Genomic DNA, 107,771 nt, shown 5'->3' on the forward strand with positions numbered 1-107,771 from the left:
GGCGATCGCGCTGGCGGTCGGCGACGTTTTCGCCCAGGGCTCGGCGCTGGAAAGCCTGCAGGCGCAGAACCGGCGGGCGCCGCTCGAAGGCGCGGAGGCCGGCGAATTCCGCCAGCTGATGAACGCGCAGGCCTATGTCGCGGCCTTTGCCTTTGCCTCCTACCTGTCGCAGCTGATCGACGGGTCCGACGAGCCGGCCAATGACGTGGAGGAGCCGGACTTCCTGTTCGACACGGCGCAGGACGCGCTGAAGGCCATGGTGGCAGGCCTCGACAAGGCGATTGCCGGTGCCGCCGACGACGCGGTGATGACGGCGCGGGCGAAGGGCTTCGCGCGGGTCGCCCTGGAAGGCCTGATCGCGCGCAAGGGACGGTTCACCGGGCTCGGTCCGTTCGAGGACGTGCACCTGCGCATCGAGTCCGACGACTTCACGCTCAACGGCTTCGACGTCATGCCGGGCACCAAGCGCAAGGCGCTGGTGATGACGTTCAAAAAGCCGAACGAGATCATCGGCAACCACATCGCCAAGTACCAGGCGATGCGGCTGGCCAAGATGCTGATGGCCTATGACTTCGACCGGCAGATGAACCCGTTCGTGGATCTCGGCGGCTTCCTTTTCACCTTCATCGGTGACGGCGCGCCGGGCACCGGCAAGACGATCCTGATCCAGATGACTGCCGGGCTGATCAACGACTACTGCCAGGTCGCGGGTTATCCGTTCACCTACGAGAATTTCGGCGTCGACCAGATTTCCTCCTACCAGGGCAAGTCGGGCCAGAACTGCAAGGCCTTCATCGACACCGTGCTCAACCCGCGGTCCATCGGTTTCGGCACGGTGGACGACATCGACCAGGTGGCGGCGCGGCGGTCGGACGACCGGGCGTCGGCCGGCCAGCACGAGATCACCGGCGTGCTGATGAGCGCCTTTGCCGGGGCCGGGACGGTGGTGCGCGGCAATTGCTCGTTCGGCATGTTCTCCAACTACCCGGAAAACGTGGATGACGCGCTGCGCCAGCGTGCCGGGGCCCGCTGGCTGGTCGACGGACCGCAGACGCTGGAAGACTACGTCGACATTTTCGTGCTGCTGGCCGGCAAGAACCACGCGATCCCGCTGGGCGAACACGATCTCTTCGCCCACCAGCAGATCAAGCAGGCTGTCGCCGTGGCCTACGAGGAGCATTCCAGGCCGCAGGAAGAGGGGCTGAAAGCCGTCTACGACCGATTCCTGGACGAGCGCGGCGAACCGAAGAGCATGGCCGATATCGGCGACTACCTGCACCGGATCAAGCTGGCGGAGCCGCGCTTCACCGGCCGTGCGATCAAGAACATCACCGATGCCATCAAGATGCGGGCGATGGACATCGACCTGCCGGACGAATGGTTCGAGGCGCCGGAAACCTTCATGCACAAGTCCTACGACGACAAGAAGGCGATGATCGAGGAATTGCGCGGTCCGTTCGACATGGCCATGGTGATGCAGGAGATCAACCGCTACGCCGACAGCGAGTTCCGCTATTCGGACCGGGCCGATGACGCGGCGGTTTCACGCCTGGTGCGCGACCAGAAGCTGCGCGAACGTGCGCTGCGCGAAATCGAGGACATGAAGCGCCGCGGGGTATGGGCCGCCGGATGAGATCCGGCGGGCGGCGGATCCGTCCACGTTCGCCGGGATGCCTGACTTCGCGACGGTAGCCGCGACCAGCGGCGGCCTGTCTGCCGCTGTCATGGCGACCTGGCATCGCGATACTTTCCCTGCAGCTTGTAAAATTGCTTTCGTTATCCGTCACGTGCCGGTGAATTACCTAATTTATGAAATTATAAAATAGAAAAATACAAACCTATATCGAATCAAATACTTACATGACGGCTGATAAAACATGATCGTTATTTGATTTTATCGGTGAAGAGTCTGCTGTTGCCGATTCTCGTTTCAAATATTTATTTACGCCTCGGTAATTGGCGCAAGCGGATTGTCCCCGTGATCGAAGACAGTGATCAGCTTACAAGGGGGCAAAACATCCATGTCACACCATCGGTTCTTGAAGCCATTCCTTTCATCGAGGAAAGGCAATTTCGCAATGATGTTCGCGGTCGTCGCGCCGGTTCTCCTGATCGGGGTCGCCGGGGCGATCGACTATGCGCGGGCTCTCAACCTGCAATCCAACATGCAGCAGGCGGCCGACGCGGCTGCATTGGCCGCGGCCACGGCGGCGCGCAACGGCCTTTCTGTCGCCGACGCGCAGAAGATCGCCGACGAGGTCTATCTCGCCAATCTCGACACGACGAGCTTCGACCCGGTGACCAACCCGGTACCGGACCTCAACGTCACCATCGAGAAGGACGAGAACGGCGCCACGGCGACCGTCGGCGGGCAGGGCGCGCTGAAGGACACGCTGTTCAGCATGGCCGACTGGTCGCCTGTCGTGGAGTCGACAGCCATTGCGCAGATCACCGGCGAAACGTCCTACGGCTATGGTGCTGAAACCAATGGCAAGGTGCGCGAATTCCTCGATCCGATGTATTCCGTCTTCGACGAGAAGGGGAAGAATACGAAAACCGTCAACGTTCACTGCCAGGACAAGGCCTGGCAAACCATGGTTGCCGATGCCGGTATCCAGTTCAATGCCTACTGCGTCGACGTTCCTTACCCGCCCAGCTTCAGGACAAACCTGATGTGGAATGCCTTTTCGAAGCTGGATGCACAGGTCGATGGCCACCGGATCGAGATGGTGACCTCCAGCATCAGTCCCAGCAAATGCGGCGTCCATGTCAGCATCAAGATCGGCGGGAAAAACGCGGGTACGGCGACTGGCGGCTGCTATCTCAAGTCAGGCCCGTCGATGTCGATCAAGACGAAAAACGGCTGGACGATCCAGAACTCCTCGACCAATGGCTGGGGCTACAGCCAGTGGGCGCTCCGGGTCGCGAACGACCACTGGGACATCCGGCTGACCTATACGCATGGCGGCGCCGAGATCTTCGCGACAGCGAAGAACGCCGGCATGTGCGGCCCGGTGAAAGGCATCATGGGCGATCTCATGACCGGTAATTTCACGCCCGACCTGCACGTGGTCCCGAGCGGCGACTTCCTGTCGCCGGAATATTCCTGGGAGCCGGCTTGCAAGAGCGGCACTGCGGTTGCCCGGCTGACGAAGTAACCCGACGGGGCGCTTCCACCGTTCACGGATGCGCCCCCTCTATCCTTTCCGGTCGTTACATCCGCGCAACCGCCTCGTTCCTTCGGCTGGTGCGGCACCTTTGCCGTGCCTTCGAACCGGGAAAGGGCCCGAGGCCCGCGGGAATGGAATGGCCACCATCCGACAGGGGCAATCATGCTTACCGACCTCAAGAAACAGATCACGCCTTTTCTCACGCAGAAGAAGGGCAATTTCGCCATCATGTTCGCGGTTGTCGCGCCGGTCCTCCTGATCGGGGTTGCCGGGGCGATCGACTACACGCGGGCGCTCAACCTGCAGTCCAACATGCAGCAGGCGGCCGACGCGGCTGCGCTGGCCGCGGCCACGGCGGCGCGCAACGGCCTTTCGGAGGCCGATGCGCAGAAGGTCGCCGACCGTGTCTACCTGGCCAATCTCGACACGACGAGTTTCGACCCGGTGACCAACCCGGTGCCCGATCTCAACGTCGCGATCGCAAAGGACGAGAACGGTGCCACGGCGACCGTTGGCGGGCAGGCCGCGTTGAAGGACACGCTGTTCAGCATGGCAGACTGGTCGCCTGCGGTGCAATCGACCGCGATCGCGGAGAATACCGGCGAATCATCCTTCGGCTACGGCGCGGAGACCAGCGGCAAGGTCAGGGAATACGAGGACCCCTGGTATTACGTCTACGATGAAACCGGCAAGCACCAGCAGACGCTGAACATCAAGTGCAAGGATCGCACCTGGCAGACCCTGGTTGCCGATTCCGGTATCCAGCTGAACGCCTATTGCGTCGAAACACGGTTCCGCAACCAGCCCTGGGATGCCTTCTGGAAGCTCGACGCCACGGTTGACGGTCACCGGATCGAGATGAGCATCGGCGGGATCGTCGAGCAGAATTTCGGCGCCGCCATCAGCATCGATGGCAGGCGGATCGGCGGCGCGAGCGGCAAGTTCTACCTGACGAGCGGTCCTTCCGTGTCGATGAAAACAAAGAGCGGCTGGACCATTTCAAGTGTCAACGGCGCGTCCTGGTCGCTCAATGCCTACAACGAGCACTGGACTATCCAGCTGACGTTCACCCACGGCGGTGCCCATGTCATCGCGTCGGCCTACAATGCCGGCATGTGCGGACCGGTGAAGGGCATCATGGGCGATCTGATGACCGGCAACTCCACCCCGGACCTGTACGTGGTCGCGACCGGTGACACGCTGTCGCCGGAATATTCCTGGGAGCCGGAGTGCAAGAGCGGCACGGCCGCTGCCCGCCTAACGAAGTGATGCTGCCGCTTCACCCGGCGATACCCTGATCCCCGCGCGTCGCGCCCTGCCGGGCGCGGCGCCTTGGCTTTTCGCGGGCCTGGGTCCGATGCACCAAATCCGTGTACCGGACGCGGTGATACTTGTGATCGGAGCCGCGAAGGGCTACCACTTCAAAGCCTTCCGTTGCATGGTTGGCAAGCGTCGTGCGGAAACGGGTGTCGGTGACGGTGGCTCTGGATGCGAAAAGGCAGGCTCGCCGCCAGGCGGACTACGGGACAACCATGAAACGCCTGGTGGATTCGGACCTTATCTACGGCCGGTTGCTGCCGATCAGCGAGCCGCACCTGATCGCGCGCTACAACAAGGCGCTCAAGGCCTTCGGCTTTCCCGAGACCGGGCTCACCTCCTTCGAAATCGACCGCACCGGGTTTTCCCCGCAGGTCGCGGAGGAACTGGGGGATTTCGACTATCTCGATCCGAATGGCATCAACCGGCGCTTCATCATCCTGACGCCGGCGCAACGCGACCTGCCGGTCGTGCACACGCGGTTTTCCAACACCTCGCAACTGATGTTCGAGTTCATGCAGTCCAATGCGCGGGCGATCAACGCGCTGACGATCAAGGACGTGATCTTCGGCGAGATCGAGGATTCGGTTTCCTACGTCGATGACGTGGAAGACCTGCTGTCGATCAACCAGGTCCAGTTCCGCGTGTTGTCAGCGGAAGACGTGGTGGGCAAGGCGGCAGAGTTGCGCGGACTGGTGGACCGGCTGAAAAGCGAGCCCGATGCCTGGCGCGACAACGCCATGCTGGAAAAGATGGTGGCACTGGCCAAGGTGACCGGCGACATCCGCGAGAACGCGCTGGTGCCGGACAAGGTGGTATTCCGCCACAACGCCTACTGGACGAGCCATTTCGGCGGGCTCTACGTGTTCATCGACGAGCGGATGACGACCGTGATCGCCCATCCCGACGCGCCGGGCTTCCGCCGGTCGCGGCCGTGGCAGGTGTCCTACCTGTCGCTCGACGACCACGAACGGGTGTTCCGCTTCCTTGCCGAGACTGGCCGGCTGGACCTGCCGCGCGCCTCGTGGCTGGAGGAATCCGGTTACCTGGAGCACCGTGCCGAGATGAAGGTGCGCCAGCTCATGCACCAGCTGGAGCCAGAGAAGGACCTGACGCAGATCGACACGGTCTGGGTGCAGACATGGATGCATCGATACGCCGACCTCATCAACCACGAGGGCACCTATCCGTTCCTGATGTCGGCCAAGCGGGCGGTGGCGCAGACCGGGCGCCTCGACATCGGCCAGGTGGACGCCGACAAGCGCTTCCTGGTGGTGCGCGCCAAGCCGGACCACCCGGATGCCTGGCTGACCAACCGGCTGATCTCGGACTTCGTGCCGTTCGACTTCGTGTCGCGCTACGTGTTCAACAAGCAGGGTTTCTACGACGACTATTCCAGCTATTCCGACACCTGGCGGGAGAACGTTGTTGAGACGCTGAAAAGCACCTATCTGAAAGACAAGGCGGGCTTCCGGCTGCGCCTCTACGGGCTCAAGGATTGAGGGGAGCGGTCATGATCGACCCGATCATCAACTTTTTCACGATGGTCTTCCAGTGGATCGGCCGTGGCATCGGCCTCGTCATCGGCTGGCTCCTCTGGCCGTTCCTCTGGCTCGGGCGCTGGTGGCTCCGCAAGGGCTGGATCATCAAGACCATCGTCGGTGCGCTCGTCATCGGCATCGTCGTGTTCTATGCCTATTTCATCGTCCAGACGCAGGTGTGGAGCAATTTCAACACGGATTACGTGCAGGCCTACGATTTCGGCCAGCGCAAGACGCTGCCGGGCGAGCCCGTCGAAGGGCAGGCGAACACCTGCGGGAAGTCGTCGATCGTCGAGGTGGCGGCCGACCTGACCGATTTCAACGTCAACCAGAACGCCTGGATCCCTTCGATGCTGGCCTCGAAGATGGGCCTTTTCGGCATGGACTGGAAATACACGCCCTTCTTCGACAACAAGGCGGCATTCCAGCTTGGCATCAACGAAATCCTTCGCCGCACCTCGTTCGAGCTGGTCGACCGGCTGGGCCGCGTGCGCGGCACGTCGCAGATCGACCAGAACCTGCAGGATGCGAGGCAGAACCTGAACTATCCGGAGAACCGCTGGTATCTGACGACGACTGCGCCTTACTTCATCTCGCCGACGCCGACGACCTATCGCGCGGCGGTCAAAAACCTGCGCGGATTCAACGACCGGCTCATGGCCTGCGGCGCCACCTTCGATCCGCGCGCCGACAACCTGCTGCGCTTCATCGACACGATGACGAACGCGATCGGATCGACCTCGGACATCCTGCGTGACCAGATCGAGGTGTCGAACGCGGGCTGGTTCGACACCCGCGCGGACGACCGGTTCTGGTTCGCCTACGGCCAGCTCTACGCGCTCAACGGCATCCTGGCCGGCGCGCGCAGCGATTTCAGCAAGATCATCGACGAGCGCGGCGTGACCAAGACCTGGCAGGAAGCTGAGAGCCAGTTGCGGTCGGCGCTGAACATGCAGCCCTGGATCATTTCCAACGGTGCGGAAGCGGCCTTCATCATGCCGTCGCACCTGGCGACCATGGGCTTCTACCTGCTGCGCGTCCGCGCCAACATGACCGAGATGCGCGACATTCTCGACCGCTGATGCGTTTGCGACACGGCCGGCGTGTCGCGAACGGTCCACGGAGTGGCTGAAACGGGCAAGCGAGACATGCTTTGGCGTGGCTTGCTTGCGACCAGTTTCAAATCCTCTGTTCCGTGGGAGAAGCGGCATGGCCGAATTCAAGACCGACATCGAAATTGCGCGCGCGGCAAGCAAGCGACCGATCCAGGAGATCGGCGCCAAGCTGGACATTCCGAGCGACCACCTGCTGCCCTACGGCCATGACAAGGCGAAGATCTCGGCCGACTTCATCGCCTCGCTGGGCGACCGGCCGTCGGGAAAGCTGATTCTTGTCACGGCCATCAACCCGACGCCGGCGGGTGAGGGCAAGACGACGACGACCGTCGGCCTCGGCGACGGCCTGAACCGGATCGGCAAGAAGGCCGCCATCTGCATTCGCGAGGCCTCGCTCGGCCCCTGCTTCGGCGTCAAAGGCGGCGCGGCCGGCGGCGGTTATGCCCAGGTGGTGCCGATGGAGGACATGAACCTTCACTTCACCGGCGATTTCCACGCCATCACGGCCGCGCACAACCTGCTCTCGGCGATGATCGACAACCATATCTACTGGGGCAACAAGCTGGAAATCGACACCCGGCGCGTGGCCTGGCGGCGCGTCATGGACATGAACGACCGGGCGCTGCGCCAGATCGTCGGCCCGCTCGGCGGGGTCAGCAACGGCTACCCGCGCGAGACCGGCTTCGACATCACCGTGGCGTCGGAAGTCATGGCGATCCTCTGCCTGGCCTCCGACCTGAAAGACCTGGAGCGGCGCCTCGGCGACATCATCGTCGCCTACCGGCGGGACCGCACGGCCATCCGTGCCCGCGACCTCAATGCCGACGGCGCCATGGCCGTGCTCCTGAAGGACGCCATGCAACCGAACCTCGTGCAGACGCTGGAAAACAACCCAGCCTTCGTGCATGGCGGCCCCTTCGCCAACATCGCGCACGGGTGCAACTCGCTCGTCGCGACGAAGACGGCGCTCAAGCTGGCCGACTACGTGGTTACGGAAGCCGGCTTCGGCGCCGACCTCGGGGCGGAAAAGTTCTTCGACATCAAGTGCCGCAAGGGCGGTCTGAAGCCGGCGGCGGCCGTGATCGTCGCCACGATCCGGGCGATCAAGATGAACGGGGGCGTCAAGAAGGACGACCTGGGTGCCGAAAACCTGGCCGCCGTGCAGAAGGGATGTGCGAACCTCGGCCGCCACGTGGAAAACGTGAAGCAGTTCGGTGTTCCCGCCGTCGTGGCGATCAACCATTTTGCCGGTGATACGGAAGCAGAGATCAAGGTTGTCAAGGATTACGTCGCATCGCTCGGCGCGGAGGCCATATTGTGCCGGCACTGGGCCGAGGGCTCGGCGGGGATCGAGGAACTGGCGCACAAGGTGGTGAACCTGGCCGAATCCGGGCTGTCCCAGTTTGCTCCGCTCTATTCCGACGAAATGGGCCTGTTCGACAAGATCGACACCATCGTTCGGCGCATCTACCGCGGCTCGGAAGCGATTGCCGACAAGTCGGTGCGCGAGCAACTGCGCCGCTGGGAAGCCGACGGCTACGGCAACCTGCCGGTGTGCATGGCCAAGACGCAGTATTCGTTCTCGACCGACCCGAACCTGCGCGGCGCGCCGACCGATCACGTCGTGCCGGTGCGCGAGGTTCGCCTGTCGGCAGGGGCCGGGTTCGTGGTGGCCATCTGCGGCGAGATCATGACCATGCCCGGCCTGCCGAAGGTGCCGTCTGCCGAGCATATCCGCTTCAACGAAGAAGGCTTTATCGAAGGCCTGTTCTGACCGGTCTCGCCGGCCGGACCCGCCTGTCTGCCAGACCCGCCGCGACCATAGCGGCGGGTCTTTTCATGCCTGGCGGCGGGCCGGGCCGGGGACGGCGGCTTGCCGAAACGGTGCTGCCGGGCCATGTTCCCTTGTCAGGCATCGCTTAAACGCGGAAAGGCAAGGGCGCATGATCATGACCCGCTGGCAGTGGATCCTGCATCAGGCGAGCCGGCGGCTTTTCCTGCGGGCGGGTATCATTTCCGCGCTGTCGGTTGCCAGCGCCGTGCTGGCCTTCCTGCTCAAGGACACGATTCCCGATCACCTGGTGCTTACCCTGGGCGCCGGTGCCGTCGACAGCATCCTGACCATCCTGGCGTCCAGCATGCTGGCGGTGATCACATTCTCGCTTTCGACCGTGGTCCAGGCCTTCGCGACGGCGGCCACGACGGCGACGCCGCGGGCCACCGCACTGCTGCAGGACGACACCGCCGTCCAGAACATGCTGTCCACCTTCGTCGGCGCCTTCATCTACAGCCTTGCCGGTCTCATCCTCCTGAAAACCGGGATCTATGGCGAGTCGGGACGCGTGATCCTGTTCGCGGTCACCATCCTCGTCGTCGTCCTGCTGGTCATGACGCTTCTGCGCTGGATCGATTTCCTGCTCTCCTTCGGGCGGCTGGACGAGGTCATCCGGCGGGTCGAGAAGGCCGCCAATTCCGCCATGACGCTCCGCCGCGAGCGGCCCTATCTCGGCGGCATCGGCCTGACCGATCCGGTCAAGGGGGTTCCCGCCGACGCCTGGCCGGTGGAAACCGACCACATAGCCTATGTCCTTCACATCGACATGGATGCCCTGCAGAACCTCGCGGGCGACGACCGGCGGATCTACCTGATGGTCCTTCCGGGGACCTATGTTCACCCCGGCCGGCCTCTGGCCAGGATCTCCGGTGCACCGGACGACGATCTCGCCAAGGAGGTGCGCAACGCGATCACCATGGGTCACGACCGGTCCTTCACGCAGGATCCGCGCCTCGGTCTCATCGCCATGGCAGAGATCGCCTCACGGGCGCTGTCGCCGGGCATCAACGACCCGGGCACGGCGATCCAGATCATCGGCCGGGCGGTCAACATCCTTTCCATCTGGGGGCGGAACAGCCGCGGCAGGGATGTTCTCTTCAACCGGGTTCACGTGCCGCCGATCAGCCTCGACGAGCTTTTCGACGATTTCTTCCTGCCCGTCGGACGGGACGGTTCCGACATGGCCGAAGTGCAGATGCGGTTGCTGCGGGCACTGGAGGCGCTTTATTCCATCGGCCGCAAGTTCAGCGATCAGCGCTACATCGAAGCTGTCCGCCGGCACGTGCGCATCGCGATGGAACGCTCGGAACACACGCTCGCCGATGATGTTCAACTGGCAGCCTTGCGGGACGTGGCCAAGGACCTTCTCGCCCGTATGGACGGTTAGGCGTCAGATCAAACCGCAACCATTGCGTTAAATCATGGCGAAAGCCTTTACATATGCAACCATAGGTGTATCTTCTTCGCAAGACGCATCCACAGGGCGTCATGATTCACAGGTTCCGGGTTCCCCTGCTTACCCCGGTCTCCCTGTGACCCGCTTTTGGCGGGTTGGAAGCCCGGACCATCCGCCCGGTCCGGGCTTCCTTCGTTGTTCCTTGGGCTATCAGGCCTGTTTGCCTGTGGGACTGTGTACCTGCTTGCCGAACGCCTGCCGCCATGCGGGCAGGGGGCACCGGCTCCGGATGCGCTTGCTCGGTTGCCCGGTTCTGGAGGCGGCCGCGATCGGCCTGCCTAACCTGCCGCCGGTCGCGCGTTGCAGCGGTCAAGCGCGTCGAGCAGGGGCGTGACGCTGTCGCCATAGCGCTGCCAGCGGCCCACGGATGACGTGTATGCCGGCATGCGGACCTGGTCCCGCGAGAGGGTCGACACGCGCCGTTCGGTTTTCCAGAATTCCAGGCAGGCATCGTTCCAGTCGAGGCCGCAATGGGCCACCAGGGCGCGGGCGCCCGGCTCCGGATCGCTGACGAGCGTTTCATAGTCCACGTGAAGGATGCGGTCGCCGAGAACCTCCGCGAAATGGTCCATCAGGCCGGTATATCCGCACCAGTAGGCGCCGAGTGTCGCGAGATCGCGGGTGTAGCCATGCTGCATCGAGAGGCCGGACAGGAAGCACGAAACGGCGGTGTCGGCGGCATTGCGCCGGCAATGGATGATCGTCGCCCGCGGGAAGAGAATGGCGATCAGGCCAAGGTTGAGGAAATTCTGCGGCATCTTGTCGGTCACGCGGGATGCTTTCGCATCCAGTGCGTTCAATCGCGCCAGGTAGCGGTCTGCCATGGCATGCGCGGTTTCGGGCTCGAGATCGCGCAGGACGTCCATCTGGGCGTCGAAGCTGCCGGCGCGCGGCACCACGTCATTGATCAGCAGTCCCATGTCCGGCAGTTCGCCGGCTCCGAAGGCCGCCGGATGGCTGGCGATGATCTGCTCGACCAGGCTGGTGCCGGACCGCGGCATTCCGACGATGAACACCGGCCGTTCGCTCGAAGAGCCCAGGGCCGCGCGGTCTTCGATGAAGGATGCGGTCAAGAGGGCTTTGCGCGCCGCGATCTCGGCGTTGAAGGTCTCCAGGTCGAACGGCGGGATGGCGGCGCGGGCCGTCACCATGGTCGCCAGCGCCTCTTCGTGGCGTCCCATCTGGTCCAGCGCGCGCGACAGCGCCGCACCGGCACGAAACCGGGTGCGGGCATCGGCATCCGCCCGGGCCGCGAGCGCGGACAGCCTTTCCAGTTCGCCCTCCTGACCGGCGAACCTGTGGATCTGGCCAAAGGCGATCAGCAGGTCCGGGTTGCCGGGGTCGGTCTTCAGGGCACGGGCGATGAGGTCGAGCGCTTCCGCCCGTCGGCCGTTGTCGACCAGGAGGTCGGCCTGGCGGGCGATGAAGGGCATGAAGTCCGGCTGCAGGCGAACAGCCTTGGCCATATGCTGCATCGCTTTCACGCCCTCGCCGGCAACGACCAGCGTTTCGGCCAGCCTGGCGTGAATGCGGGCATCGGACGGGCTCTTCCGGATCGCCTTTTCGAAGTATTTCCTCGCGTCGTCGTAGAGCCTTGCGTCGTGGTGAAGCAGGCCCATGAGAAACAGGGCCTCGGCGTTGGAGGGCGTTTCGTCGAGGACCTGCCGGGCGATGCGCTCGGCCTCGAATGCCTGTCCGGCCAGGTTGAGTTGGTGAGCGCGGCGCAGCAGGTCCTGCTGATGCAGGGCCTTCTTTGCCTTGGCGCTTGGCATGGGTGCGAGGGGCGGGCGCATTTGGGGGCTCCGGGTCTGGGTCTCGATGCTACCTAGAGCATTTCCGCGCTTCATTGAATCGCCGGAATGCCCTGTTCCGTTCTTTTTCCGCAATTCCGGTTGCGAGGCCGGTCTCCACTTTCGCCGTCAGCGCTTTTGCCGCAAGTGCCGCGGCGACGAAGAATGCGCCAAAGCAGGCGTTGCATCCGCCGTGAAAACTGACTAATGACATTTTCCATGAACACACGCATCGCTCCTTGCAAAGGTTGGTGGCGCGGCTGCTGATGCGGCCCGCACGCGTTTGCGTGTGTCAGAGGATCAATGGCCGCGACGGAACACTCCGGGCGGCCTTTTTCATATGCGCGAGGTCACCCGGATCTCTGTCCGGCGGGACAACGGAGTGAAACGAGCATGACCCCCACGAAACTGCCCGGTGGCGCTGAAGCTTTCGTCACGGAAGGCGGCATCACGATCACGCGGACACGCCATGCCACGCCCTACGAGGGCGCGATCGATGCCTATATCGATGCGCTGGACAGCAGGCGAGGCGCGCTGTTTTCCTCCAACTACGAGTATCCGGGGCGCTATACGCGCTGGGACACGGCGATCATCGATCCGCCGCTGGTGGTGACCGCGCGCGGACGGGCCATGGAGATCGAGGCGCTCAACAGCCGTGGCGCGGTGATGCTGCCCTCCATTCTGGCCGTCGTCGGCAAGCTCGACGTGGTGACGATGGGGCCGGTGTCGGAGCGCCATGCCGCGCTTCAGGTCGCCGAACCCGAACGCGTGTTCACCGAGGAAGAGCGCTCGCGCGTGCCGTCCGTCTTCACGGTTCTTCGCACCATCGTGGCCCTGTTCAAGACCCATGACGATCCCAACCTCGGGCTCTACGGCGCCTTCGGCTACGATCTCTGCTTCCAGTTCGACCCGGTCAACTTCAAGCTGGAACGGCCGGAAAGCCAGCGCGACCTGGTGCTCTACCTTCCCGACGAGATCCTCGTCGTCGACCACTATTCGGCGGAGGCCTGGAAAGACCGCTACGAGTATGCAGGCGACACGTTCGACACCACGGGCGTCGAGCGCGACTCGGTCGCCGAACCGTTCCAGCCGTCCGACGTCCAGCCGCCGCGGGCCGACCACGAGCCGGGGGAATATGCCAAGCTCGTCGAGAAGGCGAAGGACAGCTTCAAGCGGGGTGATCTGTTCGAGGTGGTGCCGGGCCAGATGTTCTATGAACGCTGCGAGAACCAGCCCTCGGCCATCGCCCGGCGCCTGAAGGCGATCAACCCGTCGCCCTATTCCTTCTTCATCAACCTCGGCAAGCGCGAATACCTGATCGGCGCATCGCCGGAGATGTTCGTGCGGGTCAACGGCCGGCGGATCGAAACCTGCCCGATCTCGGGCACGATCAAGCGCGGCGAGGATGCCATCGCCGACTCCGAGCAGATCCTCAAGCTGCTCAATTCGAAGAAGGACGAGGCGGAGCTGACCATGTGCTCCGACGTGGACCGGAACGACAAGAGCCGGGTCTGCGAGCCTGGCTCTGTACGCGTCATCGGCCGGCGGCAGATCGAGATGTATTCCCGCCTGATCCACACCGTCGATCACATCGAGGGGCGCCTGCGCGAGGACATGGACGCCTTCGACGGCTTCCTGTCGCACGCCTGGGCCGTCACCGTGACCGGGGCGCCGAAGCTCTGGGCGATGCGCTTCATCGAGAACCACGAGAAGAGCCCGCGTGCCTGGTATGGCGGTGCCGTCGGCATGGTCCATTTCAACGGCGACCTGAACACCGGCCTGACGCTGCGGACGATCCGGATCCTCGACGGCATCGCGCAGGTGCGCGCCGGGGCCACGCTGCTCTACGATTCCATTCCCGACGAGGAAGAGGCCGAGACGGAACTGAAGGCCTCCGCCATGCTGGCCGCGATCCGCGAGGCGGGTGCTAGCAATGCCTCGGAAGTGCAGCGGCAGACGGCCCGCGTGGGCGAGGGGGTCAGGATCCTGCTGGTCGATCACGAGGACAGTTTCGTCCACACCCTGGCCAACTATTTCCGCCAGACCGGCGCGAGCGTGACGACCGTGCGCACGCCGGTCGCCGAGGATGTGTTCGACCGGGTCAACCCGGACCTCGTCGTGCTGTCGCCGGGGCCTGGCTCCCCGTCCGATTTCGATTGCAAGGCGACGATCACCAAGGCGCGGGACCGCAAGCTGCCGATCTTCGGCGTGTGCCTCGGCCTCCAGGCCCTGGCCGAAGCCTATGGCGGCGAACTGAGGCAATTGCACATTCCCATGCACGGCAAGCCGTCGCGCATTCGCGTGGCGACCCAGGGCGTCATCTTCTCCGGCCTGCCGCGGGAAGTGACGGTCGGACGCTACCATTCGATTTTCGCCGACCCGGTCCGGCTGCCGCGCGATTTCGCCGTGACGGCGGAAACCGATGACGGTATCGTCATGGCGATCGAACACGAAAGGGAGCCGGTGGCGGCGGTCCAATTCCATCCTGAATCGATCATGTCGCTCGGCGGCGAGGCCGGCATGCGGATGATCGAGAACGTGGTGGCCCACCTGCCGCGCCGTGCCAAGGAGAGGGCAGCATGAGACGTCTGGTCATCAGTCTGGCGAGCGCCGCGATGGTGGCGTGCGGCCTCTCGGGCGCACGCGCGGAAGAGCCGGACATTGCCCATGGCAAGGCGCTGGTGGAAACCAACTGTGCCAAGTGCCATGCCTACCAGCATGACGATGTCAGCCCCAACCCGGCCGCGCCGCCTTTCCGCGACCTGTCCAAGCGCTACCCGGTGGACGCGCTGCAGGAAGCCTTCGCCGAGGGCATCGTCACCGGGCACGAGGAGATGCCGGAGTTCGAGGCAACGCCCAGGCAGATCGCAGACATCATCGCCTATCTGGCTTCGATCCAGCCGAAGTGACCCAAGGCGCTGCCTTGCAGGAGTCATGGCATGGCCTGCCTCCTGTCTTGCTGTCAAAGGCGCGCCTAAATTATTGAATTCATGACGTTCCTGTCAGTCCAGCCGCCCCATGAGCCGGTCGATCGGCGCGAAGTCGTCCGTCAGCACGGGTGCGCCGGTTCGCTGGATCATCGCATCGATGATGGGCGCGGATAATCGTCCAAATTCATAGGCTTCCGGCGGTGTGCTGGTAATCCGGTTCACATCCGTCGGCTCCGAACCGGCCAGCACGATGAAGGTTACCCGCGCGTCGGGTTCAGGCCGGACCGTTTCGGCCCAGACCTCGACGACGGGAAAGACTTCCCGGAGCGTTCGGGTGATGGCGGACAGAGCCCGCAGGCGCCCGATGTGGTCGACGATGTTCATCACGTAGATGCCGTCGGGCGTGAGGCGGTCTCGAACCAGGGTGAAGAACTCCCGGGTCACCAGGTGGGCCGGCACCGCGATGTCGGTGAAGGCGTCGCCGATGATGACGTCATGGCGCGCGGTGTCCGCGGCCAGCGCGAGGCGGGCGTCCATGTCCAGCACGCGGGCCGTCGCCGGGTCGAACCAGAAGTTCTCGGCGGCCGTGCGCGTGACCATGGGATCGATCTCCGCCACGGTCAGCCGGGAAGAAACGCCGGCCGCGGCCCAGGCGCGCGGAATGGTGAAGGAACCGCCTCCGATGAAGAAGGCGGAAAAAGGCCGCCCCTCGAAACGGGCGCGCGGCAAGGCTTCCAGCAATGCGGCATGAGGGGTGATCATACGGGCGGGATTGTTACGCGCGGTGGCGCCATGGGCGAGATGATCGAGCACCATCAGGCGGGCGGGTTCGCCGGCATCGGCGGAAATGTCCTCGACCCGGATGCAGAAGTAGTGGCTTTCGCGCAGGCACGGGTCCGGGAGCGCGAGGGCGCTGGCGGCGGGCAACAACGAGGCGAGGAGGAGGGCGGCCAGCAGGACCCGGTCCCGCGCCCTGGCTCGGGCGGCAAAGGCCAGGAGAAGGCCGGCCAGCGCGGCATAGGTGACCGCGATGACGGCCAGCGTGGCGGTCGAGCCGAGCCAGGAAATGAACAGGAAGCCGGCGGCCAGCGTGCCGGCGATTGCCCCAAGGGCACCGGCCGCGAACATGGCTCCCAGCGCCTGGCCCGAGCGGCCGGGTTGCGCCGTGACCGCGACATGGGCGAGGACCGGGGCTGGAATGCCGGCGAAGAAGGACGGCAGGAAGAAGGCCGTGGTCGTAAGCGCGACGATGGCGGCGACCGGGTGACCAAGGGCGGCGATCATCGGGGCGGCGAACCAGCGAAGCAGGAACACGGCAAGGCCCGTTGTGACGGCCGCTCCGGCGAGCGACCAGGCCGTGAGGGCAAGGGCGCGGGGACCGGGCCGTGCGGCGAACCGGCCGCCGACCCAGTGACCGGCGGAGAAGCCGGCCAGGACCACCGCGATGATGGATGTCCACGTGTAGAGCGACATGCCGAGCCAGGGCGCCAGCATGCGCCCGGCAACGATCTCGACGACCAGGCTTGCTGCCGACACGGCGGCCTGAACGGTGACAAGCAGCCAGACCGGCGGCAGTGGCGGCTTGCCTGGCGAGGCATTTGCCTCGTCGCTAATCAAGGTCATCCCGGTTTGTTTCCGTCAGGGGTTGATCGGTGAATGGTAGTGGTTCATTGCAATGCCCTGCAAGTTGATTCCGCTTCGTGCCACAGCTTCGCAAATGGAGTTTGACCATGGCCGCCCAGTCTCCCAACGTCAGCCGTCTCGCGGGCGCATCGATCGTGGTTGCCATCGGCGTGATGGGGCTGAAATTCCTCGCCTGGTGGCTCACGGGATCGGTCGCGCTCTATTCCGACGCGCTGGAAAGCATCGTCAACGTGATCGCCGCCACGGCCGCGTTCATGGCGGTGCGCTATGCGGCGCGGCCGGCGGACAGCGGCCACCCGTTCGGCCATCACAAGGCGGAGTATTTCTCGGCCGTGCTGGAAGGCATCCTGATCGCGGTCGCGGCGCTGCTGATCGTCCACGAGGCGACGAATGCCCTGTTGGCCGGCGTCTACAAGATCGACGCGCCGGGGCCGGGCCTTGCCATCAACATGCTTGCCGCCGTCATCAACGGCGTTTTCGCCACGATCCTGATCCGTGCCGGCCGCAAGAACCGCTCGCCGGCGCTCGTCGCCGACGGCAAGCACATCATGGCCGACGTCGTGACCTCGGCCGGGGTGCTCGTCGGACTTGTCCTGGCGCTCGCGACGGGGCTGTACCTGCTGGACCCGGTCCTGGCCATCCTGGTCGCGCTCAACATCCTGCGCGAAGGCTGGCATGTCATCTCCGAGTCCGTCGACGGGCTGATGGACCGGGCGGTGGACGGCGAGGAAGCAAAGCGGATCGAAGCGGTCATCCGCTCCAGGGCGGCCGGGGCCATCGAGGTGCATGACATCCGGACCCGGGCCGCCGGGCCGGCGACCTTCATCGAGTTTCACCTGATCGTCGATGCCGCCATGACGGTGGAGACCAGCCACTCGATCTGCGACCGGATCGAGGCCGGGCTGCACGAGGCTGTGCCAGGCGCGCGGGTGACCATTCACGTCGAGCCCGACCACAAGGCCAAGGACGAAGGCCTGGTCCTGACCTGACACGGCGCCTTTCAGGGTTGCATTTCCCGCACCCTGGCGCGACGATGACCGTCAAACAAGCCGGGGCGCAGAAGAGGGATATGCGATGTTGCTGCGCAGTCTGCGTCTTGTCTTCACAGTTGCCGTTTCCATCCTGTTGCTTGCCGGGCAGGCACAGGCCAAGAACTGGACCTACAATCTCTACCTGAAAGGGATCGTCGTCCATCACCTGGGCAAGAAGATTCCGCTCCAGAAGCGCGAGGACATGTTCATCGTCACCTGGATCGGCAAGGGCAGCAAACGCACCGAGGCGATCCTGAAAACGCCCGGCGACAACGACTACTGGACGGTGAAGCGCGGCCAGGTCTACCCGCTGAACAACCTGGTGTGGACCGGCGGCGAATACGACATCGTGTTCCATGCCCAGGTCTGGAAGATGAACCATTTCAAGCGCAACCTGCTGACCGCGATGGTGACGGCCGGCGGCATCGTTCTGGCCGCCGGGATCACGGTGGGGAGCGGCGGGTTCGGCGCTGCCGTCGCCGGTGGTGTCGTGGGCGCCAGTTCCGCCTGGGTCGGCACCAAGATCCAGGAGGATTTCTCGCGGTTCGCGATGTTCCTCGGGCAGGATGGAAAGACGATCCAGATGTCCCGGGTCGGCACGCTCGCCGATGGCGCGTCGCAATCCTACAAGAAAAAGATCAATTACGATTTCACGACGCGGCACCGTGCCAACAGGGGCGACTACACGCTCTACTGGGAAGTGACCCGGTACTGACCGGAACCCGGCGCCCTTGCGGGTGCGCCATTCAGGAGGCTTCCTTGGCCATGGCCGTCAGCTGGTCGAGGATACTCCGGTAGGTCTCGATGCCCTGGGCGCCGGTCACCAGGTGGCGGCCGAGGAAGATCATCGAGGGCACGCCGGAAATCCCACGGCCGCGCCAGAACTCGAGCGCGGCCTGCAATTCCGCGCCATAGGCCTCGGAGTCGAGCATGGCTCGCGCCTCCTTGCCATCGAGTCCGACTGATCCGGCGATCTCGGTGAGCACCTCGCGATCGGAAACGTTCCGGTTGTCGGTGAAGTTGGCCTTCAGCAATGCCAGCTTGGTTTCGTGCTGACGCCCGGACAGCTCGGCCCAGCCGATCAGGCGGTGGGCGTCGAAGGTGTTCCAGGTCCGGGTGTCTTCGTTGAAGTTGAAGGTGAAGCCGGCCTCGGCGCCGAGAGCGGTCAGGCGGTCGCGGGCGGCGTCCGACTGCTCCGGCGTGGTGCCGTATTTGAGGGCGAGGTGATCGCGAAGGTTCTCGCCTTCCGGCCCGACGTGCGGATTGAGCTGGAACGGATGCCAGTGGACCTCCAGGTCGGTGCCGGTTTCCCGCGCGGCGGTGGCGAGCTGGTAATAGCCGACCGCGCACCAGGGACAGACGACATCCGAGACGATATCCACGCGCATGGTCCTGTTCCTTTCCGCCTGTTGACCGGTCATGGCACAAGGATAGGGCAGGGAGGCGCCGGCGAACAGGTGCGATGCCGGGACAGGCTGCTTGACCTTGCGGCCGGCTTGACCTTATAAACCCTGCCATGAGCATTCGTTCGGCCCAGCACATCGGTCAGCCCCGCGCCTTCGGCGCCACGGGCCTGCTCGGCCTTCTGCTTCTTAGCGGCGTCCGCCAGGTCCGCTGAGGAGCGCCTGGTGGCCGATTTGCCGCCAAGGCGCCGCTCCTCGCCGTTTACAACCTGACAAAAATCGCCCAAAACGCGCGCAACACCGGTCGTCGAAGACACCGTGGTGCCGGAGAAAGAAGCAGACCATGAACGAGATGACTCCCCCTTCGCACAAAGCCGGCATGTCCGATGCCTCCGTGAAGTACCAGCCCTATCCGCAGGTGAACCTGACCGACCGGACCTGGCCGTCCAGGCGGATCGAGAAGGCGCCGATCTGGTGCTCGGTCGACCTGCGCGACGGCAACCAGGCACTCATCGACCCGATGGGCCATGACCGCAAGGCGCGGATGTTCCAGTTGCTGCTCGACATGGGCTTCAAGGAAATCGAAATCGGTTTCCCCTCGGCCTCGCAGACGGATTTCGATTTCGCGCGCTGGTGCGTGGAAGAAGGCAACGTGCCGGAAGACGTCTCGCTGCAGGTGCTGGTGCAGTGCCGCCCCGAGCTGATCTCCCGCACGTTCGAGGCGCTGGAGGGGGCCAACCGGCCGATCATCCACTTCTACAACTCCACGTCGGAGCTGCAGCGCCGCGTCGTGTTCGCCAAGGATGTCGCCGGCATCAAGCAGATCGCGGTTGATGCGGCCAAGATGATCACCGACATGGCGGCCAAGGCCGGCGGCGATTTCCGCTTCCAGTACTCGCCGGAGAGCTTCACCGGGACCGAGCTGGACGTGGCGCTGGAGATCTGCAACGCCGTCATCGAGATCGTGCAGCCGACACCGGACAACAAGCTGATCATCAACCTGCCGGCGACGGTCGAGATGGCCACGCCCAACATCTACGCCGACCAGATCGAATGGATGAGCCGCAATCTCGACAACCGGGAAAACATCATCCTGTCGCTGCATCCGCATAACGACCGCGGCACCGGCATCGCGGCAACCGAACTGGGGCTGATGGCCGGCGCCGACCGCGTGGAAGGAACGCTGTTCGGCAATGGCGAGCGCACCGGCAACGTGGACATCGTCACGCTGGCGCTCAACATGTACACGCAGGGCGTGGATCCGGAGCTGGATTGCCGGGACATCAACCGGATGAAGGATGTCTACGAGTATTCCAACCAGCTGCGCATTCCCGAGCGGCATCCCTACGTCGGCGAACTGGTCTACACGGCGTTTTCCGGGTCGCACCAGGACGCCATCAACAAGGGCATGAAGGCCATCAAGCAGGCCAACAAGCCGCAGTGGGAAGTGCCCTACCTGCCGATCGACCCGCAGGATGTCGGACGCAGCTACGAGGCGATCATCCGCATCAACTCGCAATCGGGCAAGGGCGGGATCGCCTATATCCTGCAGGCCGACTACGGGTTGAACCTGCCGCGCAACCTGCAGGTGGAGTTCCGCGAGGACATCCAGTCGATCACCGACCGGGAAGGCAAGGAACTGCCGTCCAAGCGCATCTACGACCGGTTCATCGAGCACTACGTCGACCAGCCCGGCGCGCGGCTGAAGTTCGTCGATCATCACACCTACCCGGACGCGGCCGTGAAGGGCAGCCGCATCCTGGAGGCGACGATCCTCGACAACGGCACCGAGATCACCGTGACGGGCAAGGGCACCGGTCCGATCGACGGTTTCGTCGATGCGCTGTCGAAGCACATCGGCGTCGCGATGTCGGTGGTCGATTACTCGGAACACTCGATGCATTCGGGGTCGAACGCCTCGGCCATCTGCTACATGGAAATCGAGCATCCCGGCGGCAAGCTGTTCGGTGTCGGCATCAACACCAATATCGTGACGGCCTCGCTGAACGCCATCGTTTCGGCGGCCAACCGCATCCTCGCCGAAGGTTGAGCGTCCTCTTCGGCTGCATCCGCCGGTTCCGGCCGGCGGATGTGCATGCTTTCAAACTCATGGTTGCGAATGACCGGTTGTGCGCTATTGTCCCGGAGGGGCAGGGGCAGCGCATTGGCGAAAGGGACATGCGGTGAGTGAAGACAGCAGGCGCGACGAGATCGCGCATGCGCTTGAAACGGTTCTCAAGAGCGAGACGTTTTCGCGGTCGGAACGGGCCCGCGACCTGCTTCGGTACCTGGTGGAACGCGAACAGGCGGGCGAAGCGGACCGCCTCAAGGGCTTCGCCATCGGCGTCGATGTCTTCAACAAGGATTCGGGCTTCGACCCGGCCACGGATGCCGTTGTTCGCGTGCAGGCGGGGCGACTGCGACAGTTGCTCGACCAGTTCTACCAGGACGAGGCCGCGCCCGGCCTGCTGCGAATCGACGTGCCGCGCGGAACCTATGTCCCGGTCTACGGCGAAGGCGTTCCCAAGGAAGACGGGCAGCCCGCCTCCGGCCTGTCCTTCGAGGGCGGCGAGGAGGATGAGCAGGCACTGGCGACCGACGGCATTCACGGGGCGCTGGCGCAGGCGGTGCGGCCGCGGCCGGCCGCCGGTTTCGACGTTGCCGACGCCCTGCAACGCATCGAAACCCAGCAGACCACGGCGATCGCGAAACCTCTGAGCCGCCATTTCAGCTTTCTCTGGGTCGCCATGGGCGTGGTGATCGGCTTGCTGGTCCTGGTCACCTGGACCCTTCGGAGCTTCCCCGAGCGCTCGATCGCGACGGAAAGCGTGGCCTCGGCCGAACCGGTGCGCCGTGGCCACCGCGGCGTGACGACGAACGAGTTCCTGCCGACCGTATCGGTCGAGGCATCATCGGACGACAAGGACGTGCAGCGGGTCGCCAGCCAGTTCGAGGCGGCGATCCCGGCCTTTTCGGCAGTCAATTTCCGCAGTGACATCGGTCTTGGCAAGGGAGCCGAAAACCAGGATGCGGGTTCGACCTCCTACCTGTTCCGCGTTTCGGCCGGCCTTCGACCCGAGCAGGTGACGGTCACGCTGGAAAACCTCGGCCGGCACCAGGTCATCTGGACATCGCATTTCCCGGTGTCGGGCGATTATTCGATCATCGACGCGGAACTGGCCGACATGCTCACGGCCACGCTGGCGGACGAGGGCGTCATCTATGCCGATATCGCCGCGCACGGGCTGGACGAGAACCTGACACACTGCATCCTGCTCAACAGTGCCTATTACAAGCAGCAGACCGATGAAAATCACGCCGCCGCCTACGAATGTTTCGACAGGTTGCGCCAGGCGGGCGGAAAATCGCCGCTGATCTATTCCGAGCTCGCCATCCTGACCATGGAGGCGGTGACCGACAAGCGGCCCATTCCCGAGAACGCCAGCGCGGAAGCGGCGGAGGCCTTCGCCCGCCGCGCCGTCGACCTGGGGCCGCAGAACGCCTATGCGCATCGCGCCATGGGCTTCGTGCTGTCCAAGAGCGGCGATCCGGACGGCGCGGTCGCGTGGGCCAAGAAGGCCCATGACCTCAATCTCAATGATCTCTCGCTTGCGGCCAGCTACGGCTATGTCCTCACCCTGACGGCCGGACGCTACAGCGACGCGATCAAGGTCCTCGAACCGGCCGTTCGGGCGGCAACGGCGCATCCGAGCTGGTGGGACTACGCGTTGTTCATGGACTACCTGATGACCGGGGAGGACCGGAAGGCCTACCTTCTCGCCGACCGGCTGAAGGCCTCGTCCTACGCGCATTACAAGGCCTTGCGGCTGATCGCGGCGCACGGAACAGGCAACAAGACGCTGACCGAGTCGCTGCTGTCGGACCTGCGCGGATCATCGTCAAGCTTCGCCGGCGGACCGATGGCCTATTATGCCCGGGCCGGGTATCCGGAAGACCTGGTCAAGAAGCTGATCTCGGAACTGGCGAAGGCCGGTTTTACCGAGGCAAGCTGACGACGGCGGCGTTTTTTCCCGTAGGAGGACGGAGAACCATGGGTGGAGAGCTTTTCAGCGCGCGGCACGGCGAGGGCGGAACGCCGCTGGTCCTGCTTCATGGGTTCGGCGGCTCGCACCATGTCTGGGAGCCGGTTGCACCGGCCTTGTCGCGCGACAGGCTGGTGCTCGTGCCCGACCTGCCGGGGCATGGCCGCTCGCTGGACTATCCCGGTGCGGGCCCGATCAAGGCGGCGGTGCAGGCCGTCCTCGATTTCGCCGAGCGGGAAGGCCTGTCCCGGTTTCACCTGGCCGGTCATTCCATGGGTGGCGCGATCAGCGCCTTGGCCGCGCTGGCGGCACCGCAGCGGATCGCTTCGCTGACCCTGCTCTCTCCCGGCGGCTTCGGGCCGGAGATCAACATCCGGCTGCTGACGCGCTACGCGAAGGCCGTCACGCGCGAGGACCTGCGCCCGTGCCTTGAGGAAATGGTCGGCTACCGCCACCCGGTCAACGAACACGCGCTCGACATGCTGGCGGAACTCCGGGCCCGGCCGGGACAGCGGGAGATGCTGGAAGGCATTGCCGCCCGGATGACGCGCGACGGGGTGCAGGGCGCCATCCCGCGTGACCAGCTGGCCACGCTGCCAATGCCGGTGAAGGTCATCTGGGGTGCCGAAGACCGCGTTCTGCCGGCGAGCCAGGCGAACGACCTTCCCCCGATCTTCGCGTTTCACCGGTTCGCGGCGACCGGGCACATGCTCATCGACGAGCAGAGCGAGGCCGTGATCCGGCTGATCGGCGAGAACGCACGCGGCTGATGCCGGGTCCGGCCGGCCCGCCTGCTTTTTGCCGTGCATTCGTGTCAAGCTCCTGTTAACCATAAACCTTGGTAAAGGCGTGGATCGTGACATGAGTGAACAGCAACCCGGTGATGGCGGCGAAGCCGCTACGGCAGCGAACATGCGCAAGCTCTCCGATGTGCTTCGTGTCGTTAAAAGCGACATGGCCGACCGCGACGACGTGGTGGTGGAGCTTCGCGAGGCGCAGAAGATGCGGCTCGACCTCCTCGTGCAGGAACTCAAGCCGCTGATCGACGAAATCCCGGCCAGCCACGACCAGTTCGACCTGGCCCTGTCGTCGGGCGAGCAGCCGCGGTTCTGGGTGGATGCCACATCGCATGTCACCATGGGGCGCGACAAGCGCACCTACCGGTTCCTGAAGGACACCCGTCTCGGGCGGGTCGTTCTCGGCGAGACTGCCGATGTGAAGCCGATGGCCGACCAGGTGGCGCGCTACATCGGCGAGCGGATCGTGGAACGCGAACGCGCGATGGAAGGCGAGGTCGCCCCGGTAGCGCGGCCAAGCGAAGCCATGAGCACGAAGGACGAAAAGGCGGTCAGGCCGGTCCGGGAATCCAGTTTCTGGGAAGGCTTCATGCTGTTTCTCATCGGCACGTTCGCCGGTATCGGCCTGACGATCGCGCTGCTCTGGGACCGGTTGCACGCGCTGGGGCTGGATTTCTGGAACAGGGCCGGCTGATTGCCGGTTCACCCCTCGAGGATCCGGACTTCCACTTCGCTCACGCCAAGGGTCTGGCCGGTGAGGGCGTGACGCGCCATGCGGGTGCGCCAGTTGCCCGGCCCTCCCTCGATGTCGAACAGCGTGTAACCGCCGGCGGGCTTGTGGCCACCGACCCCCTGGCCGCCGGCCGGAACGCCGGCCACGGGAATGGCGCGGCCCTCTCCACGGATATAGCCCAGTGTCGGCAGGTGGGTATGGCCATGAAGCACCAGTTCGGCGCCCGCCTTCAGGACGGTCTTCTGGAACCGGCCGATGCCATAGAGACGCTTGTAGGGCGAGGCGGCGCCGCGCAGCGGTGGATGATGTATCATGACGACGCGATAGAGCCCCTGTTCGCCGGTCTCCTCCAGCATCCGGGCCAGCCGCCTGGCCTGCTTGCCGCTGAACTCTCCGCTGGCAAGGAAGGGCGCGGTGGCGACCGCCGAGGACACGCCGATCAGTGCGACCGGGCCGCGAACGCGCAGGTAGGGGAAGGATTTCCGGCTGGCGGGCGTGTTGATCCCGTCGCCTGTCATCCACGGCGACCAGGCGCGGCAGGCCTTGTCGAGCGCGCCGGGAACATAGGCATCGTGGTTGCCCGGAACGACCGAGGCATCGGACGGCGCGGCAAAGGCTTCCAGCCAGAGGCGGGCCGATTCGATTTCCGCATCGAGCGCGAGGTTGACGAGATCGCCGGTCAGCGCAATGTGATCGGGATGCTGGTCGAGCAGGTCGGAGCAGATGCAGGTCAGCACGTCGTCACCGAGATGGCGGCTGCGGTTCCTGTGCCAGTTCACGTAGCCGGTGATGCGCTTGGACACCAGTTCGCGATAGCGTACCGGCGGCAATGGTCCCAGGTGGATGTCCGAGAGATGAGCGAGACGGAACATGGCTTTTCATAGGGGAAAGACGCCTGTCTTTCCAGCGCGTTCGGGGAACGGGGCATGACGGATACGCAACGGAAAACGAAGTGGCGCATCCGCCTGTTCCATCTTTATTTCCTTTTCGCGCGGCCGATGACGCTGGGTGTCCGGGCCATCGTGCACGATGCGGCGGCGGGAACGGTCTTCCTGGTGCGCCATACCTATGTGCCGGGCTGGCAGTTGCCGGGCGGCGGCGTCGAGAACGGCGAGAGCGCGGACGAGGCGCTGGCGCGGGAACTGGACGAGGAGGGCCATATCCGCCTGACAGGGCCGGCCCGCCTGCTGTCCTTCCACTTCAACCGGCGCGCCAGCCGGCGTGACCATGTCGCGCTCTACCTGGTGGAGGCCTTCGAGCAGACACGGCCGCGGCAGCGGGATCGCGAGATCGCCGAGGCCGGTTTCTTCCCGCTGGACGCGCTGCCGCCGGAAACCACGCAGGCAACGCGCGAACGCCTGGACGAGGCGTTCGGGGGGCGGGTCAGCTCGCCATACTGGTAAGCGCCGGCTTGCCGAAACGGTCGCGGTCGTGCCGCGCGTCGAGATCGAGCAGCGGCCCCTTGGGAACGATGCCGGTCGGATTGATCATCCTGTGAGAGCCGTAATAGTGGTGCTTGATGTGGTGCATGTCGACCGTTTCGGCGACACCGGGCACCTGGTAGAGGTCGCGCAGGTATCCTGACAGGTTGGGATAGTCGGCGATCCGCCGCAGGTTGCACTTGAAGTGGCCGACATAGACGGGATCGAAGCGCACCAGCGTCGTGAACAGGCGCCAGTCCGCCTCGGTCATGCGGTTGCCCACGAGGTAGCGATGGCGCGAGAGGCGCTCTTCCAACTGGTCGAGCGTGGCGAAAAGCGCGTCGAAAGCCTCCCCGTAGGCCTTCTCCGTCGTGGCGAAGCCGGCCTTGTAGACGCCGTTGTTGACGTTGTCGTAGACGATAGCGTTGACCGCGTCGATGTCGGCGCGCAGGTCCTGCGGGTAGAAATCCAGCGACGCGTCGCTCCATTCATCGAAGGCGCTGTTGAACATGCGGATGATCTCGGCGGATTCGTTGGAAACGATGCATTCGCGCTGCCTGTCCCACAACACCGGCACGGTCACCCGACCGGAATAGTCGGCGCGGTTCCTGGTGTAGACCTGGTGCAGGAAATCGAAGCCGTGGAGGCTGTCGCCGGTGGCACCATCCTCGGCACGGAACTCCCAGCCATTCTCGGCCATGTACCAGTGGACGACATCGACGGAGATCACATCGTCGAGCTTTTTCAGCTTGCGGAAGACCAGGGTCCGGTGCGCCCAGGGGCAGGCGAGCGAGACGTAGAGGTGATAGCGACCGGGCTCCGCCCGAAATCCGCCCTCGCCGGACGGGCCGGCCGATCCGTCGGCCGTGACCCAGTTGCGCAACTGCGACGCCTGGCGCTCGAAGCGTCCGCCGGTCGACTTCGTGTCGTACCACTTGTCGTGCCACTGGCCATCAATCAGCATACCCATCGCAGTCTTCCTTTCACTTTGGCACCCCAGATGGGCCAGCGGGCCTGCGAAGAAAAGGCCCGAAAGGCTGAACAGTGCGTTGGCCGCGCGCAAAACCGGCGCTGGACATGGCGAACACAATCGGCTACCGGGAAAAACCGTTTTGCGCCGAGGGGACCACTGTGGCCCATTTCATCATCCGACGACGAGCCCGCGCCTGACCGACAGGACGCCCTATCCGGCACGCTCCCGGCGTGCCAAGCTCGACAGACCGGATGATCTCCCATGAACGCGACCGACCTTGCCTACCTGCCGGAACAGCCGGCCCATGACCACGCCATCGAAGCCATCAACGAGGAAGCCTTCGGGCCGGGCCGCTTCGCCCGCGCGGCGCAGGCGATCCGCGACGGCGGACCGCATGACCGCAGCCTGTCGTTCGTCGCGCTTCATGGCGGCAACGTCATCGGTTCGGTCCGCATGACACCGGTGCGGGCAGGCGAGGGGAGCGGGCACCTGCTTGGACCGCTGGCCGTCATGCCGGCGTGGAAGAGCAAGGGCGTGGGACGCCGGCTTCTGGCCATGGCGGTGGAGGCGGCCCGCGCGGCCGGGTCGGGCGTCGTGGTGCTGGTCGGCGACGAGCCCTATTACGGCCCGCTCGGTTTCCGGCACCTGCCTTTCGGCCAGCTGGCGATGCCGCGGCCGGTCGATCCGGCGCGGCTGCTCGCCTGCGAACTGGTGGAAGGCTCGGCGTCGCGGCTCACCGGCATGCTGGTTCACGCCAACCAGGCGCGATGACAATACGGGCTTGCCTGAGGCGCCGAACCGGTCATTGTGTCAGGAAAAACCAATCGGGAGGACAGGATGGATCTGGGATTGTCTGGCCGCAAGGTCGTGGTCACGGGCGGGTCGAAGGGGATCGGGCGGGCAACGGCGCGATCCTTCGCGGCCGAGGGCGCCCGCGTCATCATCGTTTCGCGCGACGAGGCGCGCCTGGCCGAGGCCGCGCGGGCCGTCGCGGCGGAAACCGGTGGCGAGGTCGATTTCATGGCGGCCGACCTTTCCAGGGACGCGGACCGGGAGGCGGTCTTCGACCGTCACGGCGATGCCGACGTGCTGGTCAACAATGCGGGGGCGATCAAGGCCGGCGGGCTGAACGACCTCAGCATGGCGCAATGGCGGGACGGCTGGGAACTGAAGGTGTTCGGCTACATCCACCTGTGCAAGCTGTTTGCACCGGCCATGTTCGAGCGGGGTGCCGGCACGATCGTCAACATCATCGGCATGGGCGGGCGCGCCTTCCGCGCCAATTACATCTGCGGTGCTGCCGGCAATGCGGCGCTGATCGGCTTCACCTCGGCGCTTGGCGCCGAAGCGGCGCGGCATGGCTGCCGCGCCTTCGGGATCAACCCGTCGGTCACCCTCACCGACCGGATGAGCGACATGCTGAAAACGCGGGCCGCCAACGAGCTGGGCGATGCCGGCCGCTGGGAAGAGCTGCTCGACCCGACACGCTTTCCCTACGGCCGTCCGGCGCATGCCGACGAGATCGCGGCGCTGGCGACCATGCTCGCCTCCGAGCGGGTCCACTACCTGTCCGGTACGGTGGTGGACATGGACGGCGGCGGACGCTGGACCAGTTGACGCGGCCGGCCTTGGGCCTCATCCGGCCTTGCCGGCTTCCTCCAGCTTGTCCTGCGTCCGCAGCTCGAAATCGGACGCGTCATGGCGCTCATGAAGCTGGTCTTCCGGCTTGCCGAAGGCCCGGTTCACCTTGCGCCCGCGCTGGACGGCGGGCCGCTGCCAGATATCCTGCTGCCACCGGATGACGTTCCTGTAGGTTTCCGCCTCGATGAACGTGGCGGAGTCGTCGTAGATCAGGCCGGCCACGAGGTTGCCGTACCATGGCCAGATCGCCATGTCGGCGATCGTGTAGTCGTCGCCGGCCATGTAGCGGTTGCCAGCCAGGTGGCGGTCCAGCACGTCGAGCTGGCGCTTGATCTCCATGGTGAAACGGTCGATGGCGTATTCGATCTTGAACGGGGCGTAGGCATAGAAATGGCCGAAGCCGCCGCCGAGATAGGGTGCGGCGCCCATCTGCCAGAACAGCCAGTTGAGGGTCTCGGTGCGCTCGGCATGGCCGGTCGGCAGGAAGGCGCCGAATTTCTCCGCCAGATAGAGCAGGATTGACCCGGATTCGAAGACACGCACCGGCTTGTCGCCGGAATGATCGACGAGGGCCGGGATCTTTGAATTCGGGTTGGCTGCCACGAAACCGGACGAAAACTGGTCGCCTTCGTTGATGCGGATCAGCCAGGCATCGTACTCGGCCCCCGAATGGCCCAGCGCCAGCAGTTCCTCCAGCATGATGGTCACCTTCACGCCATTGGGCGTCGCCAGCGAGTACAATTGCAGGGGATGCTTGCCGACCGGCAACTCCTTGTCATGGGTGGGACCGGCAATCGGACGATTGATGTTGGCGAAGCGGCCGCCGTTCTCGCGGTTCCAGGTCCATACTTTGGGTGGCGTGTAGCCTTCCGGCTGGTTCATCGTCTCTTCCCCGTCTGCGGTGAGTTTCTCCTGCCTAGATAACCCGGATCGGGCCGAAGAAAAGGGTCTCGAGAATCAGGGCTATCTGAATAAGTAAAATACGATGAAAAACCGGCGAGTCATTTGAACGTGGCTTCAAACGTTTGGTGGTTAGATGGCACCGTGGCGAGCCGCGATACCTTTGCGGCAGCATTAGGCGTTCGCCACGTGCCGGCAATCAGGCCGGAATGTCCTTTTCCCAGCCGATCCAGCGGCCGCATTGCGCCGGTCTGCTCCCGCCATGTCCTTCCGCGCGGAAGGGCGCGCGCCCCATGACATTGACAAGGAACTCCCATGAAAACGTTCGCCGCAGCGTTCGCCCTGCAATTCGCCCTGACCGGTTTTGCCCTTGCCGAAGGTGCCAAGCCCGTGATCCTGACCGTGACGAGCGCGATCGACGGTTCGCAGACCACCTTCGACCGTGACCAGTTGCAGGCCCTGGCTGCCCGCAGCGCGAGCATGGAGACGCCCTGGACCGAGGGGAAGGTGACCTTCGAGGGACCGCTGCTGAAGGCGGTGCTGGACGCGGCCGGCGTTCATGGCAAGACCCTGGTGGTCAAGGCGCTGAACGACTACTCCGCCGAGGTTCCGTCAACGGATGCATCGGAGTTTTCCACGATGCTCGCCATGTCGATCGACGGAAAGGCCATGTCGGTTCGTGACAAGGGGCCGTTGTTCCTGATCTACCCGTTCGACACGCATCCCGAACTCTACAACGAGAAATATTTCTCCCGTTCGGTCTGGCAGATCCGTGAGATCGAGGTGAAGGATTGAACGCCTCGCTCGCCAAGAGCCGCTGGCTTGTCAAGCATTCGGGCAAGACAAGCCGCTACCTGCTGGCCGTCACCATCATCCTGATGGTGGCGCTGGCCGGGCTCTTCCTGCATATTTCCACGCGTCAGGACGAGATGCAGTCGAGCATCCGCGAGGATGCGCTGTGGGCGGTCTACCAGGTCGATCGCGAAGCGACCCGCCTGATGGAAACCTTCGCCGAGCATCTCGATGGCAGCGGCAGGGTGATGGCGGGCGCCGATGACGCGCTGACGCTGCGCTACGACATTCTCTATTCCCGCCTGTCCGTGCTGCAGCGCGCCAGCTACGGCGACTATTTCCATGCCAATACGACGATCCAGACGCTGAGCGATCGCGCCGGCGTGCTGATCCGCGACCTTGAGGGCGGCATCACGGCGGTCGCTGCCGGCGAAACGCTCGACGACGCTGCGCAAGCGACGCTGAAGGCGCAACTCACCGAGTTGCAGAAGGCGACCGGCACCCTGCTGGTGCGAACCAATACCGCCGTTTCCGCCGCGCGCGCCGACGCGCGCAACGAGATGATGCAGTTGCAGCGTTTTGCCGGCATCCTTGCGATCGTGCTGCTGCTGGTGGTGGGATTGCTCATCATCAACCTGATCCGCCAGCTCCGGCTGGTGCGCAGCGCCGGCGAGCAAATCGACGCGATCGCGACCGAGCTGCAGGAAGCCTATCGCGCCGCGGAAGCCGGCAACCAGGCGAAATCCGAATTCATGGCCACGATGGGCCACGAGATCCGCACCCCGCTTAACGCCATTCTCGGCATGGCGGAACTGCTCTACGACGCGGACCTGGCCGAGGAACACGCCCAGTCGGTGCGGGTGATCCGCTCGTCCGGCGAAACGCTGCTGGAGAGCATCAACGAGATCCTCGATTTCGCCAAGATGGAGCACGGCAAGCAGGAATTCGAACACATCGCCTTCCGCCTGTCCGATATCGTCAGCGACGTGCCGGGCGTGATGGAAGGACGGGCGCACGAGCAGAACGATACCGTTGCAGTGGTCTACGAAGACGGCATCGCCGATAACGGCTATATCAGCGATCCGTTCAAGCTGCGGCGGGTGCTGCTGAACCTGGTCAGCAATGCCATCAAGTTCACCCGCAATGGGCGGGTCACGATCCGGGTCGCCCGGGCCGGAGCCGCGGGCCAGCCGGGCCTGCGCTTCGAGGTGACCGACACGGGCGTCGGGATTGCCGAGGAGGCGCGCAAGAAGCTGTTCCAGCCTTTCCAGCAGGTGGATGGGTCCATCGGCCGGCGCTATGGCGGGACCGGGCTGGGCCTCGCCATCTGCAAGGGCATCGTCGAAGGTCTCGGCGGCACCATCGGCCTGGAAAGCGAACCGGGCCGCGGTTCGACATTCTGGTTCGAAGTGCCGGTCGAGACCGCCGAAGCTCCCGCCGCCACTCGGTCGGGCGCCACCTGCGACGACGTGAAGCTGCCCGAGCTGTCGATCCTCCTGGTCGAGGACAACAAGGTGAACCAGACCGTTGCGCGGCGCTTCCTTGAGAAGCTTGGCCAGCGCATCGACATTGCGGACGACGGCGAGATGGGCGTGCAGATGGCCAACGAACGCGCCTATGATGTCATTCTCATGGACATGCAGATGCCGGGAATGGATGGCGTGGCCGCGACCACGGAAATCCGCCGGGCATCCCGCTGTAATTCCGGCACCTGGATCGTCGCCATGACCGCCAACGCATCCGACAAGGACCGCGAGCGCTGCTTCGAGGCCGGGATGAATGCCTTCGCGACGAAGCCGGTGTCGCTCTCGCGGCTCCGTTCGGTCCTGGCCGATGTTCCGGCCGTTCAACAGGAGATTTCAATGCCTGTCAGCACGCCTTTCGCCGCCCCGTCCGCGACAACGGGTGAACCCGATCTCATGCAGGTCGACGACCGGATCGTTGCCGAACTCGTCGATGCCATCGGCGAAGACGGGTACGCCGAGCTTGCCAGTGATTTCATCTCCGACTGCGGCACGTTGCTCGCGGATCTCGCCATGGCCCTGAAAACCGGCGACGAGACGCTGGCGGACCGCGCCCTTCACACGCTCAAGGGCTCTGCCTCCACGATCGGGCTTGCCGGCCTCGCCGCCTTTGCCCAGTCACGCCGTTCAACCCCGCTCGATTCCAACACCATCACGCAGATCGAGACCCGCATCCGCGGGCTCGAATGCGCAGCCTGACCATAAAAACGAGGAGCCTCCCATGAAGACCAGAATTCTCATTGTCGACGACAGCCGGACCACGCTTGGCCTGATGGAGAAGCTCATCCGGAAGATCGAGGGCTGCGAGCCGGTGATCTACAACGACGCCGTTTCCTTCGTGGACAACATTGATGTCGAGGACTTCGACATCGCGGTGATCGATTTCCAGATGCCAGGCATGAACGGGATCGAACTGGCGGAACGCCTGCTGTCACACCACCGGCATGCGCACAAGCCGGTGGTCATGATCACGGCGGACCGGGACACCCAGGTCCGCATGGCGGCGATCAACACGGGCGTGATCGAGTTCCTGAACAAGCCGATCGAGCCGATCGAGTTCCGGGCGCGCATCAAGAACCTGGTGCGCCTGCGCAATGCCCAGCGCAAGCTGGAGGACCGTGCCGGCTGGCTGCGCGAAGAGGTCAGCCACGCGACCGTGATGATCCGCCAGCGCGAGGAGGAGATCATCCACCGGCTATCGATGGCTGCCGGCTACAAGGACGACGAGACCTCCGCCCACATGATCCGGATGGCGAAGATCTCCGAGCGGCTTGCCCGCGAACTCGGCCACGACGAAGACTTCTGCCGCGACATCCGCCTGGCCGCCGTCATGCACGACATCGGCAAGGTGGGCATCCGCGAGACCGTCATCAACAAGCCGGGCGCCCTGTCCGACGACGAACGGACGCACATGCAGACGCACACGACCATCGGGTCCGAAATCCTCGCCGGGTCGTCCTCGCAACTGCTCAACCTGGCCGAGGACATTGCCCACGGCCATCACGAGCGCTGGGACGGACGCGGCTATCCGCGCAGGCTCGCCGGCAAGGACATTCCGACTAGCGCCCGCATTGCCGCCGTCGCGGACGTGTTCGATGCGCTGACGAGCAAGCGCATGTACAAGGAGGCCTGGTCGGTGGACAAGACGGTCACCTACATCAACAGCGAAGCCGGCAAGCGGTTCGATCCGGATTGCGTCGCGGCCATGAACCGCTGCCTTCCCGACCTTGAACTCATCATCGAGGAGATGCCGGACATCTCGCTGGCCATGCAGCGCAAGGTCGCCTGATCGCACTACTTGCCTTCGCGCCACCACATGGAGCTGAGGGCGAGCAGGAGCAGGCCGAGCCCGAGGAAACCGGCAAAGAGCGGCGTGCGGTTGACCGATCGCAGCACGCTCTCGCCGGACGAGCGCAGGCCGATCCAGTCGCGTCCCGATGCGGTGGCGCCGCTGCGCACCGGCACGATGCCCGGCAGGCGATCGCCGGACAGGCGGCGCACCGTTCCGCCACTCGCCTTCGCGATGGGGTCCAGTTTCGCGGTCGTGGAGACGGTTTCGGCGAATTCGGGCGCGTTGACGGGGCCGACATGGGCCAGCGCCATCAGGTCGCCATTGGCAACCTGGTAGAGGCCGATCTCGTTGCCTTCCAGCTCTCCGGTAAAAAGGCCCGGTGAACCGGCCCTCAGCGGCACCTCGGTGGTCTTGCCCGATGGCAGGATGACCGTGGCGTTGCCCGCCTCTTCGGCCATGGTCTGGCGCCGGATCTCGAGCATCATGCCGCGGCCGTCGGCCGTCAGCCGTTCCTCTTCCAGTTCCGGCTCCCGCATCAGCCAATGGGCGATGCGCCGGTAAAGCGCGACATGCGGCCCGCCGCCCTCGAAACCGCGCGCCCACAGCCAGCCCTGGTCGGACAGCAGCTGCGCCACCCGGCCTTCGCCGTAGCGGTTGAGGATGAGAAGCGGGCGGTCTCCGGCGCCGCGCATGACAACTTCACCCTCCGGCCGGTCGACGGCGACCTGGCGGAACCAGCGGCTCCAGTGCGGCGGTTCGCTTGCCGATCCATCGAGGCCACGGGTCACAGGATGGCGTTCGCCGGTGTCGGTCAGGCGAGGGAAGAAGGCCTGGTCGATCACCTGGCCGGTGGGCATGGCGGGCAGCGCCGGCATCAGGGGGGTGCGGGCAATCGACTGCTCGCCGGCATATTCCGGTCCGGCCGCGATCAGCAGCGCACCGCCGTTCTGAACGTATTGCGCGATGTAGTCGTAGTAGAGAACCGGCAGCACGTCGCGGTGCTGGTAGCGGTCGAGGATGATGAGATCGAAATCGTCGATCTTCTCGACAAACAGTTCGCGGGTGGGAAAGGCGATCAGCGACAGCTCGTTGATCGGCGTGCCGTCCTGCTTTTCCGGCGGCCGCAGGATGGTGAAATGCACCAGGTCCACCGAGGCGTCGGACTTGAGCAGGTTGCGCCAGGTGCGCTCGCCGGCATGCGGTTCGCCGGAGACGAGGAGCACGCGCAGGTTCTCGCGGATGCCGTCGACGATGGCGACCGTCCTGTTGTTGGCCGGCGTCACCTCGCCGGATTCGCGCGGGATCGACAGTTCAACGATGTTGCGGCCGCCGTTGGGGACGGTGATCTCCAGCGGCATGGTGACACCCGGTGTCGCCCGTTCGGTGGTGACGAGATTGCCGTTGACGCGGACCTCGACCGACACGCTGCCGCCGCCATCGCCGGTGTCGGTCACTTCGTAGGTCATCTCCAGCGGCTTGCCGGCGATGCCGAAACGCGGTGCCTCGACGAAGCGGATGCGGCGGTCGAACTCGTCGGGCCGGCCGGTGATCAGGCCGTGGACCGGGGCGTTGAAGCCGAGCGCCTGCAGGTCTTTCGGCACATCGTGCACCTGGCCGTCGGTGATCAGGATGCCGCCGGCGACCCGCGAGGGAGGCACGTCGGACAGGAGGCTGGAGAGGGCGCCGAAGAGGCGGGTCTCGACGCGGTCGTCGGCGCGATCGCCCCGGCCGGCCTCCGCCACGCGGACCTCGAACTCGGGGAAGCGGGCGAGACGCGCCTTGAGCGCCTCGACGGCTGCGGAAGCCTCGGCGTTGCGGTCGCCGATGTCCTGGCTCTGGCTGCGGTCGACGATCACGCCGACGACGCTCTTGACCGGGTCGCGGATCTCGTCGAGCAGCACGGGGTTGGCCAGTGCAAGGGCGACGGCGGCCATGGCGGTGGCGCGGATCCAGGCGCCGCGCTGGCGCAGGACGATTCCGGTCAGCGCAAGCAGCGCGAGGACGGCGGCGACCGCGACCAGCCAGGGCCAGGCGAGGAGCGGTTCGAAGGAGACGGAAACCTGGTTCATCCGCGCCGCCTCACTGCCCAAGCCGTTCCAGCAGGGCGGGAATATGGACCTGGTCGGCCTTGTAGTTGCCCGTCAGCATGTACATCATGATGTTGACCCCGGCCCGGTAGGCATAGACGCGCTGCAGCGGATTGTTGGGAACCGTCGGCAGCAGGAAGTCACCGTTGGCGTCGATCGCCCAGGCCCCGGCAAAGTCGTTGCCGGTGATGAGAATGGGCGATACGCCGTCACCGGTGCGCACGGGGCGGTTGTCCTGGCTGTCGGCTTCGAGCGAAGCCTCGACCCAGAGCGGCGAGGCGGAGAAGCGGCCGGGGAAGCCGGACAGGATGTAGAACGACTTGGTGAGCACGTGATCGGGCGGCACCGGTTCAAGCGCCGGCACGTTCATGGACGACAGGATTTCGCGCAGCCGTTGGGTGGCCGGCGACGCGGCGGTGCTGCCGAAGCCGGCCGAATAGGCGTCGCGGGTGTCAAAGAGCACCGTGCCGCCCTGCTGCATGTAGGCGTCGATGCGGGCCAGCGCATCGGCTGGCGGAACGGGAACGGCGGCGTCCACGGGCCAGTAGATGATCGGGTAGAAGGCCAGTTCGTCGGTGGCGATATCGACGCCGACCGGGTCTCCCGGCTCGAGCGCCGTCTTGCGGATGAGGAATTGCGTCAGGCCATGGAGGCCGGCGCGGGAAATGGCGTCGATGGAGCCGTTGCCGGTACGGACATAGGCGAGGCGGGTGCGCTCGATGGCGGCAATCGCCTCGGCGTCGCCCGGGCGCTGGTCGTTCGTTTCCTGCGCCTGGGCGCGCGGCACGAAGGCCGGCATGGCCATGGCGCCGGCCAGGGCCAGCACAAGCGCGGCCGTTGCGGCACGGCGCGGCCGCCGCGCCATCAGGCCGGAGAGCCAGAAGACGATCAGCGTGTCGAGGGCCAGCAGTCCCGCGGCGGCGGCAAGCAGCGGACCCTTCAGAGAGGCCGATTCATCGGCACCGTAGCCGATGGCGGTCACCGGCGCGGCGAAGGGCGGGCGGGCCAGCGGTTCGAGCGTGGCATCGGCTGGCAGGAGATTGCGGGCGACGACGCCGTCCTCGCTGCCATAGAGACCGGGCGGGTGTTCCAGCGAGACGGGTTGGACCCCGGCCGAAAGGTCGAGCGGGCGCGCGTCGGGCGGGGGCGGGGCCAGGCTTCCATCGGCGGCGATCATGCGCCAGGGCGGCAGGGTGGCGGCAACCTGTCCACCGGAAGCCACGGCAATGGCGCCCTGGTTGCGCGAGAACTGGACGATCCGGCGCAGCATTTCCACGAACGTGCCGGAAATGGGCAGGGTGGACCAGCTTGCCTCCGGCGTGACGTGGAAAAGGACGATCGTGCCATCGCCACGCGGTCCGCCGGTGACCAGCGGCGTGCCGTCGGCAAGTGCTGCCCAGGTGCGCTCGACGATGCCCGGTTCCGGCTCGGCCAGCACCTGGCGGGACACCGTGACATCGCGTGGCGGCGTCAGCCCGGCAAAACCGCCGTTGGCGGGGAACTCGGCGACGGGCTGCGGTTCGGTCCAGGACAGCGTGCCGCCGAGCGCGCGTTCGCCCGAGCGAAGGCGGACCGGCAGCAGGTCGTCGGCCTCGGGCGTGCCTGCGAGGCGCGGTCCGGCGAAGCGCACGAGGGTTCCGCCACCTTCCACCCAGCGGGTGAGCGCCTGGCGGGCCTCGTTCGGGATCACGCCGATATCGGCCATGACGATGACCGCCGGCTTCTGGTCGAGGATTTCCGGAATGGCCTCGTTGAGGTCGTTGGTCTGCGGCTCGACAAGGTCGGCAAAGGGCTTGAGCGCGCGGCGGATGTAATAGAGCGGCGACAGCAGCGGCTGGGCATTGTCGGCTTCGGAGGCGGAGATGAGCGCGATACGGCGGCGGCGCGAGTTGTCGTCCAGGACGCGGGTCGCGGCCGCCTGGCGGGCACCGTCGACGACGATCGCGGCAAAGTCGTTGCGCAGTTCGAACGGGGCCTGGAAGGCGGCGCTGGCTTTCGTGTCACCGGGACGGAAGGCGGCCTGCGCCTCGCCGATGCGGCGGCCCTTGTCGTCCAGGGCATGGAGGGTGACGAGCGCGGGGCCGGCCTCGTCCGCCGGGCGAATGACCGTCGTCGTCAGCGCCGTGGCGCCGTTCTCGGTGTTCACGAGGCCGGTGAGCCCCCCGGACCGGGCATCGGCCCAGATGATCTTTTCCGGCGTCAGGCCCTGCAACTGGGCGAAGGCCCTTGCATCGCCCTCAGAAGCCAGTCCGTCGGTCAACAGGGCCAGCGTCACGCCTGTCTGGTCGTCGAGTGTCTCGGCGATCCGGGACAGCGCCGTGACGCGGTCGACAGACACCGGGCGCGGTTCGGCCGCGGCAAGACGGTCGCGCGCCGTCGCCGCGTCGAACGGGCCGATCTCGGCGTTCGGTTTCTCCGCGGTCAGGGCCAGGACGACCGGTACGCCGGCTTCCCCGGCATCGCCGATGAGGGTCGCCGCGGTTTCACGGCGGCGCTCCCAATCGGGTGCCGAGGCCCAGCCGTTGTCGATGACGAGGACCAGCGGCGCATCGCCGAGGACGACGGCCTCGCGCGGCTTGAAGATCGGGCCGGCAAGGGCCACGATGACGAGCGCGGCCATCAGCAGACGCAGAAGCGTCAGCCACCAGGGGCTTTGCTGCGGCGTTTCCTCGCTCTTGAGGACACGGGCCAGGATCCGCAGCGGCGGAAAGACCTCCTCGCGCGGATGGGGCGGGGTGAGGCGCAGCAGCCACCAGATGACCGGCAAGGCGAGCAGGCCGAACAGGACGGCCGGATTGGCGAAGGTGAGGGGCAGGCCGGCAATCATCGGCCGGCTCCGGCCAGCGCATGCGGCTCGCTCATCGCGAGGTGAACGGAGACCAGCGCCTGCGAGGCCAGCTGGTCGGTGTGGTTGACGGTATAGCTCCAGCCCAGACGGCGCGCCCAGGCGGCCATTTCCTCGCGCCGGGCCCGGTAGAGCGTGGCATAGTCGTCGCGCAAGGTTTCGGCGCGGCCGGCCCGCAGCCGCTGGCCGGTTTCCGGATCGCGGAACTCGGTCCGCCCGGCATAGGGAAAGTCCTCTTCCACCGGATCGCAGACCTCGATGAGGTGGGCGCGCACGCCCCGGGCCGCCAGCGGTTCAAGCCAGGCATGCATGTCCTCGACCGGGTCGAGGAAATCGGAAACGATGACGATGTCGGAAAAGCGCCGGATCATGGAAAAGTCTGGCCTGGCCGGCAGGTCGGACGCATGGATCAGCCGGTTGGCCAGCCGTTCCGCGGCATTGCGCGCCGCGATGGGGTCGGTCAGGCCGGGCCAGCCGATCCGTTCGCCCGAGCGGGCCAGCAATTCGGCCAGGGCGAGGGCGAGCACGAGCGCGCGGCTTTCCTTGGAGACCGATGCCAGGGACGACTTGAACAGCATGGACGGCGACGGGTCGGCCCAGAGCCAGACCGTGTGCGCGGCCTCCCACTCGTTGTCGCGGACGTAGGTATGGTCGTCGCGCGCGGAGCGGCGCCAGTCGATGCGCGACATGGCCTCGCCCTCGACATAGGGCCGGTACTGCCAGAAATTCTCGCCGATGCCGCGTTTGCGCCGGCCATGCCAGCCGGAAATGACGGTGGAGACGATCCGCCGGGCTTCCACCAGGAGATCGGGCACCAGGGAAGCCCGCAGGTGCGCACGGGCCAGCGCGTCCCGCGCGGCGACCGGTTCCGTGGTGGCGCCGAGCGCCGCCATCAGCCGAGCTCTTCGGTGAGGCGGGCGATGACGGTGCGGACGTTCATGCCCTCTGCGCGGGCGGAGAAGGAAAGCGCCATGCGATGCTGGAGGACCGGCTCGGCCAGCGCGATGACATCGTCGACGGAGGGGGCCAGGCGGCCGTCGTAAAGGGCACGGGCGCGGGCGCAGAGCGTCAGCGCCTGGCTGGCACGCGGGCCGGGGCCCCAGGCCACGTGGCGGTCGGTCTCGGCATTGCCGTTGCCCGGGCGGGCGGAGCGAACCAGCTTGAGAATGGCCTCGACCACGCTTTCGGGCACCGGCATGCGGCGCACCAGCTGCTGGATCTCGACGAGCCTCGTTGCCGCCATGACGTTGCGCGCGGTGGCGTCGGACGTGCCGGTGGTCTCCAGCAGGATGCGGCGCTCGGCTTCCAGTTCCGGGTAAAGAATGTCGATCTGCATCAGGAAGCGGTCGAGCTGGGCTTCCGGCAGGGGGTAGGTGCCTTCCTGTTCCAGCGGGTTCTGGGTCGCCAGGACGTGGAAGGGCGCCGGCAGGTCGTGGCGGTGGCCGGCGACCGTGACATGGTATTCCTGCATCGACTGCAGCAGCGCCGACTGGGTGCGCGGGGAGGCGCGGTTGATCTCGTCGGCCATGAGAAGCTGGGCGAAGACCGGGCCGGGGATGAAGCGGAAGGAGCGTCGGCGGTTCTCGTCCTCCTCCATCACTTCCGAGCCGAGGATGTCGGACGGCATGAGATCGGGCGTGAACTGGATGCGGCGGGCGTCGAGGCCGAGGACGGAGCCGAGCGTGTCGACCAGCTTGGTCTTGGCCAGGCCCGGCACGCCGACCAGCAGCGCGTGGCCGCCGGCCAGAAGCGCGACGATGGCGCGCTCGATCACGCTTTCCTGGCCGAAGATGACCTCGCCGACGGCTTCGCGCACCGTGGCGATGTCAGCCAACGCGGCTTCGGCCGCAGCAATCATCTCCGCCTCGCTCATCGGCTTGTCGGGGGTCATCAGGCTCATGGGCGGGTATCCTCTTCCTGTGGCCTCTTGCCGGCCGGACAAGGGCCGAATCCTGAACGCATGTCTGGCAGCATGATTGCGTCTCGCGTCAAATTAAACCAGCCGACAGGGCTGACAAGCGCAATAACGGTGACTATTTCGTGACCATGATGAACAAAAGCGATGATACGGCCAAGCCGCAAAAGCGTCTCGAAGAGGCGCGCGAGAGCGCCGGGCTCGAGGCCCTGATCAGCCGCGCAGTGGGCCAGGAACGCGGTCTTCCGCCCGTCGAACGCTGGAACCCGGACCATTGCGGCGAGATCGACATGGAAATCCGCCGCGACGGGACGTGGTTCTACATGGGAACGCCGATCGGGCGGCCGGCGCTGGTGCGGCTGTTTTCGACGGTGTTGCGCAAGGACGAGGACGGCGAAACCTATCTCGTGACGCCTGTGGAAAAGGTCCGCATCCGGGTGGAGGACGCGCCCTTCGTCGCCGTGGAAGCAGTGGCCACGGGGGAGGGCGAATCGCAGGTGGTGACGTTCCGCACCCAGGTCGGCGACCTGGTGGAGGCCGGACCGGAGCACCCGCTGCGCTTCGTCGACGAAGACGAGACAGGCGGGATGAAACCCTATGTCCACGTGCGGGGCCGGCTGGAGGCATTGGTATCGCGGGCGGTGATGTACGACCTGGTCGAGCTCGGCGAGGAGGTCATGGTCGATGGCAAGGCGATGTATGCGCTGCGATCGCATGGCGCCGTTTTCCCGATGATGACGATGGAGCGGCTGGAGGCCCTGTCCCGATGACGCTCATGCCGGCGGCAACCGACTATTCGATCGCAGACCTGCGTCAGCGCCTGGGCCGGGAAACCGGGCCGTTCGGCACGGACGACCACGGTGACCACCATTTGAACCCGGCGCTGCGCCACCTCATCATCAAGCCGGACCTGCGCGATGCGGCGGTGCTGGTTCCCGTCGTCGAGCGCGATGGCGGGCCGAGCGTGATCCTGACGCAGAGGACCGAGAGCCTGCGCCGGCATTCCGGGCAGGTGGCCTTTCCCGGCGGGCGGATCGACCCGGAGGATGCGACGCCGGAAGCCGCCGCGCTGCGCGAGACGCACGAGGAGATCGGCATCGCGCCCGACCGCGTGGAGGTTTTCGGCCGCATGCCGGACTACCTGACCGGCAGCGGGTACCGCATTGCGCCGGTGTTCGGCCTGGTCGATCCCCAGGTGACGATGGTGGCCAACCCGGACGAGGTGGCCGCGATCTTCGAGGTGCCGCTCGCCTTCCTCATGAACCCGGACAACCACGTGCGCCAAAGCCGGACCTGGGAGGGGCAGGAGCGCTTCTTCTGGACCATGCCGCACGATGACCGCTACATCTGGGGCGTCACGGCGGGCATCATCCGCACGATCTACGAAAGGCTCTATGCGTGAGCGACACGGTATCGCTGGCCGGCAAGGCCGAATGGCTGGACGACGAAGGCCTGCAAGGCCTGCTGGCTGCCCTGTCGCAGGGCGGGGAAAAGGCCATGGTGGCCGGCGGCGCGGTACGCAACACGCTGCTTTGCCAGCCGGTGAGCGACATCGACATCGCCACCACAACGCTTCCCGACGAAACCATCGCACGGGCAGAAGCGGCCGGATTCCGGGCCGTGCCGACCGGTTATGACCACGGGACCATCACCGTGATCGCCAACGGCGTTCCGCACGAGGTGACGACGCTGCGCTCGGATGTCGAAACCCATGGAAGGCATGCCACGGTGCGTTTCGGCCGCGACTGGAAGGCGGACGCGGAGCGGCGCGACTTCACGATCAACGCGCTTTACGCGGCAGCTGACGGAACCGTGGTGGATCACGTCGGCGGCCTCGACGACCTGAAGACGCGGACGCTGCGGTTCATCGGTGACGCGGAAACGCGGATCCGCGAGGATTACCTGCGCATCCTGCGGTTTTTCCGCTTCTTTGCCTGGTACGGCCATGGCCGGCCCGATGCGGCCGGCCTGAAGGCCTGCGCCCGGCTGAAGGAAGGCATGGACCGGCTTTCGGTGGAGCGGGTCTGGGCTGAATTGAAAAAGCTGCTGGGCGCGCCCGATCCGTCACGGGCGCTGCTTTGGATGCGCCAGACCGGCGTGCTGAGCCGCATCCTGCCGGAAAGCGAGAAGTGGGGCATCGACACCATTCACGGGCTGGTCGCGGCGGAGCGTCATGCCGGGCTTGCGGCCGACCCGATGCTGCGCCTGGAAGCCATCGTTCCTCCCGACAGCGCCCGCATGGAGGCCCTGGCGGACCGGTTGCGGCTGTCCGGGCACGAACGCAAGCGCCTGCGCGAATGGGCGTTTGCCGAATTGCCCGCGGAAGACACATCCGACGGGGGGCTTGCGAAACAGCTCTACCGGGGGCCGGGCGACGGCGTGCGCGACCGGATCGTGCTGGCGCTGGCAGGCGCGAGCGGCTTGGACGCCGGGGAGCCGGCGCGGATGCAGGCGCATGCCGTCCGCCTGGCGCAATTGCGATTTGCCGAGAACTGGGAAAAACCCGGTTTCCCCCTCGGCGGCAAGGACCTGGGGACGATCGGCATAGAGGCGGGTCCCGGTATGGGCCGCCTGCTCGGCCAGCTCGAGGACGACTGGGTGTCGTCCGGTTTCAAGCTGGACCGCGACGCGCTGCTGGCACTGGCGCAGCAGCGGGCCGGCAAAGGCTAGCCGGCCCGGGAAGAACCGGGCCAGCACTCCAGCATGTCAGGCAGCTTCGCCGCTCCGGGTGATCTTGGACCGGATGGCATCCATCATGCCTTCGCGAATGATGGTCTCGCCATGCGTGTTGCGCAGGTGCTCGACGGCGCGGCGGATCACCTCAGCCTCGTCCTCGTGACGGGTATGCCAGTCGCAACCCGGGACAAGCGAACCACAATGAAATTCCTTCATGGCTTCCTCCTATGGTCGTTGGATGCCTTACCAGTATAGGTGAAATAAGGCGGTTCTGCATGACAACGGTCAATGGGCCGGTTCCGTTCACCCGAACCGGGCATTCAGGGCCATTTGACCATGGGAGGCATGGAGGAGAGGATGGACTCGATATTACCGCCGGTCTTCAGGCCGAAGATCGTGCCGCGGTCGTAGAGCAGGTTGAACTCGACGTAGCGGCCGCGGCGGACGAGCTGTTCCTCCCGATCGGCGTCCGTCCAGGCATCGGCGAAATTCTGCCGCACGAGATGGCTGTAGGTGAGGAGGAACGTCCGGCCGACATCCTGGGTGAAGGCGAAGTCGGCCTCCCAGCCGCCTTTCTCGTCCGGCGAATGCAGCCAGTCGTAGAAGATGCCGCCGATGCCGCGCGGCTCGTTGCGATGGGGCAGGAAGAAATACTCGTCGCACCAGGCCTTGAAGCGGTCGTGATCGGCCACGCCGGCGTGCTTGTCGCAGGCAAATTTCATCGCCTTGTGAAACGTCTGCGCGTCCGGGTCGTCCTGGGTGCGGCGGCGGTCGAGCACCGGGGTCAGATCGGCGCCACCGCCGAACCACTGCCGCGTGGTGACGACCATGCGGGTGTTCATGTGTACGGCCGGGACATTGGGATTGACCGGATGGCAGATCAGCGAAATCCCCGAGGCCCAGAAGCGCGGATCCTCGTTGGCGCCGGGTATCTGGTTGCGGAATTCCGGCGAAAACTCGCCGTGGACGGTCGACGTGTGGACGCCGACCTTCTCGAACAGCCGTCCGTGCATCATCGACATCACGCCGCCGCCGCCGGCGCCTTCGTCGCGCTGCCATTCCTTGCGCTCGAAACGACCTGGCTCGCCGCCGCCGTGGGGTTCCGGCACCTCGTCCTCGAGCGCCTCGAAGCCGGCGCAGATGCGGTCGCGCAATTCCTCGAACCAGGCCTTCGCCCGCGCTTTCTTGTCCTCGATGTCATCCGGCAAGCCGGCCGGAATGTCCGGGCGTTCCATCATGGCCTCCTCAATCTGAAATTGTCGCGCCGCCGACAAATGACTCGCCAAGCGCGCTGTCGAACCCTACAATTTTCACGCATAGAGGCTCCGGGAGTATTTGTCATGCGTGTTCCCGCCCGTCCGCCCCTGGACGGCCTGAAGCAGCGGCTCGACGAGAGCCGGCAGCGTGGCGAACGCATGCCACGCGATGGCTTCGTGCGTGAAACCTTCCGCCTGCCTCGCCCGAAAGCACGCGAAAAGGCCCGCGAATTCCTCGACCGCTACCCGCGCCAGGCCTACTGGACGGAAATCGAAAGCTGGAGCGAGTGGCCCGGCGACGTGATCGAGTTCACGATGCGGCGGCTGAAAAGCGCGGATTGACCTTCATCAATGTCCGGGCCGGCATTCGGGTCCAGCCTGCATGCATTGAAGGCGGACGGCGTCCAGGTCCGTGAGGACCGTCCGGCCTTGTATAAACCATATCTCCCGGGGGCAGGATCATGAGACATTCCGTTCAGACGTTCCTTGCAGTTTTCCAGTTCGGTCTCGTCGCGGCGCTGGTGCCTGGCGGTGCGCAGGCCGCTGACGGAAAGGCGTTGTTCGAGGACAATTGCGCCGCCTGCCACATGCCTGCGGCCGACGTCTCCCACGACGATCTCGTTGCACCGCCGATCTTTGGCGTGGTGATGAACTACCGCCGCGCCTATGGCAGCGACCGGAACGTCGCCGATGCCATTTCGCAATGGCTGGAGAAACCGGACGAGGCAAAGTCGGTCATGCCGCAATGGGTGGCGCGCTTCGGCCTGATGCCGCCGCTGGAACTGGCGGAGACGGACCGCACCGCCATCGCCAATTACATCGCGTCCGCCGACTTCGACCCGCCGGCACAGGGGCGCGGCATGGGCGTGATGGGCCATGGCATGGGCATGGGACGTGGCATGATGCGCGGCTTCGGCAACCAGTAGGCCGGTCTTCCGACAGGCTCAAATCACGTCGCGCTTGCCGCTGACCTGCCTCGACCGGGCAATGATGTCGTCATCGGCGCGGGCCGCGATGCGGGCGATCTCGCGCTTCTGGTCCTCGTCTGGCAGGCCCGGCGGCAGATCGGCGGCAATCAGTGCCCGTGCGCGGTCGCGCGCTTCCTCCCAGGCGCCGCGGCGGTCGTTCTTCTCGTAGTCGTCGCGCCCGGTGCGCTGGAAAACGCGCGGGCGGAACTGCGTCCGGCAGCGCTCCAGCGTGTGTCCCGATGCCAGGAAATGGGCACCGATCCCGATCTCGCTGATCTCGTCCCAGTTGAACGCGTCGTCGGAGACCTCGGGCGTGCGGATGAAGCTGCGGATATAGGCGCCGAGTTCGTCATCAAGGACGGCCTGCACGGGCGAGAAGACCGTCGCCGTCTCGAGCTGGCCGACGCCGCCCAGGATATCGGCACCGGAGAGGGCAACCGTCTGGCCGAGCATGGCGCGTTCGGCCATCGACTGGCGGCCGCCGTCGGGCGTGTCGGACCCCATGCCGTAGGTGTGGGTCAGCAGTCCGAACCGGCGGGACAGGACCTCGACGGCAAGCGCCTTGGCCTGCAGGCTTTCCGGGCAGGCATGGAGGGCACGGCCGGTCGCCATGTCGAGGGTGAACATCAAGGGCGTGGCGATGACGGGCGTTCCCGGCACCAGGACATGGGCGAGGGTGACCATGGCGAGGATTTCGGCAACGGCCATCAGCACGTTACCGGCCACCGAGAGCGGCGCCGTGCCGCCGCCCGACGGCAGCGAGCAGGCATGGACCGGCAGGCCGGCCTTGCCGGACCGGATCAGCGCCTCGACGTCCATCACCTTGAACTCGAGCGGTGTAAAGGAGCACATGATGGTGGATGCAATGGGCCGTGCCTTCAGTTCCGCCTCGCCGCCGGCGGCCACCGTCACGATGCGGATGAGATAGTCGACGTTCTCCACGTTGTAGGGCTGGAGCCAGATGTGCTTGTCCGTGTTGGCGACGAGACTGGCGACCGAGTGGATATCGCTGGTCAGTTCGTGCACGCCGTAGGCGAAGGGATGGGCGATGAAGCCCACCTGGTCGAGGCCGTTGGCCAGCCGGGCAATCGTTTCAACATCCCCGATTTCCATGTTGCGGTAGCGCCCGGTCTCCGGCTCGACATAGCCATGGGCGCCGGTTCCGGTGCGCATGACGAAACCGTTGTCGAGCCTCGGCAGGGCAACGTCGCGCGCCTCGCGCTTGCCGCACAGGCGGGCGGTCTTCGGCGTCGCGGCGAGGGCTTCCTCGACCAGTTCCCGCGGAAATCTCAGGCGGCTCGATTCGCGACCGGGCGTGGCGCCGGCCCGACGCATGGCCTCGAAGGCGCCTTCGTGGACGATGGCGACGCCGTGATCGGCCAGCAGATCGATGGCCCGGCGCGCAATGGCATTGCGTGCCTCCTCTCCACCGACGGAAAAATGCGGCCTCGGGCGCGGTGCGCCCTGGTTCGTGAAAGCGTCTGCCGGCCTGCTGGTGGCCGATGCCCGGTCTGCCCGTGGTCTGCGCGCCATGACGTCCTCCTTCGCGACGTTGCGTCTGACGGATTGGCGCACACCGTTTCAGCTCACTGCGAGCCCACTTGAGCAAGGCTCATAGTGCCGCAATCGCCGACGGAATCAATATGGCTTCGACTTCGGGGGGGCGTCTTCCGGCAGGGCCTGGCGCTCGACCAGTTGCGGGCCGGTGCCGAAGCGGGCGGCGCGGTCGCCGGGATTGTACAGGGCACAGTTTTCCAGCGAGAGGCAGCCGCATCCGATGCAGCCGTCGAGCCGGTTTCGAAGCCGCTGCAACCGGGCAATGCGCTCGTCGATCGCCACGGAAAAGGACCGGCTGATGCGCGCCCAGTCGGCACGGGTCGGCGCGCGGTCGCCGGGCAGGGCCTGCAACTGGTCGCGAATTTCGGCGAGCGTGAAGCCGAGGCGCTGCGAAATGGCTATGAAGGAGACCTTGCGGATTTCCGCGCGCAGGAACCTGCGGCGTCCGCCCGGGCTGCGAAGGGCCGTTATCAGGCCCTCGTCCTCGTAGTAGCGAACGGCCGAGACGGCGAGGCCGGTGCGGGCCGCGACCTCCCCGATCGACAGGGTGGAAACGGATTTTCTGGTCTCCATCGAAAAAAACCTCTTGATCTCAAGTGCGCTTGAGAAAGTACCCTTCGGGCACCATCGAGGCAAACAGGAGGATGCGATGAGCGCCGAACGGCACGGAATGCTGGAACATGTGAACTTCACGGTCGCCGATTCCCGGGCGACGGCCGCCTGGCTCTCGGATCTGTTCGGCTGGCACGTGCGGTGGGAAGGCCCCGCGATCAACGGCGGACACACGGTGCATGTCGGCACCGACACGGCCTATCTCGCCGTCTACTCACCCGCCGGCGGCGCCGAAGGCGTCTCGGTGAACAAGTCGCGGAGCGGCCATCTCAACCATGTCGGCGTCGTGGTCGGCGATCTCGATGCGGTGGAGGCGAAGGTGAGGGCGCTCGGCTACAAGCCCTATAACCATGCCGATTACGAGCCGGGCCGGCGGTTCTACTTCGATGACGAGAACGGCATCGAGTTCGAAGTGGTCAGCTATGACTGACGGCGGCACGCGTCATCTCAGGCCGACAACTGGCGGATCGCCTCGCTGGACGCCATGGCCGCGGAAACCGCGAGGTTGAGGCTGCGGCGACCCGGTGCCATGGGGATGAGCAGACGGGCGTCGGCGGCCGCGTGGACATGGTCCGGCGCGCCGGCGCTTTCGCGGCCGAACAGCAGGATGTCGCCGGGGCGAAAGGCAAAGCCGGTGTAGGGGCTTGCGCCCTTCGTCGTGAACAGCAGGAGGCGCCGTCCATCATCGCGCCGCCAACTCTCGAAGGCGCGCCAGTCGTCGTGGCGCCTGACGGTCGCAAGCTCCACGTAGTCCATGCCGGAGCGTTTCAGGGCCCGGTCCGAAAAGTCGAAGCCGGCCGGCGCGATGATGTCCACGCCGAGGCCGAGGCAGGCGGCGGTGCGGATGATGGTTCCGGTGTTGCCGGGGATGTCGGGCTGGAAAAGGGCGATGCGCAGGTCGGAAGACATGCGTGTTTCCGTAGCTTGTCAGCAGAGGCTTGCCAAGCGACATGACAAGGCCACCTTGCCGGCCTATATCATCGGTCTCGTCCTGCGGCGCGGCCGCACGTCATTTTCAAGCGAAGGCCGCGGTGATGCTGGGTCGCGTGTTCACATGGTTCGAGGGTCGGATCGACCCGTTTCCGGAGATGGCGCCTGGCCAGCCGCCGGACCGCCTGTGGCCTTTCGTCTGGCATTTCTCGCGGCCGATCTGGGCGTGGCTCGCGCTGATCGCGTTCACCTCGGCGCTGGTTGCCGTGTTCGAGGTGTGGCTCTTCGCCTTCCTCGGAAACGTCGTGGACTGGCTGGCGGCGGCCGACCGAGACACTTTCCTGCAGACCGAAACGTGGCGCCTTGTCTGGATGGGGGCAGTGATCCTCCTCATCCTGCCGGCGCTGACATTCTTCGACTCGCTCATCCTGCACCAGTCGGTGATCGGGAACTTCCCGATGATCATCCGCTGGCTCGGCCATCGCTACCTGCTGCGCCAGTCGATGTCCTTCTTCCAGGACGAGTTCGCCGGCCGGGTGGCGACCAAGCTCCTGCAGGCCTCGCTCGGCGTGCGCGACACGCTGATGAAGGCCGTCAACGTCTTCGTCTACGTGATCGTCTACGTGCTGGGCACGCTGGCGCTGATTGCCAGCTTCAATGTCGCGCTGATGGTGCCGTTCGTCCTCTGGCTGGTCGGATACGGGCTGACACTGCGCCATTTCCTGCCGCTGATGCGCGACATTTCCGAAGCGCAGGCCGATGCCCGTTCCGCGATGACGGGACGGATCGTCGACAGCTACACCAACATCATGACGGTCAAGCTGTTTTCCCACGCCCGCGCCGAGGAAGCCTATGCACGCCAGTCGATGCGCGATTTCCTGGTGACCGTGCATCCGCAGATGCGCCTCGTCACCAAGCTGGAAGTGATGCTGGTGCTGCTCAACAACGGGTTGCTGTTTGCCGTCGGCGCGGTCGGGATCGGGCTGTGGCTCGGATCGGGTGTCACGGCCGGCGCGGTGGCCATCGCGCTTGGCCTCGTGCTGCGCCTCAACGGCATGAGCCACTGGATCATGTGGGAACTGTCGGGCCTGTTCGAGAATATCGGGATGGCGATCGACGGCATGCAGACGCTGGCGCGGCCGCATGCCGTCACCGACCGGCCCGGCGCCGGAGCGCTTGCCGTGCGCGACGGCCGCGTGCGCTTCGAGGATGTCACCTTCCACTACGGCAAGGGTGGCGGCGTGATCGAAGGGCTGAACCTCGAGGTTCGGCCCGGCGAAAAGATCGGCGTGGTTGGCCGATCCGGGGCAGGCAAGTCGACGCTGGTCAACCTGCTGTTGCGCTTCCATGACGTGGAAGGCGGTCAAATCCGGATCGACGGCCAGGACATTGCCGGCGTGACGCAGGAAAGCCTGCGCGCCGCCATCGGGATGGTGACGCAGGATACCTCTCTCCTGCACCGCTCGGTGCGCGACAACATCCTCTACGGCCGGCCCGACGCGAGCGAAAAGGCCATGGAGGAGGCGGCGCGGCGGGCCGAGGCGCACGACTTCATCCGCGACCTGGCCGACGCTGGCGGCCGGACCGGCTACGACGCGCATGTGGGCGAGCGCGGGGTGAAACTGTCCGGCGGCCAGCGCCAGCGCATCGCCATCGCCCGCGTGATGCTGAAGGACGCGCCGATCCTGATCCTCGACGAGGCGACGTCGGCCTTGGACTCGGAGGCCGAGGCGGCGATCCAGGACAATCTCTACCGCCTGATGGAAGGCAAGACAGTGATCGCCATCGCGCACCGGCTGTCGACCATCGCGGCCATGGACCGTCTCGTGGTCATGGACCAGGGCGCGATCGTGGAAACGGGGACACATGACGAGCTGGTCAATGCCGGCGGTCTCTACGCCCAGCTCTGGGCCCGCCAGTCGGGCGGATTCCTGATCGAGGACGAGGCGGAAGCGGCGGAATGAGCGAGGCGCGTGAAAAGCCGGACGGCGGCTTCTGGCATTCCGCTGAAAACCGGATCGACGCCTTCGCGGACACCGACCGGGCAGTGCTGCCGAAGCAGGCGCTGGCCTTCATCGGGCATTTCGCCCGCCAGGCGAAGGGGCCTTTCGTGCTGCTGCTGATCGTCGGCGGGATCATGGGCGGCGTGGATGCCGGCCTCTACTGGTCGGTCGGCTGGCTGATCGACCTGATGGAGAAGGGCGATCCCGCAACCTTTCTCGCCACGCACTGGCCGGCGCTCGCCGCGCTCCTGGCGCTGGTGCTGGTAGGACGCGCGGCAGCGATGATCGCCAGCTCGGTGCTGGAACAGCAGGTCATCGTGCCGCAGTTTTACGCCATGGTGCGCTGGCAGGCGTTCCGGCGGGTGATCGAACAGCCGTTCGCCTTCTACCAGAACGATTTCGCCGGGCGGATCGCCACCAAGATCATGCAGGGCGGCGACGCTGTCGGCGATTTCCTGATCGGTATCCTGCAGACGATGTGGATGTTCCTCACCTTCGTGGTGCTGACCTTCTCCATCCTGTTCACGCTCGACCCCTGGATGGCCGGCGTGATCGCGGCGTGGCTGTGCGTCTACGGGCTGGTTGCCCACCGGCTGCTGCCACCGCTCAGGCGCCATGCCAAGCAGGCGGCCGATGCGCGCTCGGTGTTCAACGGCCGGATGGTCGATGCCTTCACCAACATCCTGGCCGTCAAGCTGTTCGACAGCGGGCGGCGGGAACACGCCTTCGTGCGCGACGGGCTGGAGATGCAGCTCGACGCGACGCGCCAGCTGACGCGGTCGATCACGCGGCTGCGGATGGCCGTGGCATTGGTCAACGGCGTGATGATCTCGGCCATCGGTGCCATTGCCGTTTCCGCCTGGATGGCCGGCACGGCGACGACGGGGGCCATCGCCACGGCCATGGGCCTCGTTTTCCGGCTCAACCAGATGTCGGGCTGGGTGATGTTCAACATCAACGGGCTGATCCGCAATTTCGCCACCGTGCAGGACACGACGAGCGTCGTCTCCGTCGATCCGGCGATCACCGACCGGCCGCAGGCCCGGACCATGGTGCGGGCGAAGGGCCATATCCGCTTCGAGGACGTCACCTTCCACTATGGCAAGGGGAAAGGCGTCATCGACGGGCTGACGCTCGATATCCGGCCCGGCGAAAAGGTGGCGCTGGTCGGTCCGTCGGGCGCCGGCAAGACGACCGTCGTGCACCTGCTGCTGCGGCTCTTCGACGTGGAGGGCGGGCGTATCACGCTGGATGGCACCGATATTCGCGACCTGACGCAGGCATCGTTGCGCGCCCAGTTCGGCGTGGTGGCGCAGGAGCCGATGCTGATGCATCGCTCGATCCGCGACAACATCGCCTATGGCCGGCCCGGTGCCACGCAGGACGAGATCGAGGCGGCGGCACGGCGTGCGGCGGCGCACGAGTTCATCCAGAGTGTCGGCGACCTGAAGGGGCGCAAGGGCTACGACGCGCACGTGGGCGAGCGCGGCGTGAAGCTGTCAGGCGGGCAGCGCCAGCGCATCGCCATCGCCCGCATGATGCTGAAGGACGCGCCGGTGCTGATCCTCGACGAGGCGACCTCGGCGCTGGATTCGGAGATCGAGGCGGCGATCCAGGACAAGCTGGCCGACATGATGGAAGGGCGCACCGTGATCGCCATCGCGCACCGCCTGTCCACCATCGCGGCCATGGACCGGCTGATCGTGGTGGACAAGGGTGCCATCGTCGAAACGGGAACCCATGACGAGCTGGTGGACGCCGGCGGTCTCTATTCCCGCCTCTGGGCGCGCCAGTCCGGCGGGTTCCTGTCCGACGGGATCCAACGCAACGCCGCGGCCGAGTGAAAACAGGGAACGAGGGGCATGACATTCCGACCGATGGATGCCGCGACGGCGCGTGGCCATTTCGTCTATTCCATGCTGCAGCAGGTCTGCGCCGACAAGGGCTACACGCTGCATGGCGATCCCCGCTACGGCTATTCCGGCTACATCGATTTCGGCGGTGGCCGTCGCGGGTTCTTCATGGGCACCGCCTTCGACATCAACGGGCAGGGCGCCAGCCAGCTTGCCCGCGACAAGGCCTACGCCGGGCAGTTGCTGGCCGACAGCGGCATCCGGACGCCGGAAAGCGTGCTGCTGTTCAGCCCGCGCTACCGGGCGGAACTGGCGCTGAAATGCAAGGCGCTGGCGGCCGGCCTCGGCTTCGCTGAGCCGGCGCTGGCCTTCGCCCGGCATCACGGCTTTCCGCTGTTCCTCAAGCCGAACGAGGGAACCGCCGGCAAGGGGGTGATGAAGGTCACGTCCGTCGAGCGGCTGTTCGAGGGCATACGCGACCTTTTCGAGAGCGCGGACAAGGCGCTTCTGCAGGTGGCGGCCAGCGGCCGCGACTATCGCCTGGTGGTGCTCGACGGCCAGGTGCTGGCCGCTTACGAGCGTTCGCCGTTCACGGTGACCGGCGACGGGATTTCCAGCGTCGCGGCCCTGGTTTCGGAAGCGCTCGAGGGGTTTCGCAAGGGCGACCGGCCGGCGGGCCTGTCGGCGGACGATCCGCGTATCGTGGCCGAACTGGCGGGGCAGGGACTGGAGCCCGCGTCGGTGCCGGCGGCCGGGCAGCGTGTCGTGCTGATGCCGAACGCGAATCTTTCCACCGGCGGATATTCGGCGGACAGGTCGGAGGCCGTCCATCCCGACTTCGCCGCCATCGCGGCGCGGGCCGCGGCGTCCTGCGGGCTGGTTTTTGCCGGTGTCGACATCATGACGGAAGACATCTCGCAACCGGCGGGCGACTACCGCGTTCTCGAAGTCAACTCCGCTCCCGGCCTGCGCAATTTCGCGGCGCTGTCGGCCGGGACGCGGAAAAGAGCCGTCGCCATCTATGCCGCCGTTGTGGAAAAGATGGCCGAAACGGCCTAGGTTCGCACCATGGCCCTGCGTCCCCCCTCGAAGCTGAACCCGATGAAGGACGATCCGCTGGCCGCTGCCTTTCAATACGAGGCGGCCGCGGACATGGCGGCGTCGCTCGGCATCGCCGGGCGCAAGGTGGAAGCGGCGCTGGCGGCGCTCAAACGGCTGGAAGCCGGCGATCCCGAGCGGCCCGAGCGGTTGAAAGATGCCGCCAGGGCGGTGCACGCCTATTTCATCCAGCGCGAACTGATCGGGCTCAGGCGGCACGACATTCTCATCCGCGAAATGGGGATCCCCAAAGAGGTCCTGGTACGGCTCGGAGCATCCTGAAGCGGCAACTGATGCAGTTGTTTCAAAAATGCCGCGACAAATGGCCGTTCTACCTTTCTCCAGTCTGGACAAGGGCTGGCATCCTCAATAGAAGCAAACGCCAAATGCAGGGGGATTCCGTCTGGCCGCTCCGTCATGCCCGGTTCGGGGATTGCGAGCTGACGCGGGGGGCAGCCGGCATTGATCAGGCACAAGGAGCCAGACCTATGAGCGCAAACGAAGTTTCCGAGCACAATCGCCGGGATTTTCTCTATATCGCCACCGGCATGGCCGGCGTCGTCGGTACTGCAGCGGCCGTGTGGCCCTTCATCGACCAGATGCGCCCGGACGCCTCGACGCTGGCGCTGGCGTCGATCGAAGTGGATGTTTCCAGCCTCGAGCCGGGCATGTCGCTGACCGCCAAGTGGCGCGGCAAGCCGATCTTCATCCGTAACCGCACGGAAAAGGAAGTCGAGGAAGCCAAGGCGACGCCGCTGGACGAGCTGAAGGATCCGATCGCGCGCAATGCCAACCTGGCCGGTGACGCGGAAGCCACCGACGTGGCGCGTTCGGCCGGAGAGGGCAAGGAAAACTGGATCGTCATGATCGGTTCGTGCACCCACCTGGGTTGCGTGCCGCTCGGCGAGCAGGGTGAATACGGCGGCTGGTTCTGCCCGTGCCATGGCTCCGTCTACGACACCGCGGGGCGCATCCGCAAAGGCCCCGCTCCGGAAAACCTGCATATCCCGCAATATGCATTCGTTTCCGACACAACGATCCGCATCGGGTAAGGGACAGGGACAGTACAAATGAGCGGACATTCCAGCTACACGCCGAAAACCGGCATCGAGAAGTGGATCGATGCACGCATGCCGCTGCCGCGGCTTGCCTATGATTCCTTTGTCGCCTTTCCGGTTCCGCGCAACCTGAATTACGCCTACACGTTTGGCGGCATCCTCGCGATCATGCTGGTCATCCAGATCCTGACCGGCGTCGTGCTGGCCATGCACTACGCGGCGAACACCGGCCTGGCGTTCGAATCCGTCGAGAAGATCATGCGCGACGTCAACTCCGGCTGGCTGCTGCGCTACATGCACGCCAACGGCGCGTCGTTCTTCTTCGTCGCCGTGTACATCCACATCTATCGCGGTCTCTACTACGGCTCCTACAAGGCGCCGCGCGAGCTGCTGTGGATCCTCGGCGTGCTGATCTTCTTCCTGATGATGGCGACGGCCTTCATGGGCTACGTTCTGCCCTGGGGCCAGATGTCCTTCTGGGGCGCGACGGTCATCACCGGCTTCTTCACCGCCTTCCCGGTGATCGGCGAATCGATCCAGCAGTTCCTGCTCGGCGGCTTCGCGGTGGACAACCCGACGCTCAACCGCTTCTTCTCGCTGCACTACCTGCTGCCCTTCATGCTGGTCGGCGTGGTCATCCTGCACGTCTGGGCGCTGCACGTGACCGGGCAGACCAACCCGACGGGCATCGAGGTGAAGCACAAGACCGACACGGTGGCGTTCACGCCGTACGCGACGATCAAGGACGCCTTTGCCATGGTCGTCTTCCTGGCCGTCTTCGCCTATTTCGTGTTCTACATGCCGAACTTCCTCGGCCACCCGGACAACTACATCGTTGCCGACCCGCTGAAGACGCCGGCGCATATCGTGCCCGAATGGTACTTCCTGCCGTTCTACGCCATCCTGCGCGGCATCACGTTCAACATCGGACCGATCGACTCCAAGCTCGGCGGCGTCATCGCCATGTTCGGCTCGATCGCCGTGCTGTTCGTCCTGCCCTGGCTGGACACGTCGAAGGTGCGCTCGGCCGCTTACCGGCCCTGGTACAAGCTGTTCTTCTGGCTCTTCGTGATCGACACCATCTTCCTCGGCTGGCTCGGTTCGCGTCCGGCTGAAGGCACCTACGTGACGATGGCCCAGATCGCGACGCTCTACTATTTTTGCTTCTTCCTGATCATCATGCCGGTTCTGGGCCTGATCGAGACGCCGAAGCGGCTGCCGAATTCCATCACCGAGGCAGTCCTGGAGAAGAACAAGGGCGGGGCACACGCGCAGCCGGCCGGTGCCGCTGCGGCGCCGGAAACCAAGGGCTGAGACGCAAGGCTTGAAAAGGACTGAATGATGAAAACGATCCTCAAGGGTTTCGCGGCTCTCGGACTGGGCATGGCCCTCGTCACCGGCGCCCTCGGCGCGGAAGAGGGCGGCCATTCGGCTGCCGAACCAACGCATTTCCCGATCAAGAAGCCGGCATACCAGGAATGGAGCTTTGCCGGTCCGTTCGGGCACTACGACAAGGCCCAGCTCCAGCGCGGGCTGAAGATCTACAAGGAAGTCTGCTCGGCGTGTCACTCGATGAAGCGCGTGGCCTTCCGTGACCTGGAAGAGCTTGGCTATTCCGAAGACCAGGTGAAGGCCTTTGCCGCCGAGTACGAGGTCGAGGACGGCCCGAACGGGGACGGCGAGATGTTCACCCGCGCGGCCAAGCCGTCGGACTACTTTCCGTCGCCGTTCCCGAATGTCGAGGCTGCAGCCGCGGCGAACAACGGCGCCGCCCCGCCGGACTTCTCGCTGCTTGCCAAGGCGCGGGCGGTGGAGCGCGGCTTCCCGAACTTCATCTTCGATGTCTTCACCATGTACCAGGAGCAGGGACCCGACTACATCCATGCCCTGCTGACCGGCTACAACGAGCAGCCGCCGGAAGGCATGGAGATCCCCGAGGGCACCCACTACAACCCGTATTTCATCGCGGGCAAGTCGCTGGCCATGGCGCAGCCGATCGACGACGGCGTCGTCTCCTTCGACGACGGGTCGCCGGAAACGCTGGAACAGTATTCCCACGACGTGGCGGCCTTCATGATGTGGGCAGCGGAGCCCAAGCTGGAAGACCGCAAGAAGACAGGCTTCCGGGTCATGATGTTCATGCTGGTCTTTGCGGGTCTCCTGTACCTGACCAAGCGCAAGGTGTGGTCGAACGTCGATCACTGAGCCTTGCGGCCGGTGCACTGCAATTCGGAAAGGGCGCTCCACGGGCGCCCTTTTCTTTTGGGAACGGACAGGCCACAAAGAGCGTGCCGGACGCGTACCGGCCTGCCGACATTGCAAGACAAGGGGCTTCCATGAACCGTTCGCTCGCCGATACGCTTCGCGACTCCATCCGCGCCATCCACGACTATCCCAAGCCGGGCATCGTCTTCCGCGACATCACGACCCTGCTGGGCGACGCGCGGGCGTTCCGCCGCTCCGTGGACGAACTCGTGCATCCCTGGGCCGGGTCGAAGATCGACCATATCGCGGGGATCGAGGCTCGCGGCTTCATTCTGGGCGGCGCCATGGCGCACCAGTTGTCCTCCGGCTTCGTCCCGATCCGGAAGAAGGGCAAGCTCCCGCACGAAACGGTTTCCATCGCCTACAGCCTCGAATACGGGGTCGACGAGATGGAGATGCACAAGGACGCTGTGCGCCCCGGCGACAAGGTGATCCTGGTCGATGACCTGATCGCCACGGGCGGCACCGCCGAAGGCGCGGTGAAGCTGCTGCAGACGCTGGGTGCAGACGTCGTGGCTGCCTGTTTCGTCATCGATCTGCCGGATCTCGGGGGGCGCCGGAAACTGGAAGCGCTTGGCGTCTCCGTGCGCACGCTCGTCGAGTTCGAGGGCGACTGATGCCGCGTGACGGCCTGTCCGTAAGCGAGACGGGTCCAGCCGACCGTGCCGCGGTCCTGGAACTCTATCCGCAAGCCTTCCCGGACGAGGACCAGACGCCGCTCGTGTCTGCCCTGCTGGACTTGCCTGCGGGCGTCCTGTCGCTCGCCGCGTGGCAAGGTGGCGTGCTGGCGGGGCATTGTCTGTTCACCGAGGGCACGGCCGGTGCGGCCAGGATGCCTGTCGCGCTTCTCGGCCCGCTCTGCGTGGCGCCCGACCACCAGCGTCAGGGTGTCGGCACCGTCCTCGTGACAGAGGGTTTCGCTCGGCTTGGTGCCCGGGGCATCCGGCGGGTTCTCGTGCTGGGTGACCCGGCCTATTACGGCCGCATCGGGTTCCGGCCGGAACCGGATATCCGGCCGCCATACGACCTGCCGGCAGAATGGCAGGGCGCGTGGCAGTCGAAAGGACTGGCAGGGGACGTCGAGGGCGAGGGGGCAGAGGCCGTTTCCCTGCCTGCACCATGGATGCAGCCGGCGCTCTGGCTTCCCTGATCGCGCGCCGCCTTACCCTGTTGCAAGCTTCCGAGTGGAAAGGGTGCGGATTTCCATGCGATTCAGGACCGCGATATAGGCCAAACCGCCGAGCAAGCCGCCGGTCATGCAGGGAACCAGCATGTCGGGCGCGGCGAGCAGGTTGCTTCCCTCTTCCAGGCTCAAAGCCGCGGCGGCGGTCAGCGCGCCCGTGACCGCGAAATAGGCCGGGTGCCTCCACCCGCGGACTTCCGCCAACGCGATGGCTGCGAATGCTGGCAGCAGCGAGTATATGCCGGTCATCATCAGGGCCAGCAGGTTTCCTGCCGGGAATGCGTCGAGAAAGCCGGACTTGCCATGGGTATGGCTGCTTGCCGCCTGGATGAAGAGCAGCGCGCTTTGCGACGAGACGACGACGGCCACGGCATAGGCCGCCAGGCAACGGGTGATGACGGTGAAAACGATAATCACGGGCAGGGCTCCTTCTGATCCGCCTTGGTGCGGTGACAGGAGCCTTGTACGGGGGACAATTGCAGCCGGCGTGCAGATGCCGGTGACGTCTTGACGATCTTTTCAGGCGGTTGCGTCGCCGTTGCGCACCATCTGGGCGCTGTCGAATTCCATCACCTTCCTGGTGCGGCTGTCATAGGCTTCACAGTGCTTGGAGGCGAGGAACCAGCCGGGCCGCTTGTCCAGGGGGCGAAGCTTCAGGAAGGACCGGGTGAAGGAAATCGTGTCGCCGGCATAGACCGGCGCGGTCCAGCGCACGTTCTTCAGGCCGAGGGCGGGACCGAATTCGACCGGTGTCTCGCCGGCAGCGCGAAGACGCTCGGCCATGACCTTGTCGGCGGCGACATTGCGGCTCATCCAGATGGCGGCCGTGTGCCACCCGGAGGCACAGAGGCGGCCGAAATGGGTCTTGGCGGCTTCCTCCTCGCTGAGGTGAAAGCGCTGCGGATCGTAACGGGATGCAAACTCGACGATCTCGGCCGGCGTGAAAGTGTGCTGGCCCAGTTGATGGACCGTACCGACCGCCAGCTTCTCCTCAAGCGTCATCATTCGGCAGCCTCCGGATCGCGGAGCGCCATGATGCCGGCATTCTCCATCTCGCACACCAGATCGCCATTCTGGTTGTAGAACTCGCTTTTCACCTGAACGAAGCCCAGCCCGGGCCGGGAGCCGGATTTCCGCTTGGAGAGGACGCGCGATATGCCGCTCAGGGTGTCGCCGGCAAAGACGGGACGCTTCCAGTTCAGGTAATCGACGCCGGGGGCGCCCTGTGACGTGGACCGGAGAATGAAACCGTCGCACATGAGACGCATGGCGATGGCGACCGTATGCCAGCCGGAGGCCGAAAGACCGCCCAGCAGGCTTCCCGCGGCGGCTTCCTCGTCCAGGTGCATGGGCTGGGGGTCGTAGCGTCCGGCAAAATCCTTGATCTCTTCGGCGGACACAGCGTAGCTGCCCAATGCGATTTCCATATCCGGCTGGAAATCCTCGTAGGCGAGAATCGAGTCGGTCATCAAAACGTTCCAAGTTATGTTGGCCGCAAACAATAGCCATGCCATACCTTGGCGCAAGCCCTTGAATGACAACAAGGACCAGATGGATGGACGTTGCCACGGACGGTCTCGATGCCGCAACCAAGGCCAGCCTCGAGCGGCTCGCCGTCTCGCGCGCCGATGCCGGCACGGTGCTGTTCCGGCCCGGGGACGACGCGGCCGGTTTCGTCCTGGTCCACGAGGGGCGGATCGGGGTCTACCTGACCGGCCGTTCGGGACGCGACATCCTGCTCTATTCGGTGGAGCGGGGCCAGACCTGCATCCAGACCACGCTCGGCCTGCTTGGCGGTGAAGCCTATACCGGCGAGGGGATCGCGGAGACGCCGATTGCCTTCAGCGTGCTGCCGCGCGGGGATTTCATGGCGCTGATGGAGAACTCCGCGCCTTTCCGTGCCTTCGTGTTCCGATCCTTCGCGGGGCGGCTGAACGACGTGACGCGGCTACTCGAACAAGTCGCCTTCGTGCGCGTGGAGCAGCGGCTGGCGCGTGTCCTCATCGAGCGGGCCGGCGAAGACGGGACGGTGCACCTGACCCACCAGGCGCTGGCCTCGGCCATCGGTTCGGCGCGGGAAGTGGTGTCCCGGCGGCTGGAAGCCCTGCGGTCGCGCGGGCTGGTCGAACTCGACCGTGGCCTGATCCGTGTGGCCGACCGCCCGGGGTTGCGGCATCTTGCCGAAGGCGAGTAACGGCTGGAGCATTTCCGGTCTTCGAGGAAATGCTTAAAAATCCCATCCGGATTGATCGCTTGGTGATCTTGTCACTGAAACAGCGGCCTGAAGCTGTCATGCTTTCTTATGGATCCGCCCGGGATGGCCGCGTGGCCGCAGGGCGGTGGCAACCAGAGCAAGGAGAGCCTGTGATGTTCAAGACCAACGTGGGCAGCGCGGATCGCGCTATTCGAGCAATCGTCGGAATCGTGCTGCTGGCGCTGTATTTCATGGGCACGGCAACGGGCGTGTGGGCCTGGGTGGCGCTCATCGTGGGCGTTGTCATGCTGGCCACGGCCGTGCTAGGCTGGTGCCCGCCATATTCCATTCTCGGCATCAACACCTGCGGGGTGAAGAAGGCCTGATCGCCTTTTGACGCGGACCGGCCGGCCGGTTGCGACTGGCCGATGCCGGCGGCGTCAGCGGCGCCCAACGGATGCCCGTGCCGTCAGGCCGCGGCTTTCTTGCGGCGCGTTGCAGTGGTGCGCTTTGCTGCCGCACCGGCCCTGGTCTTTTTCGCGGCCTTCGGCTCTGCCTTCATGGCTGCAGCCATCCCGCGCAGTGCGCCGGCAGCTTCGTGCCAATGGTCCTCGGCGCGCCCATCGGGGCAGCCTTCTTCCAACCACCGGAAGTAGGCGCGTTCGCGGATTTTATCTTCCTCGGTCACGGGCATTTGTTTCTCCTGTTGTGACTATGCGGGGGAACGCAGAACAGGCCGGACAGCGGATCCGGTTACGCAAGGTCAGACTGATCCATCGATAAGAATCTGATTTGCCGGCATTTCGCAACTGCGAAATGGCGTGGCGTATCAATGGCCGCCAGACAAACCGGCCGCCACCTGCCAGACGGCCAGGGCCGCGGAAATGGCCGCGCCGGCGAGTCCCCACCAGCGCCAGGCCCGCAAACCGGTTTCCGGCTGGCGCGTGCCGATGAAGAACAGCGACAGGTTGACCAGGGTAAAGACGGCCAGGGTGACCAGGCTCGTCGCCTCCGCAAGGCGGACAAGCGGAAAGAGGAGGGCGAGGGCGATAATGATGACCGCCACGGCCCAGGTGGCGCGTGCGGGGGTCTTGTGGACGGGATCCACGCTGGCGAACCACCGCGGGATCAGGCCTTCATTGGCCATGCCGTAGAGCACGCGGGCGGCCATGATGATCTGAACGAGGATGCCGTTGATCATGGCGATCGCGGCAATGGCGGCGACCGGTTGGCCAGGCCAGCCGGTGATGCGCTCGAACATCACGGCCACCGGAGCGGCGGAACCGGTGATGGCGGACCGGTCGGGCATGAGCGTCGCGATGGCGGCGAGCGCGACATAGATGACCATGGTGGCGCCCAAGGTGAGAAGGATGGCGCGCGGCGCGGTGCGCTCCGGTTCCCGCGTCTCCTCGGCCATGTTCTCGATGTCCTCGAAACCGATGAAAGCGAAGAAGGCGATCACGGCCGCGGACAGCACGGGCGCCATGACGGCGAGGTCGGCCGACGGTGTGAAGGCCAGCAACAGCCGTTCGCCATCGCCCAGCAAGGGCAGGCCGGCCAGGACGATCACCAGCAGCGTGCCGACTTCCAGAACGGTGATGACCGCCGCGAAGATCACGCTTTCGCGGACCCCCCACCATGCGACCAGCGCCAGCACGACAACGATGCCGGCGGTCAGCAGCGGCGCGGGAACGGGAGCGAGGGAGCGGACATAGCCTGCAAAGGCCAGGGCGATGACGGCGCTGGACACGATGCCGGTGACGACGACGCCAAGGCCGACCAAGCGTCCGGCAAGCGATCCGAGGCCGCGGTTGACGAAGACAGCTTCGCCGCCGGCGCGCGGAAAGACGCGGACCAGAAGGGCGTAGGACAGGCCTGTGGCGCCGGCAATGACGCCGGCCAGCAGGAAGGCCAGTGGCGCGCGATCCCCGGCCAGTGCCAGGATCTCGCCGACCAGTGCGAATATGCCCGCGCCCACTGTCACGCCGACGCCGTAGAAGACCAGCAGCGGCAGGGTCAGCGAGCGGTTCAGAACCGGTTTCTCAGATGTGCTCATGTGTGCCAGTATCGCGGCGCCGCGCGGGCTGGCCATGATCCGGATCAAGGCCGGTGTCCGCGCTGGAGCCTTCGCGCTTTTCTCCCCATCCCTTTAAGCCTTTATCCTGTTGTCCTGACGCAACCCCGGACGCAAAACCGGTTCCCACTTTTGCCGGAATTGGCTCTTTCCTCGCGCAATCCCGGACGCAAAACCGGTTCCCACTTTTGCTGGAATTGCTTTAGCATCGCCATCTGGCAAGCATCGGAGATGCCCTGGTAATGAGCGGACTGAAAGACGTGATCGGCAGTGCCGATCTTGCTGCCCTGCTGGGGTTCGTGGCAGCCTGGCTTGCATTCGAACTGGCCGTTGACCACACGCCTCTGAAGCACCGGAGCCTGTCCGGCCTGATGGCGCGCCGCCGGGCCGCCTGGATGCTGGTAATGGCCGAGCGCGATATGCGCATGGTCGATACCGCGGTGCTGAGCGGGCTGCAGCAGGGCGCAGCCTATTTCGGCACCGTGGCGATGCTGGCCATCGGCGGTTGCTTCGCCGCGATGGGGGCGACCGAGCAGGCGCTGCGGCTGTTCCAGGACCTGCCGCTGGTGGGAGGCGTCAGCCGTACGCTGTTCGAACTGAAACTGGTCGGACTCACGCTGATCTACGTCTATGCGTTCTTCAAGTTCGGCTGGTCCTACCGGCTGTTCAACTACTGTTCGATCCTGGTGGGCAGCGTGCCGCAGCCATCGGATGCCGATGCTGAAACGCGCCGGCGGCAAGCCATGCAGGCCGGCGAGATGAACATCCTGGCCGGCCGGCATTTCACGGCCGGGCAGCGCGGGCTGTTCATGGCGCTTGCCTACCTGGGATGGTTTGCCGGCCCGGGTGCGTTGATCGGGTCGACGCTGTTCGTCATCGCGGTGCTGGTGCGCCGGCAGTTCTTTTCCAACGCCCGGCGCGCGATTGCCGGTGATCCCGACTGAGCGGGACCCGGTCAGGTGTTGAAACGGAAGTGCATGATGTCGCCGTCCTGGACGACGTATTCCTTGCCTTCGTCTCGCGCCTTGCCGGCTTCCTTGGCCGCCTGTTCACCGCCCAAGGCCACGAAATCGGCAAAGGCGATCGTGTTGGCGCGGATGAAGCCGCGCTCGAAGTCGGTGTGGATGACACCGGCGGCGGCCGGCGCCTTGGTGCCGCGTTCCACCGTCCAGGCCCGGGCCTCCTTCGGCCCGACGGTGAAATAGGTGATGAGATGGAGGAGGTCGTAGCCGGCGCGGATCAGCCGGTCGAGACCCGGCTCCTCGAGACCCATTTCGGCTAGGAATTCCCTGGCCTCGTCATCGGACAACTGGGCGACCTCGGCCTCGATGGCCGCGGAAATGATGATGGTGGAAGCGCCCTGTGCCGCGGCCATGGCCTCGACAGCGCGTGTATGCTCGTTGCCCGTGGCTGCATCGCCCTCGGCCACGTTGCAGACGTAGAGCACGGGGTGGGAAGTGAGCAGGTTGAGGCCTTCCAGGATGGCGAGGTCCTCGTGCGCGATGTCCTTGCGCAGCAGACGCACCGGCTTGCCCTCGTTGAGAAGCGCGATGGCCTGCTCCATCATCGGCAGTACGGTCATGCTTTCCTTGTCCTTGGCCTGGGCCCGCTTGCGCACGTTGACAGCGCGCCGCTCCAGGCTCTCCAGGTCTGCCAGCATGAGTTCGGTTTCCACCGTCTCCGCATCGGCGACGGGATCGATCCGGCCTTCGACATGGGTGATGTCGTCATCCTCGAAGCAGCGCAGCACGTGGACGATGGCGTCCACCTCGCGAATGTTGGCAAGGAACTGGTTGCCGAGCCCTTCGCCTTTCGATGCGCCGCGCACGAGGCCGGCGATGTCGACGAAGGAAATGCGCGTCGGGATGATTTCCTTCGAGCCGGCGATCTTCGCGATCTGGTAAAGGCGCGGATCAGGCACCGCTACTTCGCCGGTGTTCGGCTCGATGGTGCAGAAGGGATAGTTTGCCGCCTGGGCGGCCGCTGTCTTGGTCAGCGCGTTGAAGAGAGTGGACTTGCCCACATTGGGAAGCCCGACGATGCCGCATTTGAAGCCCATGGAAAAAGCCTGCCGGATGGTGTCTGATTTTTGCCGAAGGCTATGCGGGACAGGGCGTCAAAGGTCAAGGGCGCGCCATGGCGCATTTCCGCTTGCCCGCTCAAGGCTGGACAGGCCGCTGCGCCTGTGCCAACCAGCAGCGATGAAGACCTTGATCCGCAAAAACGGCGTTCGGCGTCATGGCCGAATTACGGTCCCGGCCTGACGGCAGGCCGGGTTTCGCTTTCCATGGATCACATGCGCCTCGTGCGCTCGACAAGGTCTTCGCTCATGTCTCAGTCCTCCCCCACATTGCACATGCTGTGCGGCAAGATCGCCGCGGGTAAATCCACGCTGGCTTCACGGCTTGCCGGTTCCGAGCGAACCGTCCTGATTGCCGAGGACGATTGGCTCGACGCGCTGTTCTCCGACCAGATGGCAACGATCGCGGACTACGTCCGCTGCTCGGGAAAGCTCCGCGCGGTGATGGGCCCCCACGTTTCGGCGCTGCTCGAGGCGGGGACGTCGGTCGTTCTGGATTTTCCGGCCAATACCGTCGGCAACCGCGACTGGATGAGAGGCATCCTCGAGGCATCCGGAGCGGCGCACCAGCTTCACGTGCTGACGGTGCCGGACGAGGTCTGCCTGGCCCGCCTGGCCCGGCGCAACGCCGGCGGGGATCATCCGTTTGCGGTCACTGAAGAGCAGTTTCACCGGATGAGCCGTTACTATGTGGAACCTACGGCCGGGGAAGGCTTCAACATCGTCTCGCACGGGAATCCGGGATGAACCGGGCGCAGCCGGCAGTCAGTCCCGTCCGAGCAGCTTTTTCAGCATCTCCGCCATGGGACCGCTTTCGGGCACCTTGACCTGCGGCTTGCCCTGGCGGGCCTGACGGATATGGCTCTGGCCCTTTGCCGACTTGCCGGCGGCGGGAGACCTGGCAGCCGGGGCAGCGTCAGCCTTGCCGGCATCGGCGTGCTGCGGGCGGGTGAGGACGCTCACCCGGTTCATGAACCCGGCGTCGTCGCCCTTGGCGAGCAGGGGCGCTGCGTCGGCGATGGCATCCATGAGGGGTTCGAGCCATTCGCCATCCGCCTTGGCGAAATCGCCGAGCACCCAGTTGTGGACAAGGTTGCGGTCGCCCGGATGGCCGATGCCGATGCGGATGCGGCGGTAATCCTTGCCGCAATGGGCATCCATCGACTTGATGCCGTTGTGGCCGCCATGGCCGCCGCCGGTCTTCACGCGGAGCTTGCCCGGCGCAAGGTCGAGCTCGTCATAGAAAACGGCGATGTCGGCAGGCGTCAGCTTGAAGAAGCGCATGGCCTCGCCAACCGACTGGCCGGAGAGGTTCATGAAGGTCTGCGGCTTCATCAACAGCACTTTTTCGCCGCCGAGATGGCCCTCGCAGATCTCGGCCTGGAACTTCTTTGCCCAGGGCGAAAACGAATGGCGGCGGGCAATCGCGTCCGCCGCCATGAAACCGGCGTTGTGCCGGTTGTTCGCATATCGTGCGCCCGGATTTCCAAGACCTGCAAAGATGAGCATGGTCCGGCCTCCCGGGCTGGACCGGATCGGTCAGGATCCGGCTTATTCCTCGTCTTCGCCGTTCTCGACCTCGGTCTCGGCACCTTCTTCACCCTCGGCAGCTTCCTCGGACTTGAGGCCGGCCGGAGCGGCAATGGTGGCGATCGTGAAGTCGCGGTCGGTGATCGTCGGGATCACGCTCTTGGGCAGGTTGACCGACGAAATGTGGACCGAGTCACCGATGTCGAGGCCGGTCAGGTCGATCTCGAGCGCGTCGGGGATCGCGTTGGCCGGGCATTCCACCTCGACTTCGTGGCGAACGATGTTGAGCACGCCGCCACGCTTGATGCCGGGGGCCGCTTCCTCGTTGAGGAAGTGAACCGGGATTTCCACGGTCACCTTCGTGTTGCGCGAGACGCGCAGGAAATCGACGTGGGTGGTGAAGCCGCGCACCGGATCCATCTGGTAGTCCTTCGGAAGGACCTGGATCTTCTCGCCATCGACGTTGATCGTGGCGATGGTGGTCATGAAACCGCCAGCGTGAATCTTCAGATGCACTTCCTTGTAGGGAAGGGCGATGGAAACGGGGGCTTTCTTGTCGCCGTAGATGACGGCGGGAATCTGGCCGTTGCGCCGCAATGCACGGGAGGACCCCTTACCTGCCCGATCGCGCTTGACGGCCGCGAGCTCGTAGGATTCGTGGCTCATGGCTTGTCCTTTTCATGTTTCTGGAGCGCCGCCCCGGACGATATCCGCCGGACCGACGTGACGCGGTTTCCGCAGCCGGATCACGCCTCCCTGTCCTCAGGGAGCGCGTTCTGCCAGGCAAGGGCGGGAGCCGCGACGTCCACGTTGCCTCCAAGGGTGTCTGCGTGGACCGGGCGCTCATAGCCGAAGCCTCCCACAAAAGCAAGCTTTGGCCTTTTCCGGAACATGCAGGCGGCCGCTCCGTTGCCTGTCCAGTGTTCCTCGCGACGGCAAACGCCAACCGCAGGAGCCAGTCACGAAGAACCAATCCAACGAAAGGTTTCCCACGATGATGAAAATGATCGCTTCTGCCGCCGCCATCACCTTGCTGAGCGCCGTGCCGGCGCTGGCGCAGGGAGAAGCCAATTACACGCCCTCGATCGACGTCGCCAATGCCAAGGTCGAAGGCAATCGTATTACCGGTGTCGGTGTCCAGATCAACCGGACAGGCTATCTCGTGGTCCACAACGACGGCGCCGGTGCCGCGCCCAATTCCATCGGCAACATCCGTATCGATCCCGGTGAAACCATGGATCTGTCGATCGACCTCACGGGTGACATCGGTGCCAACCCGGTGCTGATGCTGCACTACGAGACGAACGACAATACCACGTATGATTTCGGGCCGGGTTCGACGGACGTCGATACGCCGGTGATGAATGGCGACAAGCCCGTGGTCGTGCCGCTCAAGACCGGCATGTAACCACCGGCTCCACCTTGCGGGGTGGCGGAAACGGGCGGCTCTTCGGGCCGCCCGTTTCTTTTTGCCTTGACGGCCGCACCCGTGTCATCTGCCTGATACAGGGCGAGGGCAGGGAGACAGGATGAGCAGCGACGACCCGGCAAGAACGGACACGGAGCGGGCATTGACCGGCCATCGCGACCTGCTGGTCACCTTCGGTCGGATCGGGCTCCTGTCGTTCGGCGGGCCGGCTGGGCAGATCGCGCTGATGCACCGCATCCTGGTAACGGAAAAGGGGTGGCTGAGCGAGTCCCGGTTCCTGCATGCACTCAATTTCTGCATGGTCCTGCCGGGTCCGGAAGCCATGCAACTGGCGACCTATGCCGGCTGGCTGAAGGCCGGGTGGATGGGCGGACTGATCGGCGGGCTGCTTTTCGTCCTGCCGGGTTTCGTGATCCTGTGCGCATTGTCGGCCCTCTACATCTTTCTCGGCGACGTGCCGGTGGTGGAAGGCGTGTTTCACGGCCTGTCGGCGGCAGTACTGGCACTGGTTGCCGAGGCGCTGGTACGATTGTCGAAACGCGCCCTGAAGGGCGCGGTGCCGGTGATGATTGCGTTTACGTCCTTCCTGGCCATTGCCTTTCTGAAAGTGCCGTTTCCGCTGATCGTCCTGTCGGCCGCGATCGCCGGCTGCCTGCTGTTGCGCCGCCACGCCGGCGATTCGGAGGATGATGAGGATGCAGGGGTGCCGGCCTGGCCGCAGAGCCTCCTGGCCATCGCGGTCTGGGGAACTGCCTGGATGGTTCCGCTGGTCCTGCTGCTGCTGGCCTTGCCCGGATCGGTGTTCTCCGGCATGGCGCTGTTCTTCTCCAAGGCGGCGGTGGTCACCTTCGGCGGGGCCTACGCGGTGCTCGCCTATGTCGGCCAGCAGGCCGTCGAGGTGCACGGATGGCTGTCGGCCCGCGACATGGTGACCGGTCTCGGCCTCGCCGAAACGACACCCGGTCCGCTGATCCTCGTTCTCGTCTTCGTCGGATTTGCCGGCGGCAGCCATCTTGCCGGCATCGGGCCTTTCGCCGGCGGAATGGCGGGCGCGGTGACGGCGCTCTGGTTCACCTTCGCCCCGTGCTTCCTTTGGATTCTCGCCGGTGCCCCGTTCATGGAGCGCCTGCGGCAGGTGGCATGGCTTTCCGCGGCCCTCTCGGGTGTCACGGCCGCCGTCGTCGGCGTCATCGCCAACCTCGCCCTCTGGTTCGGGCTGCACGTGATTTTCGGCAAGGTGGAGCCGGTGGCGTGGGGGCCCTTCGAGCTTGCGCTGCCCGCGCTGTCGACGGTGGATGTCACGGCGGGCGTGCTTGTCACGGGAAGCGCAATCGCGCTCCTCAGCCTGCGCTGGCCCGTCGCGGTCGTGCTCGCGTCGGCCTGTGTTCTCGGGATCGGGATTCGCGCGCTGTGATCAGTCGAACAGCGAGGAGACCGACTGTTCCGAGGCGGTACGGGAAATCGCTTCGCCGAGCAGGTCGGCGATCGAGATGACGCGGATGTTGGATGCCGCTTCCACGGCCGCCGTCGGCTGGATGGAGTCGGTGATCACCAGTTCCTTCAGCTTGGACGAGGTGATGCGGTTGACCGCGCCGCCCGACAGGACGCCATGGGTGATGTAGGCGGTCACGGACGAGGCACCCTTGTTGAGCAGGGCGTCGGCGGCATTGCAGAGCGTGCCACCGGAATCGATGATGTCGTCGATCAGGATGCAGTCGCGGCCGCTCACGTCGCCGATGACATTCATGACCTCGGATTCGCCGGGGCGCTCGCGGCGCTTGTCGACGATGGCCAGCAGCGAGTCGATGCGCTTGCCGAGCGCGCGGGCACGGACCACGCCGCCGACATCGGGCGAGACGACCATCAGGTTTGACAGGTCGTAGTGGGCCTTCACGTCGCGGGCGAGCACCGGAACCGCGTAGAGGTTGTCAGTCGGAATGTCGAAGAAGCCCTGGATCTGGCCGGCGTGCAGATCGAGGGTCAGCACGCGGTTGGCGCCGGCCTCGGTGATCAGGTTGGCAACGAGCTTGGCCGAGATGGGCGTGCGGGCGGCCGGCTTGCGGTCCTGGCGGGCGTAGCCGAAATAGGGGATGACCGCGGTGATCCGTCGCGCGGAGGAGCGGCGGAAAGCGTCGATCATGATGAGCAGTTCCATCAGGTGATCGTTGGCCGGGTAGGAGGTCGACTGAAGGACGAAAACATCCTCGCCGCGGACGTTCTCGTTGATCTCGACGAAGATCTCCTGATCGGCGAACCGGCGGACCGATGCCTTGCCGAGCGGGATGTTCAGATAGCGTGCCACGGCTTCGGCAAGGACGCGGTTTGAGTTGCCGGCGAACAATTTCATGGCTTTGCCCCTGGGACGATCGGCGATGACCGGCCTTTTAGCCACGTTCAGCAGCAATGCAAGGGCTCAACTGACGATTCGCTGATAGACACACAAAAAACGTTAACCGGCGTTCCCGGATCCGGGCGCATGGGTTGAAAGCCAGGCGACGAGTTCGCGCATCATCAGGTCGGCGATCTGTTCCATCGTCGCCGCAGGAACGACCTGCCAGGGATCGGCGGCATTGGCTTCGCCCGGCACGACCTGCTTGCCCTGGATGCGGTGAACGCGATTGCCCGTGGCGTCGAGGATATCCCAGACGTAGATGACGGTCGTCTGGCCGGCATCGGCCAGGGCCGAGAAATAACCCTTGACCAAGTGGGTCTGTGCCGGATCGTCCGCCCGGACGATCTGGAGCCCGGCTTCCCGGGCGCGAAGCGATATGCGGCGCGACATCGGCGTGACCGCATCGAGCGTGGAGCCGACGATCGGCGCGAAGCGGACCCGCACATCGGCCAGACCGGGGGCCATACCGGGCGTCGAGGGCTGTGCCGTTCCCTGGGTCGCGGGAACCAGCGACGCGGCGCGTTCTCCCGGCTGCCGTTCGGGTGTCAGGGTTTCCTGGGCCGTGCAGGCGGCCAGCAGGAGCGGAAAACTGGCCACGGCGGCGATCCGACGCGTCTTCCCCATGGCTGGCCTCCCGATTCGAACGTTCCTGCCCGTTCTTGTTGCATCACCCTCAGCGTACGATCAAGTCTGGTGTATGCCGCGACAGGGATTCCGGTGCACCGGCAGTGGTCAGGTAGGTCCTGCCAAGGCACATGGCGGTACCGGTGTCGGAATCCATGATGATCATGTGCGCGAACAGGGTCTGGTCCGGGGCGACCGGCTCGGGGTTGCCGGCGTAGAACATCTGCCGTTCCATCCACGACGGGGTAAAGCGGGCGCCGAGCGAATAACCGCAGGCATTGAGGCGATGCTTGGTCAGGCCGTGCGCCTCCATGGCCCTCGCGTGGGCGTCGAAGACGTCGCCGAACGTATTGCCGGGGATCATGGCCTTCTCGACGGCGGCCAGCGCAGCCTGCGCCGCTTCGAAGAGTTCCCGGTGCCGCTTGGACACCTTGCCGGTCAGCACGGTCTCCATCATGGCCGCGTGGTAGTGATGAAAGACGCCGGCCCATTCTAGCGTCAGCTGGTCGTTGGCGGCGAGCTTGCGCCGGCCCGCCTTGTAACGGCACAGAAGCGCATCTTCCCCGGAGCCGATGATGAACTCGTTGGCCGGGTAGTCGCCGCCGCCCTCGAAGATGGCGCCCTGCATGGCGGCGAGAATCCTGCCTTCGTCAGCGCCGCGCTTGATGAGCTTGAGCGCCGCATCCAGCGCGTCGTCGGCCAGGGCGGCCGCCTTGCGGGTCTTCTCGATCTCCTGCGGGCTCTTGATCAGGCGCAGGCCTGGCACCAGGGCGGAGGCATCGACGATGTCGCCAAAGGTCTGCAACTGTTCGTCAAGACGGCGTCCGTTGTGAGCGGTCAGCCCGTGGGTATCATACTCGACGCCGATGCGGCATCCGAGCAGATCGAGGTCGTTGAGCAAGTCGCGCAGGTTGACCGCCGGATTGGCGCCCTCCCTATCCGTCCAGATGACGATCTTCTCCACGTTGGAGGTCTGGCGCGCCTGGCGCAGGTCGGCCGAGCGGGTCAGCAGCACCATCTCGCCATCGGCCTTGACCACCAGGCACTGGAAGAAGCAGAAGCCGAACGTGTCATATCCGGTCAGCCAGTACATGCTCTCCTGGGCGAAGAGCAGAACCGCATCCAGCTTCGAATCGGCCATGGCCATGGCGAGGCGGTCGCGGCGGGCGGCGAATTCCGCTTCATCGAAATGCAATGCCATAGCTAGTTTCCCTCCAGGACAATCGCCGACATCTGGCGGCCGTAATCAGGTTCGCCGCGGTGGGTCTTGCGGCGATAGGAATAGAAGTCGTGTTCGCGGTCATACGTGCAATGGCCCGTCATGGAGGCCTGCACGCCAGCCTTCATCAGGCGGTCAACCGTGTAACCCTGCAGGTCGAACATGGCGTGCCCGGGCCGTGATGACGGCCCGAACCAGCGGGCGTTGCCGGGATCGGCCGCGGTGAAGCGTTCGACGAACTCCGGCCCGACCTCGTAGGCATGGCGGCTGATCGAGGGCCCCAGAACCGCGACGATGTCGTCCCTGCGGGCACCAAGGGTTTCCATGGCGCCGACCGTGTTTTCCAGGACACCGTCCAGCGCTCCTTTCCATCCGGCGTGGGCGGCGGCGATCACCCGGGCCTTCGGATCGGCAAACAGGATCGGTCCGCAATCCGCGGTCACCACCGCGATGGCAAGCCCCGGCGTGGCGGTCACGATGCCGTCGGCGCGCGGGCGATCGCCCTCGAACGGCCGGTCAACGGTGACCACGTCGGGCGAATGGACCTGCCAGGGCGATACCAGGTGGGCTTCGGCCACGCCGAGGTGAGCGGCCACGCGTGACCGGTTCTCGACGACGGCGGCCCGCTCATCATCGGAGCCCAGGCCAACGTTGAGCCCGGCGTAGATGCCACCGGATACCCCACCTGCGCGTGTGAAGAAGCCGTGCCGGATTCCCGAACCGGCAACATCCGTCAACGGGTCGGCCGTGACCGGTTCCGGTTTCAATGCCCTCGTCATGCGAATCCTGGTTGTGTCCTCGTTCGGGTGAATGTTGGGCCACGGGCAGGGCCAAAGTCAATGCGCCGAATCCGGCCTCACCCCTTTCCCGGCGGCGCCGGTCATCCTATTTTCCGTGACATGACCATCGCCTTCGACAATTCCTACGGGCGCCTGCCCGACCGCTTCTATGCCAGGCTTGATCCGGTGCCCGTCGGGCAGCCGAGCCTGATCGCGCTGAACAGGCCGTTGGCTGCGGATCTCGGCCTGGACGTGGACATGCTGGCTTCGGCGGAGGGGGTCGCCATGCTCGCCGGCAATCGCGTGCCGGACGGCGCGCTGCCGCTGGCCCAAGCCTATGCTGGTCACCAGTTCGGCGGCTTCGTCCCGCAACTTGGTGACGGCCGCGCCATCCTGCTCGGCGAGGTGATCGGCCGCGACGGCCTGCGCCGGGACATCCAGTTGAAGGGCTCCGGGCGGACACCATTTTCCCGGGGCGGCGACGGCCGCGCGTGGCTCGGCCCGGTGCTGCGGGAGTATATCGTGTCGGAAGCGATGCATGCGCTGGGCATTCCCACCACGCGGGCGCTGGCGGCGGTGGCAAGCGGCGAGCCGGTGGTCCGGGAAACCGTCCTGCCCGGCGCCGTGTTCACGCGCGTTGCCTCCAGCCACATCCGCGTCGGCACGTTCCAGTATTTCGCTGCCCGGCGGGATGGCGAGGCACTGCGGTTGCTGGTCGATCATGCGCTGGCACGCCATTACCCGGATCGCATGGAAGCGGAAAACCGGCCGCTGGCGCTCCTCGACGCGGTCGCAGCGGCACAGGCGCGGCTGATCGCCGAGTGGATGCGGGTCGGCTTCATCCATGGCGTGATGAACACCGACAACATGCTGGTTTCGGGCGAGACGATCGACTACGGGCCATGCGCGTTCATGGATGCCTATCATCCACGCACGGTCTATTCCTCGATCGACCGGCAGGGGCGGTATGCCTTCGTCAACCAGCCGGGCATCGCGCAGTGGAACCTGGCACAACTGGCGACCGCGCTGCTGCCGGTGATCGCCGGTGACACGGACAAGGCTGTGGAGAAGGCGCAGGCGGTCGTCGACGGGTTCGCGGACCGGTTCAATGCGGCCATGGGCGGGGTGCTTCATGCCAAGCTTGGGCTCGAGAGGAGCGAGGACGACGATGACGCCCTTGCCCGCGATCTGCTGACCGCCATGGCGGACAACGAGGCTGACCATACCAACCTGTTCCGCGCGCTGTCGGACCTGCCGGCAAACGGCGGTCCGCAGACGGACGAAGCGGCGCGGTCGCTGTTCGTCGATCCCGCAGCCTTCGACCGCTGGGCTGGGAAATGGCGTGCGCGGCTCGAACGGGAAGGGCGCAGCGATGAGCAGAGGACTGCGGCAATGAAGGCGGCCAATCCGGCTTTCATCCCGCGCAACCACCGCATCGAGGCGGTGATCGCCGCGGCACTCGACGGCGACCTGGCGCCTTTTCATGACCTGAACGCGGTGCTGGCGCGGCCCTATGCCGACCAGCCGGACCACGCCGGCTATGCCAGTCCGCCGCAGGCGCACGAGGTTGTGCAGGCGACGTTCTGCGGAACCTGATCCTTTCGTCCGCAGCCGGCCGCGCCATGGCATTTATCGGCGTTCGTTGACACGCATCAACGCCGCTGATGCCCGCGTTGCATATTCTTGCCGCTTCATCGGCCTTCCGGCAGCGCTCCCGCATGCCCCGGAGACGCTGCAAAGGTTGCACGCAACGTGAACGCAGGGAGAAAGCCGGATGACATTCCTTTCAAGGATCCTCGCCATCGCACTGGTGTGCCTGTTCCCGACCGTGGGGCCTGCCGCCTCGCAAAGCCTCCATGCCGCCATCCTGCAGGGCCATGCGGACGAGGTTCGCCGGATGCTCGACAGCGGCAGCGATATCAACAGTGCCGATGCCTATGGCTCGACGCCGCTGACGGTCGCGGCGACCTTCGGGCGCACCGAAATTGCGCGGATGCTGATCGCGGCGGGCGCGAATCTCGAGGCGACCGACGGCCAGGGATCCGCGCCGCTTCACATCGCGGCTTTCCTCGGACGGACGGAGATCGTGACCGCGCTGCTTGCCGGCGGCGCTGACCGGTACCAGCGCAACGGCGACGGCTCCTCGGCTCTCGACATCGCGGCAGCGGATTTCGATGACGACCTGCCGGTCTACGCGGGTCTCGGCAATGCCCTGAAGCCGCTGGGTCTGGTCCTCGACCTGCCGCGTATCCGCGCGGCCCGGCAGACGATTGCCGCGATGCTCGCACCGACGTCCGAGATGCTGGCGGACGTCCGGTTCGACCCGGTCGTGCGGGCAGGGGACTGGCCCGTCGCCAGCCCGCAAGAGGCCGGGCTGGACCGGCAGGCCATGGCCGCGCTTTACCTCGAGGCCTCTCATCTCGCCAATCTCTGGGGCCTGTTGGTGATCCGGGACGGTACGCTCGTCGGAGAGGCTTATTTCCACGAGGGCGGCATCGAGCAGGCGTCAACCCGCCATTCGATCACCAAGAGTTTCCTGTCAGCGCTCTACGGGATCGCGGTCGAAAAGGGCTGTGCTCCCGACCTGGACGCGCCCCTGCTGTCGCAGTTTCCGGAGATGACGGACGCCGTGCGCGACGACCGCAAGCGGGCGATCACGTTCCGGCAGATGCTAAAGATGCGGGCGGGATTTCCCATGGAGATCAATTCGCCACAGCATCACGACGCGCTGTTCATGAGCGGGAAATGGAACTGGATTGGCCACATCGCCGATTTCCCGCTGCTGGGCGATCCGGGGACGCGGTTCGGCTATTCCAACCTGACCTCGCAGCTCCTCGCCATCGCGCTGGCCCGCGCCTGCGACACCGACCTGGAACCCTTTGCCAGGCAGAACCTGTTCGAGCCGATCGGCGCGACCCTGGCGAACTGGACGAAGGGGCCGCTCGGCTACCGCATCGGTTGGGGGGAAATGTCGATCCCGGCGCGCAGCATGGCACGCTTCGGGCAGTTGTACCTAGACGGCGGGACCTGGAAATCCCGGCAGGTGGTCCCGGCCGACTGGGTCAGGTCCTCGCTTGCAAGCTACACGCAGAACGCCTGGACTACCCCGAAGCTCGGCCGCTACCTCCGGGACATCGGCTACGGTTACCAGTGGTGGTCGGCGCGGGCGGGGCAGCAGGACATCCATTTCGCCTGGGGCCATGGCGGGCAACTGATCGCGCTCGTGCCGGCGCTCGGCATGGTCGTCGTCACGACCGCCGATCCGCAACTCGGCCTCGATCCGATCCGCGATCCGGGCTGGGAACGCGAACTCGCCATCATCAACGTGGTCGGACATTACATCAGCGGCCTGCCCAAAGGCTGAGCGCCCGGGCGGCTTCATTGATACCCGTCAACGCCAACCGTATGCATTCGAATATCCTGAATTCTCAATCAAAGGAGGATCTGGAATGCGTGCGATTCATCTTGTGACGGCTCTTGGATTCTGCCTGGCGACCGGGTCGGCATGGGCGGCGGATTCGGCCTTCGGCATCACGGATACCGAATACCGCCTGTCGTGCGCCAGTTGCCATGGCATCGAAGGCAAGGGCGACGGGCCGGTGGCGCAATATCTCAAGATTGCTCCCGCCGACCTGACGCAGATTTCCAAGAACAATGGCGGCGATTTCCCGTTCATCCGGGTCATGGAGGTCATTGACGGGCGCGGCGTGGTGGCCGGTCACGGCACCCGCGACATGCCTGTGTGGGGCGACCGTTTCACCATGGCATCCGACAAGGAAGGCTTCGAGCGGGATCTCGCGGTGCGCTCACGCGTCCTCGAACTGATGTTCTTCGTCCTGTCAATCCAGCAGAAATAGGCAGGCCAGCGCGGCGGCGCCCCGTTCCCCTCAGGCAGGCAGCTTGATGATGGCGCGGAGGCCGCCCAGCGGGCTGTCGTCGAGGGTGATGTCGCCGCCATGGCTGCGCGCGATGTCGCGTGCGATCGACAGGCCGAGCCCGGTGCCGCTGGCATCCTGGTTGCGGGCCTCGTCGAGGCGGAAGAAGGGCTTGAAGACGTCTTCCCGGCGATCGGCCGGGATGCCCGGGCCGTCGTCGTCCACCATGATCGTCAGCGTGCGGGCCGCGTGAACGGCCGTCGCCTCGACCTTGCCTGCGTGGCGAAACGCATTGGTCGTCAGGTTGCTGACAAGGCGGGAAAAGGCCGTTGGCTTGACCGTGATCAGCGGATTGCCACGGATCCTCGTTTCAAGCACGCGCTTGCGAAGGCGTGCCTCCTCTTCCAGCTTGGCGAAGAAAGGCGCGAGATCGAACTCGCCCGCTTCCTCGGCCGTGTCGCCGCGGGCGAAGGCCATGTAGCCTTCCAGCATGGACTGCATATCCGCCACGTCCTGCTCCATGGCGGTCACGTCCATCTTGCGCGATGCGATGGCCAGTTGCAGCCTGAAACGGGTCAGGATGGTGCGCAGGTCGTGACTGACGCCGTTGAGCATGGCGGTGCGCTGCTCGATCTGGCGCTCGATGCGCTCGCGCATCAGGATGAAGGCGAGGCCGGCGCGGCGCACTTCCTCGGCGCCGCGAGGCTGGAAGTTGGCCGGCATGGGACGGCCCTTGCCGAAGCCTTCCGCCGCCTCGGCAAGCTGCTGGATCGGGCGGATCTGGTTGCGCAGGAAGAGAACCGCGATGAAGAGAAGCACCAGCGAGGTACCGACCATCCAGAGCAGGAAGATGTGTGTATTGGATGCGTAGGCCTGGCTGCGCCGGGCGAAGACACGCAGGACCTGGTTCTCGAGCTGGATACGGATTTCCACCACGTTGGAATTGCCGACCGTATCGATCCAGAACGGGCGGTTGATCCGCTTGGTGATCTCCTCGGAGAGAATGGTGTCGAGGATGGAAAAGAACGGCTTGGGGCCGGGAGCCGGGAGCGGGTCGGGCGGCAGCAGGTCGGCCTTCAGTTGCAGCCGCTCCTGGGCGATGCGGATCGCCTGGGCATGATCCTTTTCCGGCCAGGTCTCGATCATGTCGATAATGGCGGCGATATCACGCGTGACGGCCTGGGAGAGGCGCTGGGTCACCGTCTGCCAGTGGCGTTCCATGAAGACGAAGGCAATCACCGACTGAAGCAGGATCATCGGGGCGATGACGATGATGAGCGATCGGGCGTAGAGCCGCTTCGGCATGCGCCGGGACACCTGGCGCCAGAAGTGGCGCCAGCGGTCGCGAACGCTCCGCAGCCCCGGAAACCGGACCGTTGCCTCGTCCTTTCCTGCCGTACCGTCGCTGCTCATGCCCCTATCCGTGCCCGCGGTGTGCTGTCCGTCGTCCTGCCAAGGGGATAGCACACGAGAAGCGGATTTGCGCAGACCCGGTCGGCATCAATCCACCGACAGGCGATAGCCGAGCCCGCGCACCGTCTGGAGCCAGACCGGGTTGGCAGGGTCTTTCTCGATCTTGCGCCTGAGGCGGTTGATCTGCACGTCGACGGTGCGCTCGCCGACGTCGGTGCTGCTGCCGGTCAACTCGTGCCGGGCAATGGTCTCTCCCGGCCGTTCGGCGAACAGGCACAGGATATCCTGTTCGCGATCGGTCAGCCGGATGCTCTCCGTCCCCTTCTTCAACTCGCGCCTGGCGATCGAGAAAGCGTAGGGACCGAACACGATCATCTCCGGCTTGAGTTGCGGCGGCGGCGCGCCACGGCGCAGGATGTTGTTGATGCGAAGGACCAGTTCGCGCGGCTCGAACGGCTTGGCGAGGTAGTCGTCCGCCCCGGCCTCGAGGCCGGCGATGCGGTTTCCCGTTTCTGACAGGGCGGTCAGCATGAGGATGGGCACGTCCTTCGTGGCGCGCAGGCCACGCGTGAGGTCGACGCCATTCTCGCCGGGCATCATGACATCGACGATCAGCAGATCGAAGTCGAGACCTTCGAGACGGCGGCGGGCCTCGGCGGCGGTGGCGGCCGTGGTCACGCGCATGCCCTCGGCGGTGAGGAACTGTTCCAGCAGGGAACGGATGCGGGTGTCGTCGTCAACCACAAGCAGGTGCGGCGCATCGTCGGGCAGGAGCCCGTTCATGGTCTCGTCTTGTCTCGTCATCGGCAATGTCTCCCCGGCTCCGCCACCTGAAAGGGGCGCAGCCTCAACGTCCCTTGGGAAGGCGATCATACTGCGGGCGCAGTTCCTTCTCCACCATGGCCCGCAGGAATTCCTCCACCGCGGCACGGTTGTCCGCGCCCGTTTCCTCCAGTGCCTTGGAGATGCGGCGGGACTGTGGCCGCGCCAAAGCGAGGGCCAGCGCACGTCCCTTGGCCGTCGGGTAGAGTTCGCGCTGGCGGCGGTCCTTCGGTCCCGGGATCTGGACCACATGGCCCGTCTCGATCAACTGCTTGAGCACGCGGGCCAGGCTCTGCTTGGTGATCTTCAGCACATCGAGAAGTTCGGCCACCGTCAGGCCCGGCATGCGGTTGACGAAGTGGACGACACGGTGATGGGCGCGGCCGAACCCCTGGCGTTCGAGGATGGCATCGGGATCGGAGGTGAAGTCCCGATAGGCAAAGAAGAGCAATTCGATCAGGTCGAAATTGAGCCCTTCCTCCGATCCTTCGAGCGGGGAGCGGATCGGCGCATGCGACCCCTCGGCGGCACCGGCGGCAGGCTGGATATCTGAAATTATGTCAGTCATGTTGACTTAAATTACGCGCAATGATAATTTTTGGCAAGGTTTTCGCCACGTCGTGCACGATAAGGCAAGCCGGACGGGCGGATCCGGAATTTTCTTCCCGAAACGTCGCTAGAGGCAATCGTCCGGCCTGGCATTTTTGCCTGCGTCACCACAGTTCCGGGAGGGTAATAGCGATGGCATCGGTTCCGTTCGATCAGCTCGAGGGTCATATCTGGATGAACGGCGAGTTCGTTCGCTGGGCTGACGCGAAGATTCACGTTCTGACCCATGGCCTGCATTATGCGAGCGCGGTGTTCGAGGGCGAGCGGGCCTATGGCGGCGAGATCTTCAAGCTGACCGAGCACACCGAGCGGCTGCACGAATCGGGGCGCATTCTCGGCTTCACCATTCCGTGGTCGGTCGCCGAGATCGACGACGCCTGCCGGCAGCTGCTGGAGAAGCAGGGCTTTCAAGATGCCTACGTGCGCCCGATCGCCTGGCGCGGTTCGGAGATGATGGGCGTTTCGGCGCAATCCAACAAGATCAACCTCGCCATCGCCATCTGGCAGTGGCCGAGCTACTTCAATCCCGAGCAGCGGCTCAAGGGCATTCGCCTGGACCTGGCGGAGTACCGCCGGCCCGATCCGCGGACGGCCCCCTCGAAATCGAAGGCCGCCGGCCTTTACATGATCTGCACGCTGTCCAAGCATGCCGCTGAGGCCAAGGGCTATGCCGACGCCCTGATGCTCGACTGGCGCGGGCAGGTGGCCGAGGCGACCGGCGCCAACGTGTTCTTCGTCAAGGATGGCGTCATCCATACGCCAGTTCCCGACTGCTTCCTCGACGGCATCACCCGGCGGACGGTGATCGGCCTGGCCAAGGCGCGTGGCTACGAAGTGGTGGAACGCGTCATCATGCCGGAAGAGATGGATAGCTTCGAGCAGTGCTTCCTGACCGGGACGGCGGCGGAAGTGACGCCGGTCTCCGAAATCGGACCTTACAGCTTCGAGGTCGGCGAGATCACCCGCACGCTGGTCGACGACTACATGGCCGAGGTCCAGCCAAAGAAGATGGCGGCCGAATAGCGGCTGGCATTCCCGTTTCACGGTTTCGCGCGGGCAGGGTGTAACGGTAAGTTACCCCTGCCCGTTTTGATATTCCGCCTCCTCATGGTCTCCTGTCATCGCAACGGGGCAGGCGCGCCCCGAACAACGAAGACGGGGTCAGATCCATGGAAGCACTTGTTCCACTCATCATCCAGGCGATTTCGGGCGCGGTTGGCGGCGGTGTCGTCGGTAATCTGGTCAAGACGGCCGCGATGGGCCTCCTTCCCAAGCTGCTGGCCGGTGCTGTCGGCGGCATCGCCGGCGGGACGGCCCTGGGACCGGTGATCGGCGGCATGCTCGGCGCTGCCGGTGGCGGCGACATGGCCGGCGGCATGGACCTTGGCGCCCTGCTGGGTGATGCCGTGGGCGGCGTGGCCGGCGGCGGCGTGCTGACCGGCGTGCTTGGCGCGGTCATGGGCGCCATGAAGAAATAGACGGGTTTCCCTGCCCTTGGCGGCAGAGCGGGCGCCGGCACGGTGTCCGCTCCCGACAGGTTCTGGCCGCGCGACGGGTTTACGCCGCTGCGGGCTGCGGTTAAGCCTTTGCATCGCGAGGCAAGGAGACCGACCCATGGGCCAATTGAACGCCGGCATCATTCCCGTCACGGCATTCCAGCAGAATTGCACGATCCTGTTCGACAGTGACACGAAGGAAGGTGTCGTGGTCGATCCCGGCGGCGACGTGGAGCGGATCCTGGAAACGATCCGCGAAAACGGGCTCACGATCGGGGCCATCTGGCTGACGCATGGCCATATCGACCATGCCGGTGGCGCGATGGAACTGAAGGACGCGCTCGGCGTCGAGATCCTGGGATCGCACCGGGACGATACGCCGCTGCTCCAGGGGCTGGAGAAGCAGGCGGCGATGTTCGGTCTCGAAGGGGCCGTCCGCAACGTGACGCCGGATCGCTGGCTCGAGGATGGCGATACGGTTTCCTTCGGCGAGCATGACTTCCAGGTTCTTCACTGCCCCGGCCATGCCCCGGGACACGTGGTGTTCTTCAACGACAAGGCGCGGTTTGCCCATGTCGGCGACGTGCTGTTTCGCGGCTCGATCGGGCGCACCGATCTGCCGGGAGGCAATCACGAGCAGCTGATCCGTTCGATCAAGGAGAAGCTCTTCCCGCTCGGCGACGACGTCGGATTCCTCTGCGGGCACGGGCCCGGCGGACGGTTTGGCGAGGAGCGGCGGACCAATCCCTTCCTGACCTGAAAAAAAGCCCCGGTCGAAACCGGGGCCGGAGGCAGGGAGGAGGAGGTCGTCGCAGGGCAGGGTTTACCGCGCGTTGCAGAAGTGGCGATGTCCATCGTTGCCCATGAACGTGCCGGTTTGCGGATCGAAGGTTTGGTAGCGGTTTTCGCAGTAGCGATACCACTGGCGGCTCCAGGGCTCGACGGCGCCGGCGTGCCGGGGTGCATAGACCACATCGGGATTGCGGGCCGGGGCCGGCGGATAATAGTCGCGATCATAGGACGGATCGTCGTCGTAGCCGTCTTCGTCATCCGCCGCGTGGCGCTTGGCGTAGGAGTCAGCGATCATGGCGCCGATGGCGAGGCCGGCAATTCCGGCGACAATGGAGATATCGCGGTTGCGGTGACCGCCGAAATGACGCGGCCCCTGGTGCTTGAAATGGCGTTCGCCGCGACCATGGCGTTCGCCAGCCTGGGCGGCAATGGGGGCAATGGCCGTGGAAACAACGGCAAGGGCAATCAGGGCATTGCGAGTGAACTTGAACATCGAAGTCTCTCCGTGAGGGGCCGGTACCGGCACTGTGGAGAGAATGATGCACAATTCAGGCTGAATGCAGGCTGAACGGGCCGTTCAGCTTGCGGCCGGCCTTGTTTCCCTGCGCGGCTTGGCAAAGGCGCAATAGAAAACGCGGCGCTGATGCGCCGCGTTGCAAATGGCGTGTCCCGAAGAGAAGGGCCTTATTCGGCGACGAGATTTACCGCCTTGGGGCCTTTGCCGCGCTTGTCCGGCTCGACGTCGAAGGAGACCTTCTGACCCTCGCCAAGCGACTGCATGCCCGAGGCCTGCACGGCAGAAATGTGAACGAACACGTCCTTCGCGCCGTCATCAGGCGTGATGAAACCGTATCCCTTCTCGGTGTTGAAGAATTTGACCGTGCCGGTCTGGCTCATGACTTGGTCCTTTCCGAAGTCCAGGTAGTTGATCCGCTTGTCAGGCGGTTCCGCCCGCTCGGGCGGAGATCGTCAGAGTCTCACAGTGTCGGGGAAGGTTTGGTCACAAGCCACTGCCATTCTCCGGACCGAAAGTTGCCCGAACATCGAGACTATCGCATGTTTTTATGACACCGGCAAGACGAAGTTGCTGTGTTTTCAGTCTATTCTTGGAGAGTGCAAGAATTGCTCAGGATTTCATCATTCACGCCAAAAATCGGGCGTCAGGATGAGGATGCCACCAATGATCTCCAGGCGGCCAAGGATCATTTCCAGCGACAGCAGCCATTTGACCATGTCCGGCAGCGAGGAAAAATTGCCCGAAGGGCCGATCACCGGGCCGATGCCCGGGCCGACGTTGGCCAGCGCGGTGATCGATGCTGAAAGCGCGGTCTCAAAATCCAGTCCGAAAGCCGCGTAAACGAGGCCGAAAATCGCTGCCGTCGCGGCATAGAGGATGGAGAAGATGAGCAAGCTGTCGATCGTCGACGGTCGAACGATCTCGCCTTCGAAATAGGCGGGCGACACGCGGTTCGGACGGACGGCGAGGCGCAGGCGCGAGCGGATGAAGCTCAGCAGGATGATGATGCGGAATATCTTGAAACCGCCGGCCGTGGAGCCGTTGCAGCCGCCGATGAACGTGATCAGAAAGAAAAACGAAAGAGCAAAGCTGCCCCAAAGCAAGTAATCCTGCGTGGCGTAGCCCGTTGTCGACATGACCGAAACAACATTGAAGACGGCATGGGTGAACTGGGCGAAGTCACCTTGCCCGGTATTGACCCGCGTCACGGCGAAAATGATGAGGGTCAGGACGCCGGCGAGGGCGAAGAACCACGTGACCTGCTGCAGTTCCAGTTGCCGGCGCCCCTCCGCCAGGTTGATCAGGAAGAGAAAGGGCAGGCTGGAGATGGCCATGAAGGCGATGGCGATCCAGTCGATGACGAGGCTGTCGAAGCCGCCCATGGACGAATCGCGGGTCGAAAAGCCGCCGGTGGATACCGTCGTGAAGGCGTGATTGATCGCTTCGAATGCCGTCATTCCGGCCATGAAATAGAGCGAGGCGCAGGCGACGGTGATCAGCAGGTAAAGCGAAAGCAGGCGGCGGACGAAATGTTCGACCCGGCCATAGGGCTTGACGTGCTTTTCCGAGGATTCGATAGAAAACAGCTGCTGGCCGCCGATGCGCATGGCCGGCAGGAGAAGGATGCCGATGACGACGATGCCCAATCCGCCGATCCACTGGGTCAGCGAGCGCCAGAGGAGGATGCCGGGCGGCAGGTCATCGAGGCCGCTGAGCACCGTCGAACCGGTCGTCGTCAGTCCCGACGCGGCCTCGAAAAAGGCATCGGTATAGGAAATGTGCAGACCCGAAGCCCAGAGCGGCACCGCGCAGGCGCCGGAGAAGGCAAACCATGCCAGGTTCACCAGCAGGAAGGTCTCCCGGCTCTTCAGGTCGGGTGTCGGTCCCGACAGGCCGGCCTCCACCATCAACCCGGCACCACCGATGCAAAGTGCTGAAACAGCAAAGACTTTCCAGTCCGGGTTTCCGGCTGCAAGGTCGGCAAACGCTGGAATGAGCATCGCTGCGGCGATTATGACGAGGTATCTGCCGATCGGCAGGACTACTGCCCGGAAATCCATTGCATCCCGTTCCGGTTGGACGCGCCGCCATAGCATGCAACCGGAATGGCGGCAAGAATTTCAGCGTTTTGTCATGTTGGCCGCGGTTATTCGGATGCGACGATGGAACATGCCGTCTTTGGGGCCAGGCTTGACCAGAAAACAGGACGTTCTTTCATGATGGCAAGGCCGGTACTCAACGCGCGCACGATGGCATTCCTGCTGGCGATCCTCGTGACAGTGCTGATGAACGCATCGACGTTCCGGATCGCCGGTGGCGTGTTCCAGGCCCATCCCGACGATGTCTGGCGCCTGATGGCCGGACTCTTCCTGGTGCACGCTGCGCTGTTCGTCTCGTTGACCTTTCCCTTGGTCTTCAAGCCGGTTGCCGCCTTCCTGGTTATCGGAGCAGCGGTGGCCTCCTATTTTATGGACGCCTTCGGGACGATCATCGACAAGGACATGATCGTCAATGCCGCCACCACGACCCACACGGAAGCAAAGCATCTCATCACGCCGGATTTCGCCTTCCACGTCCTGCTCTATGGCATTCTGCCGGTCGCGCTGCTGTTCTGGGTCAAGCGCAAGAAGACCCGGTTCTGGCGCGACGTGGCGATCAACATTCCGCTCATCCTGGTGATGCTGGTCGGTGCCGGCGCGCTCATCTTTTCCGATTATGCCGCGTTCTCGTCCGCCTTTCGCGAGCGCAAGGATCTCGTCTTCGCGCTCAACCCGATCGGTCCGAGCTATGCCATCGTGAAATATGTCAAGCAGGCGCAGGGCGAAGCCAACATCGTGGTCCAGCCCATCGGCGAGGATGCGCACCCGGGGCCGTTCCTGGCTGGCGCCGACAAGCCCGTCTTCCTCGTTCTCGTCGTCGGCGAAACGCTCAGGGCGCAGAACGTCGGTCTGAACGGGTACGAGCGGCAGACAACGCCGGAACTGGCCGGCATCAACCCGCTCTATTTTCCGAACACCACCAGTTGCGGCACTGCCACGGCCGTTTCCATGCCCTGCATGTTCTCGATGTACGGGCGTGAAGACTACTCGGACCTGCGCGGGCTGGATCACGAGAACCTCCTGGACGTCCTGCACCGGGCCGGATTCGACATCGAGTGGTGGGACAACAACACCGGCGACAAGAAGATCGCCGCGCGGTTCCCCAGCAGCATCCTGACGCATTCGGCGGACCCTGCCTATTGCGACGCCGACGAGTGCAACGACGGCATCTTTCTGGACCGGTTGAAGAAGCGGATGGAGGATGCCAGGCAGAACACGGTTCTGGTCATGCACCAGATCGGCAGCCACGGACCGGCCTATTTCAAGCGCTACCCGCCGGAATTCGAAGAATACAAGCCGGCCTGCCAGTCGGCGCAGTTCTCGGATTGCACGAGCGACGAGATCCGGAACGCCTACGACAACACGGTGCTCTACACCGATCACATTCTCGCGGAGTTCATCCGTCTGCAGGAGGCGCAGTCAGACCACCTCCTGACGGGGCTGGTCTTTGCTTCCGACCACGGCGAATCGCTGGGTGAAGACGGACTGTACCTGCATGGCGCGCCCTATTTCATCGCGCCCGACACGCAGACGCACGTCCCCTTCCTGGCGTGGTTCTCTCCGGAATTCCGCAAGGAGCTTGGGCTCGACGAGACCTGCCTGCGCGGCAAGGCCGGGGTGCCCGCCAGCCACGACAATTTTTTCCATTCCGTGCTTGGCGCGGTCGACGTGGCGACCGGTGTTCGCGATGCCGCGCTCGATCTCTTCGGCACATGCCGTACCGGGACCGATGCGGTCCAGTCCGCCAAGGCGCCGGGCGCGTCGGCCCAGTAGTCCGATTTCAGAAGAGGGCGCCGCCGTCCGGAACGCGCTTGTCGATCGCGCCGAGGACGACTTCACCGTCCTCGTCCGGAAAGCCGAGGGTCAGGACCTCGGACATGAACTTGCCGATCTGGCGCGGCGGAAAGTTCACCACCGCCATGACCTGGCGACCGACCAGTCCTTCGGGCTCGTAGTGGCGGGTGATCTGCGCGGAACTGCGTTTCACGCCGATCTCCGGCCCGAAGTCGATCTTCAGCTTGATGGCGGGTTTGCGGGCCTCGGGATAGGGCTCCGCCTCGACGATCGTGCCGGCCCGTATGTCGATCTTCTCGAAATCCGCCCAGCTGATTTCCGGTTTCCTCGGTGCCATGGCGTCAGGCCGTGCCGAAGGTTTCGAACATCACGTTGCGCATGGCTTCCTCTGCCGGCTGCCCGGCCCAGACCACGAACTGGAAGCACTGGTAGTAGGCCTCGCAGGATTCCAGCGCCGAACTCAACATGGTCTGGACCTGTAATGCGGAGGGTTCCAGGCCACCGGGCAGAATGAGGGTGTGGCGGAACATGATCGCGCCTTCGCGCTGCCAGAGATCGAAATGGCCGAAGAGCAGCTGCTCGTTGATGATCGACAGCAGGCGCATCACCTCGAGGGCCCGGCTGTCGGGAACCTTCAGGTCAAAGGCGCAGGCCACGTGGAGCGCCTCGAAATCCTCCATCCAGGAAAACGACACGTGATAGTCCGTCCAGTTGCCGGCGACCGAAACCGACAATTCGTCGTCGGCGGAACGATCGAAGGCCCAGTCGTAGTGCAGGGCGACCTGTTCGATCACGTCCACCGGGTGGGCTTCGCGTGGTTCGTCCAGGTCAATGTCGATCAGGCTCATTGCTTTCCTCTCCGGCATGGCGGCGGGTTCGGCCACGATGGATGGCCGGCGTGAACGCAAACACATGGAACACATGCCCCTCGGGGGCTTCGGGGCGCGAGACGCCCAACCCTGCCCGCCATGACCCGTGGTTTCGAATCATGTCGTAGATTCAGTGTATTGAAGCGGAGTCTGGTGACCACCCCTTTTCCGCTTCGAGGCGAAGAAGGATGTGGACGGCGGTTGAATCACAATGTCTGCCCGAAGGGCCAAGGGATTCCGCGCAAAGGATTTTTCCCTGCGGCGTGCCTGTGAATAACCTGTGTCAAAAACCGTTGGAGAAATCCGTGCGGCCGGTTCAGGCCTTGGCATTTTCCATGGCGGCGATGCGCTCCTCGAGCTTTTCGAGGCGTTCGGAGAGGGCGCGGTTTTCAGCCCTGGCCTTGACGGCCATGTCGCGCATGGCCTCGAAATCCTCGCGGGAAACCAGGTCCATGGACGCGACGAGCCGCTCGGCCTGGGCGCGCATGGCCGTTTCGACTTCGCGACGGACCCCCTGGGCAGCGCCTGCGGCATCCGTCATCAGCTTGGCGAATTCGTCGAGGATACGGTTCGGTCCGGCGCCTGTGGTCATGGAACAGCCCTTTCTCGTCTTTCCACTGGTGAGGTAAGGCGGGCGGGCGGCGATTGCAAGCGTCCAGTTGCCCCCGGGCGCGTGCCTTGACCTTGAAACAGGGGCGGGGCAAACCTGCCGGCGACCGGCCGTATGCCACAGTGGAGACCCTGCACCTTGCCAGACATCCTGACCCTGCCGCTCAGCCTGCTCTCCTATCCGCAGATCGACCCGGTGATCTTTTCCATCGGGCCCCTGTCCGTACGCTGGTACGGGCTCGGCTACGTGGCCGGCATCCTGTTCGGATGGTGGTATTCGCGCCGCCTGGTCCAGACGCCGCGGCTCTGGGCCCAGGGGCAACCGCCGATGTCGCCGGTCGACCTGGACGATCTGGTCGTCTGGGCTGCGATCGGCATCGTCGCCGGCGGACGCATCGGCTACATCCTGTTCTACGACCTGCAACGCTACCTGGCACACCCGCTCGACATGCTGGCGCTCTGGGAAGGCGGCATGTCCTTCCATGGCGGCATGCTGGGAACGACGCTGGCAATGATCCTGTTTGCACGCAGCCGGGGCATCCCCGTCTGGAGCCTTTTCGACGTGGTGGCCGCGGGCGTTCCGCCGGCGCTCGGCCTTGTCCGCGTTGCCAACTTCATCAACGCAGAGCTCTGGGGCCGGCCGACCGATGCGGCCATCGGCATGATCTTTCCTACCGACCCCCTGCAGGTGCCGCGTCACCCGAGCCAGCTTTACGAGGCGGCGCTGGAAGGCGTGGTGCTGTTCGCGGTGCTGGCCATCCTCGTCTGGGGGCCGAAGATGCTCAGGCGGCAGCGCTTTGTCAGCGGCACCTTCGTGGCCGGTTATGGCCTTGCGCGGATCGCGGTAGAGTTTTTCCGGGAGCCTGATCCGCAACTTGGCTACCTGCTCGGGACGGACTGGCTGACGATGGGAATGGTCCTTTCCGTGCCCATGGTGCTTGCCGGCGCCTGGGCAATGACAACAGCGCGCCGGCCGGACGCCACCGCGTGACAGCGTTGAAGGAGAAGCTGGTTCGCCAGATCGGGCTGACCGGGCCGATGAGCGTGGCGGATTACTTCGCGGCCTGCCTGTTCGACCCGGAACATGGCTACTACGTGACGCGCGAACCCTTCGGCGTGCGCGGCGATTTCACCACCGCGCCCGAAGTGAGCCAGATGTTCGGTGAGCTTGTCGCTGCCTGGGCGTTTTCCAATTGGCAGGCTATGGGCGCGCCGGACCGCTTCGTGTTCGCCGAAATCGGACCCGGGCGCGGCACGATGATGGCGGACATGCTGCGCGTTCTGGCCCGCTTGCAGGGGGGAGCGATGATGGCTGCGGCCCATGTCCATCTCGTGGAAGCCAGCCCGCGGCTTCGCGCGGTCCAGCAGGACCGTCTTCGCGATGCGCCGGCCTCGCTGACCTGGGTGGAGCGCATCGAGGACCTGCCGGCACTGCCGCTCATCATCGTCGGCAACGAGCTGTTCGACGCCATCCCGATCCGCCAGTACGTGAAGGCCGGTGGCCAATGGCGCGAGCGCATGATCGGATTGGTCGACGGTTCGCTTGCCTTCCTGGCTGGCGCGATTCCCGCCGATCCCGGTCTCCTGCCGCCGGATGCAGCCGGCGCGCCCGACGGCGCCATAGCCGAGATCGCACCGCAAAGGGCGGCCCTGATGGACACGATCGCGGCCCATCTCGCCGGATATGGCGGCGCAGGACTGTTCCCCGACTACGGCTACGGACAGCCGGCCTGCGGCGATACGCTGCAGGCGGTGAAAGGCCATCGGCCGGATCCCGTGCTGGATCACCCGGGAACCGCGGACCTGACCGCCCATGTCGACTTCGCGGCCCTCGCCCGCGTGGCACAGGGCCACGGACTTGCGGCGCGACTGGCCGACCAGGGCGATTTCCTGCTTCGGCTCGGGCTGCTCGAACGCGCCGGATCCCTCGGTGCCGGGAAATCGGAGGCGCAACAGGACGCGATCCGCGAGGCCGTGGAACGTCTGGCCGGCCCTGAGCAGATGGGAAAACTGTTCAAGGTGCTGGGTATCGGCGGCAAGGGTTTGCTGCAAATGGCGTGACATGGGGCCAAGATCGACCGCCATGCGGTGATTGATCTAGCGCAAGGCAAACGTGCATTGCATGTCGGAATCTATATATGAAGCCGGCAGAAAGGCCGGCCATGAAAGGAGAGCCCCCATGAAGACGTACATTCTTGCCGCTGCGCTCGCCGCCGCCACTGCCGCCATTCCGACCGCCGCCTCGGCCCAAAGCTGCTACGATCTCTGGTATGAGCGCAATCTCATTTATGCAGAGAACGGGTACTGCTTCGAGACGCGCCTGGCACGCCGGGTCTTCCGGGATTACGATTGCTGGACCAGCAACCCGCGCCTCTCGCAGCGCGAACAGCGGCGCGTCCAGCGGATCCAGCGCGAAGAGCGCCGCCGTGGTTGCCGCGTGAACCGCTGACCGACCCCGTAACCGGCCGCATGACATTGCCCCCGGTTCGCGCGCGCCGGACTTCGGGCAGGCGGGGCCGAAAGGCCCCGCCGATCTCGTTTTCGGGGAGGGTATCTCTGCGCGGAGGAGGTTCCATGCAATTTCGCTCCCGCCGAGCCACGGTTCTGGGCGCTGTTTCCGCCCTTCTGGCCGGCCTGATGGTTGTCGGCCCTGTGCCAGCCGCCCATGCCTCGCGGCCCGTTGCGGTCGAGATCACCGGCTGCGTCCGGGACGGCTCCTTTGTCTCGGAAATGACGGATTTCGGGACGCATACGAGCGACGGTTCCTACGTGATCCGCCTCTTCGGCAGGCGGGACCAGGCGAGCGGTGCGGCCGATCCCATCGACCTTGGTCCCCACGAGGGGATGAGGCTTCGCATCAAGGGCTACCTGTCGCCGGGCGACCGGATGACGACCAGCCCGGACGGCATCGAGGTCATCGGCCCCTGCGACGGGACATGACGGGCAGGTGGCGTTAAACGTGGCTTGCCGCGTCAGTCGTTGTTGACCTGGAAGCTGGTCCTTCCGGTCGCGAGGTCGTAGGTCAACAGGCCTTTCTGCGACGGGCAGCAATGCGGATCGTTCTCGAGCCACCTGTGGCCCTGGAAGGTGATGTCACCGTCACCGACGTAGAAGTTCTCGGCAATGAAACGCATGTCGTCGATGACGTCGGTCAACAACAGCCGGGTGCCGCTGTTGCCGGACATCGCGAAATACTGGCCGTGCTTGTTGCCGCCACTGCATTGGGCAGTGTCGACCAGAACCGCGAAAGTGCCGTCGCCGGCCGGCTTGACGTCGTAGCCGGTCACGAACTCGACGCCCCATTCGCTCCGGTCGTCCTGCGGGCAAGCCTCGTATCGTTCGACGAGGCCCGATCCAACAGTCTGCAGGTGACGGTTCGCCGTCGCCAGGACGTCTGGCAGGAGATCGGAAAGGCGGTCCCTGGCCGATGCATCCATGGCCATGAGCGGACCTGTTCCCGCGATCAGGAGCCGGAGCGCGAAGACGCAGATCGTTTTCATCATCCATCCACCCAGGCGGTTTCTCTCCCCGGACGCGAAGTCCGGCGCGCGAAAATCCTATCACGAAACATCACCGGGCGAATTCTTTTCGCGCGCTGCGCCATCGTCCTGCGAACCGGCGGGTCCGAGAGGGCGCGACCGGCCGTCTTCGCCCGTTGACGGAGACGCCGGAACCGCGGCGCTATTCTGACGGCTCCAGCCTGCGCTCGATAGTCCGGATGATCTCGTTGGGCGTGGATGGCTTCGCGATCAGGCCGCAATGGGGATACCGGTCCATCGCTTCGTACTTGTCGAAGTGACCGGAGTGAAAAATGAAGGGAATCTTGTTGCCGGCGAGGCGATCGGCGAGAGGAAAGACCGTCTCTGCCTGTAGCTGGACGTCCAGGATGGCAATATCGACCGATGCAAGGTCCGCTTTCATCGCGGTATCCAGGCTCGCGAAGGGTCCCTCGACCTGGTACCCGGCCTCCTCCAACGTGAACTGAAGATCCATAGCGATCAGCATTTCGTCTTCGACGAGCATCACCGTTTTCAAAGGTACCCCCTCAAGCGTCAAACCTGATACTTACAACGCGCTGACCCGCCTTCTGTTCCACGCAGGCCTTTCCATTGATCTGCACCATGGAGGCATCGACCAGGTTGGTGCCGAACCCGCGTTCCGCCTGACCGTCGGTTGCCTCAATGTGATCGGCGCGTTCGATCCAGTCGAGGTGGACGAATCCATCCCTCCGCTGCCACCGGACATCCAGCCGCCCGCCCGTGGAGGCCAGTGCGCCGTACTTGACGGCATTGGTCGCCCATTCGTGGAAGATCAGCGCAAAGGGCGTCACCTTTTCCGCCGAAATCGCGGTCTCCGTGCCTTCCACGGTGATGTTGTCGCCCTTGACGTAGGGTTCCAGAACGGCGGTGATGATGCGGTCCAGGTTGATGCCCTTCTCGTTGCGGGCACTTGTCGCCATGGCGTGCGCCCGGCCAAGCGCGGAAATGCGCTCGCGCAGATCCGCCGACATCTCGCGCGGATCGGAATGCAGGCGGGTGACCGCGCCGATCATGCCTGAAATCACTGCGAACAGGTTCTTCACCCGGTGGTTCATTTCCCGGATCATGAGTTCGCGGGCATTCGCCAGGCGCTTTTCCGGTGTCATGTCGAAACTGACACCGACCAGGGTGGCCGGATCGGACGCGATGCGCCGGCCGCGAATGCGCAGATAGTTTTCCGCGCCCGGCGGATTGGCCGATCGGAAGTCCAGTTCGAATTCGTCGTCGCTGTGGAGTGCATCCTGAAAACCGGCCTCGACCGCGGCGCGATCGGCAGGGTGGACCGCGGCGAGGAAGTCATCCCGGGACAGGCCGTCCTCGCCGTCTACGGCCAGGAGGCTCCGGGCATCCGGGTTCAGTTCCATCGTGCCCGCGCCCTCATCGAGCATCCATATGCCGACGCCAGCCACCTGCGTTGCCAGTTTCAGCCGGTTCCGCTCAGCTTCCAGCGCATCCTGCATGTCGTGGATGCGCGTGATGTCGGTGAAGACGAGGTTGGCGCCCCGGGTGCTGCCGTCCGCCAGGCGGTAAGGCGTGGTGATCAGGGACCAGAAGGTCTTCTGGTCTCTCGAGGCGATGGCCCGGACACGGTTTTCCCCGCCGGTCGCGACATCCCGGGCGTCGGCGAGAAACGCGTCGTCTTCGAGCGAATGCGCCATTTCCGTCAGCACGCGCCCCTTGTCGTTTTCCCGCAGCGGAAAGATCGCCGAGGCCGCCTTGGTGAAATTGCGGATGCGCAGGTCCTCATCAACGACAACGAGCGCAAGCTGGGTCGATTCCAGGAAGTTCGACATGTCGGCATTGGCGAGAACGAGCTGGTCGACCTTGCTCTTGAGTTCGTCGTTGACCGTCGTCAGTTCCTCGTTGGTCGATTGCAACTCCTCGTTCATCGACATCATTTCTTCGTTGGAGCTCTTGAGTTCCTCGTTGGTCGTCTCGAGCTCCTCGATGGTCGTGCGCAGCTTCTCCTGGGAAAACCGCAGTTCCTCCTGCAATGTCGCCACTTCGTTTTCCGACGAGCCGGAATAGGTGAAGACGTCGTCGTAACCGGGGCGGAAGCCGGAGGCCTCGGAGAAGATCAGCAAGGCGGAATCGCTGCTGACCGGATCGGCGATGAGGTTGATCGCCTGCGTTCCGAACTCCGACTGCACCTCGATGTTGCGCACGACGACGCGGGAATTCTCACGCAACGACTGGCGGACCAGGTTGATCGCAACCTCGCGAATGCCCGGCCGGGCAATGGCGGTGATGTTGGGCGGGCCATAGGCCGTGAAGGATACCGTGAGATAGCGCGACAGTTGGCCGAAGGTCGATTTCACGTTGCCGGCCTGGTCAACGACGACCGACGGCATGATGTAGCGATCGGTCAGCTTGGACAGCACGATCCGGTCGAAATCCTGCTTGTCCTGGCGGCCTGCTTCGGTGGACTCGGACCGGGCAGCCGGGTGCTGGGTGCGCTTCAGGTTTCTCGAATAGCGCTGCGGAAAGGCCGATTTGCCGGGGAGGCGTCGAAAGATCTTGATCCGTCCATCGACCTTCTCGAACAGGTCCTCAAACCGGCCGATCGACTCGGACGCGCCCAGAAGCAGCGTTCCACCCTCGTTGATCGAATAGTGAAACATCGGGATGACCTGTTTCTGCAGGTCGTCGCCGAGGTAGATCAGCAGGTTGCGGCACGAGACGAGGTCGATGTTGGAATAGGGCGGATCCTTGATCAGGCTGTGCTGTGAAAAACGGATGAGATCGCGGATGCGCGAGGTGAATTCGAAATAGTCGCCATGCGAGGCCAGGTAGGGCATCGTCCGGAAAGCTTCCGGAATGTCGGCCATGGCCGAAGCCGGGAAGCGGCCGCGCCGCGCGATCGACAGCATCTGCTCGTCGATGTCGGTCGCAAAGACGTGCATGTCGGGATGCTGGCCGGTGCGATGGGCATGCCTGTCGAGCAGCATGGCGATGGTGAAGGCCTCCTCGCCGCTGGAGCAACCGGGAACCCAGACACGGATCACGCCACTGTCGGCCGCGCGCTCGAAAAGGGCCGGGATGATCTCTTCTTCAAGGTAGTCGAAGTGGTCAGGATCGCGAAAGAAGCGCGTGACGTTGATCAGCATGTCCCGCAACAGCGCTTTAGGCTCGCCCGGCCGATCCTTCAGCCGGGAAAGGTAATCGCGTGCCGTGGGAACGCCCAGAACCTGCATCCGTCTCTGGATCCGCCGGATCAGGGTCGGCAGCTTGTACCCGGAGAAATCATAGCCGGTGCTCTTTGCCAGTTCGGCGCAGATCTCATTAATCTGGCTTTCCAGCGCATCCTCGATGCGTCCGTGGCCTTCCTGTTCGAAGGTGTGGGTGCGAATGCGGTGCAGCGTTTCGACGATCCCTTCCGGCTCAAGGACGAAATCGACCAGCCCGGTCGCGACGGCTGCCAGCGGCATGCTGTCGTACTTGGCCGAGCTGGGTTCCTGGGCGACTGCCACGCCGCCGTTTTCCTTGATCGCGCGGAGACCGATCGCGCCGTCCGCGCCCGTACCGGACATGACCACGCAGACGGCATTGCTGCCCTGGTCTCCGGCGAGCGAGATGAAGAAATCATCGATCGGCCGGCGCATGCCACGCCGTTCCCGGAAAGAGACGAGGCTCAGGACGCCGTCCTTCAGCTCAAGTCCGCTGCCGGGCGGGATGACATAGACATGGTCGGCGTCGACCTTGACGTCTCCGGACACCTGCATGACCGCGAGCTTCGTCTGGCGTCCGATCAGTTCGGCCAGCAGGCTTTCGTGGTTCGGGTCGAGGTGCTGGATCAGGACGAATGCCATGTCCATGCCCGGCTCGGCATGGGCAAGCATTTCCCGAACCGCTTCCAGCCCGCCTGCAGATGCGCCAATCCCGACGATCAACGGCCCGGCCAAAGCCTGTGCGTGTCCCGGATCGCCTTTCTTTCCGTGCATCTGCCGTTGAATCCGCCTGCGATGAGATAAACCGTAATCTAATTTATCGCATTTGTTCGACAATCAAGCCGCTTCACTCGAGAATCGTCATGCGCGATTGCGCCACGGCCGAAAGACTGCCGGCCAGGGCTTCTGCCGATGTCAGCGAAAACATGCTGTGATCCCGGTTGACCGCGGAAAACATGTCGAGTTCCCGCCCGAGCGTTTCCTCGTAAGCCATGGCACGGCGAACGGCATCGGCGGCGGTCATGTCGAACTGCGAGGCAAAGAAGTAGGCCGTCGCGTTGTTCTGGCGCCGAACCCTCGACATGAACACGTAATTTATGAAGCGCTTTCCGTCCTTGCGGAAGTTGACGATGCGGAACCGTTCCGAGCCGCGTGTCTCGTCAGAAATGTAGGCCCGGATGTTTTCGCGGGTCTCTTTCTGGTCCTGATCCCGCTGGAGAAAGCGGCAGTTCCGGCCGATCACGTCGTCGCGGGAATAGCCGGTCATGGTCAGGAAGGCCTGGTTCGCCACGACCAGCGGCAGGTCGGCAATGTCGGTCGGGGCCAGCGTGATGGCGATGGTCGACCGATCGGCGAGATCCTGGATGGAGGATAGATAGGCGTCCACGCGTTGCTCCCTGGTCCCCGTCGCGTCATCCGGCGCGTGGTCCTTGAGACCAGTCCTGCACCAGAAACCCGAACGCGCGACGCGAAGGGAAGTTCCGGCGGCGAGCAAAAATATCCGCGGCGCCGGCCATTATCGTCAAACCGGCAGATCCAGCGTCGTCCCTAGAGCCCGTTCAGCAGCGCCTGGATTTCGTTGACCAATCCCACCATGGCCGGACCATAGACCGTGTTCATCGCCTCCGTGGTGAACTGGTGCGGCGGGCCGCCGCAATTGAAGCCGTAGATGCCTGTCCCGTCGGCGGCGACGAGCGCCGTTCCGACGGCATTGATGTCGCTTCGCCACGTCCCGGACGAGGTGACAAAGCCCTTGTCGGAGAATTCCACGATGGCACCGTCGATCACGCTGCGCAGCGCCGGCCACTCCGGTCCGTAGCGCTCGGCGAGGCCGGCATAGACGGGCTGGCGTTCGGCTTCCGGCATGGCCGCAATCAGCGACCAGCCCATGGCCGTCTTGGCCAGCGGCACGCGTGACCCGACGTCGAGCTGAACGGTGAAGGTGGAGGATCCGCGCGAAATATCGATGTACAGCGCCCGGTTGCGATCCAGCACGCCCATGGCGATCGGCGCCGACAGGCGGTCGGCCGCGGCCTTGGCAACGGGGCGTGCGAGCTGACGGATGCCCAGCCCGGCGAGGGCGGAATAGCCGAGCGCGATGGCCTGCGGCGCCAGGCGGTACTTGTTCAGACGGTGCACCTTCGTGAGGTAGCCCAGTTCGCAGAGCGTGTAGGTCAGGCGGGTGACGGTCGGCTTCGGCAGGCCGGTGCGTTCGGCGATCTCCTGGTTTCCCAGGAAATGGTCGCGAACCCGGAAGGCGCGCAGCACTTCGAGGCCCCGCGCAAGCGCCGTGACGAACTTGCGATCGCCACTTCTCGGCCCGGCAGAAAGCTCGTCACCGTCCATCCCGTGTCCCGTTGTTGACATTCGCCTGCCGGTGCATATCAATAGGTCAAATAAAAGTAAAACAGAATTTCGCTCTGCGAAACGGGAGGAGTCAGCCACGATGGCCTGTGCCAACGCAGGACTGTGGTCCCATGGCCGCATAGAAGCCAACCGATCGTTCTCCAGTGCCGGTTCCCGCCGGCAGGTTCCTTCCTGATGACGGCACAAAGCCCGAGCACCGACCCGATGCTGTCGGTGAAGGACGTCGCGGTCAGGTTCGGTGGCATCAAGGCCCTGGACGGGATCAGCTTTTCCATCCGCCAGGGGCAGATTCTCGGACTGATCGGCCCGAACGGCGCCGGCAAGACCACGCTCTTCAACTGCCTGAGCCGTCTCTACACACCGAATTCCGGCGATATCCTGTTCCAGGGCCAGAGCCTGCTCCACCGTCCGGCCCACCAGGTCGCCGCCGTCGGAATCGGGCGGACCTTCCAGAATCTCGCCTCGTTCTCCAACCTCAGCGTGCGCGACAACATCCGCATCGGCGCGCATTGCGCCAGCCGCGGCGACATGATCAGCGACGTGCTGCGGCTTCCCTGGTCGAACCGCGAGGAAGCCAGGGTTAACGGTATCGTCGACGAACTGCTCGACTACCTCGACCTGAATGCGGTGGCCGACGAGACCGTCTCGGGCCTGCCGTTCGGCACGCTCAAGCGGGTGGAACTCGCCCGCGCGCTGGCCAGCTGCCCGGACCTGCTGCTGCTCGACGAACCGGCCGGCGGTCTCAACCACGACGAGGTCTCCGAACTGGGCGACCACATCCGGCGCATCCGTGACGAGCGCAACATCACCGTGCTGCTGGTCGAGCACCACATGAACCTGGTCATGTCGGTTTCCGACATGGTCGTCGTCCTGAACTTCGGGCGCAAGATCGCGGAGGGCACGCCCGGCGAGGTGCAGGCCGACCCGGAAGTGATCCGCGCCTATCTCGGAGACAGCCATTGAAACCCCTGCTTCGCGTCCGCGGGCTTGAAGCCCAGTATGGCCTTCTCAAGGTCCTCCACGGGATCGATTTCGACATCGGCGAGGGTTCGGTGACGACGCTGCTCGGTGCCAACGGCGCGGGCAAGACGACCACGCTGCGAGCGCTGTGCGGCATGGTGCGCCATTCGGGCACGATCGATTTCGACGGCGTCGACCTGACGCGGCGCCGGACCGAGGACATCGTGCGCCTCGGCATCGCGCATGTGCCGGAAGGGCGGGGCACGTTCACCTCGCTCACGGTCGAGGAAAACCTGCAACTGGGCGCGATGACCCGGCGCCAGGGCAGCGAGATCGAGGAGGATATCCGCCGCATCTACCGGTTCTTTCCCCGCCTGGAGGAACGGTCCGGCCAGCAGGCCGGGACGCTTTCGGGCGGCGAACAGCAGATGCTGGCCGTAGGCCGCGCGCTGATGCTGCGCCCGCGGCTGATGCTGCTGGACGAACCCTCGTTCGGCCTTGCACCGCTGATCGTGCGCGAGGTGTTCGCCATCCTGGCCGACATTCGCGACAACATGGGCGTGAGCATGCTGATCGTCGAACAGAATGCCTCGCTGGCGCTGGAACTGGCGGACGAGGCCTACCTGATCGAAACCGGCGAGATCGCCCTGTCGGGTCCGGCGGCCGAGATCCGCGACAACGAATCCGTCCGCAATTCCTATCTGGGTTACTGAGGAGGCACCATGGAGACCTTTTTCCAGCAGGTCCTCGGCGGGATCGCGACCGGCGGCATCTATGCCTGCATGGCGCTCGCGGTGGTCATGATCTACCAGGCGATCCATCATCTCAATCTTGCCCAGGGCGAGATGGCGATGTTCTCCACCTTCATAGCCTGGCAATTGCTGCAATGGGGCTTTCCCTACTGGGCCGCCTTCGTGCTGACGCTGGGGATTTCCTTTGCCGGCGGTTTCCTGATCGAGCGGGTGGTGCTCAAGCCGCTGGAAAACGCACCGGTTCTCAGCCATCTCGTCATCTTCATCGCGCTCTACGCCATCTTCAACTCGCTGGCCGGCTTCATCTGGGACTTCACCGTCAAGCCGTTCCCGAGCCCGTTCGGCACCGCCGCGCTGTTCGGCGAGGGCCTGATCGGCGCGCACCAGGCCGGCATGATCCTGGTGACGCTGATTGTCCTGTTCCTGCTGTTCGCCTTTTTCCGCTACACCCGCGTCGGCCTGGCGATGCGGGCGGCGGCGGCCAATCCGGAGTCCGCCCGGCTGGTCGGCATCCGGGTCGGCACCATGGCCGCGCTCGGCTGGGGCATGGCCGCATCGATCGGCGCAGTGGCCGGCATCATGATCGCACCGGTGGTGTTCCTGGAGCCCAACATGATGCTGTCGATCCTGCTCTACGGGTTCGCCGGCGCGGTTCTCGGCGGACTAACCAGCCCGGGCGGCGCGGTGTTCGGCGGCTTCGCCGTCGGCGTGATCGAGAACCTGGCCGGCACCTACATTCCCGTGGTCGGCGCTGAACTGAAACTGCCCATCGCGCTGGCTCTCATCGTGGTGGTGCTGGTCATCAAGCCGAACGGCCTGTTCGGACGAACCGTGGTCCAGAGGGTCTGACATGACGGCACAGCAAGACATCGCCCTGCCGGCAGGGCGCGACAAGACAGCGGACCGCAAGTCCGGAACGGCCATGCTGCTGCTCTCGATCGCGGTGCTGGCGGTACTGTTCCTCTGTCCGCTGTTCCTCAAGAACTTCACCGTGTTCCAGCTAACCATGATGCTGATCTATGCCATCGCCATCATGGGCCTGAACCTGCTGACCGGTTTCAACGGCCAGTTCTCGCTGGGCCACGGCGCCTTCTACGCGATCGGCGCCTACACCACCGCGATCCTGATGGAGCATTTCGGCATCGCCTACGGCTGGACCATCCCGGTGGCCGGTCTCGTCTGCTTCGTCTCGGGCTTTCTGTTCGGCCTGCCGGCGTTGCGCCTCGAAAGCATATACCTCGCGCTGGCCACCTTTTCGCTCGCCATTGCCACGCCGCAGATCCTCAAGCTGTCGATCCTGGAAGAGTGGACCGGCGGCGTTCAGGGTATCGTGATCATCAAGCCCGATGCCCCGTTCGGCCTGCCCCTGTCGCAGGACCAGTGGCTCTACTACGTCACGCTCGGCACCGGGCTCCTGCTCTACTGGGCGGCGCGCAACCTGGTCAGAAGCCGGTCCGGCCGCGCGATCATGGCGATCCGCGACAACCCGGTCGCCGCGCGGTCCATGGGCGTCAACGTCTCGCTCTACAAGGCGCTCACCTTCGGCGTCAGCGCGCTGTTCACGGGTGTCGCCGGGGCGCTGGCCGCCATCGTGGTGCAGTTCGTCGCGCCCGACAGCTTCACGCTGGTCCTGTCCATCGCCCTGCTCGTCGGGCTGGTGGTCGGCGGCGTCGGCTGGCTGCCGGGTGCGCTGGCGGGCGGCGCCTTCATCGTTTTCGTTCCCAACATTGCCGAAGAGGTTTCCAAGGGCCTGTCGGGTGCAATGTACGGCCTCATCATGATCCTGCTGATCTACCTGATGCCGAGCGGAGCGGGAGGCCTGATCCGGACCTTGGCGGACTGGCAGAAGCGCCGCTGAACGGCGCCGAACAACAAGGGAGTGAAACGCATGAAGAAAGACCTGAGATATCTCGGAACCCTCGGCGTCGCCGCGGGGGCCGCAGTCTTTGCCTTCGCGGCCGGCGCGGCGGAAACCGGCGTGACGGACACGACCATCAAGATCGGCCTGGTCCAGCCCTTCAGCGGGCCGGCCTCGGCCTATTCGCAAATCGCCAAGACCGACCAGGCCTATATCAAGATGCTCAACGACACCGGCGGCGTCTGCGGCCGGCAGATCGACCTGATTGCCTACGACGACGGCTACAGCCCGCCGAAGACGGTGGAACAGACGCGCAAGCTCGTGGAGAGCGACGAGGTGATGTTCATCTTCAACGGCCTCGGGACGCCCACCAATTCGGCGATCCTGAAATACATGAACGCCAAGAAGGTGCCGCAGCTGTTCGTCGCCACCGGCGCATCGAAGTTCGGCGATCCGAAGGGACATCCCTGGACCATGGGCTGGCAGCCCAATTACGTCGACGAGGGCAAGATCTACGCGGCCTACATCCGCGAGAACCTGCCGGACGGCAAGATCGGTGTGCTCTACCAGAACGACGACTACGGCAAGGACTATCTCAACGGCCTGAAGGCGGGGCTCGGCGACAAGGCGTCGATGATCGTCGCCGAACAGCCCTACGAGACCTCCGATCCGACGGTCGATTCCCAGATCATCAACCTGAAGGCCTCGGGCGCGGACATCTTCGTCAATGTCGGCACACCGAAATTCGCGGCCCAGGCGATCAAGAAGGCCGCCGAGATCGACTGGAAGCCGACCCAGTTCCTCAACAGCGTGTCCAACTCGGTGGGCGCGGTGCTGAAGCCGGCCGGCCTGGAAGCCTCAACGGGCGTGATCAGCGCGGCGTACCTGAAAGACCCGCAGGACCCGCAGTGGAAGGACGATGCCGGCCTGAAGAAGTGGCACGACTTCATGGACAAGTACTATCCGGACGGCGACAAGACCTCCAGCTTCACCATCTACGGCTATGGCGTGTCGCAGACCCTCGAACACGTGCTGCGCTCCACCTGCGACGACCTCACCCGGGCAGGCGTGATGAAGGCGGCGGCCAACATCAAGGACCTGGAACTCGACGTCTCGCTGCCGGGCATCAACGTGAATACCGGCCCGGACGACTTCTACCCGCTGCAGTCCATGCAACTGGAAAAGTTCAACGGCGAGCGCTTCGAACTGTTCGGAAACGTGCTCGACGGCGCGTCGGCCAGCAACTGAACCGGCCCATGATGCACCGCCAGCCGCCCCGTGGCGGCGCGGCTGCATCCGCCCGGCCTGTTGCGGGGGCAGGCCGGGCGCCCCATCGCCCGCTTTCATTGGAACATGCCGTCGACCTGTCCTGCGCATGACCCGGCGGAAGTTCCCGGGGGGGGGGCGTCCCCCGTGTTTTCGGCTGCCGGCCAAGATCCGCCGGAGAAGCATAGGGGCCGCCGGCAGGGCGTGGAGATGTCTTGCGTCCCCAAGGTCCGGGCGAAAGGGCAGAGAGGCATCTGCGCCCTGTCATGCCGTGGGGGGTTGACTGTCGCCTGCTTGCCGGCGATCCCGCTACAGATGTTCGCGGTAGCGGCGCTCGATCTCCGTCTCGTTGAGGATCTCGATGTCCATGCCGGAGTGATCGCGCACGATCTCCGACAGGTTGGCTATCGGCCGTTCGCGCGGCCAGGTCGACGGGTCCCAGATGCCGGCGCGCATCGCCGCCTTCCCGCAGTGCGACATCACTTCCTCGACCGTGATCCGCAGCACCGTCTTCGGAACGCGCCCGTTCAGCGCGTGCCGGGCGCAAAGCTCCGGATCGTCGGAAATCTCCGCGCGTCCGTTGATCCGCATCGATTCCCGGACGCCGGGGATGAAGAGGATGAGCGCGACCTTCGGGTGCGCCAGGATGTTCAGCATCCCGTCGAGGCGATTGTTGCCGGGCCGGTCCGGGATGACGAGGTGCTTTTCGTCCTCGACGGCGATGAACCCGGCGTGGTCGCCCTTTGGCGAGGCGTCCAGCGATGTCCCGTTCGCGGTCGCCAGCACGGCGAAGGGGCATGCGCCGAGGAATTGCCGGGCATGGGCATCGATGTGGTCGATCACCTTGTGCGCGGCGGCGGGGGGGTGGGCATCCCCGTAGAGTTCGTACAACCGTTCCGGTGTCATTGCAGCAGCCTCCCTCCAGCGATCGCCCCGCCGGCAAGAGTATCACTTCCGGTGATTTTGGCACGCCCCGCGTTCGGGTGAACGGTCCGCGATGCACTTGAGCGAGATCAGGGCGCGCGGTTTCCGGCCATGGTCCGATACGCAAACCCGGTTGCGGAGGCGGACCCATGCGTTTCTTTCCGATTGCTCCCCTGATCGTCCTGCTGGCGGCGCTGCTCGTGCCGCTTCCCGCGACGGCGCAGGATCCGGCCGCGACCACGATACCGGTCAGCGTGTTCTGGAAACCCGGCTGTCCCTATTGCGTCCGCGCCAAGACCTATCTCGCCGCGCTGGCGGCCAGCGACGACAGCCTCCGGATCGAGTATCTCGACATCAGCGGGTCGGCCGAGGCGCGGCTCGGCTTCATCCGGGCGAGCGACTTTTTCGGCTACGATCCGCCGGGCGTCCCGCTCATCGTCATCGGCGGGCAGTCCATCCTCGGCTACGATTCCGACGGGACGACCGGCAAGGAGATCCTGGCCGCCGTGCGCGCCTGCCGGCGCGGTCCATGCCCGACGCTGGCCGCCCTTCTGGCCGGCGATGCAACCGGCGCGGAGCCCGCGGACGCCCCGAAACCGCCGCCGGCCACCGTGTCCGTGCCGCTCGTCGGCGAGATCGACCCCGGCACCTATTCGCTGCCGGCGCTGACCATCGTGCTGGCGGCGATCGACGGGTTCAACCCGTGCGCGATGTGGATCCTGGTGTTCCTCATCGGCCTGCTCGCCGGCATGCAGGACCGGTTGCGCATGTGGATCCTCGGCGGCGCCTTCCTGCTGACCTCGGGCCTCGTCTATTTCGGGTTCCTCGCCGCGTGGCTGAACCTGTTCCTCATGCTCGGCGCCATCGTCTGGGTGCGCCTTGCCGTCGGTGCCGTGGCGCTGGCCAGCGGAGCCTATTACCTGCGCGACTTCGTGAAGAACACGGCGGCGGAATGCGCGGTCACCAGCCCGCAGCAGCGCCTGCGCATCATCCACGCGCTCAAGGCCAGTGTCGGCGAGAAGCGCTTCCTGCTGGCGCTGGCCGGCATCATGGTGCTCGCGGCCGCCGTCAACCTGGTCGAGTTCTTCTGCTCGGCGGGCATTCCCGCCGTCTTCACCCAGGTGCTTGCCGTCAACGACCTGCCGGCCTGGCAGCACTACGCGCTGATCGGCCTCTACGTCGTTGTCTTCATGCTCGACGACGCGGCCATCTTCGTCCTCGCCATGTTCACGCTGGCCGCGACCGGCATGACGACCCGCTACCTGCGTTTCTCGCACCTGGCCGGCGGGATCGTCATGACCGCCATCGGCGTGCTGCTGCTTTTTGCGCCGGACTGGCTGGCCTTCGCCGGCTAGGGCCTGTCCGCCTGCCGGTCACCCGCGCGAAGGCCCGATCCTTGTGCCGTGGCGCGAAACCGGCAACCACTTTCCCTGGAATTTCTCTCCCCTTACCGCAATTCCGGACGCGAAACCGGCGTCCACTTTCGCTGGAATTGCTCTTTGGGCTACGCAATTCCGGACGCGAAACCGGCGTCCACTTTCGCTGGAATTGCTTGAACACCCCCGGATCAGAAGGGCGGGGCGTCGCGCTCCCTTTGACGGCGCTCGCGCAGGTCGCGCAGGCTTTCGATGACCGCGGCGACGGCGGGTTCGCAACACAGCGGCCGGCCGGACCGGCGCAGCGTGCCGCGCGGTCCGCCGGTGCAGCGGCGCCTGCGGCGGCATTCGCGGTGCGGGCAGTGGCGCCAGCGGCCCTCCGCCCAGGCGAAGGCCTTCTGCGTGGTGAAATCCAGCGGCGGGCGGGTTTCGCTCATCGGCGGTTCCTTTCGCTCGGGGCGGGAGGGGCGCAGCGACCTAGCCTGCCCTGCGGGCAGCCGTCCTCGCCGCCACGCCCGGTTTTTCATCCCGTCTGGCTCTTTGAAGGCTTCTGGTCTGCCGGCCGCACGTGTTGACGCGCAAGACCGGCAGCAGGACTGCCGATCGCACGTGTTCACGCGCAAGATCGGCAGCAGACAATATGCACGAGGGCGGGGCCCCGGCGTCGCCGGAGCGCATGCCTTATCGTGTGCAAGGCCTCCGGGGCCCCGCGCGGAGATTTGATGTCGCAGGCCGGGCATCACCGGCACACCCGCCCGCCTGCGCCTCTTCGGATCGCGCCGCCACCTCCGGACCTATGTCCTGCCGAGGGGCCTGTGGCATGATCCGGGCTTCGGGCAGATCACCTCCGCCCTTGCCGCAAGCCGGGCCCGTTCGGGACGCAATGCCCGGACCCCGCCGCTCCGCTTCCGCCGCGCCGGCCCGCGTGGCGGGCCGTCGTCTGCGCGACAGTGGGGCAAGGATAGGGAGAGGCGGAGAGGGTGTGGATAAAGAGGTGGTGAGGCGGAGCGTGGCGTAAAGGACGCGCCCTCTCTCCCCTTGAGGAGAGAGGGCGCGTCACCGCCTGCACCTGACCTGCGACTGTCAGCCGGTTCGCGCTCCCGTTGAAGGCAGCGCAGGAAGGGTAGCCGAGGGGCGAGAGGGTGTGGATAGAGGGGGGGGCTGGAATGTCCGCTTTGTGCCCTCAGTTCAGTCGTTCGCGATCCTTGACCCAGCTCTCATAATGGGCACGAAGCGGATTGTCGCAACCTGCTACAACAAGAATCTGTAAAGCTTTCTCGCCGGTGTCGAACTCGCTTTAATCCGCATATGGATGCGAGTTTCTTAAATCGGCGACCTAACCTCGCACGTCTTTCAGCAAGTTCAGGAGTTTGGACTCACCGCTAGTACCAGGCGGAAACTCTTCGGTGTTGAATTGAGCGTCCTTTAACGGCACTTTCTGCATAAAATTATCAATTGCATTTCGATCAACCGTACCGTTAGGGGTTCCATGAAGTTCAAAAACGTGGGCGTAGGCACGCATGAAGGCCCGGAAGCCGTTCGTCCGGTTCAACATGTTGCCCCGGTCCTGGTTAGACCACGCATCCGGCCAACGCTCCTTGACTGCCGAAAAGTAGTCAAAGACAGCTTTCACGATCTTCACATCATCCTCGTCAACAAAGAGGTTTCGGAAAGGAAGCTTGTCGAGTTCACTTGCTTCTGCTCGCTCGAGTCTCTCACCCCGAAGCAACTTGTCGCGATCACCTTTGGGATCAGACGAAACGTACCGCATTAGCGCCTCCACAAATGTGGCTTGCGAAATCGGCTCGAAGCTCCGGCCGTCAGTCGCGACGCCCAAGCGCTTGATCCTCTTGTAGAATGGGCTCTTTTCGTCCTGATCCAGTACCACTGCCACATTATGGCAGGTCTTTTGTGGGCTACGGGACTTGGCCAACGAATAAAGGTCGTATGCCAAGCTCTTGTTTACCTTCTGCTGTTCAAGGTTCACAGTCGCGAAAATATGGGCCTGATCAGCAATGTCCGCGCCGACAAAGATGGTGACAGGAAGGTCGAACTTTTCTCCTTCGAACCCTCGCAGCCCCGCGATTCTATGTTGGCCATCTAAAACGCGTGCAATATTTCGGATCGGTATTTCAGGTCGATCGCCGTCACGTGGTACGTTCGACAGGTAGATGAGCTTCTTCTCTTCGTCGTACGCCGCAAAGCGTTCCTCGACTGCAATAATGATTGCTGTCGGGAACGACGCGTCGAAGAAATTTACGTACTTCTGAAGTCCTGAAACACGCGAGTTAATCAAAGGTCTCTGTATTCCGAGGTAGCGCTCAACATCCCGGTCTTCTTGCAAGACCCGCCGGACATCAAAAAATGTAATCTTTACTAACTCATCGTAAGGCACTTTCGCTAAAAAAACATCACCTATTGGCTGCTCTGCCTTGAGGCACTCGAATTGCAGTGTGATGGGATCAGGGTCGACCAAGTCCATCTGTTCAGTCATTTTCATGTTCCCATTGTTTCATCAGGTCTTTTGTGTCTTCTCCGAATGCTCTTGTAGTGTTCTCAAGGTTCAGGCGATACACAGACACGCAGAAGAAACAAGAAAGTGTAAATCCGTACATAATCGTCGAAACCGCAAACAGAGATTCCCTGTCAAGATTTATTGGAAAATTATTAACTGTATTCGCGCGCATCAGTCCAAAGAAAATCGCTGAAAACACGCAGGTAAAAACAGAAATAATGACAAACCAAAAACCATATGGGAACTGAATCGATTTGATGTGCGGAAATCTACCGCCGCCCTCTTCAGTCGTGCCTTCCTCCCCATATTTCTTGGTGATCGAATATATCAACGGGCCAACTAGTGCAGACGAAAACAGGAAAAACTCTCCATTTTCTACAAATTCCTTAGCATGCTGCCAAAATTCCTCTGCGAAACCCACCCGCACGATTATTGGGTACAACCATATTGGCAAAAGAGAAAACATGGTGGCGATCAGGAGTTCTACGCCTGCCGCCTTTAAAGAATCTCTGTCCGAGTTAATAAGTTGGCCGTAAACTGGAATCTTGGTGAACATCCAGCGCGCCCAAACCCAAAATTTGCGCATATCATACCGCCAGATTAAATTTTATAAGCAGTTCAGTTGTTTGTTTCCGGTGGCTCGCGGGACCTGAGATGACGGAATACCGGCTGACTTCGATTTGCTGTCCCTGTCCGTCATATAGTTCCTTAATCGATTCATGGTTCGCGTTGCTCACCAAGACCATCGCTCCTCTTTCCACAGCGCGCGCTATAGCATCCCTCAGTCGCAATTGGTCGGCCCACGAGAATATGTTGTCATTATACTTCACGAAACCATTCATGTTGTGGGCTACCGTGTACGGTGGGTCTACGTAGACCAAGTCACCTCTCGCGGCTTCATCGATTACAGGTTCGAAATCGCTCACACGAATGTCTGCACACTTCAAGGCCGCTGAGCACTCAGCAAAGGTTTCGTCTGGAAAGACAACAGATGTTTTTGTTCCAATCGGAACGTTGAAGTCCCCGCGCTTATTAACTCTGTACAGGCCGTTAAAACACGTTCGATTTAAATATAAAGTCCTCGCTGCACGTTCCAAACTCGTTTTTGGCACGTTCGCCCGCACGTCATAGTAATGATTCTTGGAGTGATTTTGGTGATGGACTTTTAGAAGCTTAAGAATACCATCTGGATCATCGCGTAATGCTTGGTATAGTTCCACCAAATCGGCGTTCAAATCAGACAGCACTGCACGTTCGGGCTGAAGAGCGAAAAAAATAGAACCACCACCGAGGAAAGGTTCGAAATACTTGCCAAACCTTTCCGGCAGGTGTTTCTGCAGTTCAGGGAATAGCCACCGCTTTCCACCTGCCCACTTGAGAAACGGCATTATTTCAATACGCTTTGGCGGGTTCACGGCTCAACAACCAAATTCCTTCATTTTCTGTTATGTTAGACCTAGAAGAACTCACTTCACAACCTCAAAAATCGGTCGTTCTGGTACAGTCTATGGGTCAGTTCCGCCAAGCAGTTACACCATTTTTTTTGGAGTTTTCAATTGCGGTGACCTGCTCCCCTGAGATGTCCCCGATTTTAGGTTAGCCTGTTCCTGGAATAAGGAGACAGGCAATGAAGCGATCACGGTTCTCGGAAGAACAGATCATCGGCATCTTGAAGGAGC

105 protein-coding genes (1 of these 105 only partly in view) are annotated in these 107,771 nt (G+C 64.6%); 59 read left to right on the top strand and 46 right to left on the bottom strand.

The genetic code is table 11. The annotated features are described in order from the left end of the window. From CSC94_RS09775 to CSC94_RS09805, 7 genes are all read left to right on the top strand, one after another. Positions 1–1,633, top strand: the 3' portion of a protein-coding gene (locus CSC94_RS09775) for an AAA family ATPase (protein WP_099306144.1). Its footprint begins 281 nt before the window's first position; 1,633 of the gene's 1,914 nt are visible here — the last part of the coding sequence; its start codon lies off the left edge, out of view; its stop codon occupies positions 1,631–1,633. A 445-nt stretch (positions 1,634–2,078) separates the two neighbouring features. Continuing rightward, a complete protein-coding gene (locus CSC94_RS09780; protein WP_165784390.1) occupies positions 2,079–3,158 on the top strand; it encodes a TadE family protein in 1,080 nt (359 codons plus the stop codon). Positions 3,159–3,332: 174 nt separating this feature from the next. Continuing rightward, a complete protein-coding gene (locus tag CSC94_RS09785) occupies positions 3,333–4,439 on the top strand; it encodes a TadE/TadG family type IV pilus assembly protein (RefSeq protein ID WP_099306146.1) in 1,107 nt (368 codons plus the stop codon). A gap of 263 nt (positions 4,440–4,702) precedes the next feature. Then, entirely contained in the window at positions 4,703–5,989 is a 1,287-nt protein-coding gene (locus CSC94_RS09790; protein WP_099306147.1) for a DUF6638 family protein, read from the top strand. Between the two features lie 11 nt (positions 5,990–6,000). Beyond that, on the top strand, positions 6,001–7,110 hold the full coding sequence (locus CSC94_RS09795) for a DUF2333 family protein (protein WP_099306148.1): 1,110 nt from the start codon (positions 6,001–6,003) through the stop codon (positions 7,108–7,110). A gap of 127 nt (positions 7,111–7,237) precedes the next feature. Beyond that, positions 7,238–8,917, top strand: coding sequence for a formate--tetrahydrofolate ligase (locus tag CSC94_RS09800; RefSeq protein ID WP_099306149.1), 1,680 nt, complete (start codon positions 7,238–7,240; stop codon positions 8,915–8,917). A gap of 169 nt (positions 8,918–9,086) precedes the next feature. Beyond that, positions 9,087–10,364: a DUF2254 domain-containing protein gene (locus tag CSC94_RS09805; protein ID WP_099306150.1), complete on the top strand. Its 1,278-nt coding sequence runs from the start codon at positions 9,087–9,089 to the stop codon at positions 10,362–10,364. A 347-nt stretch (positions 10,365–10,711) separates the two neighbouring features. On the opposite strand, the gene CSC94_RS09810 is transcribed toward CSC94_RS09805, so the two are convergent. Next, positions 10,712–12,226 (bottom strand): tetratricopeptide repeat-containing sulfotransferase family protein, encoded by a 1,515-nt coding sequence (locus CSC94_RS09810; protein ID WP_165784391.1) that lies wholly within the window; start codon positions 12,224–12,226, stop codon positions 10,712–10,714. Positions 12,227–12,616: 390 nt separating this feature from the next. Here CSC94_RS09810 and CSC94_RS09815 point away from each other — a divergent pair, with 390 nt between their 5' ends. Both CSC94_RS09815 and CSC94_RS09820 read left to right on the top strand, forming a co-directional pair. Then, positions 12,617–14,806 carry an anthranilate synthase gene (locus CSC94_RS09815; RefSeq protein ID WP_099306152.1) on the top strand — a complete coding sequence of 730 codons (2,190 nt, stop codon included), beginning with the start codon at positions 12,617–12,619 and terminating at the stop codon, positions 14,804–14,806. Further along, positions 14,803–15,132 carry a c-type cytochrome gene (locus CSC94_RS09820; protein WP_099306153.1) on the top strand — a complete coding sequence of 110 codons (330 nt, stop codon included), beginning with the start codon at positions 14,803–14,805 and terminating at the stop codon, positions 15,130–15,132. Before CSC94_RS09815 ends, CSC94_RS09820 begins: the two co-directional genes overlap by 4 nt. 93 nt (positions 15,133–15,225) lie before the next feature. Here the strand turns inward: CSC94_RS09820 and CSC94_RS09825 are convergent, their stop codons facing one another. Next, complete coding sequence (locus tag CSC94_RS09825; protein ID WP_099306154.1) at positions 15,226–16,776, bottom strand: fused MFS/spermidine synthase; 1,551 nt, start codon at positions 16,774–16,776, stop codon at positions 15,226–15,228. 107 nt (positions 16,777–16,883) lie between these two features. Here CSC94_RS09825 and CSC94_RS09830 point away from each other — a divergent pair, with 107 nt between their 5' ends. Both CSC94_RS09830 and CSC94_RS09835 read left to right on the top strand, forming a co-directional pair. Further along, a complete protein-coding gene (locus CSC94_RS09830; RefSeq protein ID WP_099306155.1) occupies positions 16,884–17,786 on the top strand; it encodes a cation diffusion facilitator family transporter in 903 nt (300 codons plus the stop codon). Positions 17,787–17,871: 85 nt separating this feature from the next. After that, positions 17,872–18,543 carry a hypothetical protein gene (locus tag CSC94_RS09835; RefSeq protein WP_099306156.1) on the top strand — a complete coding sequence of 224 codons (672 nt, stop codon included), beginning with the start codon at positions 17,872–17,874 and terminating at the stop codon, positions 18,541–18,543. A gap of 31 nt (positions 18,544–18,574) precedes the next feature. Here the strand turns inward: CSC94_RS09835 and CSC94_RS09840 are convergent, their stop codons facing one another. Next, on the bottom strand, positions 18,575–19,216 hold the full coding sequence (locus CSC94_RS09840; protein ID WP_205853269.1) for a DsbA family oxidoreductase: 642 nt from the start codon (positions 19,214–19,216) through the stop codon (positions 18,575–18,577). A gap of 394 nt (positions 19,217–19,610) precedes the next feature. On the opposite strand from CSC94_RS09840, the gene leuA reads away from it, so the two are divergent. The 4 genes from leuA to CSC94_RS09860 all read left to right on the top strand — a co-directional run bounded on the left by leuA (position 19,611) and on the right by CSC94_RS09860 (position 24,765). Next, positions 19,611–21,281, top strand: a complete 1,671-nt coding sequence (gene leuA / locus CSC94_RS09845) for a 2-isopropylmalate synthase (protein WP_165784397.1) — start codon at positions 19,611–19,613, stop codon at positions 21,279–21,281. Positions 21,282–21,414: 133 nt separating this feature from the next. Beyond that, entirely contained in the window at positions 21,415–23,244 is a 1,830-nt protein-coding gene (locus CSC94_RS09850) for a tetratricopeptide repeat protein (RefSeq protein ID WP_099306159.1), read from the top strand. 38 nt (positions 23,245–23,282) lie between these two features. Continuing rightward, the gene (locus CSC94_RS09855; protein WP_099306160.1) at positions 23,283–24,044 is read left to right on the top strand and encodes an alpha/beta fold hydrolase; all 762 of its coding nucleotides are present in this window, start codon (positions 23,283–23,285) and stop codon (positions 24,042–24,044) included. Positions 24,045–24,135: 91 nt separating this feature from the next. Beyond that, the gene (locus CSC94_RS09860) at positions 24,136–24,765 is read left to right on the top strand and encodes a hypothetical protein (protein ID WP_245408312.1); all 630 of its coding nucleotides are present in this window, start codon (positions 24,136–24,138) and stop codon (positions 24,763–24,765) included. 8 nt (positions 24,766–24,773) lie between these two features. Here CSC94_RS09860 and CSC94_RS09865 read toward each other — a convergent pair whose 3' ends face one another. Then, positions 24,774–25,676 (bottom strand): metallophosphoesterase family protein, encoded by a 903-nt coding sequence (locus CSC94_RS09865; protein ID WP_099306162.1) that lies wholly within the window; start codon positions 25,674–25,676, stop codon positions 24,774–24,776. A 54-nt stretch (positions 25,677–25,730) separates the two neighbouring features. Between CSC94_RS09865 and CSC94_RS09870 the strand changes: the two genes are divergently transcribed. Then, entirely contained in the window at positions 25,731–26,207 is a 477-nt protein-coding gene (locus CSC94_RS09870; RefSeq protein ID WP_099306163.1) for an NUDIX domain-containing protein, read from the top strand. On the opposite strand, the gene CSC94_RS09875 is transcribed toward CSC94_RS09870, so the two are convergent. Further along, positions 26,188–27,195, bottom strand: coding sequence for a glutathione S-transferase family protein (locus tag CSC94_RS09875; protein ID WP_099306164.1), 1,008 nt, complete (start codon positions 27,193–27,195; stop codon positions 26,188–26,190). The two genes, CSC94_RS09870 and CSC94_RS09875, sit on opposite strands and share 20 nt — an antisense overlap. 264 nt (positions 27,196–27,459) lie before the next feature. Here CSC94_RS09875 and CSC94_RS09880 point away from each other — a divergent pair, with 264 nt between their 5' ends. Both CSC94_RS09880 and CSC94_RS09885 read left to right on the top strand, forming a co-directional pair. Beyond that, positions 27,460–27,969, top strand: a complete 510-nt coding sequence (locus tag CSC94_RS09880; protein ID WP_099306165.1) for a GNAT family N-acetyltransferase — start codon at positions 27,460–27,462, stop codon at positions 27,967–27,969. 66 nt (positions 27,970–28,035) lie between these two features. Then, on the top strand, positions 28,036–28,815 hold the full coding sequence (locus CSC94_RS09885) for a short-chain dehydrogenase/reductase (RefSeq protein ID WP_099306166.1): 780 nt from the start codon (positions 28,036–28,038) through the stop codon (positions 28,813–28,815). Positions 28,816–28,833: 18 nt separating this feature from the next. On the opposite strand, the gene yghU is transcribed toward CSC94_RS09885, so the two are convergent. Continuing rightward, entirely contained in the window at positions 28,834–29,721 is an 888-nt protein-coding gene (yghU, locus tag CSC94_RS09890) for a glutathione-dependent disulfide-bond oxidoreductase (protein WP_099306167.1), read from the bottom strand. Positions 29,722–30,054: 333 nt separating this feature from the next. Between yghU and CSC94_RS09895 the strand changes: the two genes are divergently transcribed. From CSC94_RS09895 to CSC94_RS09905, 3 genes are read left to right on the top strand one after another with little or no spacing between them, the layout of a single operon-like run. Further along, positions 30,055–30,534 (top strand): putative pterin-binding protein, encoded by a 480-nt coding sequence (locus CSC94_RS09895; RefSeq protein WP_099306168.1) that lies wholly within the window; start codon positions 30,055–30,057, stop codon positions 30,532–30,534. After that, complete coding sequence (locus tag CSC94_RS09900; RefSeq protein WP_099306169.1) at positions 30,531–32,753, top strand: ATP-binding protein; 2,223 nt, start codon at positions 30,531–30,533, stop codon at positions 32,751–32,753. The genes CSC94_RS09895 and CSC94_RS09900 overlap by 4 nt, the downstream gene beginning before the upstream one ends. 22 nt (positions 32,754–32,775) lie before the next feature. Further along, on the top strand, positions 32,776–33,843 hold the full coding sequence (locus CSC94_RS09905) for an HD-GYP domain-containing protein (RefSeq protein ID WP_099306170.1): 1,068 nt from the start codon (positions 32,776–32,778) through the stop codon (positions 33,841–33,843). A gap of 5 nt (positions 33,844–33,848) precedes the next feature. Here the strand turns inward: CSC94_RS09905 and CSC94_RS09910 are convergent, their stop codons facing one another. From CSC94_RS09910 to CSC94_RS09925, 4 genes are read right to left on the bottom strand one after another with little or no spacing between them, the layout of a single operon-like run. Continuing rightward, positions 33,849–35,915 (bottom strand): hypothetical protein, encoded by a 2,067-nt coding sequence (locus CSC94_RS09910; RefSeq protein WP_099306171.1) that lies wholly within the window; start codon positions 35,913–35,915, stop codon positions 33,849–33,851. 10 nt (positions 35,916–35,925) lie between these two features. Next, positions 35,926–38,757, bottom strand: a complete 2,832-nt coding sequence (locus CSC94_RS09915; RefSeq protein ID WP_099306254.1) for a DUF4159 domain-containing protein — start codon at positions 38,755–38,757, stop codon at positions 35,926–35,928. Next, entirely contained in the window at positions 38,757–39,671 is a 915-nt protein-coding gene (locus CSC94_RS09920) for a DUF58 domain-containing protein (RefSeq protein WP_099306172.1), read from the bottom strand. Before CSC94_RS09920 ends, CSC94_RS09915 begins: the two co-directional genes overlap by 1 nt. Then, positions 39,671–40,678, bottom strand: a complete 1,008-nt coding sequence (locus CSC94_RS09925) for an AAA family ATPase (protein WP_099306173.1) — start codon at positions 40,676–40,678, stop codon at positions 39,671–39,673. Before CSC94_RS09925 ends, CSC94_RS09920 begins: the two co-directional genes overlap by 1 nt. A 149-nt stretch (positions 40,679–40,827) precedes the next feature. Here CSC94_RS09925 and CSC94_RS09930 point away from each other — a divergent pair, with 149 nt between their 5' ends. The 3 genes from CSC94_RS09930 to CSC94_RS09940 are packed head-to-tail and all read left to right on the top strand — an operon-like array spanning position 40,828 to position 43,363. Further along, on the top strand, positions 40,828–41,463 hold the full coding sequence (locus CSC94_RS09930; RefSeq protein ID WP_099306255.1) for a DUF1285 domain-containing protein: 636 nt from the start codon (positions 40,828–40,830) through the stop codon (positions 41,461–41,463). Beyond that, positions 41,460–42,095 (top strand): CoA pyrophosphatase, encoded by a 636-nt coding sequence (locus CSC94_RS09935; RefSeq protein WP_099306174.1) that lies wholly within the window; start codon positions 41,460–41,462, stop codon positions 42,093–42,095. Before CSC94_RS09930 ends, CSC94_RS09935 begins: the two co-directional genes overlap by 4 nt. After that, entirely contained in the window at positions 42,092–43,363 is a 1,272-nt protein-coding gene (locus CSC94_RS09940; RefSeq protein WP_099306175.1) for a CCA tRNA nucleotidyltransferase, read from the top strand. Before CSC94_RS09935 ends, CSC94_RS09940 begins: the two co-directional genes overlap by 4 nt. Positions 43,364–43,399: 36 nt before the next feature. Here CSC94_RS09940 and CSC94_RS09945 read toward each other — a convergent pair whose 3' ends face one another. Both CSC94_RS09945 and hemF read right to left on the bottom strand, forming a co-directional pair. Next, positions 43,400–43,585: a DUF1059 domain-containing protein gene (locus tag CSC94_RS09945; protein WP_099306176.1), complete on the bottom strand. Its 186-nt coding sequence runs from the start codon at positions 43,583–43,585 to the stop codon at positions 43,400–43,402. A gap of 104 nt (positions 43,586–43,689) precedes the next feature. Continuing rightward, complete coding sequence (hemF, locus tag CSC94_RS09950; protein WP_099306256.1) at positions 43,690–44,604, bottom strand: oxygen-dependent coproporphyrinogen oxidase; 915 nt, start codon at positions 44,602–44,604, stop codon at positions 43,690–43,692. A 105-nt stretch (positions 44,605–44,709) separates the two neighbouring features. On the opposite strand from hemF, the gene CSC94_RS09955 reads away from it, so the two are divergent. Together CSC94_RS09955 and CSC94_RS09960 are read left to right on the top strand one after the other, a co-directional pair. Continuing rightward, positions 44,710–44,967: a hypothetical protein gene (locus tag CSC94_RS09955; RefSeq protein ID WP_099306177.1), complete on the top strand. Its 258-nt coding sequence runs from the start codon at positions 44,710–44,712 to the stop codon at positions 44,965–44,967. A 119-nt stretch (positions 44,968–45,086) separates the two neighbouring features. Further along, positions 45,087–45,551, top strand: coding sequence for a c-type cytochrome (locus CSC94_RS09960; RefSeq protein ID WP_099306178.1), 465 nt, complete (start codon positions 45,087–45,089; stop codon positions 45,549–45,551). A gap of 18 nt (positions 45,552–45,569) precedes the next feature. Here the strand turns inward: CSC94_RS09960 and CSC94_RS09965 are convergent, their stop codons facing one another. Both CSC94_RS09965 and soxR read right to left on the bottom strand, forming a co-directional pair. After that, the gene (locus CSC94_RS09965) at positions 45,570–47,126 is read right to left on the bottom strand and encodes a trimethylamine methyltransferase family protein (RefSeq protein WP_099306179.1); all 1,557 of its coding nucleotides are present in this window, start codon (positions 47,124–47,126) and stop codon (positions 45,570–45,572) included. Between the two features lie 105 nt (positions 47,127–47,231). Further along, positions 47,232–47,723: a redox-sensitive transcriptional activator SoxR gene (gene soxR / locus CSC94_RS09970; RefSeq protein ID WP_099306180.1), complete on the bottom strand. Its 492-nt coding sequence runs from the start codon at positions 47,721–47,723 to the stop codon at positions 47,232–47,234. Between the two features lie 76 nt (positions 47,724–47,799). Here soxR and CSC94_RS09975 point away from each other — a divergent pair, with 76 nt between their 5' ends. Next, positions 47,800–48,192, top strand: a complete 393-nt coding sequence (locus CSC94_RS09975; RefSeq protein WP_099306181.1) for a VOC family protein — start codon at positions 47,800–47,802, stop codon at positions 48,190–48,192. A gap of 17 nt (positions 48,193–48,209) precedes the next feature. Here the strand turns inward: CSC94_RS09975 and CSC94_RS09980 are convergent, their stop codons facing one another. After that, positions 48,210–48,671, bottom strand: a complete 462-nt coding sequence (locus CSC94_RS09980; RefSeq protein WP_099306182.1) for a tRNA (cytidine(34)-2'-O)-methyltransferase — start codon at positions 48,669–48,671, stop codon at positions 48,210–48,212. A 125-nt stretch (positions 48,672–48,796) separates the two neighbouring features. Between CSC94_RS09980 and CSC94_RS09985 the strand changes: the two genes are divergently transcribed. From CSC94_RS09985 to CSC94_RS10025, 9 genes are all read left to right on the top strand, one after another. After that, on the top strand, positions 48,797–50,656 hold the full coding sequence (locus CSC94_RS09985) for an ABC transporter ATP-binding protein (protein ID WP_099306183.1): 1,860 nt from the start codon (positions 48,797–48,799) through the stop codon (positions 50,654–50,656). Then, on the top strand, positions 50,653–52,539 hold the full coding sequence (locus tag CSC94_RS09990) for an ABC transporter ATP-binding protein (protein WP_099306184.1): 1,887 nt from the start codon (positions 50,653–50,655) through the stop codon (positions 52,537–52,539). The genes CSC94_RS09985 and CSC94_RS09990 overlap by 4 nt, the downstream gene beginning before the upstream one ends. A gap of 18 nt (positions 52,540–52,557) precedes the next feature. After that, positions 52,558–53,607: an ATP-dependent carboxylate-amine ligase gene (locus CSC94_RS09995; RefSeq protein WP_133122862.1), complete on the top strand. Its 1,050-nt coding sequence runs from the start codon at positions 52,558–52,560 to the stop codon at positions 53,605–53,607. 9 nt (positions 53,608–53,616) lie between these two features. Next, positions 53,617–53,928 carry a DUF6665 family protein gene (locus tag CSC94_RS10000; protein ID WP_099306186.1) on the top strand — a complete coding sequence of 104 codons (312 nt, stop codon included), beginning with the start codon at positions 53,617–53,619 and terminating at the stop codon, positions 53,926–53,928. Between the two features lie 206 nt (positions 53,929–54,134). Next, positions 54,135–54,698, top strand: coding sequence for a ubiquinol-cytochrome c reductase iron-sulfur subunit (gene petA, locus CSC94_RS10005; protein WP_099306187.1), 564 nt, complete (start codon positions 54,135–54,137; stop codon positions 54,696–54,698). Positions 54,699–54,716: 18 nt separating this feature from the next. Next, a complete protein-coding gene (locus CSC94_RS10010; protein ID WP_099306188.1) occupies positions 54,717–56,018 on the top strand; it encodes a cytochrome b in 1,302 nt (433 codons plus the stop codon). Positions 56,019–56,045: 27 nt separating this feature from the next. Continuing rightward, the gene (locus tag CSC94_RS10015; RefSeq protein WP_099306257.1) at positions 56,046–56,909 is read left to right on the top strand and encodes a cytochrome c1; all 864 of its coding nucleotides are present in this window, start codon (positions 56,046–56,048) and stop codon (positions 56,907–56,909) included. A 131-nt stretch (positions 56,910–57,040) separates the two neighbouring features. Further along, the gene (locus CSC94_RS10020; RefSeq protein ID WP_099306189.1) at positions 57,041–57,586 is read left to right on the top strand and encodes an adenine phosphoribosyltransferase; all 546 of its coding nucleotides are present in this window, start codon (positions 57,041–57,043) and stop codon (positions 57,584–57,586) included. After that, on the top strand, positions 57,586–58,119 hold the full coding sequence (locus CSC94_RS10025) for a GNAT family N-acetyltransferase (RefSeq protein WP_099306190.1): 534 nt from the start codon (positions 57,586–57,588) through the stop codon (positions 58,117–58,119). Before CSC94_RS10020 ends, CSC94_RS10025 begins: the two co-directional genes overlap by 1 nt. A 12-nt stretch (positions 58,120–58,131) precedes the next feature. Here CSC94_RS10025 and CSC94_RS10030 read toward each other — a convergent pair whose 3' ends face one another. The 3 genes from CSC94_RS10030 to CSC94_RS10040 form a co-directional block, all read right to left on the bottom strand. Beyond that, positions 58,132–58,569, bottom strand: a complete 438-nt coding sequence (locus CSC94_RS10030) for a hypothetical protein (protein ID WP_099306191.1) — start codon at positions 58,567–58,569, stop codon at positions 58,132–58,134. Positions 58,570–58,671: 102 nt separating this feature from the next. Further along, positions 58,672–59,157 carry a MaoC/PaaZ C-terminal domain-containing protein gene (locus CSC94_RS10035; protein WP_342585951.1) on the bottom strand — a complete coding sequence of 162 codons (486 nt, stop codon included), beginning with the start codon at positions 59,155–59,157 and terminating at the stop codon, positions 58,672–58,674. After that, entirely contained in the window at positions 59,154–59,621 is a 468-nt protein-coding gene (locus tag CSC94_RS10040; protein ID WP_099306192.1) for a MaoC family dehydratase, read from the bottom strand. Before CSC94_RS10040 ends, CSC94_RS10035 begins: the two co-directional genes overlap by 4 nt. A gap of 86 nt (positions 59,622–59,707) precedes the next feature. On the opposite strand from CSC94_RS10040, the gene CSC94_RS10045 reads away from it, so the two are divergent. Then, on the top strand, positions 59,708–60,346 hold the full coding sequence (locus tag CSC94_RS10045) for a Crp/Fnr family transcriptional regulator (RefSeq protein WP_099306193.1): 639 nt from the start codon (positions 59,708–59,710) through the stop codon (positions 60,344–60,346). A 173-nt stretch (positions 60,347–60,519) separates the two neighbouring features. Then, positions 60,520–60,732, top strand: coding sequence for a YgaP family membrane protein (locus CSC94_RS10050; protein ID WP_205853270.1), 213 nt, complete (start codon positions 60,520–60,522; stop codon positions 60,730–60,732). Positions 60,733–60,815: 83 nt separating this feature from the next. Here the strand turns inward: CSC94_RS10050 and CSC94_RS10055 are convergent, their stop codons facing one another. Further along, entirely contained in the window at positions 60,816–61,040 is a 225-nt protein-coding gene (locus CSC94_RS10055) for a DUF2934 domain-containing protein (RefSeq protein ID WP_205853271.1), read from the bottom strand. Between the two features lie 135 nt (positions 61,041–61,175). Beyond that, on the bottom strand, positions 61,176–62,402 hold the full coding sequence (locus tag CSC94_RS10060; RefSeq protein WP_165784392.1) for an APC family permease: 1,227 nt from the start codon (positions 62,400–62,402) through the stop codon (positions 61,176–61,178). 260 nt (positions 62,403–62,662) lie between these two features. On the opposite strand from CSC94_RS10060, the gene CSC94_RS10065 reads away from it, so the two are divergent. After that, a complete protein-coding gene (locus tag CSC94_RS10065; protein ID WP_099306196.1) occupies positions 62,663–63,364 on the top strand; it encodes a DUF599 domain-containing protein in 702 nt (233 codons plus the stop codon). 11 nt (positions 63,365–63,375) lie between these two features. Here CSC94_RS10065 and ychF read toward each other — a convergent pair whose 3' ends face one another. Next, positions 63,376–64,479, bottom strand: coding sequence for a redox-regulated ATPase YchF (gene ychF / locus CSC94_RS10070; protein ID WP_099306197.1), 1,104 nt, complete (start codon positions 64,477–64,479; stop codon positions 63,376–63,378). Between the two features lie 228 nt (positions 64,480–64,707). Between ychF and CSC94_RS10075 the strand changes: the two genes are divergently transcribed. Beyond that, positions 64,708–65,247, top strand: a complete 540-nt coding sequence (locus tag CSC94_RS10075) for a P-loop nucleotide/nucleoside kinase family protein (protein ID WP_342585952.1) — start codon at positions 64,708–64,710, stop codon at positions 65,245–65,247. 18 nt (positions 65,248–65,265) lie between these two features. Here CSC94_RS10075 and pth read toward each other — a convergent pair whose 3' ends face one another. Together pth and CSC94_RS10085 are read right to left on the bottom strand one after the other, a co-directional pair. After that, complete coding sequence (gene pth / locus CSC94_RS10080; protein ID WP_099306198.1) at positions 65,266–66,009, bottom strand: aminoacyl-tRNA hydrolase; 744 nt, start codon at positions 66,007–66,009, stop codon at positions 65,266–65,268. Positions 66,010–66,051: 42 nt separating this feature from the next. After that, positions 66,052–66,696, bottom strand: a complete 645-nt coding sequence (locus CSC94_RS10085) for a 50S ribosomal protein L25/general stress protein Ctc (RefSeq protein ID WP_099306199.1) — start codon at positions 66,694–66,696, stop codon at positions 66,052–66,054. Positions 66,697–67,033: 337 nt separating this feature from the next. On the opposite strand from CSC94_RS10085, the gene CSC94_RS10090 reads away from it, so the two are divergent. Both CSC94_RS10090 and chrA read left to right on the top strand, forming a co-directional pair. Further along, the gene (locus CSC94_RS10090; protein WP_133122863.1) at positions 67,034–67,438 is read left to right on the top strand and encodes a DUF7282 domain-containing protein; all 405 of its coding nucleotides are present in this window, start codon (positions 67,034–67,036) and stop codon (positions 67,436–67,438) included. Positions 67,439–67,559: 121 nt separating this feature from the next. Continuing rightward, positions 67,560–68,873, top strand: coding sequence for a chromate efflux transporter (gene chrA / locus CSC94_RS10095; RefSeq protein WP_099306201.1), 1,314 nt, complete (start codon positions 67,560–67,562; stop codon positions 68,871–68,873). On the opposite strand, the gene CSC94_RS10100 is transcribed toward chrA, so the two are convergent. The 4 genes from CSC94_RS10100 to pgeF all read right to left on the bottom strand — a co-directional run bounded on the left by CSC94_RS10100 (position 68,874) and on the right by pgeF (position 72,473). Then, the gene (locus CSC94_RS10100; protein ID WP_099306202.1) at positions 68,874–69,806 is read right to left on the bottom strand and encodes a ribose-phosphate pyrophosphokinase; all 933 of its coding nucleotides are present in this window, start codon (positions 69,804–69,806) and stop codon (positions 68,874–68,876) included. A 102-nt stretch (positions 69,807–69,908) separates the two neighbouring features. Continuing rightward, positions 69,909–70,475 (bottom strand): hypothetical protein, encoded by a 567-nt coding sequence (locus CSC94_RS10105; protein ID WP_099306203.1) that lies wholly within the window; start codon positions 70,473–70,475, stop codon positions 69,909–69,911. A gap of 49 nt (positions 70,476–70,524) precedes the next feature. After that, complete coding sequence (locus CSC94_RS10110) at positions 70,525–71,676, bottom strand: M24 family metallopeptidase (protein ID WP_099306204.1); 1,152 nt, start codon at positions 71,674–71,676, stop codon at positions 70,525–70,527. 2 nt (positions 71,677–71,678) lie between these two features. Next, positions 71,679–72,473: a peptidoglycan editing factor PgeF gene (gene pgeF / locus CSC94_RS10115; RefSeq protein WP_099306205.1), complete on the bottom strand. Its 795-nt coding sequence runs from the start codon at positions 72,471–72,473 to the stop codon at positions 71,679–71,681. Between the two features lie 120 nt (positions 72,474–72,593). Between pgeF and CSC94_RS10120 the strand changes: the two genes are divergently transcribed. The 3 genes from CSC94_RS10120 to CSC94_RS10130 all read left to right on the top strand — a co-directional run bounded on the left by CSC94_RS10120 (position 72,594) and on the right by CSC94_RS10130 (position 76,330). Beyond that, the gene (locus tag CSC94_RS10120) at positions 72,594–74,069 is read left to right on the top strand and encodes a protein adenylyltransferase SelO (RefSeq protein WP_099306206.1); all 1,476 of its coding nucleotides are present in this window, start codon (positions 72,594–72,596) and stop codon (positions 74,067–74,069) included. Between the two features lie 178 nt (positions 74,070–74,247). Continuing rightward, positions 74,248–75,837 (top strand): serine hydrolase, encoded by a 1,590-nt coding sequence (locus CSC94_RS10125; RefSeq protein ID WP_099306207.1) that lies wholly within the window; start codon positions 74,248–74,250, stop codon positions 75,835–75,837. 85 nt (positions 75,838–75,922) lie between these two features. Beyond that, positions 75,923–76,330 (top strand): c-type cytochrome, encoded by a 408-nt coding sequence (locus CSC94_RS10130; protein ID WP_099306208.1) that lies wholly within the window; start codon positions 75,923–75,925, stop codon positions 76,328–76,330. A 30-nt stretch (positions 76,331–76,360) separates the two neighbouring features. On the opposite strand, the gene CSC94_RS10135 is transcribed toward CSC94_RS10130, so the two are convergent. The 3 genes from CSC94_RS10135 to CSC94_RS10145 all read right to left on the bottom strand — a co-directional run bounded on the left by CSC94_RS10135 (position 76,361) and on the right by CSC94_RS10145 (position 79,151). Beyond that, complete coding sequence (locus CSC94_RS10135) at positions 76,361–77,761, bottom strand: ATP-binding protein (protein ID WP_099306209.1); 1,401 nt, start codon at positions 77,759–77,761, stop codon at positions 76,361–76,363. Between the two features lie 87 nt (positions 77,762–77,848). Next, a complete protein-coding gene (locus tag CSC94_RS10140; protein ID WP_099306210.1) occupies positions 77,849–78,565 on the bottom strand; it encodes a response regulator in 717 nt (238 codons plus the stop codon). Between the two features lie 43 nt (positions 78,566–78,608). Continuing rightward, entirely contained in the window at positions 78,609–79,151 is a 543-nt protein-coding gene (locus CSC94_RS10145) for a MarR family winged helix-turn-helix transcriptional regulator (protein WP_099306211.1), read from the bottom strand. A 173-nt stretch (positions 79,152–79,324) separates the two neighbouring features. Between CSC94_RS10145 and CSC94_RS10150 the strand changes: the two genes are divergently transcribed. From CSC94_RS10150 to CSC94_RS10160, 3 genes are all read left to right on the top strand, one after another. Next, on the top strand, positions 79,325–80,215 hold the full coding sequence (locus tag CSC94_RS10150; protein WP_099306212.1) for a branched-chain amino acid aminotransferase: 891 nt from the start codon (positions 79,325–79,327) through the stop codon (positions 80,213–80,215). A gap of 146 nt (positions 80,216–80,361) precedes the next feature. Next, positions 80,362–80,670: a hypothetical protein gene (locus CSC94_RS10155; RefSeq protein WP_099306213.1), complete on the top strand. Its 309-nt coding sequence runs from the start codon at positions 80,362–80,364 to the stop codon at positions 80,668–80,670. A gap of 136 nt (positions 80,671–80,806) precedes the next feature. After that, positions 80,807–81,448, top strand: a complete 642-nt coding sequence (locus tag CSC94_RS10160) for an MBL fold metallo-hydrolase (RefSeq protein ID WP_099306214.1) — start codon at positions 80,807–80,809, stop codon at positions 81,446–81,448. 63 nt (positions 81,449–81,511) lie between these two features. On the opposite strand, the gene CSC94_RS10165 is transcribed toward CSC94_RS10160, so the two are convergent. From CSC94_RS10165 to CSC94_RS10175, 3 genes are all read right to left on the bottom strand, one after another. Further along, positions 81,512–81,973: a BA14K family protein gene (locus CSC94_RS10165; RefSeq protein WP_099306215.1), complete on the bottom strand. Its 462-nt coding sequence runs from the start codon at positions 81,971–81,973 to the stop codon at positions 81,512–81,514. A gap of 191 nt (positions 81,974–82,164) precedes the next feature. Then, complete coding sequence (locus tag CSC94_RS10170; RefSeq protein WP_099306216.1) at positions 82,165–82,377, bottom strand: cold-shock protein; 213 nt, start codon at positions 82,375–82,377, stop codon at positions 82,165–82,167. A gap of 240 nt (positions 82,378–82,617) precedes the next feature. Beyond that, on the bottom strand, positions 82,618–83,997 hold the full coding sequence (locus tag CSC94_RS10175) for a TrkH family potassium uptake protein (RefSeq protein ID WP_205853272.1): 1,380 nt from the start codon (positions 83,995–83,997) through the stop codon (positions 82,618–82,620). 216 nt (positions 83,998–84,213) lie between these two features. Here CSC94_RS10175 and CSC94_RS10180 point away from each other — a divergent pair, with 216 nt between their 5' ends. After that, positions 84,214–85,869: a phosphoethanolamine transferase gene (locus CSC94_RS10180; protein WP_165784393.1), complete on the top strand. Its 1,656-nt coding sequence runs from the start codon at positions 84,214–84,216 to the stop codon at positions 85,867–85,869. Positions 85,870–85,876: 7 nt separating this feature from the next. Here the strand turns inward: CSC94_RS10180 and CSC94_RS10185 are convergent, their stop codons facing one another. From CSC94_RS10185 to CSC94_RS10195, 3 genes are all read right to left on the bottom strand, one after another. After that, on the bottom strand, positions 85,877–86,227 hold the full coding sequence (locus CSC94_RS10185; protein WP_099306219.1) for a tRNA-binding protein: 351 nt from the start codon (positions 86,225–86,227) through the stop codon (positions 85,877–85,879). A gap of 4 nt (positions 86,228–86,231) precedes the next feature. Beyond that, positions 86,232–86,738 (bottom strand): type III secretion system chaperone family protein, encoded by a 507-nt coding sequence (locus CSC94_RS10190; protein ID WP_099306220.1) that lies wholly within the window; start codon positions 86,736–86,738, stop codon positions 86,232–86,234. A 337-nt stretch (positions 86,739–87,075) separates the two neighbouring features. Continuing rightward, positions 87,076–87,351 (bottom strand): accessory factor UbiK family protein, encoded by a 276-nt coding sequence (locus CSC94_RS10195; RefSeq protein WP_099306221.1) that lies wholly within the window; start codon positions 87,349–87,351, stop codon positions 87,076–87,078. Between the two features lie 156 nt (positions 87,352–87,507). Between CSC94_RS10195 and lgt the strand changes: the two genes are divergently transcribed. The 4 genes from lgt (at position 87,508) to CSC94_RS10215 (ending at position 90,308) form a co-directional block, all read left to right on the top strand. Further along, complete coding sequence (gene lgt, locus CSC94_RS10200) at positions 87,508–88,359, top strand: prolipoprotein diacylglyceryl transferase (protein ID WP_165784394.1); 852 nt, start codon at positions 87,508–87,510, stop codon at positions 88,357–88,359. Further along, positions 88,356–89,429: a class I SAM-dependent methyltransferase gene (locus tag CSC94_RS10205; protein ID WP_099306223.1), complete on the top strand. Its 1,074-nt coding sequence runs from the start codon at positions 88,356–88,358 to the stop codon at positions 89,427–89,429. The genes lgt and CSC94_RS10205 overlap by 4 nt, the downstream gene beginning before the upstream one ends. A 118-nt stretch (positions 89,430–89,547) precedes the next feature. After that, entirely contained in the window at positions 89,548–89,817 is a 270-nt protein-coding gene (locus CSC94_RS10210) for a YARHG domain-containing protein (RefSeq protein WP_099306224.1), read from the top strand. Positions 89,818–89,942: 125 nt separating this feature from the next. Further along, positions 89,943–90,308 (top strand): hypothetical protein, encoded by a 366-nt coding sequence (locus CSC94_RS10215; protein WP_099306225.1) that lies wholly within the window; start codon positions 89,943–89,945, stop codon positions 90,306–90,308. Between the two features lie 32 nt (positions 90,309–90,340). On the opposite strand, the gene CSC94_RS10220 is transcribed toward CSC94_RS10215, so the two are convergent. From CSC94_RS10220 to CSC94_RS10240, 5 genes are all read right to left on the bottom strand, one after another. Beyond that, on the bottom strand, positions 90,341–90,871 hold the full coding sequence (locus tag CSC94_RS10220; protein ID WP_099306226.1) for a hypothetical protein: 531 nt from the start codon (positions 90,869–90,871) through the stop codon (positions 90,341–90,343). 178 nt (positions 90,872–91,049) lie between these two features. Continuing rightward, the gene (locus CSC94_RS10225; protein WP_099306227.1) at positions 91,050–91,391 is read right to left on the bottom strand and encodes a response regulator; all 342 of its coding nucleotides are present in this window, start codon (positions 91,389–91,391) and stop codon (positions 91,050–91,052) included. A gap of 22 nt (positions 91,392–91,413) precedes the next feature. After that, positions 91,414–94,848, bottom strand: a complete 3,435-nt coding sequence (locus CSC94_RS10230; protein ID WP_099306228.1) for a CheR family methyltransferase — start codon at positions 94,846–94,848, stop codon at positions 91,414–91,416. A 73-nt stretch (positions 94,849–94,921) separates the two neighbouring features. Continuing rightward, positions 94,922–95,461: a PAS domain-containing protein gene (locus CSC94_RS10235; protein WP_099306229.1), complete on the bottom strand. Its 540-nt coding sequence runs from the start codon at positions 95,459–95,461 to the stop codon at positions 94,922–94,924. Positions 95,462–95,622: 161 nt separating this feature from the next. After that, positions 95,623–96,420 (bottom strand): IclR family transcriptional regulator, encoded by a 798-nt coding sequence (locus CSC94_RS10240; protein ID WP_165784395.1) that lies wholly within the window; start codon positions 96,418–96,420, stop codon positions 95,623–95,625. A 195-nt stretch (positions 96,421–96,615) separates the two neighbouring features. Between CSC94_RS10240 and CSC94_RS10245 the strand changes: the two genes are divergently transcribed. Genes CSC94_RS10245 through CSC94_RS10265 form a run of 5 tightly spaced genes read left to right on the top strand, consistent with a single transcriptional unit; the run spans position 96,616 to position 101,259 of the window. Next, a complete protein-coding gene (locus tag CSC94_RS10245) occupies positions 96,616–97,404 on the top strand; it encodes an ABC transporter ATP-binding protein (RefSeq protein ID WP_099306231.1) in 789 nt (262 codons plus the stop codon). After that, the gene (locus tag CSC94_RS10250) at positions 97,401–98,114 is read left to right on the top strand and encodes an ABC transporter ATP-binding protein (RefSeq protein WP_099306232.1); all 714 of its coding nucleotides are present in this window, start codon (positions 97,401–97,403) and stop codon (positions 98,112–98,114) included. The genes CSC94_RS10245 and CSC94_RS10250 overlap by 4 nt, the downstream gene beginning before the upstream one ends. 9 nt (positions 98,115–98,123) lie before the next feature. Further along, the gene (locus CSC94_RS10255; protein WP_099306233.1) at positions 98,124–99,002 is read left to right on the top strand and encodes a branched-chain amino acid ABC transporter permease; all 879 of its coding nucleotides are present in this window, start codon (positions 98,124–98,126) and stop codon (positions 99,000–99,002) included. 1 nt (position 99,003) lies between these two features. Then, the gene (locus CSC94_RS10260) at positions 99,004–100,011 is read left to right on the top strand and encodes a branched-chain amino acid ABC transporter permease (RefSeq protein ID WP_099306234.1); all 1,008 of its coding nucleotides are present in this window, start codon (positions 99,004–99,006) and stop codon (positions 100,009–100,011) included. A gap of 30 nt (positions 100,012–100,041) precedes the next feature. Next, the gene (locus tag CSC94_RS10265) at positions 100,042–101,259 is read left to right on the top strand and encodes an ABC transporter substrate-binding protein (RefSeq protein ID WP_099306235.1); all 1,218 of its coding nucleotides are present in this window, start codon (positions 100,042–100,044) and stop codon (positions 101,257–101,259) included. A gap of 327 nt (positions 101,260–101,586) precedes the next feature. On the opposite strand, the gene CSC94_RS10270 is transcribed toward CSC94_RS10265, so the two are convergent. Beyond that, positions 101,587–102,183 (bottom strand): MSMEG_1061 family FMN-dependent PPOX-type flavoprotein, encoded by a 597-nt coding sequence (locus CSC94_RS10270; RefSeq protein WP_099306236.1) that lies wholly within the window; start codon positions 102,181–102,183, stop codon positions 101,587–101,589. A 167-nt stretch (positions 102,184–102,350) separates the two neighbouring features. Between CSC94_RS10270 and CSC94_RS10275 the strand changes: the two genes are divergently transcribed. Further along, on the top strand, positions 102,351–103,556 hold the full coding sequence (locus CSC94_RS10275) for a glutaredoxin family protein (protein WP_099306237.1): 1,206 nt from the start codon (positions 102,351–102,353) through the stop codon (positions 103,554–103,556). 212 nt (positions 103,557–103,768) lie between these two features. On the opposite strand, the gene CSC94_RS10280 is transcribed toward CSC94_RS10275, so the two are convergent. The 4 genes from CSC94_RS10280 to CSC94_RS10295 all read right to left on the bottom strand — a co-directional run bounded on the left by CSC94_RS10280 (position 103,769) and on the right by CSC94_RS10295 (position 107,507). Continuing rightward, a complete protein-coding gene (locus tag CSC94_RS10280; protein WP_099306238.1) occupies positions 103,769–104,014 on the bottom strand; it encodes a hypothetical protein in 246 nt (81 codons plus the stop codon). Between the two features lie 899 nt (positions 104,015–104,913). Further along, positions 104,914–106,071, bottom strand: a complete 1,158-nt coding sequence (locus tag CSC94_RS10285) for a DGQHR domain-containing protein (RefSeq protein WP_205853273.1) — start codon at positions 106,069–106,071, stop codon at positions 104,914–104,916. Next, on the bottom strand, positions 106,064–106,648 hold the full coding sequence (locus tag CSC94_RS10290; protein WP_133122865.1) for a hypothetical protein: 585 nt from the start codon (positions 106,646–106,648) through the stop codon (positions 106,064–106,066). The genes CSC94_RS10285 and CSC94_RS10290 overlap by 8 nt, the downstream gene beginning before the upstream one ends. A gap of 31 nt (positions 106,649–106,679) precedes the next feature. Further along, positions 106,680–107,507, bottom strand: coding sequence for a DNA adenine methylase (locus tag CSC94_RS10295; protein ID WP_245408313.1), 828 nt, complete (start codon positions 107,505–107,507; stop codon positions 106,680–106,682). Positions 107,508–107,771 lie beyond the last annotated feature (264 nt).

It is taken from the genome of Zhengella mangrovi (assembly GCF_002727065.1).
GTDB lineage: Bacteria > Pseudomonadota > Alphaproteobacteria > Rhizobiales > Rhizobiaceae > Zhengella > Zhengella mangrovi.

What these genes read in the sequence shown, in the direction of transcription:
- CSC94_RS09780 (WP_165784390.1), top strand. Translation starts at nt 2,079, where the DNA reads ATGATGTTCGCGGTCGTCGCGCCGGTTCTCCTGATCGGGGTCGCCGGG.
- CSC94_RS09785 (WP_099306146.1), top strand. Translation starts at nt 3,333, where the DNA reads ATGCTTACCGACCTCAAGAAACAGATCACGCCTTTTCTCACGCAGAAG.
- CSC94_RS09790 (WP_099306147.1), top strand. Translation starts at nt 4,703, where the DNA reads ATGAAACGCCTGGTGGATTCGGACCTTATCTACGGCCGGTTGCTGCCG.
- CSC94_RS09795 (WP_099306148.1), top strand. Translation starts at nt 6,001, where the DNA reads ATGATCGACCCGATCATCAACTTTTTCACGATGGTCTTCCAGTGGATC.
- CSC94_RS09800 (WP_099306149.1), top strand. Translation starts at nt 7,238, where the DNA reads ATGGCCGAATTCAAGACCGACATCGAAATTGCGCGCGCGGCAAGCAAG.
- CSC94_RS09805 (WP_099306150.1), top strand. Translation starts at nt 9,087, where the DNA reads ATGATCATGACCCGCTGGCAGTGGATCCTGCATCAGGCGAGCCGGCGG.
- CSC94_RS09810 (WP_165784391.1), bottom strand. Translation starts at nt 12,226, where the DNA reads ATGCGCCCGCCCCTCGCACCCATGCCAAGCGCCAAGGCAAAGAAGGCC.
- CSC94_RS09815 (WP_099306152.1), top strand. Translation starts at nt 12,617, where the DNA reads ATGACCCCCACGAAACTGCCCGGTGGCGCTGAAGCTTTCGTCACGGAA.
- CSC94_RS09820 (WP_099306153.1), top strand. Translation starts at nt 14,803, where the DNA reads ATGAGACGTCTGGTCATCAGTCTGGCGAGCGCCGCGATGGTGGCGTGC.
- CSC94_RS09825 (WP_099306154.1), bottom strand. Translation starts at nt 16,776, where the DNA reads ATGACCTTGATTAGCGACGAGGCAAATGCCTCGCCAGGCAAGCCGCCA.
- CSC94_RS09830 (WP_099306155.1), top strand. Translation starts at nt 16,884, where the DNA reads ATGGCCGCCCAGTCTCCCAACGTCAGCCGTCTCGCGGGCGCATCGATC.
- CSC94_RS09835 (WP_099306156.1), top strand. Translation starts at nt 17,872, where the DNA reads ATGTTGCTGCGCAGTCTGCGTCTTGTCTTCACAGTTGCCGTTTCCATC.
- CSC94_RS09840 (WP_205853269.1), bottom strand. Translation starts at nt 19,216, where the DNA reads ATGCGCGTGGATATCGTCTCGGATGTCGTCTGTCCCTGGTGCGCGGTC.
- leuA (WP_165784397.1), top strand. Translation starts at nt 19,611, where the DNA reads ATGTCCGATGCCTCCGTGAAGTACCAGCCCTATCCGCAGGTGAACCTG.
- CSC94_RS09855 (WP_099306160.1), top strand. Translation starts at nt 23,283, where the DNA reads ATGGGTGGAGAGCTTTTCAGCGCGCGGCACGGCGAGGGCGGAACGCCG.
- CSC94_RS09860 (WP_245408312.1), top strand. Translation starts at nt 24,136, where the DNA reads ATGAGTGAACAGCAACCCGGTGATGGCGGCGAAGCCGCTACGGCAGCG.
- CSC94_RS09865 (WP_099306162.1), bottom strand. Translation starts at nt 25,676, where the DNA reads ATGTTCCGTCTCGCTCATCTCTCGGACATCCACCTGGGACCATTGCCG.
- CSC94_RS09870 (WP_099306163.1), top strand. Translation starts at nt 25,731, where the DNA reads ATGACGGATACGCAACGGAAAACGAAGTGGCGCATCCGCCTGTTCCAT.
- CSC94_RS09875 (WP_099306164.1), bottom strand. Translation starts at nt 27,195, where the DNA reads ATGGGTATGCTGATTGATGGCCAGTGGCACGACAAGTGGTACGACACG.
- CSC94_RS09880 (WP_099306165.1), top strand. Translation starts at nt 27,460, where the DNA reads ATGAACGCGACCGACCTTGCCTACCTGCCGGAACAGCCGGCCCATGAC.
- CSC94_RS09885 (WP_099306166.1), top strand. Translation starts at nt 28,036, where the DNA reads ATGGATCTGGGATTGTCTGGCCGCAAGGTCGTGGTCACGGGCGGGTCG.
- yghU (WP_099306167.1), bottom strand. Translation starts at nt 29,721, where the DNA reads ATGAACCAGCCGGAAGGCTACACGCCACCCAAAGTATGGACCTGGAAC.
- CSC94_RS09895 (WP_099306168.1), top strand. Translation starts at nt 30,055, where the DNA reads ATGAAAACGTTCGCCGCAGCGTTCGCCCTGCAATTCGCCCTGACCGGT.
- CSC94_RS09905 (WP_099306170.1), top strand. Translation starts at nt 32,776, where the DNA reads ATGAAGACCAGAATTCTCATTGTCGACGACAGCCGGACCACGCTTGGC.
- CSC94_RS09910 (WP_099306171.1), bottom strand. Translation starts at nt 35,915, where the DNA reads ATGAACCAGGTTTCCGTCTCCTTCGAACCGCTCCTCGCCTGGCCCTGG.
- CSC94_RS09920 (WP_099306172.1), bottom strand. Translation starts at nt 39,671, where the DNA reads ATGGCGGCGCTCGGCGCCACCACGGAACCGGTCGCCGCGCGGGACGCG.
- CSC94_RS09925 (WP_099306173.1), bottom strand. Translation starts at nt 40,678, where the DNA reads ATGAGCCTGATGACCCCCGACAAGCCGATGAGCGAGGCGGAGATGATT.
- CSC94_RS09930 (WP_099306255.1), top strand. Translation starts at nt 40,828, where the DNA reads ATGAACAAAAGCGATGATACGGCCAAGCCGCAAAAGCGTCTCGAAGAG.
- CSC94_RS09935 (WP_099306174.1), top strand. Translation starts at nt 41,460, where the DNA reads ATGACGCTCATGCCGGCGGCAACCGACTATTCGATCGCAGACCTGCGT.
- CSC94_RS09945 (WP_099306176.1), bottom strand. Translation starts at nt 43,585, where the DNA reads ATGAAGGAATTTCATTGTGGTTCGCTTGTCCCGGGTTGCGACTGGCAT.
- hemF (WP_099306256.1), bottom strand. Translation starts at nt 44,604, where the DNA reads ATGGAACGCCCGGACATTCCGGCCGGCTTGCCGGATGACATCGAGGAC.
- CSC94_RS09955 (WP_099306177.1), top strand. Translation starts at nt 44,710, where the DNA reads ATGCGTGTTCCCGCCCGTCCGCCCCTGGACGGCCTGAAGCAGCGGCTC.
- CSC94_RS09960 (WP_099306178.1), top strand. Translation starts at nt 45,087, where the DNA reads ATGAGACATTCCGTTCAGACGTTCCTTGCAGTTTTCCAGTTCGGTCTC.
- CSC94_RS09965 (WP_099306179.1), bottom strand. Translation starts at nt 47,126, where the DNA reads ATGGCGCGCAGACCACGGGCAGACCGGGCATCGGCCACCAGCAGGCCG.
- soxR (WP_099306180.1), bottom strand. Translation starts at nt 47,723, where the DNA reads ATGGAGACCAGAAAATCCGTTTCCACCCTGTCGATCGGGGAGGTCGCG.
- CSC94_RS09975 (WP_099306181.1), top strand. Translation starts at nt 47,800, where the DNA reads ATGAGCGCCGAACGGCACGGAATGCTGGAACATGTGAACTTCACGGTC.
- CSC94_RS09980 (WP_099306182.1), bottom strand. Translation starts at nt 48,671, where the DNA reads ATGTCTTCCGACCTGCGCATCGCCCTTTTCCAGCCCGACATCCCCGGC.
- CSC94_RS09985 (WP_099306183.1), top strand. Translation starts at nt 48,797, where the DNA reads ATGCTGGGTCGCGTGTTCACATGGTTCGAGGGTCGGATCGACCCGTTT.
- CSC94_RS09990 (WP_099306184.1), top strand. Translation starts at nt 50,653, where the DNA reads ATGAGCGAGGCGCGTGAAAAGCCGGACGGCGGCTTCTGGCATTCCGCT.
- CSC94_RS09995 (WP_133122862.1), top strand. Translation starts at nt 52,558, where the DNA reads ATGACATTCCGACCGATGGATGCCGCGACGGCGCGTGGCCATTTCGTC.
- CSC94_RS10000 (WP_099306186.1), top strand. Translation starts at nt 53,617, where the DNA reads ATGGCCCTGCGTCCCCCCTCGAAGCTGAACCCGATGAAGGACGATCCG.
- petA (WP_099306187.1), top strand. Translation starts at nt 54,135, where the DNA reads ATGAGCGCAAACGAAGTTTCCGAGCACAATCGCCGGGATTTTCTCTAT.
- CSC94_RS10010 (WP_099306188.1), top strand. Translation starts at nt 54,717, where the DNA reads ATGAGCGGACATTCCAGCTACACGCCGAAAACCGGCATCGAGAAGTGG.
- CSC94_RS10015 (WP_099306257.1), top strand. Translation starts at nt 56,046, where the DNA reads ATGAAAACGATCCTCAAGGGTTTCGCGGCTCTCGGACTGGGCATGGCC.
- CSC94_RS10020 (WP_099306189.1), top strand. Translation starts at nt 57,041, where the DNA reads ATGAACCGTTCGCTCGCCGATACGCTTCGCGACTCCATCCGCGCCATC.
- CSC94_RS10025 (WP_099306190.1), top strand. Translation starts at nt 57,586, where the DNA reads ATGCCGCGTGACGGCCTGTCCGTAAGCGAGACGGGTCCAGCCGACCGT.
- CSC94_RS10035 (WP_342585951.1), bottom strand. Translation starts at nt 59,157, where the DNA reads ATGATGACGCTTGAGGAGAAGCTGGCGGTCGGTACGGTCCATCAACTG.
- CSC94_RS10040 (WP_099306192.1), bottom strand. Translation starts at nt 59,621, where the DNA reads ATGACCGACTCGATTCTCGCCTACGAGGATTTCCAGCCGGATATGGAA.
- CSC94_RS10045 (WP_099306193.1), top strand. Translation starts at nt 59,708, where the DNA reads ATGGACGTTGCCACGGACGGTCTCGATGCCGCAACCAAGGCCAGCCTC.
- CSC94_RS10050 (WP_205853270.1), top strand. Translation starts at nt 60,520, where the DNA reads ATGTTCAAGACCAACGTGGGCAGCGCGGATCGCGCTATTCGAGCAATC.
- CSC94_RS10055 (WP_205853271.1), bottom strand. Translation starts at nt 61,040, where the DNA reads ATGCCCGTGACCGAGGAAGATAAAATCCGCGAACGCGCCTACTTCCGG.
- CSC94_RS10060 (WP_165784392.1), bottom strand. Translation starts at nt 62,402, where the DNA reads ATGAGCACATCTGAGAAACCGGTTCTGAACCGCTCGCTGACCCTGCCG.
- CSC94_RS10065 (WP_099306196.1), top strand. Translation starts at nt 62,663, where the DNA reads ATGAGCGGACTGAAAGACGTGATCGGCAGTGCCGATCTTGCTGCCCTG.
- ychF (WP_099306197.1), bottom strand. Translation starts at nt 64,479, where the DNA reads ATGGGCTTCAAATGCGGCATCGTCGGGCTTCCCAATGTGGGCAAGTCC.
- CSC94_RS10075 (WP_342585952.1), top strand. Translation starts at nt 64,708, where the DNA reads ATGGATCACATGCGCCTCGTGCGCTCGACAAGGTCTTCGCTCATGTCT.
- pth (WP_099306198.1), bottom strand. Translation starts at nt 66,009, where the DNA reads ATGCTCATCTTTGCAGGTCTTGGAAATCCGGGCGCACGATATGCGAAC.
- CSC94_RS10085 (WP_099306199.1), bottom strand. Translation starts at nt 66,696, where the DNA reads ATGAGCCACGAATCCTACGAGCTCGCGGCCGTCAAGCGCGATCGGGCA.
- CSC94_RS10090 (WP_133122863.1), top strand. Translation starts at nt 67,034, where the DNA reads ATGATCGCTTCTGCCGCCGCCATCACCTTGCTGAGCGCCGTGCCGGCG.
- chrA (WP_099306201.1), top strand. Translation starts at nt 67,560, where the DNA reads ATGAGCAGCGACGACCCGGCAAGAACGGACACGGAGCGGGCATTGACC.
- CSC94_RS10100 (WP_099306202.1), bottom strand. Translation starts at nt 69,806, where the DNA reads ATGAAATTGTTCGCCGGCAACTCAAACCGCGTCCTTGCCGAAGCCGTG.
- CSC94_RS10105 (WP_099306203.1), bottom strand. Translation starts at nt 70,475, where the DNA reads ATGGGGAAGACGCGTCGGATCGCCGCCGTGGCCAGTTTTCCGCTCCTG.
- CSC94_RS10110 (WP_099306204.1), bottom strand. Translation starts at nt 71,676, where the DNA reads ATGGCATTGCATTTCGATGAAGCGGAATTCGCCGCCCGCCGCGACCGC.
- pgeF (WP_099306205.1), bottom strand. Translation starts at nt 72,473, where the DNA reads ATGACGAGGGCATTGAAACCGGAACCGGTCACGGCCGACCCGTTGACG.
- CSC94_RS10120 (WP_099306206.1), top strand. Translation starts at nt 72,594, where the DNA reads ATGACCATCGCCTTCGACAATTCCTACGGGCGCCTGCCCGACCGCTTC.
- CSC94_RS10125 (WP_099306207.1), top strand. Translation starts at nt 74,248, where the DNA reads ATGACATTCCTTTCAAGGATCCTCGCCATCGCACTGGTGTGCCTGTTC.
- CSC94_RS10130 (WP_099306208.1), top strand. Translation starts at nt 75,923, where the DNA reads ATGCGTGCGATTCATCTTGTGACGGCTCTTGGATTCTGCCTGGCGACC.
- CSC94_RS10135 (WP_099306209.1), bottom strand. Translation starts at nt 77,761, where the DNA reads ATGAGCAGCGACGGTACGGCAGGAAAGGACGAGGCAACGGTCCGGTTT.
- CSC94_RS10140 (WP_099306210.1), bottom strand. Translation starts at nt 78,565, where the DNA reads ATGACGAGACAAGACGAGACCATGAACGGGCTCCTGCCCGACGATGCG.
- CSC94_RS10145 (WP_099306211.1), bottom strand. Translation starts at nt 79,151, where the DNA reads ATGACTGACATAATTTCAGATATCCAGCCTGCCGCCGGTGCCGCCGAG.
- CSC94_RS10150 (WP_099306212.1), top strand. Translation starts at nt 79,325, where the DNA reads ATGGCATCGGTTCCGTTCGATCAGCTCGAGGGTCATATCTGGATGAAC.
- CSC94_RS10155 (WP_099306213.1), top strand. Translation starts at nt 80,362, where the DNA reads ATGGAAGCACTTGTTCCACTCATCATCCAGGCGATTTCGGGCGCGGTT.
- CSC94_RS10160 (WP_099306214.1), top strand. Translation starts at nt 80,807, where the DNA reads ATGGGCCAATTGAACGCCGGCATCATTCCCGTCACGGCATTCCAGCAG.
- CSC94_RS10165 (WP_099306215.1), bottom strand. Translation starts at nt 81,973, where the DNA reads ATGTTCAAGTTCACTCGCAATGCCCTGATTGCCCTTGCCGTTGTTTCC.
- CSC94_RS10170 (WP_099306216.1), bottom strand. Translation starts at nt 82,377, where the DNA reads ATGAGCCAGACCGGCACGGTCAAATTCTTCAACACCGAGAAGGGATAC.
- CSC94_RS10175 (WP_205853272.1), bottom strand. Translation starts at nt 83,997, where the DNA reads ATGCTCATTCCAGCGTTTGCCGACCTTGCAGCCGGAAACCCGGACTGG.
- CSC94_RS10180 (WP_165784393.1), top strand. Translation starts at nt 84,214, where the DNA reads ATGATGGCAAGGCCGGTACTCAACGCGCGCACGATGGCATTCCTGCTG.
- CSC94_RS10185 (WP_099306219.1), bottom strand. Translation starts at nt 86,227, where the DNA reads ATGGCACCGAGGAAACCGGAAATCAGCTGGGCGGATTTCGAGAAGATC.
- CSC94_RS10190 (WP_099306220.1), bottom strand. Translation starts at nt 86,738, where the DNA reads ATGAGCCTGATCGACATTGACCTGGACGAACCACGCGAAGCCCACCCG.
- CSC94_RS10195 (WP_099306221.1), bottom strand. Translation starts at nt 87,351, where the DNA reads ATGACCACAGGCGCCGGACCGAACCGTATCCTCGACGAATTCGCCAAG.
- CSC94_RS10210 (WP_099306224.1), top strand. Translation starts at nt 89,548, where the DNA reads ATGAAGACGTACATTCTTGCCGCTGCGCTCGCCGCCGCCACTGCCGCC.
- CSC94_RS10215 (WP_099306225.1), top strand. Translation starts at nt 89,943, where the DNA reads ATGCAATTTCGCTCCCGCCGAGCCACGGTTCTGGGCGCTGTTTCCGCC.
- CSC94_RS10220 (WP_099306226.1), bottom strand. Translation starts at nt 90,871, where the DNA reads ATGATGAAAACGATCTGCGTCTTCGCGCTCCGGCTCCTGATCGCGGGA.
- CSC94_RS10225 (WP_099306227.1), bottom strand. Translation starts at nt 91,391, where the DNA reads ATGCTCGTCGAAGACGAAATGCTGATCGCTATGGATCTTCAGTTCACG.
- CSC94_RS10230 (WP_099306228.1), bottom strand. Translation starts at nt 94,848, where the DNA reads ATGCACGGAAAGAAAGGCGATCCGGGACACGCACAGGCTTTGGCCGGG.
- CSC94_RS10240 (WP_165784395.1), bottom strand. Translation starts at nt 96,420, where the DNA reads ATGGACGGTGACGAGCTTTCTGCCGGGCCGAGAAGTGGCGATCGCAAG.
- CSC94_RS10245 (WP_099306231.1), top strand. Translation starts at nt 96,616, where the DNA reads ATGACGGCACAAAGCCCGAGCACCGACCCGATGCTGTCGGTGAAGGAC.
- CSC94_RS10255 (WP_099306233.1), top strand. Translation starts at nt 98,124, where the DNA reads ATGGAGACCTTTTTCCAGCAGGTCCTCGGCGGGATCGCGACCGGCGGC.
- CSC94_RS10260 (WP_099306234.1), top strand. Translation starts at nt 99,004, where the DNA reads ATGACGGCACAGCAAGACATCGCCCTGCCGGCAGGGCGCGACAAGACA.
- CSC94_RS10265 (WP_099306235.1), top strand. Translation starts at nt 100,042, where the DNA reads ATGAAGAAAGACCTGAGATATCTCGGAACCCTCGGCGTCGCCGCGGGG.
- CSC94_RS10270 (WP_099306236.1), bottom strand. Translation starts at nt 102,183, where the DNA reads ATGACACCGGAACGGTTGTACGAACTCTACGGGGATGCCCACCCCCCC.
- CSC94_RS10275 (WP_099306237.1), top strand. Translation starts at nt 102,351, where the DNA reads ATGCGTTTCTTTCCGATTGCTCCCCTGATCGTCCTGCTGGCGGCGCTG.
- CSC94_RS10280 (WP_099306238.1), bottom strand. Translation starts at nt 104,014, where the DNA reads ATGAGCGAAACCCGCCCGCCGCTGGATTTCACCACGCAGAAGGCCTTC.
- CSC94_RS10285 (WP_205853273.1), bottom strand. Translation starts at nt 106,071, where the DNA reads ATGACTGAACAGATGGACTTGGTCGACCCTGATCCCATCACACTGCAA.
- CSC94_RS10290 (WP_133122865.1), bottom strand. Translation starts at nt 106,648, where the DNA reads ATGTTCACCAAGATTCCAGTTTACGGCCAACTTATTAACTCGGACAGA.